Origin of the sequence: Streptococcus fermentans, from assembly GCF_040888305.1 — a bacterium.
GTDB classification, from domain to species: domain Bacteria; phylum Bacillota; class Bacilli; order Lactobacillales; family Streptococcaceae; genus Streptococcus; species Streptococcus fermentans.
The window spans coordinates 1-115,343 of record NZ_JBFNFG010000004.1 but is presented as its reverse complement, the minus strand read 5'-3'; the positions used below and the strand labels follow the sequence as shown (position 1 = coordinate 115,343).

Below are 115,343 nucleotides of genomic sequence, written 5' to 3'. Positions count from 1 at the left end.
AAATTCTGAATATTTTAGAATGTTCTTTTTATTGTAGCATATTTGCCCAATTTTTTCAAGAAATATTCCGTTTTCCCTTAGGGCAAAAAAGGGCTAATCATCGAGATTAGCTCCTCTTAAAATTCCTACTCTTAGTTTCATTTTTCCCTAATTTAAACTTCTACTTAACTCAGCATTGAGAAACGAAGCATCCTTCAGTTATTAGGCACTAATTTCCTCAGTTCTTTCAAGAAAGATTAGCCTTATTCTTTTCCAACTTCAGTTTTTTCATAAATTTTAGACAAATATAAACTATCCAGTCATTGAGTAAGGATAAAAAGACTAAAACTATCCATATCAACCACCTAGCTAAATCCTTGGGTTCTAGTAAAATAAAATTAAATAAGATTAGCGAAAAAAGAGTGAAAGCTAGACTAAACAAGGCCATGAGAGGTAAATAAATCCAGTAAAAATAGTAAAGGAGTGAAAAGTGTTTTCTTCCTGGTCGTGCCTTCCTTTGCCAACTAAAAAAGAAAAAATAGGGCACTAAAATCAACAATTGTAGCAACTTCTCCATCTCATCACCTCCAGAACTGTTTCCTATTTTTATTATAGCAAAAAGACCTGGAAAGTAGTTTCCAGATCTTGCAATTCTTAGAAATAAACAGCCAGTCTACTGTTTTGATGTAGAAGTACTAAAGTCAACCTTTGGAGCTGTCTTGGCTTCTTCGCTTTCTTTGAAGGTTTCTGCTTCTTTAAAGTTCATCATATTAGCAAAGAGAACAGTTGGGAAGCTTCTTAATTTTTGATTGTAGTCAGTTGCTGCCTGGTTGTAATCCTTGCGGGCTACAAAAATACGATTTTCGCTTCCAGCCAACTCCGTCATGAGTTGTTCCACATTTTGATTGCTCTTAAGCTCAGGATAGTTCTCTGTCAACACAAGCAGGCGTGAAATAGCTGAACTCAACTCACCTTGAGCTTCTTGGTTTTCCTTTGAAGTAACAGAGCCATTCCCAATTTTTGCACGTGCTTCTGCAATCTGGGTGAAGACCTCTGTCTCATGGTTCATTTGTCCCTTTACAGACTCTACCAGATTTCCAATCAAGTCTGAACGACGTTGGAGGGCTGTCGCTACATTTGCTTGAGCTTGTTCTACCTTGGTCTGTTCGGAGACAAGACCGTTATAAGTACCTACGACCGAGCAACCTCCCAGCAAGATAATGGCTAGTAAAATGCTCAATACATAAATGATTCCTTTATTTTTCATATCTAAACCTACTCATTTCTTTAAATTTTATACTGACATTACCAATCATCAGATGAACCTCCACCATCAAAGCCTCCGCCGTCCCAGCCACCAGAAGAATCTGAACCTGAGTCTGACCAAGATGAATCCGAATCGGATGAGTCACTAAACCACCAGCCACCGCTAGACGAGTCACCGTTACGAGAACTTCCACCTCCTCTGATAACGGCAATAATGACTCCAATGATATATACCACCATCATGAATCCAAAGAAATCTTTTATGGGGTCATTTTTTTGACTGTAATTTGAGGAACTGCTTCTATTTCGACTCGATTTTTTACCACTGATGCTATCAGAGTAACGTCTGATTTTGGCGGAAGCATCTGCAAACGACGTTTCATCAGATGAAAAGGTTCCACTTCCCTTATAAAACTGATTATCCAAAGCTTTGGCAATCGCTAGAATCCCCTTACTATAGTCCCCATTTTTAAAATCTGTACGACTGGCTGCCAATATCTGCTTGGTTTGGTAGTCCGTTATTCTAATTGCAGTATTATTACTGGTTTCAATCCTTGATTTACGATCTTGAACAGCTACCACAATCAAACTTCCAAAATTATCTCCTGAATAACCTATCTTCCAGGCTCTAGCAGTCTCATTAGCTACTGTTTCAATGTTTTCTCCTTCTAAACTGTCCACGATATAAACTCCCACTTGAAGCTTTTCTACCTTTTTACTATTAGCTTCATTCAAATCACGAATTTGTGTGATAGTGTCCTCTGTCAAATAGTGATTCGGATCGTAGATACCATAGTCTGGTTTTTCAGGTGCAGTGAATGCTGATAGGATTAAAAATGCCATCAACAAACCTAGCAAGCGTACAAACAAACTATTGTTTAATAATCTGCGTCTTTTCATAATAACCTCCTTGTGCAAGGAAAATTGTTTAGAGAATTATAGCATTTTGATTTTTACAAAGAAAGTACATTTTCATTACAAAACTATGACAAGAACCAAGAAAATGATGTTATTTTGATGACAAATCTGACTCTCTATTCTGCATTAAATGGTCTAAATTTCCACCATATTGACTGCAATCTCTAGAAGGAATAAGCAGAAGCACTCGGAAACAATCCTAAATAAATTTCACATAGGGTGGAACTGTTGGCAAGCCTTATTTCTTAGCATGATAGTTCAAAAGATTTGCATTTCTTGATATCGAAGGATAAATCACACAACTCATGACAAAAGAGAGGCTTTGAGAGGGAAGAATTCCTCTGTACTACACCCCCCGAAAAATTTAACTTTCAGGGTCTATACATTCTTAAATCTACTAGTCTTTGTATTCTTGTGGAGAGAAATTTTTATTTTACAATATAATAAAAAATATAGTCATCGATATATTTATCTACTAATCAAACATTTTTAACGTTTTTTCCGTTATTCTCAAAATTTTCGAAATCACTTGATGAATTTATGATGTTTTATCACTTTCTGTTAGGGCTGCTAATTTACTGGATAATTTATTTTCAAAATAAATATAGACTTCATCTATTATAGCGTTCAAATTATCGATTCACATGCTTTTTATAGTGAAATTTTCTACATCCTACGTGATAATCTATCTCAAAATAATAATAATGATCTCTGCCATCTTTGGCATTTTCCTTGTTCAAGACAAAGTAGTTCTTTTGGTTGATGGCCATGGTTCGTAGAATGTCGTCAATCAGGAAAGTCAGAGGTACATTCATGGCAGAGTATTTGTGGAAATCTTCTTCAAATCGGATATAGTCATCTGAAAAATAATCCATCTGCAATTTATTTTCATATAGCTCTTTTCTAGTCATGAACTTCCTCCTGACATAATTGAATTGCGAGAATATCATCTACCCTTATCAATCTATAGCCCTCATCAGTTTTAACAGAGATTTCTTGAGGCGATAATTCTCTTAGTTCACCCAATATCGTGCTTTTATGATTTTTCTCCTTGACCACAAAAGAGCCTTTTAGTCGTCCGACGTAGAGCTGGGAAAGCCGCAACAACTTCTCAACTGGATTCAAATCAGTCGACAAATCGACACGATTTTTTTCTTCACTGAGTGAACTCGTATGCTCCGATAAGAAAAATCCCATCCACTTCTGCATTCCTGGATCCTGGTAGTCCCTCGCGGATTGAAAAGGTAAATAAGAACGATCAATCATTTGAGTCCATCTAATCCTCCAGCAGAGTGTCCTCCGATCAGCTTACTTCTGGCAATACTTCTCGATGCATCCTCTAAGGCAGTCGCCTTCAAGAGAGAAGTAAATCCGAATTGCTCTCGAATAGAATCAATGGCCGTCTGGAGCCTTTCTTCTTTTTCTAGCTTATCAACATCATCAAAAAGGGAAACCAAAGCAAAGGATTCGTCCACAAATCCTGAATAACTAACGGCAACACTCCTAACAGCACCAGAAGTGTATTTACCATGGAATAATTTCAATACATAGCTGACCAAAATACTGGTGTTATTGGTCGGTTCAACCTTCATCTGGGTATGAATGGAGCGTTTTTGTTCCTGCTTAGAAAAACCAAGATGAATAGATACCACTGTCGCCTTTTTACTAGCTCTTCGAAGCCTGATAGCCACCTGCTCAGCCATCTCTCGGAGTATAATTTCGATATCTCGCTGCTTAACATAATCTCTCGGTAAAATTTGCGAATTGCCTAGACCATGAGATTTTGGCTTATAGGGTTTATGAACATTACTCTCGTCAATCCCATTGGCATGAAACCACAAGCGAAGTCCAGCTTGGCCAAGTTCTTTCTTCAGGACATCAGGATTGCTATTGGCTAATTCCTTAATTGAATAGATTCCCAAGCTATTCAAGCGCTTCTCCATCCGATTTCCAATCCCCCAAAAGTCGGTCATCTTTGGAATGGACCAGACCTTATTTTCCACATCCTGGTAAGACCAATTGGCTCGCATAGTCGGTGTGTGCTTGGCTTCATTATCCAAGGCCAACTTAGCAAGCAGAGGATTGGCATTCGACATACCGACTGTCGAGTAAATCCCGCTCTGTCGCCAGATATCTCTCTGGATACGAGCCGAAAGCATATCTAGCTTATCTTTGCGAGAAATCTGCTGATCTGGGACAAAATAATTGAGCGAACTGGTTAGATCAATAAAGCCTTCATCAATTGAATAAGGATAAATATCATCTGGACTGCCATAATTCTGGAAAATGCGCTGAATTTCCATGTTGACTGCGATATACTTATCCATCCGAGGAGGGACAATGACGGTCACCCGAGCCCAATCTTCGATAAATCTCACATAGGTTGGGTCTGTCCGTAAGCCTTGTTTTTGGGCATTATAGTAGGAAAATTTACGCGTCTTGATATCAAAGGGGAGGTCATAGGCACGACCGACATTTGCTTTCCCGAAAACCTTTTTGAACATAGGTGAGGAGGCCAGAATAAGCCCAACAGAATTATCCGCTCGACTCATAACACAAAGGGAGGTTTTGAGGGGATGGAGTCCTCTTTCTACACACTCAACACTGGCATAAAAGGACTTCATATCGACAAAGGCAATATCACTTTTGGGCTCTCTGGAATAATCAAAGTAGCCCATAGGCTATCCCTCCATGGGTACAAAGTTGCCCACGATAATGCCCACAATTCTAGGATCTTCCTCATAGGGGATGAAAATATCCTTGTACTTGGGATTAATGGAAACTAGACGCAAGCCTTCCTCTTCTCGATAGACCCGTTTGATATAGGTCTGGTTATTGCAAACCACTGCATAGACAGCACCATCATAATCAAATCCTGTCTCACGAATCAAAGCTACTGAACCATTTTGATATTTGGGTTCCATAGAATCTCCAGAGACCCAGGAAGCAAAATCGTGAGCTAGTTCTTCATTAAAGTAAACCGTATCAAAGTTTCGATCATCATAAACCGAAGCACCGATACCAGCCGACATGCGTTCATAAACATGATACTCGAAAAGTTTTTCTGGCATACCCGTCACCTTCTTGGCTTGTTCTTCTTGAGCCAGATTACGAGCATAGACTACCACCTTTTCTTTCCCTTGATTAGAGAGGCTATTATAGAGACGGACGATTTCGATTTGGGTGAAATAGCCTTTTGGTACTTTTAAAATCTCTTCTAACTGACTAACCTTTTCTTCAGAAGGCTCCTTAACTCCACGCTCCCAGGCCGAATAAGCCTGAAAACTAATCCCAAGCTGCTCTGCAATCTCTTTTTGTGTTAGCTTTAGCTCTTTTCTCCGAGCCTTAAGTTTTTCTGGTTGGTACATGATTTACCTCCTAGTGTGATGTTTTCATCGTAGGTTGACTCTATTTCAAAATTCAACCATTTCGGTTTAGTTTTATTATATAAAAAAAGCAGACGAATGTCTACTAGAAATGTTGAGTTTTGGCAAACGACTGATAATGATGATGCTATAGATTCCTTATCTCAAATACTGCCGTATGAATCCACTCGTTATTCATTTGAAAGTCATTTTCTATGATTTTACTAAAGGTAAAACCATTTTTTAAAAGCACTCTCTGAGAAGCCAGATTGTCCGTTGCCGTCCCTGCGATAATCTTATGTAAACCATAAGTAGTAAAGGCCTTTTCTAAAACGAGTTTAACTGCTTCGCTTGCATATCCTAAATTAGTAACATTTTCTCCAATCCTATATCCAAGTTCTGCTATTTTTCGATCATCCTCTAAGACACTTAAATTGATTCTTCCGACCATAGTACCTTGTGCATCTCTAATAAGATGCATGTAGACATCATGATTCTCTTGTTCCCTTAACAATTCCCTTGTAATTTCTTTAAAACCTTCTAAGTCAAAATAGTGAGCTGGTCTAGGAGGTAAACTTCGCTCAAAATACTCCCGATTTTCTTTTTCAAAGGAATAGATATCTATACTATTTTCTTCAGACATCAGCTCTAAACTTATCATTATAAATCATTTCCTATCATTCTCTAGATTCAAATTTACTTATATTTACACAAAGTGACATTTACAGAATTTAAAGATATATCTTTATCTTTTCATATCTTATCTACATTATAACACAACATACTATGAACAAAAACAATATCCAGCAAGGTCCTCACAAATTCCAACATCTTGCTAAACAGGCTGGAACGCCTATGGAAGCTATTTTTAAACCATACTTGCTTCATCTTCATAACATGATAATGACTTACAAATAAAGAAGAAAACCATCTCAAATGTGATGAGATGGTTAATCATTTAGTCTACTTTATAAAAAACTTCTTCTGGGTTAGTTGGAGCAGCTTGACCAGCAATCAGCCTATTTTTACTTGGATCAGAATCAACCCATTTCATAGTAGTCCCCGCAGGATAAATACTCATACCAAATCCTGTATTACCAGTTCTCACACTAAAGTTAATACTTCCATCGTTACCTATACTCGATTTTTCAATGTTTCCACTGTTTACTAATCCATTTTTATCGAATGTAAACTCTTGGCCCAAACCATTTCTCCATGTTCCAACTAGAGTAGAGAAATCTCCATTTAGAATGGCTTGCTCATCTATTTTTGGTGATTCAGCATTCGTTTGCTCTTCTTGTATCGAAGGTTTTTCCTCTGTAGTAGTAACACTATCTTGAGTAGTCGTTGAACTAGTGGTTGTCGTACTAGCCGTTGTCGTACTAGCCGTTGTCGTACTACTAGTAGTAGAAACCTGTTCTGTTGTAGTATTCACTGCTTCTGCATCATGCTTCTTATGATTAAAGAAAAACATAAAACTTATCAGTACTATAGCAATTAAGCAACTTAACAGAATCAAAATCCAATTGATACCTTTTCCTATTCTCATTTATAACTCCTTTATATTATTCGTATTTAATTATATCATACTAAATTTATACTAGGAAGAATTTGTATAAGACAATGGCTACTAGTGTGAATTTGGGGGGTGAACTTTCTTATTGAGGATTAAAAAAGAACACCCCGAAAGGTGCTCTCTGTAAGTATAGTAATTCTTTCGAATTAACGTTTTGAGAATTGTGATGCTTTACGAGCTTTCTTAAGACCTGGTTTGGAAAGTATGGGTTTCAGTTGGACTAAAAATAGCGTAATATCAAGGCTTTTCAGAACGATATCTACTTATTCATTTCATAAAATTTGAATCAATATTTTTTAAATAGGGGAATAGTTTAGTTCTGTAAGCGTAATGTGTGATTTGGCAATATTTGTGATGAGCAAAAACGTTGATTTTATGGATTTTTCATTCTTTCAATTGTTGATGAAATAGGGTGATTTTTACCTTGCTTTAGTTTTAATCAGATAAAAATCAGACAAAATCTATTCGTTATAGCTCTTAGCATAGTATGGAATGTACTGCATGAATTTGTTTCCTGCATTTTCATCATATGGTTTAACTTTTCCGCTTTTTAATCACATGGAGATTGAGCGTTTCTATCTCCATGTGATTAAAAAGCAAAAAGACACCATGAGAGGAGCTGTAGAAAGGCTGAAAAAATTGATTAATAATAAGAACTAAGTGTGGAAAGGAGGATACTGCCTCCTTTTCTATTTGACATAGATATTTTTTTAGGATATAATTTAGCCCGGAATCAGACCAAAAGAGAGGTAAGGAATTATTTTGAAAACAGATTTTATAAAGCAATTATAAGTACAAGAGAAAGAATTCTCATCTCTTTATCGTGTCATGGCTAAGAATTTTGGGCTATCTGAGAGTAGCGTGTGGGTCTGTTAATTTTTATTAGTAATAGTGGTGATATCACTCAGCAGGACTTGGTTAAACAGATGATGTTCCCAAAACAAACCATTCACTCTTCGATAAAAAAGTTGAGTGCTGACAAATATGTATGGGTGACACCACTACCAAATTCTCGTAAGAGCAAGAATTTGTCCTTGACTGAAAAAGGCAAAACTTATATAGAGATGACCGTTGCTAAAATGGTGGAAGCAGAAAAAGAAGCAATAAGGGTCATGGGGCAAGAGGATATGCAAAAATATGTTGAACTTCAAGGAAAATATCTAACTCTTGTGAAGAATGAATTTACTAAAGCTGAGCTGTTAACTTTAACTGACGATATGGAGGATAATTGATGGAAACAGATAGTATTGAAATTTTTGGTGCTAAAGAGCACAATCTAAAAGACTTTGATGTGACGATTCCTAAGAATAAGCTAGTGGTTTTTGCAGGTGTTTCAGGTTCGGGGAAGTCTTCCCTTGTCTTTGATACGCTAGCAAGAGAAAGTAGTAGACAGTGGCAGGATAGTTATCCTCTCTTTTTACGGAACAAGCTACCTCACTATGAGCGTCCTCACGTAGACGAAATTAAAAATTTACCCCCATCTATCGTTGTCGATCAGAAAGCTTTAAGGACTAATACTCGTTCAACAGTCGGGACGGCTATGGACATTGCTCCGCTTATTCGTCTGCTGTTTTCACGGGTTGGTCAACCGAGTGCGGGTGGTTCAATGGCTTATTCTTTCAATCATCCTGCAGGGATGTGTCCTATTTGTACTGGGATTGGGAAGGTTTATCAGTTAATTGAGGATAAGATTTTTGATACCACAAAATCATTGAATGAAGGTGCTATTAATTTTAGCCAATTTTCGAGTGGCTGGCAGGCTTATCTTTACAAAAATAATCCTTTACTTGATGCAGATAAAAAGTTAGCTGATTTTTCTGAGGAAGAATGGCAGATTTTGCGAGAAGGAAGCGATGAAATAGTCAAGGTTGAATTTCGTTCTAATAATACGGGGAGTGTGGACCGTGTTGACTATGAAGGTGTCATTCCGCGTTTCTACCGCCTCTATCTGAAAAGGGATATTTCTAAGCTGAAAAAATCATTGCAAGAAGAAGTGCTATCTCTTGTCATTCAGGTACCTTGTGCCAGTTGTGAAGGCTCAGGACTAAACCCCAAGGCCTTAGCTTCTAAGATAAACGGGCATAATATTGTTGACTATATGAACTTATCAGTCAGTGAACTCTTGCCTTTACTTGAAGAAGTTGATAGTCCTTTAGGTCAATCATTAGTTGCACAAATCAAGTCAGCTATTAAGCGGATGGAGACGGTTGGGATTGGTTATTTATCTTTGTCTCGGAAGACAGAAACCTTATCAGGTGGTGAGATGCAACGGGTCAAGTTGGTGCGACACATCGGTTCCAGCCTAAGTAATGTCAACTACGTTTTTGATGAACCGACTGCAGGTCTGCACCCTCATGATGCCGAGAAAATCGGTCAGCTCTTGTTGGATTTAAGAGATAAGCACAACAATATTTTGGTTGTGGAACATAGCCGACAAATGTTAGCTTTAGCGGATGAAGTCATTGAATTGGGACCATTGGCTGGTCGGGAAGGCGGTAGGCTAATTTTTCAAGGAAGTCTTGTAGAGTTGCAAAAAGCTGACACCTACACAACCCGTGCCCTAAATCAACCACTTAGACTGAATCAAGACCCACTAGCTTGGACAGAATATTTTGCCATCAAAGATGCTACTGCAAATAATCTTAAACAGGTTAATACAAAAATCCCTAAGGGAATCTTGACCGCAGTAACGGGTGTCGCGGGTTCAGGGAAGAGCTCTCTGATTGGTGTCGAATTTATCGAAAATTACCCAGATGCTATTATCATCAATCAAAAACCTATTGGTACCTCCATTCGTTCCACACCAGCAACTTACTTAGGAATAATGGATGAAATTCGAAAATTATTTGCCAAAGCCAACAATGTAACCCCTAGTTGGTTTAGCTATAATTCAAAAGGTGCTTGTCCAATTTGCAAGGGAACTGGAAAAATCGTTTATGACATGGCTTTTGCGGATTCAGTTGAGGTCGTTTGTGAGGAGTGCGGGGGTCACCGTTATAATCCTAAAGCGCTCAGCTATCGTTATCAGAATTTCACAATTGAAGAGATTTTGAATCTAACTGTCGAAGAAGCATTAACAGTTTTTTCTTCGAACGATAAGATTTGTCAATCTCTGTCAGTCATGAAGGAAGTTGGCTTAGATTATCTGACTTTAGGTCAGCCTACAAGTACCTTGTCAGGTGGAGAAGTGCAACGGGTTAAGTTAGCTAGTAAGTTACAAGAGTCAGGACAAATCTTTGTTCTCGACGAACCAAGCACAGGTCTGCATAGTAAGGATGTTGAACAACTGCTTAGTTTACTAAGACGCCTCGTCAATCAAGGGAATACGGTTGTGATGATTGAACATCGCTTAGAACTTATTGCTCAAGCTGATTGGATAATTGATTTAGGACCCGAGGGCGGAAAGAATGGGGGGTATATTTTATTCGAAGGCAAACCAAGAGATATTATCAGTTGTGAAGAGTCTCAAACGGGGAAATATTTGAAAGAAATTTTAAATTTCAGTTAAAATACGTCAATTGCTTCTAATCAGACAAAAATCAGACAAAACCACATTATAAAAACAAAAAAAGCCTAGAAACGTTGATTTCATAGGCTTTTGGTATATTGTCTTACTTAACTTCTGTAAAAATCAACTCCTACACCTACAAAGCTTATTATGTCAGACTTTATAACCGTCTGCGGAAAAAAAGTAGAGAAAAAGGTAGAGATTCATACAGTATCTAGATTTTCCAAAAATTCTTCATAAACTTAAAACCTGGTTTGGAAAGTATGAGTTTCAGTTGGACTAAAAATAGCGTAATATCAAGGTTTTTATGAACGATATTTACTGATTGATTTCATAAAATTTGAATCAATATTTCTTAAATAGGGGAATAGTTCGGTTCTGTAAGTATTAATATAATACACCTACAAAGCTTATTATATCAGATTTTCCCCAGTTTTAGAAAAATAGGTAGAGAAAAAAACAACTCTAAAACCTGCTCATTTTTCACAAACTTGCGTTAAATGTTGGTAAATCATAGCCATACGTAGCAGAAATTTGTTTTTTGTTCCTATTTATAATAGACTATCACTAACATTAGATGAAAAGGTGACTCTATGACTATAAATCAACTGCTTCAAAAGCTGGAGCCTACTAGCCCTATCCTTCAAGCTAACTTTGGAATTGAACGCGAAAGTCTTCGTGTCGATAGACAGGGAAAATTAGCACATACGCCTCACCCTTCCTGCCTAGGAGCTCGAAGTTTCCACCCTTATATTCAAACAGATTTTTGTGAGTTTCAGATGGAACTCATCACACCAGTTGCTAAATCTACCACTGAGGCTCGTCGATTTCTTGGAGCCATTACCGATGTAGCTGGACGTTCCATCAGTAAAGATGAACTTCTCTGGCCCTTGTCCATGCCTCCTCGTATCAACGCCCAAGAAATCCAAGTTGCCCAACTGGAAAATGAATTTGAACGCCATTATCGTAACTACCTGGCCGAAAAATACGGAACTAAACTACAAGCTATCTCAGGTATCCACTATAATATGGAACTAGGGAAAGATTTGGTTGAAGCCCTATTCCAAGAAAGTGACCAGATTGATATAATTGCTTTCAAAAACGCCCTCTATCTTAAGCTGGCTCAGAACTATTTGCGCTATCGTTGGGTGATTACCTATCTCTTTGGTGCTGCACCTGTTGCTGAGCAAGGCTTCTTCGACCAAGAAGTGCCAGAACTCGTGCGTTCCTTCCGAAACAGCGACCATGGTTATGTCAATAAGGAAGAAATACAAGTATCTTTTGCAAGCCTAGAAGACTATGTCTCTGCCATCGAAAACTATATCGAACAAGGTGATTTGATTGCGGAAAAGGAATTTTACTCGGCTGTTCGTTTCCGTGGACAAAAGGTTAATCGCTCCTTCCTTGACAAGGGAATCACCTACCTAGAATTCCGTAACTTCGACCTCAACCCCTTTGAGCGTATCGGTATTAGCCAAACTACCATGGATACCGTACACCTACTCCTTCTAGCCTTCCTCTGGCTGGATGCCCCTGAAAATGTTGATCAGGCTCTGGCTCAAGGTCACGCACTGAATGAAAAAATTGCCCTCTCTCATCCTTTAGAACCTCTACCTTCTGAAGCTGAAACTCAGAACATTACGACAGCTCTAGACCAACTGGTGCAACATTTTGGGCTTGGTGACTATCATCAAGGTCTGGTCAAACAAGTTAAAGATGCCTTTGCAGATTCCAGTCAGACACTAGCTGCTCAACTTCTTCCTCATATCAAAGACAAGTCCCTTTCTGACTTTGCCCTTGACAAGGCGCTTGCCTATCATGATTACGACTGGACTGCCCACTATGCCCTTAAGGGTTATGAGGAGATGGAACTTTCTACCCAGATGCTGCTCTTTGATGCCATTCAAAAAGGGCTTCATTTTGAAATCCTAGATGAGCAGGATCAATTCCTTAAACTCTGGCATAAAGATCATGTTGAGTACGTCAAAAATGGTAACATGACCTCAAAAGACAACTATGTAGTTCCTCTTGCCATGGCTAATAAAACCGTGACCAAAAAAATCCTGGCTGATGCTGGCTTCCCTGTCCCTGCCGGCGACGAATTTACCAGTCTAGAACAAGGTCTAGCCTACTATCCTCTTATCAAGGGCAAGCAAATTGTGGTTAAACCAAAATCAACCAACTTCGGTCTGGGCATTTCCATTTTCCAAGAGCCTGCCAGCCTTGATAACTATAAGAAAGCTCTCGAGATTGCCTTTGCAGAAGATACAGCTGTTCTTGTTGAAGAATTTATCCCAGGAACCGAATACCGTTTCTTTATCTTGGATGGGCGTTGTGAGGCTGTCCTCCTTCGTGTCGCTGCCAATGTTGTCGGTGATGGCAAACACACCATTCGTGAATTAGTCGCTCAGAAAAATGCCAACCCATTGCGAGGACGTGATCACCGGTCACCGCTGGAAATCATTGAGCTAGGAGACATCGAACAATTGATGTTGACTCAGCAAGGTTATGCACCTGATGATATTCTCCCAGAAGGAAAAAAGGTCAATCTGCGTCGTAACTCCAACATCTCTACAGGCGGTGACTCTATTGATGTCACCGAGACAATGGATTCCTCTTACCAAGAATTGGCCGCAGCCATGGCAACTAGCATGGGCGCCTGGGCTTGTGGGGTTGACCTCATCATTCCAGATAAAACTCAGCCTGCCAGCAAGGAAAATCCTCATTGCACTTGTATCGAACTCAACTTTAACCCTTCGATGTATATGCACACCTACTGTGCCGAAGGTCCTGGACAAGCTATCACTCCAAAAATCCTAGATAAGCTGTTTCCAGAAGTTGCCACAAGTCAAACCTAAAACCTAATTCTTAGGAACAAACAAATCACCTTTATCTCGATGATATGATACCTCTTAAGTAGACAAGGTAAATACCTAAAATCTACGGCTCTTTGTCAACTGTAGTGGGTTGAAGAAAAGCTAAGCTCGAGAAAGGACAAATTTCGTCCTTTCTTTTTTGATATTCAGAGCGATGAAAATTCGCTTCTTGAAGTTTTCAAAGTTCCGAAAACCAAAGGCATTGCGTTTGATATGTTTGATGAGATTATTAGTCGCTTCCAATTTTGCGTTGGAATAGGATAACTGAAGGGCATTGATGATTTTCCCTTTGTCCTTTAGAAATGTTTTAAAGACAGTCTGAAAAAGAGAATGAACCTTCTTTATATTGTCTTCAATGAGTCGAAAAAATTTCTCTGGTTCCTTATTCTGAAAGTGAAAAAGCAAGAGCTGATAGAGATTATAGTGGTATTTCAAGTCTTCTAAATAGCTCAAAAGCTTGTCTAGGATTTCTTTATTGCCTAAATTGTCAAATTAAGTTAGACTTTTCAAGTAACTCAGAAAAACTTAGTAGGGTGATTGAAATAGTTCTATATGGTAATTCATAGACTACCCTCTGTTCAACTATTCCCCCTTCATCTGTAACAAAAAAATATTTCTCATGATGTCGCCAAATATGTTGTCCATAACCTTTTATTTCCTCAAACTTACTAACTTCTTTCCAGCCTAGTTTACTATATTCCATGTATGTTCTCCGATCTTTTCACTAATATCTTACATTACACCTTCAGGAATATCTCCTGTTGATCATTGTAACTATCTAGTTGACTGTTATACCAAACCCTGGAATTCTGTCAATATCTTCTTTTCCCTATTTTGATTTATTTCTCAGCTATATGGTATATTAGGATACTTTGAATTCACCTTAAACAAAAAAAATGCACAAGTTAATTACAACCTGCACATCTTTTTAATTTTATATTTAAAAGAAACTATAAATCAACTTTCCGAAAAACAACTATTTTTTATACAAAAAAGACATCCAAGAGAAAATTCTTGAATGTCTGTAAACGTTGATAGTATCCTATTGATTAACGTTTTGAGAATTGTGATGCTTTACGAGCTTTCTTCAAGCCTGGTTGGGGCACCACTTATTTCATCTAATTTCAAAGTGCTTTAAAATCAACGTTTTCATAGGTTTTCAAAAAATAAAATTTCAACTAATTTCAATCAGTTTCATTAAAATAAGGTAAACTTTCATAAAAAATAAGTAAAAATCGAACCAGAATATCAAAAGTTTCCCTTATATAAAATTTATACATATTAGAACAACACCATAGAAAAGAGAGCCTCCGCTCTCTTTCTTTTTATCTATTATATTTTCGTTTTCCTGCTAAAGCGAGGAGTCCAAGACTTGCTCCAAGCAATGCTAAAAGTCCTGAATCCTTTGTTCCTGTATTTGGAAGTTGTTTCTTAGGTTCTGCTTTTGCATTTGTAGCTTGTGCAGGAGCTTGATATGTTTTATCGTCTTTAGTTCCTACTGTCGCAACTACAACCTTATTTTGAGCCTTAGCATCCACAACATCAACAACTTTACCTGATGCATCAGTAACTTCCTTAGGTTGACCACCTGCGTTACGGATTGCATCTGTCTTGTCCTTCAAATCCTGTAAGCGTTGTTGTTCAGCAAGGTATGCGTCATGGTCGGCTTTAAGTTGCTTGAAGTTCTCATATCTACGAGCCTTAGCTTCTGCGATACCCTCAAGATGAGCCAACTCTTCCTTAGCAGTCTCCAACTCAGCACGAAGTACACCAAGCTTAGATTTAGCATCCGTAAGCTCTTTGTCCAAAGCCTTAAGGACTTCATCACGGTGTGTAAGAGCAAGTTCAAGAACTGTATGAGTGTCAGTAGCCTCTTTAGATGCTTCACGTTTACGAGCAAGGTCTTTCCCAGCTGACTTACGAGCCAAGACTGCTACATCATGAGCCTTAGTAAGGACTTCCAATTCACCTTTAGCAGTAGCAAGAGATTGGTCAGCGTTTGAGTGTTCAGCCTTAGCAGTTTCAAGAGCTGACTTAGCATCAGTAAGAGCCTTAGCTTTGTCAGTAGCGTTTGATTTAGCTAGAGCAAGTGATTCCTTAGCAGTTTGCAAAGCTTTAGTGTCTTGTGCTAGTTTGTCTTCAGCGTCAGCAAGAGCCTTCTCAAGTGACGGAACATCAATCTTGTTACCTACCAAACCTGACAAGTGAGTACGAGCATTAGCAAGAGCTGTCTCAGCGTCAGTGTAGTCAGTTTGTGCAGTTGCTACAGTTGATTTAGCTTCTTCAGATGCTTTAACTGCGTCGTCATACGCTTTTTGAGCAGTTTCAACTGCTTTTTCGTCTACTTTAGTAGTAACTGTAGTTACCTCTTTAGTAGGAGATAGAGTGAAACTAGTCTCATATTTTACCCCAAGCTGACTATAACCAAAACCTAGACCTACACCAAGATTTGTCTTATCAGTATCATGGAAACCTAGAAGTGACAAAGCACCACTATATAGGTCTTCGCTAGAACTTGTACTTGTTGCAGACATAACTGTCTGAACGATACCCTCGTATACAACTTGCTTGATTTGAGCCATAGTTGAAAGAGTACCTTTGCCTGCGTAATCTGGGATATTCTCTGCTCGAATACCTAGCGCATCTAAGTTAAAGTTAGCTGACTCTTTACCCATAGCTAACTTCTCAGCTAGAGTTTTTGTATAGTTTGGACTTGTCTTACCATCTGTCACTTTTTCAAAAGGATTTGCGTAATGGTTAAACTGAGTAGCCAATTCAACAGAACTTTCACTAACTTTAAGAGGTGCATTACCAAACTTAGCACGCAAATCGTTAATGATAGATGCTGCATACAAACTTAATTTTGTTGCTTGCTCTTTAGATAAGTGTTGGAAATCAACAATCTCTGTAGCGTCTGTGTCTTCACTACCGTAAGCAACATCCTTACCTTTGTAGAAATACTTACCTGTAAAGTTATACCCACCTAGACTATTGGCACTTACACCTGTCTTTTCGTCAGTATAAGGCTTATTGATTGCCTTCATGACATCAAGAACATTGCCTGTACCATTAGCTAGGTCTTTAATTGCCTTAATATACTCATCAGACAAGGCTGGAGCGTAATTTGCCTTTGGAACATCGTACATCTTTTCAGAAGAGGTGGTTGTTTCAGTGACACCTTGTTTAGCTACATCAAGAGCTGATTTAGCTGAGTTAACTGCCTTATCTTTGTTAGATTGGTCAGCTTTAGCATTAGCAAGGGCTGTAGTAGCTTGAGATAGGTTAGACTCAGCGCTAGATACCCCACCTTGAGCATCTTTGATTGCTTGGTCTTTGTTAGATTGAGCTTTTTTACCATTATCAAGGTTAGTCTGAGCAGTTTCTACGGTTTTAGTGTCAGCACTAACTTGGTTAGTAAGCGTAGCTACCTCTTTTTCAAGTTGGGTAGTGTCAGTAGTAGATGAAAGAGCATCTACTTTTTTCTGAGCGTCAGCTACCTTATTAGCTGTATCAGTTGCAGTTTTCTCAGAATTAGATACTACCTTAGTTTGGTCAGCAACCTTTTCAGCAGTCGCAGATACAGACTTATCAGCATCAGCTACAGTCTTTTCAGCAGTCGCAAGCTCGTTGGCTTTCTTGTCAGCATTCTCTTTGGCTTCAGAAACACGTTCTGGAGTAACAGCCTTGGCTTCTTCAGCCTTCTTAGTAGTATCAGCGATAGTCTTTTCAGTATTAGCAATGTTTGCTTCAGTAGTTGAAACAACTTCCTTTTGCTTAGCTACATCCTGATTAGCCTTGTCAGATTCAGCTTTAGCCTTATCAACATCAGCTTGACTAGGAACTTTAGCAACTACCTCGTCCTTAGCAACTACCCTAGTTGCTGGCTCATTAACTGCTACTTCAGTCTCACTAGCTGATACAGTAGTGGATACCCCAAAGGCTGTAAGTGCTAAAGTAGAAACGACAGCGCCTGTGCGCAATTTCTTGCCGTAATCTTTTTGTAATTCCATCGTATAAATCTCCTTTTGATAGTTTTATAGTCCTATTTTATCACATATTGTAGCGTTTTAAAACTATTTTATATAGCATTTCTCTTTTATAGTAGTTTTTTAAGACTATAAAATTGAGTATGATAGGATTTAAGGGGTACTGATATGACAAAAACAAATCTACAATCTTATCTAGGTAAGAGAATCCGATTACTGAGACTTCAAAAAAATTTAACTCAACAGCAACTAGAGGAACTGGCGGATTTGCCATTAAAATACACTTATAAATTAGAAAACCTTGAACCAAATATCAAAATCAAAACATTACAAAAAATTATGGATGCACTTGATACAGATATAGAGACTTTTTTCGATATATCCGTAACCGAAAGCAATCCTTTAATAAATCAGCTAATATATAAAATTAAGGAACTAACACCTAGTAAACAAGAACGAGTTCTCAAGCTAATGATACAGCTTATTGACGAAATAGAAACATAAACCAAGTCACAAAAAAAATGACTTGGTTTTATTTTATTCTCCTGTAAATAAAAACCGAATGTTCTTCGTATGGTTAAAAATTTCTAAGACCCTAGCGTAAATTCTTTCCCCCTACCGAAAATGAATAATCAAAACAGCATAAAAAATAGGTATCCCAGCGAAGAGGTCTAACTACCTGAGCAAAATAAGAAGAGTCTGACGAAAATTTAGAACAACATCATACTATAATATATATAGACTGGCGTAAATTTTTGACTACCTGTACTATAATATTTATACAATGGCGTATTTTTGAGATAATTCAATTTTTAATATTAAAATGACGTAGCTGAAGGAATCCCCTTGCGATATAGTAAGTGAAATTAAAAGATCGGGGTGATGAAAAATGTACTATATGAGTTAAATTGATAACATTTAATAACTTGTTATCATCAAAAATTAAAATTACTTGTCAGCATTCTAAAAAGTCTGACCATGCAAAGACAAAGAGGAATTAACATGTCAAAAGAAAAAAATTTAATCGTCGGCAACTACGACAGAGCGAAAGCATTTTTAGACGCTTTATCAACTTCTGTTGATATCCCAGCAGAGATCAAAGTAATTGATACTAACAATGGAATCATTAACGAAGGTCAAGAAAATCAACGTTCATGGGCATCTCTTACATGCGTAGATGTCGAACTCTACGAACAGTTTGCTAGCATTGCTAAAGAGGGTTACTGTCCAACCTTTCGAGTCAGGCTGAAGAACTATCAAAACGAGAATTTAGATGGTTTGATAAACGCTGACATCGTACTTAACAAGTATGACTTGTCATTTGTTCTTGACAAGTTGAAACAGCCAGTCGGCATCGCTCTTGTAGCTGAGCTTGCTGATATTGCACTCAAATAGAAAAGAGGTGGCTTATGAAAAATTTCTTAAGAGAAATCATGGAATTAGAGTGGTACTATCAGATTTTCATAGCGTCAATTACCTTTGTTTTAATAGCACTACTTCTTAAGTTTCTGCTATGGATAGTTCCATTTATATTAGGTTCTTTGTTGTTCCTGTGGCTTGTGACAGATGGAGAAATTTTCTCTCTAGCTTGGCATCGATACAAACAAAGAAGTCAAACTGCTATTAATCCTTTATTTGATAGCTTCTATAACTGGTTAACAGAAGTCGGTGTAACAGAACTACCAATCTCTTCACTAAGTTACACACAAGGTGTCGAAGTTACGGAACAAGGTATTTACTTTGTTCATATTGACAAAGAAATCTCTGATGAAGCCCTTGGAAACTTTGAAACAAAAGTAAGACAAGTTGTAAAAACTATGTCAAACGATTCTATAGATTGCGTTGTAAGTCGCTCTAAGCGTGAGCCCTTTCTTGCAGTCAAGGTTCGTTTAGTGTCAACTAATGACATGATGCTAATGCAAAAAAATCAAAGAGAAGAGGACTTCTAGCATGATTAAAAACGTTTTCGAGGTCAACAGTAGGGGACACCCTTCCCCTTTCAACATTGACATAAACCGATATTTCGCTTTAATAATCGCAGGCCCATCAGGCTCGGGGAAGAGTACGTTTTTAAGAAGAATTATAGGTCTCATTTCATTTTATGATACAGATGCTGAAGCTTACTTTCTCGATTTTAAAGCAGATGAAGCAATGTTTCCAATGACTGGCAACCATGTCGCAAGAGGCTTTTACTGTCTAGAACTTTTTGAAACAGTCTGCCAACGTTTTGAAGCTAGACTAAATAAACAAGAAAATATTGCTCATAATCTCTACCTAATTTTCGATGAATGGCAGGCTTTCCTTGCATATCTCGAACAAACTGATAAGAAGAAACACAAAGATGTTTTATCGAAAATGTTGATGATGAATAGCATGGGTAGAAGTCTAGGTTTACGAATCATTTTATCTAGTCAACGTTTCTTGATGTCTGACCTTCCAGGGCGCTACAATTTTAATTGTGTTATATCCTTATCAACTAGCTTTCTGCTAGCAACAAACAACAGACAACTCCTTTTTCCTGATATGGAAAAAGATGAAGTCATAGTAAAACCGCGAGGATATGGCTATTTTCAACTTGAGGGAGAACCTGTCAAGATGTTTCGTACTATTCAAGTAAGAGACGAGGAACGTTTAAATCAACGGATGCAGGAGCTATTTTCAAGATATATCTAGCGCTTTTTCTGCTACACTTGTTTGATGCGACACTGACCTACCTAGGGATTTCATCGGTTTAGTTTACCAGCAGAAAAATGCCTATTCGCAAGGGCTTGAGGGGTGGAGATTTTTTAAGCGCAACGATGCCGAAGGCAGGGAGTGAAGCGCCAAAAAATACTACCCCGTCCCTTGTTGAATTGGCAAGCGTTTTCGGTTCTATGGGAATCCATCGGGCAGGAGAGGCTGGGGTTTGGCAAAGCCCCAAGAGTTAAATTTAATTCTTAATTCTTCCTAACGCGTGTTAGACTGGGCTTGTCAACGGTCTAACACTAGAATAGTTAAAAGAATAGTTAAAAAAGAAAGGTTTAATATAAATGACTTCAAAGAAGAAGGAAGCGCTTTTGACTTCTATAGCAATTACACAATATTTTGATACGACTTATTGGAAGAATGGTTGGGATGAAGAACTGATTAAGTCTGCAAATATTGAAAAAATTCTTGAGGAAATAGTAAAAAGAGTTAGTGATGTCGCAACTGTTTCCGAAGCATACGCAATCAAGCATGACAAGGATACATCACTTGTTTTTGACAGTGTAACTAATTCAACAGCCTCCAAACTAAAAGAGCCACATATTCACGCTTTACTCAAATTTGAGAAAGGGGCAACACTAACTGATTTAGCTGTAAAAATCGGATTAGAACCTCAGTATCTTGAGAAAGCTAAATCTGGTAGATATGGCTACGATAACTTGTTAGCTTATTTAATTCATGCAAAAGATAAAGACAAATATCAATACACTCCTGACGAAGTATTCACTCTGAAAGGTAAAGACTACTTAGAAGTTTTTCACGAAAGACAAGGAAGCTGGCTTAAAGGAAAAGCAAAAAAGGAAGTGCTACAAAGTTATGAGGATATCGATTTATTAATTGATAACATTCTGAATGAGAGTATTACGAAAAAGGAAATACTACTTAATAAGCAATATCATACTCTTTATACAGTTCATAAAGTTAAAGTAAACGACGCAATTAAAAGCATTGGAGAAATTAAGTGTGCCAGAACAAAAGATGAACTGGAAAACGGAGAGTTTAAAAAGACAATCTTATTCATATATGGAGCTTCTGGACTTGGCAAGTCAACCTTTGCAAAAGAGATAGCAAAAAGTCTTATTCAGTTAGCAAAGCTGAATAATAAAAAATGGCAATCAGTCCTGACCGCAGGCACAAATATGTTTGATGAAGTAAACGGAGAAGAAATCCTACTACTTGATGATGTCCGAGGAGATAGCTTAACTGCTTCAGATTGGTTAAAAGTTTTAGATCCATATAATATTAGTCCTATCTCAGCACGTTATCAAAATAAAATAGGCGCTGCCAAAGTCATTATCATCACAAGCTCTAAACATCCTTTGACCTTCTTCTATCATACTAAAGGAAATAATCGTGAGGATTTATCACAATATGTTCGAAGAATTGAACATCTAGCAACGTTAAAGGGTGTGGGGGATGAACCTATTTTTTATGAATCTCACCCTACAAGAACATTGAACAATCTGAGACGAATCCCAGAGATTGGATGTGATACTTACTTATCTTACGATTTCACACATGACAACGAAATGAAAAGTAAAGAAGAACTTCTATCCATGTTAGTTTCAAAAGTTGGACTCAACAACCAATGGGATATATGGGAGTACGACAAAACAAAAACCCCGTCCGAAACTTTGGCGAGCGAGGACGAGGTCGCAGATAATCAAGAAAAGTAAATAGGGTATCTCTTGATACCTCTATTATACCATACATTGGAGGAATACATGCAAGTCATTTTACCAGATGAACAAGTTCAACAAATTCAGCATCTACTCGCTGAACTAATCGAAAAAGAAATTGAAAAAAAGCTGCACCATAGCAGCCTTGAAAGCCCTTTTTTAAACAAACAGCAGGCTTGCCACTATCTAGGCATCTCAAACAATACTCTAGATAGTTGGATCAAGAAAGGACTGCCTACAATAAAAATAGGCAAGACTATACGATTTAATAAAGAAGCCATTAATTCATGGCTTTACTCACAAAACTAGAAATATCTATATTTTTGTTTTATAATAGTCATGATATTTTCTGGTTCGATACACAAGGAGAATATCATGACGACTATCAGTAAGACAAAGAACGGAACTTTTCGCTTAAAAGTTTATATCCCAATAGAAGCACGAATGCCACTTGGAATTGTCAATAGCAACTATTACGATAAGCGATTTAAAACTAGAAAGGAGGCAAGACAAGCTGAGATAGACTTGCTTACCAAGTTAAATCAAATAGAAGATAATGAGTTTACAGGACTAGGAAAAGAAGATATTCTTTTCTCAGACTTCTATAATAATATTTGGTGGGAATCCTACAAAGTAGGACAAACCACATCTACTTCGAAGCCACCAAGCAGGTCAACAATTGCTAATACTAAAACATGTTTTGAAAAGCATATACTACCACTTCTTGGCAACTATACGATTCAATTTTTAAACCAAAATAAACAGGTTATTCTAAATTTGATGACAGCAAAAGCTAACGAATATGCCAACTTCAAAACTTTACGAAGTTACGTTATTTCTATTTTTGATTGGGCAGAAGAACTTGAATATATTGAAGCAAATAGAGTTGCAAAAATATTAAGAAGAATAAAGGCCACTAAAAAGATTCAACTTGCAGAGTCAAAGAGAGAGGAAGATTTATATCTAACTCATGAACAACTCCAAGAATGGTTCTCAGCATTTCAAGAAGATTTAGATAATGATAAAATAACCCTTAAAGATTATGTCCTATTTTATCTCACTTTTTTCTTAGGCGATAGAAAATCTGAAACCTATGCTCTTCAATGGAAACATATAGATCTTTCAAAAAAACAGATTCAGCTAATTCAAGCTTTAGATAGATATGGACAAGTAAAATCTACTAAGGGAAATAAGAAAACTATTTTCTCTATTTCTAATGACTTACTTCAACTCCTTACCTCTTGGAAAGAACAACAAAAATATGAACTGGCAAAGTTTGGTATCATCAGTAATCCAGAACAATTTGTTTTTACATATATCGACACAAAAGGAAACATCAATAAGCCTTTACATGCTGACTATCTAAACAACAAAATGAAAAGCATCAGAAAGCGACATAAAGAGCTGGCACATGCTACACCTCATAAACTGCGACATACAGGAGCAACGCTTGCTAAACAAGCAGGAATGAGCTTAGAAGCTATTTCTGAGGCTCTAACACACAGCGATACAGGAACAACACAGATTTATGTAAATACTTCTAATGTAGTTCCTATGACAGTAGGTGAATTTGCTTTAAAGTCTCTAAAACAATAAGGTGAAAATAAGGTAAACTTTGAGGTAAACTTTTCAAAAAAACACGAAAAAAGCACCCATAAGGTAAACTTTTGAGTGCTTTGAAACGTTGATATAATCGTGTTGATTAACGTTTTGAGAATTGTGAAGCTTTACGAGCTTTCTTAAGACCTGGTTTCTTACGTTCAACTTTACGTGAGTCACGTGTAAGAAGTCCTGCGCGTTTCAATGAATCGCGGAAGTCTGGGTCTACTTGAAGAAGGGCACGAGCGATACCGTGACGGATAGCTCCTGATTGACCAGCATAACCACCACCTACAACGTTAACGAAAACGTCGTATGAACCTACAGTTGAAGTAACTGCAAATGGTTGGTTGATTACAAGACGAAGGTCAGCGTGTGGGATGTACTCTTCAACATCTTTTTTGTTAACAGTGATTTTACCAGTTCCTGGAACAAGGCGAACGCGTGCAACAGCGTTTTTACGACGTCCAGTACCTGCATATTGTGCTTGTGACATACTTTATTGTTCCTTTCCTTAGATAAGTCCTGAAATATCAAGAACTTCTGGTTGTTGTGCAGCGTGAGTGTGCTCAGCTCCAACGAATACTTTCAATTTCATACCTTGAGCGCGACCAAGAGTATTGTGTGGAAGCATACCTTTAACTGATTTCTCGATCAAACGTACTGCATTTTTAGAACGAAGTTCACCAGCAGAGATTGATTTCAATCCACCTGGGTGGTTTGAGTGAGTGTAGTAGATCTTATCAGATGCTTTTTTACCAGTCAATTTAACTTTTTCAGCATTGATAACGATTACGAAGTCACCTGTATCAGTGTGTGGTGTGAATGTTGGTTTGTTTTTTCCGCGAAGTACGCTAGCAACAACTGCTGAAAGGCGTCCAAGAGGTACATCAGTTGCGTCAACAACGTACCATTTGCGTTCTACTTGGCCTGGTTTAGCCATGAATGTAGTTTTGTTCATGATTTCTCCTATATGAATATCGTTTTTGTTTACAGGGCGGATGTTCCGGTCCGCAAGTTATTTGAAAGGTTCCGGGGCCTTACAAATGGGGTAAACAATACCGTCTACTATTGTATCAAAATTCTCAGATAAAAGTCAAGAGATTGGGAAAATATTTTTTTATTTCTGCCAGATTCTCAACCTTTTTTCTGCCTGTTCCTGAAGGATTGTCTGAAAAATTTTAGAGACTAAGTAAATAGCGCAAGTCAAGAATAGCGTTACCACTAGATAATTGATCAAACGACCGTGGTCTCCAACCAATGGTGGTCTTGTCAAAAATCCATAATCTCCACCTGTTACTAAATTGACCATGAAAATCAAGGCATTGAGCGAAGACGTGATAACTAGGATTCGTTTGAAATCCAGTAAACTAGCATCGTAGTCCTTCAGGAGATAAATCAAGGAATTTCCAAGAAGAGCTAAGTGTCCGAAAACAAAGGACAAAATGGCAATGTGGGGGAAGGGATAGGGATCTGGCACTGGATAAATAAAAGCTGCCAACGTTCCAAAGGTTCCCAATACAGCAAAATACTGTTTGACTCTAGAGACACCCGGGGTCAAAAGCACTACAAACATAGCCAAACGGCAATGATAAAAGGGAAGACTTTCTGTTAAAGGCATCTGATTAACCAAATACCATCCGTAGAGCAGGATTAGCTGTACCGCCTGTAAAATCTGGAAAAATCGTTGACAGGCTTTTTTCTCACCATAACGATAGGCAAGAAATACAGTCAATGCCAATAAGGTAAATAGACTGCCATACCAAAGAAGATCAAATTGGGGTGGCTCCGTCGGCTGCGTGCTAAATAAAGCATCCCAAACATTCATGTAACTTTCCTCATTTTCATATAAGCCAATCTCTTACTGGTTTTTATAGAGCCTAGCTTACATTTATTTCTTATAATTTTGTGTAAAAGAAACTGTCGATCTTAATATAAAACAAAGCTTCTAATCGACATATTGTTCCCGCTCACCCTGATAGACCTGCCATAGAATTTCCATTTGTTCTTGGGTTATTCGTTTTTCAGATAGGGGTGGGAGATTCTTGATATTAAAAAATTCAAGTTCTGCAATTTCTTGATTTTCTTGAAAATGTCCATCCAATAACTGACAGTCAAAGACGAACTTGGCATACTGCTTGTTCTGAAGTTGAAAGCGATTGGTATCAAAAACCGCTAATAAAGAACCTACTTCTGCCGAAAATCCTGTTTCTTCCTGAACTTCTTTTCGGATATTTTCCTTGGGAGAATATCCTACCTCGCCAAAGCCACCAGGTAATGCCCAAGTATCCTCTCCTTGTCCTCGAACCAGGCAAATCTTCTGATTTTGAACAATCCATGCCCTTACATCCATCAAGGGAGTTGCATAGCTACCTGTTGGTTTTAAAATTGCAGTCAATTCCTCTTGATCGAGTTCCGTTTGATCCTGCAAGACACTCCATAAAATCTGACGTAAATCCTCATAACGTTCACGGTCATAAGGATCCTTTGAATAGGTCAACCCAGTATCAGTGATAGCTAACATTCTCTGAATAGCTTTGGCGAAATCAGTTGTGCTCATTTTCTAGGCTTTCTACTAGCTTGGCTAGATTCATAGAGTTCGAACCTTTAAGCAAAATCTGGTCATGTGCGCCAAGACTTTCCTTGACCTGCTTAACCATGGCTTCAAACTGGTCTTCCTCAGTTGTTTTCTTGAAGTAGTACACATGGCCGATTGGGAACATTTGACTGGCTAATTGAGCCAATTCAGCAATGTCTTCACCGTAGAAAATTACAGTATCAAGGACATCAGGTGTAATGCTCAAAATCATCTGATTATGAAGTTGAACAGACTGATCTCCAAGTTCTTTCATATCCGCCAGAACTGCGAGTTTCTTGCCACCTTCATTGGCTGGAATGGCAGAGAAAGTCTCTAAAATCAACTTCATAGCAGTTGGATTGGCATTGTAAACATCTGATAAGATATCCGCTCCATTAGCTGCCTTTTTCCACTCGGTACGATTACGGGTCAATTCAAGATTTTGGAAGGCTTGACGGATTTGCTCTTCAGTCACTCCTTCTTGAAGAGCAACATAAGATGCAATCATAGCATTAGTCGCATTGTACTTACCTGTTACTGGCAAGTCGAGAGCCTGCTCCAAGAAATTAGCCTTGAAGGTTAAACTATCCTTACGCTCAATCAATTCTGTGATTTCGAGTTCTACACCTGGGCCAAAACGAACTACTTTTTGCTCAGCAGGTAGATAATCCTCTACAATGGGATCAGCCGGTGCCAAAAGCAAGGCACCCTTTTCCATCCCATCAGCGATTTGTAATTTCCCTTTTGCAATTTCAGAACGGTCCTTAAAGAAAGCCAGATGAGCTTCTCCAACCAAGGTCACGATAGCTGTCTTTGGATGAGCCAGTTCAGACAAAAGATGAATATCTCCCAAGTGATCCTGTCCCATTTCCAAGACCAGCTTTTCAGTATCATCTGGCATATGGAGAACCGTATAAGGGAGGCCAATCTCGTTATTATAATTTCCTTGCGTTTTGTAGGTTTTGTAGCTTGTAGAAAGTAAATGGGCCAACATATCCTTGGTAGTTGTTTTCCCATTTGAACCTGTAACAGCAAAGACATCGACACCTGTTTTTTGAAGGTAATAGGCCACAAGTGCTTGGAAGGCTGTCAAGACATCATCTACTAAGATGTAAGGATGACCTACTACTTCTTTCTCTGATAAGGTTAAAGCTGCGCCATTTTCAAAAGCTGTCTCGATAAAGTCATGACCATCACGCGCCCCCTTGAGTGGCACAAACAGATCACCAAGTCCAATCAAACGACTATCAAACTCAGCCTTGACTAGCGGGCTATCCGCATAGCCTGTCACATCATTTTTTGCACCGACAACACGCGCAACTTCGTGAATCGTAAGTTTCATGTTTACTCCTTTAAAAAGGGGCAAGGAGTCCTTCCCCGCCCTTATGTCTGTCTTTACAATAGGTGCGCTTCACGCTTGTCAAAACTTTCCTTAGCAAGATCAACCAAACGTTCAATTAATTCTGGATAAGAAATTCCCATATTGTCCCAAAGTAATGGATACATAGACCATTGGGTAAATCCTGGCATGGTGTTAAGCTCGTTTAGGAAAACTTCTCCCTTATCTGTATAGAAAAAGTCACAACGTGAGAGACCAAGTCCACCAATAGCACGGAAGGCAGTTTCTGCATTTTTACGCATGACAGCTACCACGTCATCACTGATTTTGGCTGGGATGTCCATAGTAATCTTGTTATCGATATACTTGGCATCGTAGTCGTAAAAGGCTACATCCTTGACAACTTCACCAGGAAGCGTGCTCTTGACATCATAGTTTCCTAAAAGACCAACCTCGATTTCACGTGCATTGACTCCTTGTTCTACCAAAACACGGCTATCATACTTGAAGGCAAGCTCGAGAGCTTGATGGAGTTCTTCTTTATTTTCAGACTTAGAAATACCGACACTAGATCCCATATTTGATGGTTTAGTAAAGACTGGATAGGTTAATTTTTCTTGAACTTCAGCAATCTTAGAAGCCAAGTCATCCCCTTCAACAATCGCTACGTAAGGAACTTGGGCAATCCCAGCAGACTCCAAAACGCGCTTAGTTGTGATTTTATCCATGGCAAGGCTTGAAGATAGGATGTTACAACCGACATAAGGCATTTTCAAGACTTCTAAGAAACCTTGAACGGAACCATCTTCTCCCATAGGTCCATGAAGAACTGGAAAGACAACCGCTCCTTCTTCGTAGATAGCACTTGGAGCAATTTTCTTGTCCCAATCAATCGTTTCATTGGTCATGAGACGTTCATCTTGTCCAGGAGTTTGGGTAAATTCTTGGGTTTTGATGAAATCACCGGACTGGCTGATAAAGAAGGTTTTGACTGCGAAACGATCATAGTTGACTGCACGCATGACACTCTCAGCTGACAAGACAGACACTTCACGTTCTGCACTGCGTCCACCATATAATAGAATAATTGTTTGTTTCATATGATTTGTTCCAATTCTAATAGAATACTCGTCCTTTAGTATATCACATTTGTCCTTTTTTTTAAACTTGTACAGCAAAAAACAAGAAAAGAGACCAAATCAAAATGAGATTCAGTCTCTTTATACTTTTAAATGATTATCTGCTAGTTCATTGCATCTATCCTTAACCTTACAGACTAAAGTTCGGTACGATTTTCAATAGCTCTTAAGAGTGTTACTTCGTCCGCATACTCGATGTCTGCTCCGACTGCTAGACCTCGTGCTAGACGAGTAACCTTAATTCCTGCAGGTTTGAGAAGTCGAGAGATATACATTGATGTCGCCTCACCATCAGCAGTTGCATTTGTGGCTACGATGACCTCTGAAACCTCGCTATCCATGAGGCGAGTCATGAGACTCTTAAGATTGATGTCATCTGGGCTAATGCCATTCATAGGGGAAATCAAACCGTGCAAGACATGATATAGTCCGTGGTATTCTTGGATATTTTCCATAGCAGCGACATCGCGACTATCCTCCAGAACCAGAATCGTTGATTGATCTCGACTAGGATCGGTACAGATGGAACAAGGATCATCATCCGTCAAACGTCCGCAGATTGAACAATAGGTCAATTCTCGTTTAGCTGCCAGAAGATTTTTAGCAAATTCATTGACGTCGTCATCAGACATCCCAATGGTGTAAAAGGCCAGTCGGGTTGCTGTCTTAATCCCGATACCTGGAAGTTTAGAATAGCTGTCAATCAACTTAGCAATAGGTGTTGGGTAAAGCATGGCTTCCTTTCTAGTTCATTGGATGGTGTTGGTTGTATAGATTGATAATGTCGCGAGCAATTGCTGGCCCAACATTTTTGGTTAAATTGGTATTATGAGGAAAGACTACTGCAACTGCAATTTGAGGATTTTCTGTTGGAGCATAGGCCACGGCATTGGTATTATTAGCTTCTTTTTGACCACCAGCTACATAGCTTTCAGCTGTACCGGTTTTACCACTGATAGAAACAGTGGCACCATCTGAAAACGCCCGTCCTGTCGTTAGGGGACTAGTTCCATGCGATACTTGGTAAAATCCTTGGTGCAAGATTGCCATATCTGATTCAGAAATATTGATTTTATTCATTTCGGTGCTAGTTGTTTGCTGAATCAAATTTCCTAGACCACCTTGCTCATTATTATCATAGACTCCTTCTACGATATGAGGAGCTAGACGAACGCCATTGTTAGCAATCGTTGCAACGTACTGGGCTAATTGCATCGGTGTGTAGTTATCAAACTGGCCAAAAGCATTAGTTAAATAATTAGCCAAGTCAAATTTTTGGGGGATAAATCCTGTCGATTCATCTGGCAAGTCAATCCCTGTAGCAGCACCCAAACCATACTCACTAAAAGTCGCGCGTAGTTTTCCCATAGCAGACTCTAGTCGGTCTGTCTTGACTGTCATATCTGGTTGATAGGTTTGGCCCATCATTCCTAGGGCAGTTTGAATCATATAGGCATTGGATGAGTATTCCAAAGCCTCTACTGCTGTAATCGGGAAGGAACCGGAACCGTAAGCAAGAGTATACCAAGAATTGATAGCTGGGGATCCTTGGAAAACGATTGGTTGGTCTGTCAAGGTCTGGTTCCCCTTAAGAACACCATTTTCCCATCCCGAGCTGATGGTAGCCGCTTTAACGACAGAACCTGGAACAAAGACATTGGTCACAGTCCCGAGTGAGTCTGAGGTTAAGTCACCCGTTTCCAGATTATGTTTAATCCCTGACATAGCTAACACAGCACCCGTCTTAGGATTGAGGGCCACTGCATAGACACCTTCAGAATATTTTGCTCCACCATTTGAAAGTTCCGAACTGAAGTAACTTTTCAGAAGATTATCCACACTATCTTGGAAGGTCAAATCAATGGTCAATTTAATATTTTTGCCCTTGCTACCTTCTTCGACATTTTCCACACTCTCCATATCGCCATATTTATCGAGATGGATTTCTTTTACTGTGCGCTTCCCTTGTAAAATCTCTTCGTATTGTTTCTCCAGATAAGAAGTTCCAACACGGTCATTAAGTGAATAGCCTTTTTGCAAATAAGCATCCACATCCTCAGCTGGAAGACCTGATTTCTCACTAGAGACACTTCCAACGATAGATGAGAGAGATGTTTCTAAAACCTTTCTATCCCACGAAGTTGAAATGCTAATACCAGGTAATTCCTTGGAAGCCGAAGCAACGATAGCCACCTGTGTATCACTCAAGGGATCTGTTTGAATATTCCCTGTCGCAAAATTACCAACTGCATTGAGCTGGTTAAAGAGGTAGATAGCCTTCTTTTCATCCTCTGAATAATTCAGTTGATCAGAAGTGATACTCTCAGCAGCATTGTTATAAAGTTGAGCTTCAGACAACTGATTACCATCAGAATCAAAACGTTTATCCTTAGGAAGAGCTTCTACCGTTTTTTTATAGACAGCTGGATCTGCTAGATAATAGTCAGCCATTTGACGTTCCGTCAAATCTGGTGAGGATACCGTTACATACGTTAAGAGTTTAGTGGAAATATCCTTTAAATCTTTAGCTGTCATCTTATTGCTTCGTGTGAAAGCCACCACTTGTTTGACGCTGTTTTCTACCAATGGTTTTCCAGCCGCATCATAGATTTCACCACGAACAGAACTCGTTGTTACCCGTGTTTGGCTAGCAGACGCTAACTTGGTTTCATAGAAATCCTTGTTCAAAACTTGCATATAGAGCAAGCGACCAATGATGGTCATGAAAAGCAAAATAACGATTGCAAACAATAAATTAAGCCGAATCGGTATCGAATGGCTATTGAATTTTCTCATACAAATCAGTCTCATTTCTAATCAAAATCTCAATCTCCATTGTACCATAATTTGAAGAGAAAATTATGGAAAAAGAAAAGACTTTTCCTTTTTATCCCAAAAACAAAGCAACTGTGGTATAATAGAAGTAGGCGCTATTTTATTTGTTATCTTTTATTGACAAATAATGTTTAACAAATAACTACAAAGGAGTCCCATGAACAAGCCAGACATCTCTACGATTATTGATCTTCACTTTGAAGAAATGACCGATTTAGAGCAAGAGATTGCTCGCTATTTTTTGCAGGCAGATACCATTCATGATGACTTGTCTTCTCAGCAGGTCACTCAAAAACTTCATATTTCTCAGGCGGCTCTCACTCGTTTTGCCAAAAAATGTGGCTTTACGGGCTATCGGGAATTTATTTTCAAATACCAACAACAAAAGGATACCCTTTCCGTTCCTCAACAAGATATGAATCCTTTGACTCAAAGAGTCTTGAGAAGCTATACAAATATCCGAGAAATGACACAAGAATTGATTGATGATGACCAACTGGAGCGCATTGCCCAAATGATTGATCAATCAGAACGCGTCTATTTTTTTGGCACTGGAAGTTCTGGCCTCGTTGCGCGTGAGATGAAATTGCGTTTCATGAGACTTGGAGTCGTTTGTGAGGCTTTGACAGATCCAGATGGTTTCGCCTGGACAACCAGTATCATCGATGAAAAATGTTTGGTCTTTGGCTTTTCCCTTTCAGGAACAACTCCATCCATCATTGACAGTCTACTAGACGCTCAAGATATGGGGGCTAAAACTGTTCTTTTTACTAGTACGCCAAGCAAGGAAACTCAGGAATTTACAGAAACTGTACTGGTAGCAAGCCAGAGTCAGGCTTCCTATATCCAACGCATTTCTGCCCAACTCCCTATGTTGATCTTAATCGATCTCCTCTATGCTTATTTCCTAGAAATTGATCGTGAAAGTAAAGAAAAAATCTTTAACAGTTATTGGGAAAATAAAAAACTAAATGGCTATCGTAGAAATAGAAGGTCTAGATAAGCCTCCATCCCTTTCAAGTGAACAATCACATCAGCAACCAGCGATTAAAGTCGCTGGTTTTTAGTTTGCTCAAGTCCTATAACTGATAACTTATGCACATAGAACTTTACACCTGATTCTTGATATAAAAAAGCGAACAAGACCAGCTTCTGTTTATCAGAAAACTCGTTTTGCTCGCTTTTTATAATTGAGATTAGTTATTGGTTTCAATCTCTAAAGTTTGGACAGTTATTACAGCAGTTTCTTTAATATTCTGCAATAAGTTCCATAAAATCTATACTTCCTCAACAGTCTTTCTTGAGTTTGACAGATTCTATTCGTCTTCTTTTTTCTTTCCCATTGCAGCTAGACCAAGAAGTGCTCCTACAGCTCCTAAGCTTGCAAGGGTAGCAGTTTCTTTAGCGCCTGTCTCAGGGAGAATATTTTGACGATTTGCAGGTGCTTGATAAGTCTTATCTGGTGATATATCCTGAGCCACATGCGACTGTTCATCCTTGTGTGTAGCGACTTCATGAATAGCTGCTTCTGAACCATTTACACCACCATTAAATCCTGGAACTTGATGGATAGGTGCTTCCCCACCAGAAACTCCTCCTTCAAAGTTTGGAACTCTGTGGACAGCTGCTTCAGAGCCATTCACACTACCAGTAAACTCTGGTACTTCATGGATAGCTGCCTCAGAACCATTCACACCACCAGTAAACTCTGGTACTTCATGGATAGCTGCTTCTGAACCATTCACACCACCAGTAAACTCTGGTACTTCATGGATAGCTGCCTCTGTTTTGCCTGATTCTTCTTTCTTAGTTCCGACTAGCACAATCTCATCTTGCGCCACTTCAACAACTTCACGCAATTTTTCAGTCCGGCTTCCATCTGGTGCTACTTCTGTTAAGATACGTTCCTTGCCTGCGCGACCTACCTGAGTTACGCGAGTTTCACCTTCTGGCAGAGTTGGATCTTCTCGTTTAACAGTCTTGAAGTTGAGAGCTTCTTCTACTACCTCAAGGTTTGGTTGAGTAAAGCTCAATTTTTTAACGCCATCACCTGGCACAGATGTTCCTTCAAAAGTACCAACTTCGATGACACGATCTTGAGCTTCTTCACGTTCAACCTTAACTGTCTTACGTGTATCTCCATCTACTTCTACATATGTCGTTACTTGACCTGCTTTACCTTCTGAAACAACTTGTTCCTTGCCTTTGGCTAAGAAGGTATTCTCACGATGAACAGTATTAAAGGCGATTTGTTCTGTCGTTACTTCAAGACTTGGTTGCGTTTGAACTAATACCTTATCTCCTTCAGTTGGAAGATTTGAATGTTTTACTTCCTCTTTTGGAGTCGCTTGAAGTTGGTTGATAGAAGTTAGAGCTGCTTGCAAGGCCTTATCGACTGCATCCTGAGTTTTAGCTGCTTCGATAGCAGTAAGAGCCTGTTCTGACAACTCAACTAGTTTCTTCTTAGCTTCTTTATCGCTACCTAGCTCCTTAGTCTTGTTTTGAATAGCCTCTGCCAAACTTGCCATGGCCTTATCATAGTCAATCTTAGGCTCTTCTGGTTGGGCTGGTGGCTCTGGTTTTACTTCCTCTTTCGGAGTCGCTTGAAGTTGGTTGATTGAAGTTAGAGCTGCTTGCAAGGCTTTGTCTACCGCATCCTGAGTCTTGGCTGCTTCGATCGCTGCGATTGCCTGCTCTGATAACTCGACTAGTTTCTTCTTAGCTTCTTTATCGTTGCCTAGTTCCTTAGTCTTGTTTTGAATGGCCTCTGCCAAACTTGCCATAGCCTTATCGTAGTCAATCTTAGACTCTTCTGGTTGAGCTGGCTCCTCTGGTTTTGGATCCTCTTTCGGAGTCGCTTGGAGTTGGTTGATTGAAGTTAGAGCTGCTTGCAAGGCTTTGTCTACCGCATCCTGAGTCTTGGCTGCTTCGATCGCTGCGATGGCTTGCTCTGATAACTCGACTAGTTTCTTCTTAGCTTCTTTATCGCTACCTAATTCCTTAGTCTTGTTTTGAATAGCCTCTGCCAAGCTTGCCATTGCCTTATCGTAGTCAATCTTAGGCTCTTCTGGTTGGGCTGGTTGCTCTGGTTTTACTTCCTCTTTTGGAGTCGCTTGAAGTTGGTTGATAGAAGTTAGAGCTGCTTGCAAGGTTTTGTCTACCGCATCCTGAGTCTTAGCTGCTTCGATCGCTGCGAGTGCCTGCTCTGATAACTCGACTAGTTTCTTCTTAGCTTATTTATCGCTACCTAATTCCTTAGTCTTGTTTTGAATAGCCTCTGCCAAACTTGCCATTGCCTTATCATAGTCAATCTTAGGCTCTTCTGGTTGTGCTGGTTGCTCTGGTTTTCCTTCCTCTTTTGGAGTCGCTTGAAGTTGGTTGATAGAAGTTAGAGCTGCTTGCAAGGTTTTGTCTACCGCATCCTGAGTCTTAGCTGCTTCGATCGCTGCGATTGCCTGCTCTGATAACTCGACTAGTTTCTTCTTAGCTTCTTTATCGTTGCCTAGTTCCTTAGTCTTGTTTTGAATGGCCTCTGCCAAGCTTGCCATTGCCTTATCGTAGTCAATCTTAGGCTCTTCTGGTTGGGCTGGCTCCTCTGGTTTTGGTTCCTCTTTTGGAGTCGCTTGAAGCTGGTTGATAGAAGTTAGAGCTGCTTGCAAGGCTTTGTCTACTGCATCTTGAGTCTTAGCTTCTTGGATAGATACAAGAGCTTGTTCTGACAACTCAACTAGTTTCTTCTTAGCTTCCTTATCATCACCTAGTTCCTTGCTCTTGTTTTGGATGGCCTCTGCCAGACTTGCCATAGCCTTATCATAGTTAGGCTCTTCTGGTTGGGCTGGTGTTTCTTCGACACCGTAGTTTTCTTCCTTATCAAGGATCGTTTGCAAGGCTGTTGCTGTTTTGAGAACTTCTTGTGGTTTAGCATCACTTGCTGAAAGTTGCTCTGATAATTTGTCCAAGTTTGACTTAAAGGCTTGACGTGCCTCTGGAGTGTTCTTCAAGCTTGTTTGGTCAAATTTATCCAATTCATTCTTCCAGTTCTTCATAGCTTGAAGTAACTCTTCTTTGGTATAAAGAGCACTATCTTCTCCATGCGTGATAAACTGGTCAACTTGGATACCAATATTTTTCGTAGTATCATTACGTTTTGGATCCAATTGCAAGGTTACAGCATGCCAACCTTCTTCAAGTCCTGTCAAACGAACGAGAGTCTGATCACCTTGACGTGTGGCAGCTGTACCACTGAAGTACTTCTTACCGTTGTATTCAGACGCATTACCTAGGCCATCTTGATACTCGACTCTTCTACCGTCTAACGTCACCTTGTAGATACCATGACCTGGGTCTACAAAACCTTTAATTTCTAAACCTGTACCGTAGAAGTAGGCTGTTACGCTAGCATTTTTCTTCTGCTCTTCCGTTAAACGACCAAATGACGCCCAAGACTCAGTGTTTTGGTATTTACCTGATGAATTGGTTTCATGGTGCCAACCTGGGCTATAGTCAAGTTGACTGGCCTGATCATCATGACTGACTTGATCTTTTTGAAGCAATTCAGCTTTCATCACTCGAATCGTTGCTTCTGAAGCAAAGCCAAGCAAAGCTTCATCTGAAGCACTCGTCATTTTCACTTTGAAGTCAAAGATAGAGTCAGCTTGCTCCGTAAAGTCAATTGTTGGAATTGTCAAAGTCTTTTCTGTTTCACCTTCTTGGAAGGTCAAATCAGCTGTTGTATCCTTATAAACCTTACCGTGAACCCCTGTTCCTGGTTCAGTCACGACATGGACTGTTGCAGCTCCTTTGCTACCACCAACACGTTTAATGGTTACAGTAACTGGTTGGCCTTTTTGAACTTCATAGGTAGTTTCTTTCAACTCAAACATACCTTTACCAGCATTATTGAGCGTGTAAATACCTTCAGTTGCAATAGCTTTGCCAGTTTTGTTGACGAGTTTGATGGTGTGTTCACCTGGAGCCAAGTCATCTGTTTCATAAACCATCTGGCTACGTTTACGAGACGCATTATTAGTTTGTACGTCTGCAACCTTTTGACCATCCACATAAACTGACATTTCACCGTGATTTGGATCCACTGTAGATACGACATAAGCCTTAGTTCCATTGAAACGGTAGGTTACGCTAGCATCTTTTTGATTGGTCCACATGGATGTTCCACGAACGCCTTCGGATTCGTCATACCAGGTTGTATTTGCTTTATCAGCTGTTGTATTTGAATGGTAATCCAAGCCTAGAGGATAACCATCTGTTTTTTCGATACTACTTGGTGTCTTATAAACAGAGAAGTTTGTCAAAATAGGAGTTGCTTGTGAATTCGTGATAGTCACACGAATCTTTTGTGCTTCCACAGGTTGACCTTGGACAAGACGACGATAACCAACAGTCGAACCTTCTCCATATGGAACCCAGCGACCATTAAGTTCAACTTCAACCTTAAATCCAGAGATACGTTGACCTTTAGCAATATCTTCTTTGAGTTCGACTACGTCAAAGCGTCTCTTTTGACCGAGATCGACAGTAAATTCACCTGTCTTGGCATCATTTGACAATGCCCAACTAGTATCATCCTTACCATCTGTTAGGTTGCTTGCTTGATACAAGTGATTCTTACGGGTAGAGCTTGCAGTGACAGTTGCTCCCTTGGCGAAGTCAGTCGCATACATTTGATCCAAGGTTGCTCGGAATTCTTGCAAGCGAGCGACGTCTGCGTCTGCGAATTTACCTTCTTTATTTGGTGGAATGTTGAGTAGAAGTGGCGTTCCACGACCAACAGACTTGAAGTAGATATCCATCAAATCTTTGATTGATTTTGGTTGTTGATTGTCATGGTAGAACCAACCTGAACGAATAGAAACGTCTGCTTCACCGACAGAGTACATATCTCCTTCTGGGTCTCCATGATTGAGATATTCATTCTTCACATCGTCAGTGATCTTAGCTTTCTTAACCTTATGCCAAACGGGATCTCCAGCGATACCACGTTCATTACCGATCCAACGGACACTTGTCGGTTGTGCAGAGAAGATAGCGATATCTCCTTCAGCTTCCTTGATGTACTTGAACCACTCGTCAAAGGTGTAGGTTACTTTTTGAGCTCCGCTACCACGCGCACCATCCATCCAGACTTCGATAAATTTACCATTATTTCCATATTTAGGATTGCCAAGGATTTCCTTGAGCTGGTTGAGGTAGTATTCGTTGTACTCTTTTTCAGTTGAAACATGATATTTAGGGTTATTGGCATCCCATGGTGATAGGTAAACACCCATATTCATGTCATACTTAGTCGCTGATTTAGAGATTTCTTCGAGAAGGTCTCCCTTACCGTCTTTCCATGGACTTGCAGCTACCGTATGGTCTGTGTATTTAGATGGATAAATCACAAAACCGTCATGGTGTTTGACAACCATGATTGTTCGTTTGAACCCAGCATCCTTCAAAGTCTTAATCCACTGGTCTGTATCAAGGTTTGTTGGATTAAAGTTTTGAGGATTTTCTCTACCGTTACCCCACTCAGAGTTAGTGTAGGTATTCATTCCATAGTGGATGAAGGCAGCCAATTCTTCCTTGTGGTAGTCCAATTGGGCCTTGCTTGGTAGTGGTCCATAGTTTCCAATTTCTGTTTCTTCGTCTTTTGGATCCACTACTGGAGTTGCAGGAGTTACTGGTTTTGGATCTTCAATTTTTTCGTATTCAAAAATAACTTGGTTCACTCCTTTATGTTGGATTGTTGCTTCTTGACTTGCATTGACTGCACGGTAGCCTGCAATTTCTTTGGCTTGGAATCTGTGAACAAAGGAAACTTCATATTCTTTACCTTCATTATTGTCCACAGTTGCAGTTGCCAATTCTTGGTCGGTACCTTTCAAACGATAATGAACGTCAAAGGAACCTTTATTGACCTTATAAACAACCTTGATAACGCGAGTTCCTGCAGGAGCCTTGCTCACAACACTATAATCATCTTCCCAAGCGTCTTTTAGTTGCTTATTGACAGTTTTGCCGTCAATCGATACAATCTCATATTTTTCTTTATTCTTCTTGAAGAAGTCAGTCTTTTCAATTTCTGTTTTATAGTTATAGTCGAACTGAGTTCCAACTTCTGTCTTTTCAACAAAAGTATCGTTTTCTTTGACTGGATTATCATTTTGGTCTAGGTGTTCGACAACAACTCGTCCATAATCAACACCTTCAAGAAGAGTCGCTACACCACTTTCATCGAAGGAATATTTGTTTTCACCGATAACAGCTGTCTTATTTCGAAGCATTTCTCCCTCTGGAGTGAAGTAATAACGATTGCCGTTATCGCCTTGATACCAGCCTTTAACACCGTATTTGTCAATGATTTCTTTGACCCATGCCAATTGTTCTGGTGAGAGGACAAGCCCTCCTCCAAAGCGATCTTTTTCAGCAATGTTTGCATTATCGACAGTACCACGTTGATGAATTCCGATAACTTTTCCTTCACCGTTGATAATTCCACCACCTGAAAGACCTGATACAGAAGTCAAACGATAAGTGACACCAACTGTTCCCTTATCATCATACTTTTCAGTACCTTTAACAACACCGTCCGCCTTATACAATTGACCTGGAACAATTGGTTCCTTCAATTCTGGAGATGTTGAATCAGTAGGGTAACCGATGGTGCTAACAGGTTCTCCAGCTTTGTATTCTCGATGTTCTGCTAAAGGAGTAAAGGTAGCTGCCTTATTTGGACTTGCAATTGAAAGTGGAACTGGAGCTACAACCAAGGCTAGGTCATTCTTATAGCCTTCACCGAATTTTTCTTTATTCCAGAAATGAATATCTTTTTCCTTGAACAAAACAGTATTTCCTGAGCTTGGCAAAGAATTATTCTTAGCAGTATTTGAACCTACATTGTAATAGAACTTAGCCGTATCACCACCACGGATAGAACCCGCATTAGTATCCGCATCCTTGACCAAGAAGTTGTGGGCCACTGTCAAGATGACATTTGGAGCAACAAAGATACCTGAACCTGAGTTAAGGTATCGCTGACTACCGCCATTGGCCAAAGGTGAGCTAAAGATTGAATAAACCATAGTAGCAGATGTAGCTGGTTGACCTTCATAATTGATATGCTTAAGGTCTTGTCCGCCATTGATAATAGCTCTATTTTCTTTTTCGCCTTCAGATGGAGCTGCTTCTGTAGGTTTCAAAATGCTCTTAGTCTCTACTTGTGGGCTATCTTTTTCTGATACAATAGCTGCAGTATCCACTTTTTTCACTGGTGTATCAGGATAAGCACGATCAGGGATTTCTTCAGGGAGTAAATCGCCAGCCACTTCAGCAGTTTTTCCTTCCTCTGCTACTTTCTCGATAGCAGGTTCTGTTTTTTCAGTTACTTCTTCTTTAACTACTTCTTCTTTTTCATGATCTACATCTGCTACTTCTTTTGCTTGACTATCTACTTCAAGTTTTGGTTCTGTCACAAGTTCACTAGCCGCAACATTACCAGATGCAAAAAAAGCAAGACCGACTGCTACAGAAGCGACACCAACAGTCAGTTTACGAATACTAAATATTCGACCTTTTTCTAAAAAATATTGTTTCATCAAATACTCCTAATCTTCTAGAGCAGTCAGCTACTGCCCGAGCCCAGTGTTATCTGGCGACAATTTTGGTTTGATCTCCTAGCTTAAAATTCTTTCTCTGAGCTATTTATTTTGAGTAAATATAAGGTTGTAGAAATCGCTTACATTTTCTAAAAATAAAATAATGCTTCCATTAGCAAGAATTTTTCTAGAGTTTTCGCATTATTATAAATATACTATGTTATATTAAAAAATGCAAGGGTTTTCAAAGTTTTAACTAGATTTTTACTAAATGATCATTTTACTGTTTATGACTAAAAAATCCTAAATTGGCAAGGCCAACTTAGGATTGTTTTGTTTTGAAGTGATAGTAAGCTCCAAGCATACCTGCAGTATTTTGATGACGCGCAAACTCTAATCTTGTTTTTTCCGCTAAACTTGGAACAAGCGCATCTTTCAGAGCTGTACGAATTTTCGGTTTCAAAATCGCTTCCTGCCCCATAATACCACCACCTAGTATAACAACCTCTGGATTGGCAACATAACAAATGTTAGCAAGACCTTTCCCAAGATAGTCTACCATACGGTCAATTCCCTCCATACAGAGTTTATTGCCTTCTGTAGCTTCTTTGAAAATTCTACGACCATTCCAATGGGCTACTTCTTCACCATGAGCCTTGGCTACATACTCGACCAAGGCAGTTGTAGAAGCTAAATCTTGGAAAGCCCCATCTTGCATATGCATATAGCCAACTTCACAGGCAGAATTACTAAATCCATGGAAAATCTGGTCGTCAATGATTAAGCAACCGCCGATACCTGTTCCGATGGTTAAACAAAGCGTTATTCCTGCACCTTTTCCAGATCCAGAAACAGCTTCTGCTAGCCCTGCACAGTTGACATCATTTTCAATTTCACAAGGAACTTGGAAACTTTCTTCAATTTCTTTCTTAAATTGAGTCCCTGCATAGTTCGGGATCTGTGGACCAGCATAGAAAATCTCACCCTTATCAGGATCAACCATTCCCGCTGAGGAAATCGCCACACCTGCCACTGGACCTTTTTCGAGATAGCTAGCTACGATATCTTTTGTTTTTTGTAAGATGTGTGGACCGCCCTTATGAGCCTCAGTTGCTACTTCGTGAGACTCTACAAGTTGTCCATCTTGGTCAATCAAACCGTATTTGATATTAGTTCCACCAATATCAATTGCAACGTAATTAGTCATAAAGCCTCCTGTTGATTAGAGGAAACGCTCCTTAGTTTCACGAATCAATTGAGCAGCTGCTTCTACAACTGGACGATCTTCTTCGGTCACTGGTGTAAGTGGAGAACGAACTGATCCGATATTAAGTCCTTCATTGATTTTCAAGACTTCTTTGATAACACCGTACATGTTTCCATGTGCAGCAGTCAATTTACCAATGATAGCGTTGATTGCATATTGCAATTCACGCGCTGTTTCTAGGTCTTTATCCGCAATCAATTGGTTGAGTTTCAAGAAGAGTTCTGGCATAGCACCATAAGTACCACCGATACCAGCTTTAGCACCCATGAGACGACCACCGAGGAATTGTTCATCTGGACCATTAAAGACGATATGATCATCACCACCAAGACTAACAAAAGTTTGGATATCTTGAACTGGCATTGAAGAATTTTTAACACCGATAACACGTGGGTTCTTCAACATTTCTGTGTAAAGACTTGGAGTCAAAGCAACACCTGCCAATTGAGGAATGTTATAGATAACATAGTCTGTGTTTGGTGCTGCTGCACTAATGTCGTTCCAGTATTTTGCTACTGAGTACTCAGGCAAACGGAAGTAAATTGGTGGGATTGTTGCGATAGCATCAACACCCAAGCTTTCTGCATGACGAGCAAGTTCGATACTGTCTTTAGTATTGTTGCAAGCCACGTGAGCAATAATTGTCAATTTACCTTTAGCAACTGCCATGACTTCTTCCAAGATCAATTTGCGATCTTCTACACTTTGGTAGATACATTCACCTGAAGAACCGTTGACATAAAGTCCTTGAACACCTTTATCAATAAAGTATTGCACCAAGGCACGAGTACGTTCTGGGCTTACTTCGCCCGCATCATCATAACATGCGTAGAAGGCAGGAATGACGCCTTCATATTTTTTTAAATCTGACATAGATTTCTCCTAAGATTTCTTATTATCTGCTCTGGACAGATGATTTTTTACTATTTTAGTATACACCTTGTGAAAAGCGCTTTCAATACATCCAAGCCACTTAGATTTTAATTTCTATTCATCTCCCGTAGCTTTTCATGTTTGAAAGTAGTTTCATATCATTTTCAATCTGCTTGATATTTAGCAAACAATTTTTCCATTAATCCAGCTTGGCAAAAGGCAAGAAGGCCAAAGCCAAAAAGTAGAAATGCTGAACCACCAAGTACGAGCGTAAAGCCTGATAGATAGAGAAGCATCATGATTAATAAAATAATCGCAAGCATCAAGAAGAACCACACGAAGTTAAAGCTTACCAAGAGCAAGCCCTTTTGGAGCACTTCTTTCCAAGTTAAGTCATAGCGTGCTGCAATTGGATAGCTAGCCAACATAACTAGAGTTAAAAATATCAAAATTCCCAAGCAAATGGCTTTAATGAACTGGAAGCCTAGGCTGGTTTGCCCCCAGAATAGAGATAAATCAACAACGCTAATCAGAAAAATTCCTAGTTCCAACAAACCTAACTGGAGGCCTAATTTCAAATTTTGCTTAAAGGCTCTCATATACGTTTTAAAAACAGGAACACGACGACTACTCTTAACTTCAAAGATTGTCTGATAGAGACTGATCTTCGCTACTCCAATCGTCACAATAGGCAAACAAGACACAACAAAGAGTAGGTTGACCGTCACGATGTCTAAAACCTTCTCACAAAATCGCATAAGAAAGTTATCCGTATCGAATGCTGCTTTTATCAATCCAGATCCTTTATGTGCCATTGTTTGCTCCTCCTAACTGACTAATCGATTAAAATTTTAAATAAATATTTGCGAACTTTATCTTCCATACCTGCATAGCCATTAGGCTGATGAGGTTCACCTGGGAAAAAGACTGCAAAATTGTGATAACCCAATAAAAGTGGGTATTGTTCATGACAATGGACAAAGCCGATATCGCTAGCTTCGTCAAAGGCTACAGCCTCATCTTTGACACGAGAACCGTAGCTAGAATACTCATGCCCTTCAACCAACAAATGCAAATCAGCATATTTTTTATGATGCTCAAAGCGATCATTTTCCTCTTGGTTGAGAACATTTTCCTGTACAACTAGGAAGACCTTATCTCCATCAATCTCGTATTTGCCTAATTCAAAGCTATCCTTACGATGCTCATAGAGATAATCGATGGCCTTATCGAGATTTGGATGAATTCCTTTGTAAAAGCTAATGTTTTTTAAATCATCAAAAATCATAGTAATTTCCTTTACCTGATTGTTACCTTCAGACATACGATGTCTAGCCAGTAAGTTTATAAGTGTCTAACAAAACTTCATGAAGTAAGCAACTCCTCTCCATTTTGTAGACACTTATATATCCTGTATTCTCTTAGTCTATCAACTATACTGCTGCATACTGATAAACAATTTGTACTATATTCAATTTCCGCAGAGTACTATCCTTTGACAGCTCCCATAGTAATCCCTTGAGTGAAGGATTTTTGGAAGACAAGGAAGACTGTTACGATTGGCACAGCTGCAAGGGCAGCCCCTGCCATGATCAAACCGTAGTTAGTTGCCATCTCGGCCTGCATAGTCGCAACCCCGAGTGAGATGGTCAAGTTTTGACGTGAAGTCAACATTACCAATTGCATGAAGTAGTCATTCCAAGTATTGATGAAGGTAAAGATTGCGAGAGCTGCAAATCCTGGTTTCACAATAGGGAAAGCTACGCTCCAGAAGGTACGAATCTCGCCACATCCATCGATTTTAGCAGATTCCAGCAATTCTGTCGGAATGTTTTCACTGAACTGTTTCATAAGGAAGACCCCGAATGGCCATCCAATCAAAGGCAAGATAACCGCCCAAAGAGTGTCATGGATTCCCATGAAGTTGACGATACGTACCAATGGTACAAGGACAACTTGTTTTGGAAGAGCCATGGCAGCGATAAAGATTGCAAAGAGAATGCGTTGACCATAGAAACGTTTCTTAGCCAATACATAACCTGCTAGTGAAGAGGTTGCACAAACCAAGAACATCGTTACTAAAGAAATGAAGACTGAATTCCACATCCATTGCAAGGCTGGGTTTTGCACCATCAATTGTTGGAAGTTCTCCATTGTTGGAGCTTTAGGGAACCATTGTGGTGGAATCATAATGGTATCTGGTTGTGATTTGAATGCACCTGTCAAGATCCAGTAGAATGGGAAGATAAACAGTACAGTCAACAAGAGCAAAATGATTGTTGAAATAACAGTAAAGGCTGTTAATGGTTTCTTTTGTTGTGTAGGTTGCATAGCTGTCTCCTTTCCTTAGTATTCTACATCGTTTCCGAGGATCTTGAATTGAGCGAAGCTGACAAGGGCAATCATAACTGCCAAGAATACACCAATAGTATTGGCATAGCCATATTCAGTCAATTGGAAGGCTTTTTCGTAGAGGTAGTACATAAGTGTACTTGTTGAGTAGTTTGGACCACCAGATGTCAACAACTGAATCAAGGCGAAACATTGGAATGAGTTGATGGTTGTGATGATTGCGATGTAAAGTGTTGTTGGAAGAAGGCTTGGCCATTTAATCTTCCAGAATACTTGGAACTCAGTCGCACCGTCAACACGAGCTGCTTCTACAAGTGAGTTATCAATATTACCCATTGCAGCGATGTAAAGAATGATTGGTTGACCAACTGATGTTGTCAAAAGGATAATCATAATCGCCATCAAAGCCCAGTTTTTATCTCCCAACCAAGAAATGTTTTGGCTGATGATGTGGCTTGACTTAAGCACGAAGTTCAAAATACCTGATAGTGGATCGTAGATCCATTTCCATACTACTGTTACAGCAACACTACCTGTTACAACAGGAAGGAAGAAGACGAAACGGTAGAAAGATCTAGCGATGGCATTTTGTTGGTAAGTTTGTGATGCTACAAAGAGCGAGAAGAGTACAACGACTGGTACAGACCCGATAACCAAGATTACGGTATTAATCAAAGATTTTGTAAAGACAGGGTCTTTAAACATACGGATGTAGTTGTCCAAGCCCACAAACTCAAAGCTAGTCATCGAATAGTTGAAGAAACTTGTGATGAAGCCCATGATCATTGGAGCTAAAACGAAGACGGTAAAGAAGATTAATACTGGTGCTAGGAATGCGTAGGAAATAATAGTTTCCCGCATGCGAATTTTATTGATTTTCACAGTCGGCACCTCACTTTCACATAGTTTTGTTTTTTTGACTGTTATCTGACCCTGATCTAAAATCAAAATGAAATTTTTCTAAGATTCGTCAATGTAAAAACTTCATTTTAATTTTGACCTGTCAGTTGCTTCTATTTCAAACAAAAGTCCCCCTTTTCATACACAGATATGCTCAGGGAAAAGGGGGGAACTCAGTTTTTATTTAGGGCTTATTATTTAGCTGCTTTTTTGATTGTTTCATTCGCTTTTTCAGTGAATGCTTTCAATGCTGCAGCAGGTTGTTCGTCACCATTTGATACAGCTTGCAACATTGGGAACCAAAGTGTTCTCATTTCAGCAAAGCCGTCGATTGTGTTGTAGTATGGTGAGTAGTATTGAGTCCAGCTACCGATTGTTTCCATACGTTTGTCATCATAAAGTTTTCCAAATGAAGTACGAACTGGGAATGCGCCTGTACGAACTACGTCTTTAGGACCCCATTCTTTGTCATCTGCGATGAATTGGATGAATTTCTTAGCTGCTGCGACTTTCTTTTCGTCTTTGTTATTAAATACTGCAAATCCATTTACAAGGTATTCAAGAGCTGGTTTACCTGAATCAGATGGGAATGGTACTTCTACCACTTCTACTTTACTTGATTCCAAAAGTTTAGCTTGGATACCATTTTGAGCTGGAGCCCAAAGGATTGTGTAAGAAGTTTGACCGTTTGCAAAGTTTTGGATGTCTGCTCCACCGTCAAATTGTGAACCATTGTTCAACAAACCATCTTTGATCCAGCTTGATGCTTTTTCAAGACCTTTAACGAATTTAGGATCGTCAGTTGTATATTTAGTTACTTCTTTATCAGTTACAGAACCGCCATAAAGGTTAGCGATGAAGGCACGTGTTCCTTGGTCTCCCCCTTGACCTGAACTGAACAATGAACCTGGTGTATACCCTTTATCTTTAAGCGCTTTCAAAACTTTTTCAAAGTCATCAGTTGTCCAACCTTCTTTTACAAGGTTTGCAACTCCTGCATCTTCCAACATTTTCTTGTTCATAGCCATGTAGAATGGTGCAGAACTGATTGGATACATGTAAGCTTTATCACCAGCTTTACTTGCTTGGATGATATTTTCATTGTTGACATCTTTAACAAATTCATCTGTAAAGAGGTCGTTCAACTCAGCCAATTTACCATTTTTACCGTATTGGATGATACGTCCTGGTGCGTCAAAGAGAACGTCTGGTGCAGTTCCTGCTTCGATTGCTGTTGTGATTTTTTCTGGACCAGATTTGAAGTCGATTGTTTCTAGTTTAACTTTAACATCTGGATTTGCTTTTTCAAAAGCTTCGATGATAGATTTTTCATAAGTTCCTACACCATCGCCAGTTTTTTCTTGAGTAAAGACTGGGAATGCCCACCAAGTGATTTCAGTTTTTCCACTGTCACTACCAGAGCTAGCAGCATCTTTGTTTGCATCTGATTTGCCACAAGCAGCAAGAGATAGAACCGCAGCACCCGCAAGTACTGTACAAGCTAGTTTTTTAAATTTCATTTGTATTCTCCTAAATGATGATAAGCGTATCCGAATCGGATAATGAGCAATGTCGACTTTGTATACGTTTTCATTTTTTCCTACTAATCAACCACTCTCCTCGTTTTTTATATTGTGTTATTTAAGACCCGCAACAAATCGTTCCGTAATCTCTTTTGGTCTAGTAATAGCGCCACCAACTACGATACCTCGCACTCCGTAACCTAGGATTTGCTTAGCTTGTTCTGGTGTGTGAATTTTTCCTTCAGCGATGACGTCCACCCCTGCATCACAGAGTTTCTTGATGAGTTCAAAGTCTGGGCCATCCACTTTTGGACTGTAAGAAGTGTAACCTGATAAGGTTGTTCCGACAAAGTCAATTCCCGCTTCAACTGCTGTTAGACCTTCCTCAAAGGTACTTGTATCAGCCATCAAGAGTTGATTTGGATATTTTTCTTTGATCTGACGGATAAATTCTTGGATCTCCAAGCCATCATGACGTTCACGTTTGGTACAGTCAAGAGCAATGACTTCGATGTCAAGAGCTGCTAGTTCATCAACCTCTCTCATAGTCGCTGTGATGAATGGTTCCTGTGGTAGATAATCACGTTTAATAATTCCGATAATCGGAAGTTTAGTGACCTCTTTAATTTCCTTGATATCTCGAACACTGTTTGCTCGGATACCGACTGCACCACCTTGTTCAGCTGCTTTCACCAACAAGGGGATAACTCCTCCCGCTTCTGTGTAGAGCGGTTCATGAGGAAGTGCCTGACAAGAAACGATGATTCCATCTTTGATTTGTTCAATCAAGGCTTCTTTACTAATTTGTGGCATCTACTTTCCTCCTTTTCTTTTCCTTTGTGTTTATGTGACTATTATAGCTTATTATTAAAGCGCTTTCAATAACTTGTGCTAGAATAGATTGGAGTTTCAAAACAATTTTATGCAACAGTTTCTTCTGAAAGTAGTTTCAGGGACCTAAAATCTATCCCAACACCTCTTAAATTTTGAAACCAGCCCTTTTTTCTCGCAAACATGAAAGAAAAAAGGCCGTAACTAATTTTCGTTACGACTCTTTCTAACTAATACTCTTCAAAAATCAAATTCAAACCACGTCAGCGTCCCCTTGCCGTACTCAAGTACAGCCTGCGGCTAGCTTCCTAGTTTGCTCTTTGATTTTCATTGAGTATAAGATTTAGTTTCACTAAGGAAACCTTCAATTTTAACGATTTGACTAATCTTCTTTTCTCTTCCCCAAAGCAAACATACCAAGGAGCATCCCCACAAGTCCTACTGAGGCAATGACAGAGTCATCTTCGTTTCCTGTCTTAGGAAGAACATCTTGACGAACTGCAGGTGCTTGATAGGTCTTATCTTGTGACATAGCCTGTGATACAATAGACTGCTGACCTTTGTGATCTGGATCTTTATGGCCTGCTCCTTCTGAACCTTTGACATCGCCTACAAATCCTGGTTTTTCTGTCGGTGCGACGTCATTCTTCACACTGCCCGTAAATGCTGGGACTTCATGAACAGCTGGTTCTAGACCATTGACACCACCCGCAAATTCTGGAAGTTCTAACTTAGCTGATTCTACTGCATTCACACTACCACTAAATTCTGGGACTTCGTTAACAGCTGCTTCTACACCATTGACACCACCTGCAAATTCTGGAAGTTCTACTATCGGTGCTGCTTCTTCACCTACTGTACCAATAGGTTCAGTATACTCTGGGAGCTCCGTTACAGCTGCTTCACTACCATTGACTCCACCTGTAAATTCTGGAATTTCAGCAGTCGCAGCTTCTACACCATTAACACCACCTGTGAATTCTGGTACTTCGTTAACAGCAGCTTCACTACCGTTGGCCGCTCCAGGAATACCTGCTCCTTCAAGACTCACTGGAAGGTTGTGCATACTCTCGATAGCTCCAGAAGCAAGTCCAGTTATCTCCTGACCAAGATCTGACTTATCTATTGTAAATAGAAGAGTCTTCGTATCGTACTGGGTCATGAAGTTTACTTTTTTACCATTTGCCAACTGAAGTGTTGGGATTTTGTTAACCAAAACTTCTGAATCAAATTCTACTGCAAGAATTCCTGGCCATTTTTCAATAACATTTTTAACTTTGGCTTCTTTAGGAGAAATTCTTTCCTTCGTTAGGAAATCCCAGTTGAATTTCTTGAAAGATAGAGTATAAGGATTGCCTCCAGCTTCATGATGTTCGTACAAGAGACCAAATTCTTTTGGTCCGATCTGTTGAAGTGAGTTATAGGCATACTCCCCTTCTTGAATCAAATGATGATGCAGCCAAGTCAACTCGCCATCTTCTTCTACACGAGCCACTCGAATGTAACCATTCTTACGACCTGGGCCATTGGCATTTGCTAGAAGGATATACTCCTTACCATCTTGAACCGTATGAGTCGCTGCCATTTGAACATAAACATCTGGCACATCATAGCGTGCTACATAGTTGTCCCATGTAATACCACCATCATAACTTGTCGCAACCTGCAAATCACCTGTCAAACCACGCATAAAGAGTTTCAACTGACCATTGTTCAGCTGAACAACTGAAGCCTCCGTGTTTTGAGCATAGTAATTGTTCATGTTACTTGAATCAACTACTGTACCATCATAAAGTGTACGGTTATCATTGACACCGCCACCCATATGCCAAGTCTTACCATGGTCATCTGAGTAGATGATCCGAGATGATTGAGAACCATTGAGGTGGTTTGTTCTGTTTGTCGTATAAACAGGGACGACAATCCGACCTTTATGAGGTCCATTCTGAAGGGTAATTCCCACTCCAGGTCCCACACCTAAGAATTTCATCCAATCAGCTTTGACCATTGGAGTAATATCTTGTGGTGCAGACCAAGTTTTACCATCATCATCACTGTAAGACATCCATAGGTAGCTGTCTTTAGCAACTCTAAATGGAGAAGTTTTATTACTTGTAAAGTAGATATTTCCTAGTAACTGCTCACCCTGATAAAGATCACCTTTATCGCTATAAGCCGGCTTGACTGGATTTACAACAACACGGTAATCCGTTGCCTGACCATCTGGTGTGTAGACAACACCATTTTCACGAATGGTATAGGCTCCATTTTCTCCTTCACGATAGAGAATTTGGTAGGTTTTCCCATCAATTTCTTTATAAGCTTCCTCTTTTTCAGCTGACATCCCAAAGATACCTTTTCCTTCTGGGAACATATCATAGACTGAAAAGATGCGTTTAGTTTCAGTATCTTGGGCTAAAACCATATCGATATTTACTGGTGAACCAACAGATGGATCAGTAGCTTTTGGATTGTCGCGTAGATTCGTAAGTGTGATACGATCGCCCCATGTTTGACCCTGATCTTCACTTCGTTTGACGACCATACCGATATCGCCCCAGTCATAGTGGTGCAGACGGCGTTCATCAGCTCCAGCAATCAAAGTTCCCTTGTCAGTCTTAAGAAGGGCTGGAATACGATAGCTATTAATACCATCTGGATTTGACTGCCCATTTTTACCAGCTTCAAAGACATCCTTTTTATCTGTAATTTCAGCTCCTTCTGGAAGCTTTTTCTCTAATTCAGATCTTTCAAAGAGGTAGCTACGATTTTGAACTTCTTCTGGACTCAAGGCACGATCGTAAACAGTTAGATTACGAACTTGTAATCCTGCCCCCCAAACCATACTTCCTGCACGATTTGTGGTACCAATTTGCATATGATTCACATCAGGCATATCTTTGATAAAGCGTCCTGATTTCTTACTTGTTCGTGACAAAACTCCGTTTACATAGAGACGAACTTGCCCATCTGGAGAATCTGCACTTGGTCTTTCAACTGTAAAGGTTACTGAGTTCCACTGACCTGGTTTGACTGTTAATGGTGCATCTGTGTATCTATCATAAAATTGATTTCCATCTTGATCGCGGCCCTCAATCAAGGCAACGTTGTTATACACAGCCATTGTAAAGTATTCATTTCTTACCTTATCACTTGATACTGAGAAAAGGTTGTAAAATGCTGGTGCAGAAGCATCTGGTTTGAACTCCATATGAATGGTCGCATTTTGAAGCTGTTTCAGTTTGTCCAATTGCTCTGTCAAATCAATTCTATTGCTATTTGCAGCATTAGTCTCTACATCTTCCTTTTCAAGAACAGTATTGACATTTTCCAACTCTCTAGCATAGTAATCACGTGGAAGCGAAGCTGGATCTTTTTCGGTTTCTCTAGTTGCTTCTGCTGTTTCTGCTGTTGCAGTTGTCTCTGTTCCAGTATGTGCTTCTGTAGATGTATGTGTGACTGTATCTGCCCCATTAGACTCTGTCGCACTCTTTTCAGTATCTACTGCTTTTTCTGCCTGATCCTTCTCTACTCCTAGTTCTGTCGCTTCCTTATTAGTAGTTGTTGCTTCTTGTGCCAATACTGGCGATGCACCAAAAACAACTGCTCCAATCACTACTGAAGCGGCTCCTACTGTAAATTTGCGAATTCCGTATCGTTGTTTTCTCTCCAACTGATTATGCTTCATCTTTCTTCCTTTCATTTTTAAAAATAAAGCGCTTTCTTTTTTGCTTGAAATTTTTAGCCATCTGGCTAAATGACAAAAATTACTTTTTCACGAATGGTTACGCTCGCTCTTTCAAATTTTCTCTCACTTAACGACCCATCGTTAACTAGAGTCCCCTACTCCTTTCAAATTTTATCTTATTCTCATTATATAATAAATTTCCCTATTTTAAGATAGATGAATATAGAACAGATTTCACTTTCAGTTTTTGAAACATAAGCTCAGACATTTGAAACTACTTTCGGGTGCTTTGGATTTTTCTAACATAAAATTACTTCATTCAGTTGAATCGTATTTTTAATGAACTTTATCTCAATCTTATACTCAATGAAAATCAAAGAGCAAACTAGGAAGCTAGCTGCAGGTTGCTCAAAGCACGGCTTTGAGGTTGCAGATAAAGCTGACGTGGTTTGAAGAGATTTTCGAAGAGTATTAACTATTTGACTCCTGATTTATCTAGATCAAAAAGGCCGTAACTAGTTCTAGTCACGACCCTTTCTAACATAAGATCAAATTTCTCTATGAATTACGTTGATTTTAACTATTTCATTGATCTTCTTTTTTCTTGCCCATGGCAAATATACCTAGGAGCATGCCTACAAATCCTAGAGAGGCAAGTGGAGCAACAGCTTCACTTCCTGTTTCAGGAAGAAGTTGCTGATGAGCAGCAGGGGCTTGATAAGTTTTATCTTGTGCCATAGCTTGAACCACAATTGACTGTTCTCCCTTATACTCTGAGACCTCATGGATAGCAGCTTCAGCACTGTTTACACCACCTACATATGCTGGAACTTCTGTACTCGCAGCTTCTAGCCCATTAACACCACCTGTGTACTCTGGAACTTCTAACTTAGCAGATTCCACTGCATTAACACCACCTTCAAAGGCTGATGCGTCTGACTCAGCTGCTTCTACTGCATTGACTCCGCCCTCGAACTCTGGATCTGGTTTTCCTTCCTCTTTTGCGCCTCAAGTACAGCCTGCGGCTAGCTTTGCGTCTGACTTAGCTGCTTCCTCACCATTGACACCACCTTCGAACTCTGGACTCTCTGCCTTAGCTCCTTCATCGCCATTGACACCACCTTCAAAGTCTGATGTGTCTGACTTAGCTGCTTCTACTGCATTGACGCCACCTTCGAACTCTGGGCTCTCTGCCTTAGCTCCTTCATCGCCATTGACACCACCTTCGAAGGCTGATGCGTCTGACTTAGCTGCTTCCTCACCATTGACACCACCTTCGAACTCTGGACTCTCTGCCTTAGCTCCTTCATCGCCATTGACACCACCTTCGAAGGCTGATGCGTCTGACTTAGCTGCTTCCTCACCATTGACACCACCTTCGTACTCTGGACTCTCTGCCTTAGCTCCTTCATCGCCATTGACACCACCTTCGAACTCTGGACTCTCTGCTTTAGCTGCTTCTACTGCATTCACACCGCCTTCGTACTCTGTACTTTCTGCCTTAGCTCCTTCCTCACCATTGACGCCACCTTCAAAGGCTGGAACTTCATGAACGGCAGACTCTCCTTTTGAGCTTTCTACTAGACTACCTTCTGGAACTTCATGGACCGCGGCTTCCTCACCGTTCACACCACCTTCAAAGGCTGGCACATCATGAACGGCTGCTTCGGCACCATTAACCCCACCTTCAAATTCCGGAACTTCGTTAATAGTTCCTGGTGGATTTTCTTCAACCTCTATTTCTGGAATTTCATGAACGGCTGCTTCCTCGCTGTTCACACCACCTGAGAAGTCTGGCACATTATGAACGGCTGCTTCCTCACCGTTGACACCACCATCAAAGGCTGGAGCCTCATGAACTGCACCTTCTTCACCATTGACTGCACCTGTAAATTCTGGGACTTCATGGATTTCTGCTTTTGCTCCATTTTTACCACCAGGGACTCCTGCACCTTCAAGACTTACAGGCAAATTATGCATGCTCTCAATTGCACCATCAATGATTTCTGTAATTTCTTGACCAATATCTTCCTTGTTAACTGCGAAAAGCAATGTTTTTGTATCGTATTGCGTCAAGAAAGTCGCAAAGTTCCCATTTGCCAATTTAAGAACTGGTGGTTGATTCACCAATACTTCAGAATCAAATTCTAGAGCAATGACATTTTTGCTCATCTCCACAGCATTTTTCACAGTTGCTTTTGTTGGAGCAATTCTATCTTTGCTTAAGAAATCCCAGTTGAATTTCTTATAAGATAAGGTGTATTCATTTTGAGTGGCAGTCGCATGCTCATAAAGTAAGCCAAATTCACCATTTCCAAGATCTTGCAATGAGTTATAGGCAAATTTGCCACTTTGAATTGGATTGTGCTTGATCCAAGTTAGATCCCCATTAACTTCCACACGCGCTAAGTGCACCAGACCATTGTAACGTCCTGGCCCACCTGCATTACTGAGGATGATATATTCCTTACCATCTTGCACCGTATGAATGGCAGACATTTGAACATAGACATCTTTGACATCTGAATAGCGTTTTACATCTTTTTCCCAAGTCGCTCCGCCATCTTTACTTGTTGCAACTTGCAAATCCCCTGTCAATCCACGCATGAAGAGTTTGAGATCTCCATTATTCAACTGAACAACAGTTGACTCAGTATTTTGAGCACCTGGATTATTCATAGTTGAAGAATGAATTGTTTGGTTACCTACTGGACGGTTATCATTGACCGCTTCACCAGCGTGCCAAGTTTCACCGTGGTCATCTGAGTAAATGACACGTGAAGACTGGGAGCCACTTAGGTAAGATACGTTATTTGTTGTGTAGGCAGGGATAACAAGACGCCCTTTATGAGGTCCTGAATGTAAGGCAATACCTGTACCAGGTCCAGTACCTAAGAAATGCATCCAGTCCTTACGAATACCGTATGTAATATCTTTTGGTGCAGACCAAGTTTTACCATCGTCATCGCTATAAGACATCCAGAGATAGTTGGTGTTTGAAACTCTAAAGATATTCTTGTCGCTATAATCGAAGTAGACATTACCAATCAGTTCTTCACCTTTATACAAATCACCCTTATCACTATAGGCTGGTTTCTTAGGATCAACTACAACACGGTATTCTGTCTTTCTATTTTCAGGGTCAAAGACTTCACCATTTTCACGGATTGTATAACGTCCTGCTTCACCTTTTTTGTACAGGACTTGATAAACCTTATCTCCAATTTGCTCATAGGCTTGTGGTGCTTTCCCTGGTAAATCTCTAACCGCTTCACCTTCTACGAACATATCAAAAATAGAGAAGATTCGCTTAGTTTTCGGATCTTGGACTAGGGCCATGTCAATGTTGACTGGTGATCCTGCATGAGCTCTTCTGGCATTCTCATTATCACGAGGATTTGAGATGACAATTCTATCTCCCCATGTTTTGCCCTTATCATCACTACGACGAACAACCATACCGATGTCGCCCCAGTCAGAGTGATGCAAGCGTCTCTCATCTGCTCCAGCAATCAAGGTTCCCTTATCAGTTTTCAGCAGGGCTGGAATGCGGTAGCTCGCGATACCGTCTTTATTTGGCTTGCGGTTCTCACCACCTTCAAAAACATCCAGTTTATCAGTAACTTCTGCTCCTTCAGGAAGTTTCTTCTCCAACTCTCCTCTTTCAAAAAGTTGGCTACGTTTTTTAACTTCTTCTTGAGAAAGAGCACGGTCATAAACAGTTAGATTACGGACTTTAAGATTGGCGCCCCAGAAGTTTTTGCCTGTGCGTTTTGTTGTACCGATTTGTACATGGTTGACATCTGGCATGTCTTGGATGAAGCGACCAGACTGAGGACTTGTGCGCGACAAGACACCATTTACATAGACGCGAACTTGACCTTTTGGTTGGTCTGCATTTGGTCTTTCAACTGTAAAGGTTACAGAGTTCCACTCACCTGGTTTAATCTTCAAAGGAGCAGTTTTATAATCACCATAGAATTGATTTCCATTTGCATCACGACCTTCAACGATAGCTGTGTTATCAAGGATGGCCATAGTGAAATACTCATTTACTTTGGTATCACTAGAGACTGAGAAGAGGTTGTAAAAACGTGGAGCAGATGCATCTGGCTTAAACTCCATATGAATTGTCGCATTTTGAAGTTTTTTAAGTTTGTCTAGCTCCTCCTTCATGTCAACTCTTTGACCGTTTGAAGGATTGGTTTCAACATCTTCCTTCTCTATAACAGTATTGGCATTTTCCAACTCTCTTGCATAAAAGTCACGAGGAATTTTTCCAACCTCTTCTTCGTCTTCACTCTCTGTAGCTGGAGTTTCGTTTGATGCTTCTGTTTCTGTTGGTTTTTCAGACCCTGGGTTTGCTTTCAGCTCTTCACGGTTTACTTCTGTGCCCTTATCTGTTGCCGTTGCCAATTTGTCTGCGAGTTCCTTATCGAGATTCGTCAGATTTCCTGTCTCTACTTCCTTAGGCAATTCTGGCAAAGATTGCCCCGCTGTTTCACCATTCGTTGATGGTGCCTCTTGAGCAAAAGCAGGTGAAGCACCAAAAACAACCGCTCCAATGACTACTGATGCCGCTCCAACTGCAAATTTCCGAATTCCATATCTCTGTTTTCTATCAAAATGTCTCTGATTCATATTTTCCCTTCCGTTTTTTAAAAAAATAAAGCGCTTTCTTTTTTGCTTAAAATTTTTTGCCACCGAGGCTAAAGTAGCAAAAGAAACTGAACTATTGAATGGAGAATCCCATCCTTTTTACTGTGAACTACTGTTGCATGACATAAATTTCCATTTTTTATGAAGAAATACAACAGATTTCGCTCCTTCCATAATTGATATTACACTTATTATATAATAAATATTCTAAATTATAGTCAAATGAGCCTATAATAGATTCTACTTTCAAAGATATTTGGAAGAATCAAACTATTTGAAACTACTTTCGTGTTATCTGAATACATTGAAGAGAACCCTGTAATTCATTCAAAATCACAGGGTACTTCTTCCTAATCCTTTATTGACCTACATAGGTAAATGGAATTTCACTGCCACACAACCAATTGTAAACTTGATCATTGACATGAACGTTCATAGCTTCGTGTGCATATTCTGGCATCAGGCGATAGCTCTTCTCACAAGTCAAACGATTGTAGATAGCAAACTGAGTGATCGGATAGCAGACATCGTCATCAAGCCCTGTAATCATTCTCACCTCACCTTTGATTCGATGGGCAAGATTTTTTACATCGATATAGGCGAGCGTCTCCATGATCTGCTCTTCTGTCTCATGGAATGGATCATGGAACTTAAAATAACGAAAGAGTTCATCATAGGCTTCGCTGGTATTTCCAATCTCTAGCACTCTTCTAAAGTCTGATAAGAATGGATAGATAGCAACTGTTCGCTTGATACGTGGATTTAGCCCCGCAGCCACTAGAGCTAGTGCCCCTCCTTGAGAAGCTCCATAGCTTGCTAATTGCCCCTCATCCACTTGTGGGAAGGTAGCTACAATCTCAACTAATTGATAAATATCAAGATAAACATCCTTATAGAAGAGTTGCTCTTTTCCTTCTACTGCACCACGAATGATTTGGCCCTTAACTGTATTTCCGAGAGGCGAACGTAACCCATCTTGTGAGTAACCAGACTGACCACGGACATCCATAGATACAACACCATAACCAGCGACTGTAAAGGCTAACATATCTGTCCAGTCCCAACAACGTCCCATATAGCCATGGAAGTGGAAAATGACAGGTACTTTCTTTTCTGATTTTGGTAAGACTACACGCGCATAAACAAGGCCTTCCCGAGTGCCCTTAAAGGTGAGTTCATAGCACTTCACGTTTGGAATACGAAATTCACGTTCCTCTAATTGGTAATCTGGCAAGACCGAAACTTTGTCAATCTCACCATCCCAAAAAGCATCAAAATCTTGCGGAACTTCATCTCGCCCTCTGTAAGTTTTCATTTCTTCTACTAATGCTGGATTTCTCATAAAACCCTCCTTGATTTTGTAACCGTTACCATAACTGTAGCACACAACGTAAGGCAATGCAAGACTGATATTTTAAATAGAAAGTGATTTTAATTTTGAAGATTCATCAAAGCTAGTCTGAAAGTAGTTTTATCCATTCCATTCTGTATACATTCAATACGCTTTCAAAGAATAACAGCTTCTCTTCTCTCTCATCCAATTGTCATTGAAGACTAGTCTTATACTCTTCGAAAATCTCTTCAAACTACGTCAGCTTTATCTGCAACCTCAAAGCCGTGTTTTGAGCAACCTGCGGCTAGCTACCTAGTTTGCTCTTTGATTTTCATTGAGTCTTAGCATGTTTTCGGGTATATAGTTGTCTATCTTTAAACTAGTTTTTTTTTGCAAAAACAAAAAAGTTTCATAACCTTAATAGAATTGTTCTACCAAGATTACAAAACTCTTTCTTATTTCAAATCTTTTTTATAGCGTTCCAACTCTGCTTGGTTTGCCCAAACATAGTGACCTGGACGAATTTCTACCATAGAAGGTTTATCAGTTTCATAGTCATGTTGATCTGGATCATAGACTTTCAAAACTTTTTTACGTTCCAAGATTGGGTCTGGAATAGGAACAGCTGATAGAAGTGCTTGCGTGTATGGATGAACTGGATTGTTAAACAATTCTTCAGTCTCAGCCACTTCAACAATGACACCCTTATAAATTACCGCGATACGATCAGAGATGAAACGAACTACTGACAAATCGTGGGCGATAAAGAGATAAGTCAAGCCTAATTCCTTTTGGAATTTCTTGAGCAAGTTCAAAACTTGGGCACGTACTGAAACGTCCAAGGCTGAAATCGGCTCATCCGCAATAACGAAGTCAGGTTGCATAACCAAGGCACGGGCAATCCCGATACGTTGACGTTGTCCACCTGAAAACTCATGTGGGTAACGTGTCAAGTGTTCAGCCAAAAGTCCCACTTCACGAATGATATTTTGAACTTTTTCTTTTCTTTCTTCTTCATCTTTAAATAAATGGTGGTTATAAAGACCTTCAGAAATGATATAGTCAACCGTTGCACGTTCATTCAAACTTGCAGCAGGGTCCTGGAAAATCATTTGGATACGACGGATTAATTCCGAAGCTTGTTCACGTGATTTTTTACCATTAATTTTTTGACCTTCAAAGATGATATCACCTTTGCTGGTATCATTAAGACCGATGATAGCACGACCAATTGTTGTCTTACCACTACCAGACTCTCCAACAAGTGAGAAAGTTTCTCCTTTGTTGATAAAGAAGTTCGCATTTTTAACAGCGACAAACTTTTTGCTTCCTTCACCGAAGGAAATTTCTAAGTCTTTAATTTCTACTAATTTTTCAGACATTTCCTTCCTCCTAGTCCTCAAGATGTGTAAAGCCCATCTTTTCACGAATCTTGTCGTGTAAATCTGCAATCACCGATGGTTTTTCAACTTTTGGAGCCTGTTCATGAAGCAACCATGTTTTCGCCCAATGAGTATCTGATACTGCAAACTGTGGAGCTTTTTCTTCGAAATCAATCTTCATCGCATAGTCTGAACGTAGAGCAAAAGCATCTCCCTTCAATTCAGTATAGAGCGATGGAGGTGTTCCAGGGATTGAGTACAATTCACCTTTGTCATCCGCAAGTTGAGGCAAGCTTGACAAGAGGCTCCATGTATATGGGTGACGTGGGTCGTAGAAGATTTCTTCAACAGTACCATACTCGACGATTTCACCAGCATACATAACTGCAACTTTATCAGCGATACTTGCTACGACACCTAGGTCGTGGGTGATAAAGATTGTTGTAAAGTGGTATTCGTGTTGAAGTGACTTCAACAAATCAATAATCTGTGCTTGAATGGTCACGTCAAGAGCTGTTGTCGGCTCATCACAGATAAGAATGTCTGGACGACAGGCAAGAGCAATCGCGATAACGATACGTTGACGCATTCCCCCAGAATATTGGAAAGGATACTCGTCAAAACGTTTCTCAGAATCTGGAATACCAACTTTATTCATATAGTCAATAGCCATCTCTTTAGCTTCTTGCGCAGTCTTGCCTTGGTGTTTAACAATAACTTCTGTGATTTGACTTCCGATTGTCTTGATTGGGTCTAGACTGGTCATCGGATCTTGGAAGATAGTTGCAATCTTCGCACCACGAATACTTTCCCATTCTTTATGAGAAGATAAGGCTGTCAAATCTTGTCCACGGTAATTAATACTACCTTGTGCAATACGACCATTTTCTTCCAACATTCCTGTGAATGTTTTTGTCAAAACTGATTTACCTGAACCTGACTCCCCAACTAAGGCGAGGACCTCTCCCTCAATCAAATCGATGGAGACACCTCGAATAGCTGTCAAAATCTTGTCACGAACATCAAATTCCACGACAATATCTTGAGCAGTCAAAATTACATTTTTTCCTTTTATCATGTCTACTCCTATCTATGTGTACGTGGATCACTAGCATCTGCTAGGTTTTGACCAACAACGAACAGTGACAAGGATACCAAGACCAATGTAGTCAATGGAATCCAGAAGAGGTATGCATTGGTTGTTACGTTTTGAGAATAATCTGAAATCAAACGTCCCAAGCTAGGAACTGTAATCGGCAATCCAAGACCAAAGAATGAAAGGAAAGCTTCATATGAGATAAAGGCTGGGAGCATTTGCGACGTACTCGTAACAATAACAGATACCAATTGGGGCATAATGTTTTTTACAATAATTTTGTAACTTGGTGTTCCCAAAGTTCGTGAAGCAAGGTTATACTCTAAATCACGGTAACGTAACATTTGGATACGAATTGAATGGGCAACACTAATCCAAGTAGTTACACTCATGGCAAAGATCAAGTTCCAGAACCCTGCCCCGATAGAGTAAGTCAAAACAATAACGATCAAAAGTGATGGAATATTGTTGATAACGTTGTAGACTTCCATCATGATACGGTCAACTGATTTTGAGATTCCCCAAATTCCACCGATGACAACACCGATAAAAAGGTTAACAAAGGTAGCAATAACCGAAATCAAGATAGAGTTACGAGCTCCAAACCAGACACCATCAAAGAGAGATTTACCATTACTGTCTGTTCCAAACCAATGCTCAGCATTTGGCTTAATGTAACGAGCGCTAAAATCGTTTACCTTACTTACATCATTAAAGTCAAAATCAGAAAACATTGGGTAAATGAAACTCATCAAAACAATTGCAATCAAGATACCTAGCATGATTACTGTTGATTTCTTCTTCAAAAACTGTCTAAAGACAGAACCCCAGTATGAGTAGGCAGGAGCATCAATTGCTTCAGAGGCATAATCATCACGTTTTACAAACTGAAATTTTTCATTACTAATTGTAGACATTATTTGCCTCCTTTCTCTGTCAATTTAATACGTGGGTCAATAATGGTCATCCAAATATCTCCAATAAGGTTTGAGAAGATTGAGACACAAGTGAAGATAAAGACGAGACCAACTACCATATTATTGTTTGAAGCCTTTACAGAGTCGATCAACATTTTACCCATACCTGGGAAGGCGAAGACTGTTTCAGTAAGAGTTGCTCCACCAATAACACCAATGATAGCACCTGGAATACCAGAAACAAGTGGTACCATAGCATTTTTAAAGATATGCTTATCAGAAATCTCTTTCTCAGACAAACCTTTTGCACGAGCAAAACGAACGAAATCTTGTGATTGCAAGTCAATCATATAACGGCGAATCCAAATTGCCATAGTAGGTGCTCCTAACAAGCCCAAAATCACAGCAGGAAGGACATAAGAACGCCAATCACCAGCACCCAAGATTGGGAATGAATCTGGGAAGCCAATTGAAGAACCAATCAAACGAATAATATAGACTAGGGCAATCGTTGGAAGAGCCAACAAGAACGTTAGAGTCCCTGTAGCGAAACTATCAATCCAAGTGTTTTTGAAACGAGCCATTGCTGAACCAAGAGGAATCGCAATCGCGTATGAAATCGAAAGACCAATCAAACCAGTGATAGCAGAACTTGCAATCATAGATGGGTACTGATAGTTGCTCTCAGTAGCAGTATATGGATCATCTTTACCGTAGTTGGCTACTTCACGAGCATCAGCTTGACTCGGAGATTTATAAGTTCTTGAGTAGATATTGACTGATGATGTTTTCTTACCAGTTGGGAATTGGACTTCAGAAGTCTTTGTTTGTCCTTGTCCTTGTGTAATAACCTGAAGTACAGGAGTGTTAGCGTATGTTGGGTAAGAATCTCCTAGGTTCAAGTTGACAAAGTTTTGGTGAACAAATGGGAACTGACTATTGAAGTACAAGAGGTATTTATGTTTAGTACCTGAACCCACAAGAGACCAACCGATAGCAGGGTCATTCTCAAAACGCAAATAACGCTCTAAGTTTGGATTTTCTGGGTCTTGAATCTTGTTTGTATGGTCAATATCAAGCAAGTTTGCATAGAATTTGAACACACGTTCAAAAATAGGAATTTCACGTGTAGCGTAGAATTGTCCACTCTCTGTAAACTCACCTAGAGTCCAACCATTCCCAAGTTGTTGGATATATTTTTCATAGATTGCTTTATTTGTATCATTTGCATCTACTGTAACAGAAGAGTCAATGCTACTAGCTTTTTCCTGCAACTCTTTCGTATCGTAATATTCGATATAACCCATACGCTCAAAGACAGTATTTTCATAGTTATCTCGTTTATCAGCCGTTGTCGCAATTTTATTGTAGTTAGTATCTTGTTTGAAGATCAACTTCCGTGGAACCATCGTATAGATGATTGTGTAAATCAAGGTCGTTACTAAGAAAATAGAAACCAACGACCGCAAGATACGCATAAAAACATATTTTTTCATATTATTTCCTTTAAAATCCCAAAAGAACCTTCTCCTTTAGGAGAGAAAGTTCTGATGAGCATTATTTATTTCACATGACTCGCTAACTCTTTTTGAGCTTTTTCGTTTGATTCAGCTTTTTCTTTGAGCCATTTTTCACGAGCTTCTTTGTACTCTTTGGTTGTTACAGTGTTAGCTTGCAATTTAAGGTACTTGAAGTATACATCTGAACTTTTATCACCAGATTGAGTGTAAGAGGCTGAGAATGGTACTACACGAGAAATAACTGGTGCTGCTCCTGAAGATGACATAGCTGGAAGGAAGAGTGAGCTATCTGTCAACCAAGCTTGAGCTGCTGCATATTTCTCATAACGTTTGTTAAGGTCACTTGTTTCATTACCAGCTTCTTCAAGCAACTTGTCGTAGTCTTTCAAACCAACTTGGGTAACTGCTGGATTTGATGGATTGTCATAACCCATGTAAGTCTTTGTTTGCTCGCTGTTACTTGTTTGCAAGATATCAAGGTAAGTTGATGGGTCTTGATAGTCTGGGTTCCATCCAACGGCACCTGAAAGATCCCAATCCTCAGCTGCTGCATTTGGAGCATAGTAAGTGATGTTAAATAATTCATCTTTTGTTACTTGTTGGATATCGATGACTACATTTTCTTCACCAAGAACTTTTTCAACAGATTGTTTGAAGGACTGAATACGAGCAATGTAGCTCTTAGCAGTTTGGTCAACTGGAATATCCAAGTGAATTGGGAATTTCACGCCATCTGCTTCCAAAGTCTTCTTAGCTTTAGCTAATTCTGCTTTTGCTTTATCAGCATTATAAAGACCATCTTGACCATCTGCAAAGTTTACATCTTTCCACTCATCACCATAAGAAACAACTTTCTCAGTAACCAAGTCACCAAATGTTTTCTCACCTGCAGAAACAAAGTCTGGTTTTACAAATAGGTTACGAACAGCAAGGGCTGCTCCATCTTCACCATTCAGCTGAGCAGAGTATGATGTACGGTCAAATGCAAAGTTCAAAGCTTGACGGAAGTCTTTGTTAAGAAGTGCTTTCTTAGTAGAAGTCTTTTCTTCATCAGTTGTTTTTGATGTATATTTATAGCTTTGACGGTCAATATTAACACCCAAACCAGCAATACCGGCTCCTTGTGGAGTATAGTAAATATTGTCTTTGTATGTTTCTGCGATTTTAGAATAATTTGAACTTGTTGGGAAGAGACGGGCGTAGCTGTATGCACCACTTGTAAAGTTACGTTCGATTGATTCTTGATCTGAACCATCATAGAATGCAAGCGTCACAGTGTCTAAGTGAACATTATCTTTATCCCAATATTGCTCATTCTTCACAAACTCAACAGAAGACTTAGCAGTTAATCCTTTAAGCAAGAAAGGACCATTGTAAAGCAATGATGTTGGATCTGTTGACTTACCAAAGTCTGAACCTTTTGATTTTTCAAACTCTGCATTCAAAGGCCAGAAGATTGCGTAAGACATTTTAGAATTCCAATATGGCTCTGGTTTGTTCAAAGTGTATTGAAGAGTGTAGTCATCAACAGCTTTTACACCAACAGTTGAAAAGTCAGTTGAGTTCCCAGCCACATAATCTGCCAAACCTTTTACAGAATCTTGAGCAAGATACAATGCTTCTGATTTCTTATCAGCTGCGTGTTTCAAACCTGTAACAAAGTCATTAGCAGTTACTTCTGCATATTCTTCACCATCAGCTGTGAGCCATTTTACACCTTTACGAATTTTATAAGTGTATGTCAATCCATCTTGAGACACTGACCAGTCTTCAGCGACTGCTGGAGTCAAGTTGCCATATTGGTCATTTGTAAAGAGTCCATCAATACCATTTGAAGTGACAACTTTTGTACTTTGTTTCCCAGAGGTAAGGTAGTCCAATGTTTCTGGATCAGCAGTGTATACATAACCATATGCTTTTGGCGCTTCAGCATTTGATGATTTTGAAGAGCCACAAGCTGCGAGAACACCTGTTGCAAGTAGGGCAACCCCTGCTACCGCAAAAATCCGACTTTTTTTCATGTTTAGTTAACTCCTCTATTAAAATTAATGAGATACTGTTGATTATACCATAATCCCTTTCAAAAGTAAACGAATTTTCAGAATATTTTGTCGCATACCATCTGATAAGCAGGAAAACTTACATTTTCAGAAAAGAAACTATTGACGAGATTTAATTTAAAAGGTATAATAATAAAAGTTAAGGCGGTATAGCCAAGTGGTAAGGCACGGCTCTGCAAAAGCTTGATCGTCGGTTCAAATCCGTCTACCGCCTCTATATTATCGAAGGCTCCCACAGGAGTCTTTTTCTTTTAACTACTAGAAAAGCTTTATCAGTTCTGCTCTGATAAAGCTTTTGTTTTATTCTGTTTCTTCTTCTGATTCAAGTTCTTGAATTTGAACCTTAAGCTTGGTTACACGTCCATTTTTGACCTTATCATTAGTTAGGGTGATATGCTTATTGCTACTTTCTAACTCATAGCTAAGTTTTTCTGATGTTGGAATAGTTCCCACACCGGTCAAATAGTAACCAGCGATTGTATCTACATCATCACTTTCAAGTTCAACATCAAAGTAAGCATTAAAGTCATTTAAATTCATTGTCCCTTGGACGATATAGGTATCTTCGCCAATTGTATAAACATAAACTTCAGCTCGGTCAGTTTCATCATCAATTTCACCGACAATCTCCTCAAGGAGATCCTCCAGCGTAACTAGACCAGCCATACCTCCATACTCATCCAGAAGGATAGCCATCTGTCTTTGAGTATTTCTAAACTCTTTTAATAAATCATCCACAAAAATAGTTTCAGGTACAAAGAGTGGATCTTGTAAGATTCGCCTCCAGACAATATTGTCAAACCCGCTGGCAAAGGCTTCTTTAAGGAGACTCTTAGTATGAATCAATCCAATAACATTGTCCTTATCTCCATCATAAACAGGAATCCGAGAAAAATTCTGTTTTAAGATACTTTGGATAATGGTTTGAGTGTCATCCTGAATATTTACCATGAAAGCATCGGTTCGAGGAACCATGACTTCACGTGCCATGAGCTCGTCTAGCGAGAAAATCCCTTGTAACATTTCAATTTCATCAGCATCCAAGGTTTCTTCACTCTTAGACAACATGTACTCAATCTCATCACGAGTCATTTTTTCATCTGCATCGTCAAATGTCATCGGTGTCAATTGACTCAAGAGATTAGTTGATGCTGAGAGCATCCAAACGAAGGGACTCACAATCTTACCAAGAGCAATAATAAACGGTACTGTTCTGATAGCTAAGGCATCCTTAAGATTTAGAGCAATTCGCTTAGGATAAAGCTCACCAAAAACAATAGAAATATAGGTCAAGAAAGCTAGTGATAAGAAGCTAGCTACCGCATAGGCAGTTTCGCTATTTCCCATCCAAGAGGCGATCAACTCTCCAAGTGAATCTGCTAGTTTAGCCCCTGACAAGATCGTAATTAAGGTGATACCAACTTGAATGGTTGATAAAAAGTGATTGGGGTTTTCAAGTACCTTTAGTAAACGGATATAGCGTTTATCTCCCTCCTCAGCTTTTTGCTCAACACGTGAACGACTAAGTGAAACCATGGCCATTTCTGTTGCAGAGAAAAAGGCATTTAAAAAGGTCAAAACAACTAATAAAACAAATTGCAGTAACAAATCCTGACTGCTCGGGTCTTCCATTTTCCTTCTCCTAAAAAGTATAATTGAAACCATTATACCATATTTTCCAATTTTTACACATTAATTTTCAATTTCTATGATAAAAGGGGCACTGAATAGAGAGCTGCAATCCAAGTCTCGACGCCCTAGTTCAAGCCTTGTGAATCTTCAAAAAAGCTCTTTAAAATAAGAAAAGCAAAAAACAAGCAATCGTTTCTACAGTTCATGACTAATAAAAAACGAGGTTGGGATTTTTCCTCAACCTCTTGATCAATTAGCTATTTTTTGTGACTGTGACCTCACCTGTTCGGTAATCTAGCTGAATTCCCTTTTGGACATTTGGAATAACGACATTAAACTCCAACTCCCCATCAGAGGACTTGGCTTCAATCTGCGATGCGGACGGCACCAAGTCTTCCTCAGACGCATAGAGCAACGTCACACGGTAACGCACTCGTTTGTTTTGATCTAGAGCTTTTCGAACCAGACTTTCATAATAGTTTTGGCCTGTAGAATCTTCTGCACGCGCTTGGTTGGCCCAAGCTGTCTGTACGGCAATGTTTTTAGGATTGCTAGTAGAAGCATCAAAGCCATCTAAACCACCGATTAAGGCATAGCCCAACAAATGCCCTCTATCGACCGCATGGTTGTAACTTCCCTTTAGATTCTTAACCTGATGCCATCCCGCTGGTGTCCAAGATGTTGAACCATTGCCAGTTTCTTCACGGTCCTTGTACTGCCTTGTTGCTTTTGACATAATTGCATTCGCTACTGTGGGAACTGTCTCTCCTCCTACCGTTTTTGTCTTGTTATCTGCATAGGGTTTGCTTGAAACCTTAGCATCCAGATTGGTTTTATTGTTATTGACGATAAAGGCTCCTGCGCTATTCCACTCTAGAGTACCCTTAATTTGTTTTTTAACTGAATCGGTCAGTACACTTTCAGCCAGTTCTTGACTTGGAGTATCAGACGACTGTGATTTTTGTTTTACTTGTGTTTGTGGTGCAGTGTTGGAAGACTGCATTTGTTTAATATAGTAGCTTCCTGCTGACAAGAGCAAAAAGAGCAAGAGGCCAATTAGGGCCTGCCTTGTTTTTTTATTCATATTTTCTCCCTGTACTCTTCGAAAATCTCTTCAAACCACGTCAGCTTCACCTTGACGTATATGTAGGATACTGACTACGTCAGTTCCATCTACAACCTCAAAACTGTGTTTTGAGCTAACTTCGTCAGTTCTATCCACAACCTCAAAACTGTGTTTTGAGCAGCCTGCGGCTCTCTTCCTAGTTTGCTCTTTGATTTTCATTGAGTATTACATTCAATTTCTAGAAAAAAGCTGGGACAAAAGTCCTAGTCTCTCAATTGTCTTTGGATTGTCGAGCAAGACGCAGTGGTTGAGTGGGCTCTACTACGCTGATGTCATCAGCTTTTACAGCCCTACTCAACTGTGCGGAGGAGGGACGACGAAATCGAATTCTAACGAATTACCGATTTCTGTCCCACTCTCTATTTTCCTGTAAATTTTGCGATGAGTTCTTGCCATTTTGCTGGTGCTAAAATAGCCCAAGGATCTTGACCTTTTCCTAGAATACCATAGCCAATCATCAAACCAATAGCAAGAGCTAACACTCCTAGTAGTAATACTACAATTACTAGGATAAAGCGACGTAAGACATATTTGGATTGTTTATTCATCTTCATCAGCTTCCACACTTACCCGTTCAATCTTAGCTCCTAACTGGGCTAATTTTTCATGAAAACGGTAGTAACCTCTATCTAAATGGACAAGCTTTCCTACAACTGTTTCGCCTTCAGCTACCAAGCCTGTCAAAATCAAGGCTGCACTGGCACGTAAGTCTGTCGATAGAACTTCTGCACCTTGGAGAGGCTGTCCTCCGACGATACGGGCTGTATCACGGATGATTTCAGAGTGCAAGCCCATACGACGCATTTCCTCTAAATGTTGGAAACGATTCTCAAAGACTGTCTCTACCATGGTTGACTCACCTTGAGCAACGGTCATTAGAGCAGTGAACTGCGCTTGCATGTCTGTCGGAAATCCTGGATGTGGAAGTGTCTTAACGTGGACAGCCTTTAATTTTTCACGTTGAGAACGAATACGAATTCCTTCGTCCTCATCAATGACTTCAACACCCATTTCCTGTAATTTAGCAATCAAGGGACGATTGTGTTCCCAGATGGCATCTTGAATCAAGACATCTCCACCTGTAATGGCAGCTGCTACCATGAAGGTCCCTGCTTCGATACGGTCTTGTACAACATTGTGAGTTGCACCGTGTAGTTGCTCAACACCAGTAATCGTTACAGTTTCTGTTCCTGCCCCCTTGACCTTGGCACCCATTTTATTTAGGAGAACAGCCAAGTCGACAATCTCAGGTTCACGCGCAGCATTTTCAATGACAGTCACACCGTTAGCAAGAGTTGCCGCCATCATCAAATTTTGAGTAGCGCCTACACTTGGGAAGTCCATGTAGATATGTGCACCGTGCAAGCGTTCTGCCTTAGCTTCGATATATCCTGCCGTCTGAGTAATCTCAGCCCCCATTGCTTCGAGTCCCTTTAGGTGAAGGTCGATAGGGCGACTACCGATAGTACAGCCACCTGGCATCGAAACTTTAGCATGTCCTACACGAGCCAAGATTGGCCCCAATACTACAATAGAAGCACGCATCTTGCTGACATACTTATAGGGAGCTTCTTCGGTGATGTCTCCAGTAGCATCAACTTCAACAACATGTGCTTCTTGATCAAAGTCTACTTTCGCATTTAATCCACGAACCACCTGATTCATGGTAAAAACATCCGATAAAATAGGAACATTTTTTAAGACTGTTTTTCCTTCACTTGCTAAAATAGTTGCTGCAAGTAGTGGCAAAACTGCATTTTTTGCGCCCTCGATGGTAACACTTCCAACCAAACGATTATCGCCACCTTGAACTACAATTTTTTCCATAGAGTATTTTCCTTCACTTACAATTTTAGAATAACGTTCTAACTGCTTCTTGCCAAAGTTGGTAGAGATTTAGGAAAAAGGAACTAATCAGATATCCTAAACCGATACTACACAATACTACCAAGAGTCGAACCTTCTTCGCATTATCCTTTGTCACCTTCAAAATTTGATCCCATCTGACCAAATCTTTCAAGAGCTGAAAGACTAGGTAGACAAAAAACATATGACTACTAAGGGTAAAAAACAATTGAATCATTTGCCTATTATACCATCTTCTTTTTTTCTACGCTAGTTTAGGGATTCGCCTACTGTTTAGGGATTGTTTTTTAAATAGTCAATCGCATCTTGAAGCGTTTTGACTGGAACGATTTTCATGTCTGTTTTAATCATTTGAGCTGCCTCTAGAGCTGTGTCATAGTTACTCTTGGCATTTGGATTTGCCTTTTTAGCTTCTTCAGTTACTGGATTATTAGGAGCAAAGAATACAGTAGCTCCTTTCTTAGCTGCGGCCACAACCTTTTTATCAATTCCACCAATGTCACCTACGTTACCATCTCTATCGATACTTCCTGTACCGGCAATAATGCGTCCATTTCGAAGAGTGGGATCTGCAATTTGCGTGTAGATGGATAAACTAAACATCATCCCAGCACTAGGACCACCAATGCCTGCAGTTGAAAACTTGATTGGCACATCACTAGATACTTCTGTGCGGTCAATCAAGCCGATTCCGATACCATTTTTCCCATTTTCCAGAGTAATGATTTTTCCTTCGGCAGTCTTGACTTTTCCATCCTCCTCATAGGTAACCTTAACCTGATCACCTAGAGTTTGAGAATTAACGTAGTCAACCATCTCCTTGGAGCTCTCAAAAGTCTTGTCATTCACAGCGGTTACAGTGTCAGCAATATTAAGAACTCCCTTGAAAGTCGAGTTATCTGTTACAGTCAAAACATAGACACCCAGATATTTGAGCTCAATTTCCTTACCCGCCGTCTTCAGACCTTGATATTTGGCCATATTTTGCGAAGTTTCCATGTAAAACTGGTTGATTCGCATAAATTCCGCATCTGATGAACCACCCGTCATCTCTTTGGCACTATGTATGTCCGTGAAAGGAGTTAGCCAGGCATAAAACAAGTCAACCATTCTGGCGTGCTTAACTCCAACCGTCACAAATTGGTAGGAACCTTCCTCTTGGTCAGGTTGGTTATTAACTTGTAAAACCTTTCGAATATCTTCAGAAGTTCCTGGCACCTCGATATAATATGGCAGGGGCACCGTAAAAGCTATAAAAGTGATAATGAGCCCAATAATGAGATATAAGGGCCATCTAGTTTTTTTCTTCATTGTTTAACTCCTCTAGGACAGCATTTGGTACATACCCGCTGATATCTTGATCAAATTTCAATAGTTCTCTCACAGCTGAAGAGCTGATGTATACATGCTCTGGGCGACTGTGGAGGTAGATTGTTTCCATTTCTCCTGCTAGTTGATGGTTGTAAAAATCAAAACTGGCTTCATACTGAAGATCTGTTGCATTACGCAAGCCACGCACCAAGACCTCTGCACCTAATTTTCTAGCAACATCAACGACTAATTCATCGTGAGAAGCTATGACTTTGACATTATTCAGATGGGCCACTGCTTTTTCAACAGTTTTCTTTCGGCTCTCTATCGGTAAAAATCCTGTTTTATGAGGATTATAAAAAATTCCCACATACAATTGATCAAAGAGCTTACTTGCACGCTCAATGAGATCCAAATGTCCATTGGTCATCGGATCAAAAGAACCTGTAAATAGCCCAATCTTATCTGACATAAACCGTCACCTTACTAATCCCATATATTTTTTCCTTCCAGATGCCCAAACAGGCGATTTCTTCTGGAAGTTCTACTGATTTATCGGTCTCACATATCACCATGACATCTTCTGAAAAAAGATTTCTCTCTGCCATTTTTTCAATATCTGACACGATTTGCTCCTTGGCATAGGGAGGGTCCAAAAAAATAAGATCAAAGACACCATCAACCTGTTCTAATGCACGACTGGATTCCATTTTCAACAATTGAAATTTAGAGGTTTCCTTAGTCATTCGGATATTTTCTGCGACTATATTCTGGGCTCGACGATCCTTCTCAACCAGTACTGCACTGGACATCCCTCTTGAGACTGCTTCGATGGATAGACCACCACTGCCAGCATAAAGATCTAGCACACGCCCACCTTCAAAGTAGGGACCAATCATATTAAAAATAGCGCCCCTAACCTTATCTGATGTTGGCCTTGTCGTTTTACCGTCCAGCGTCTTTAACGGACGCCCTCCGTAGATTCCTGATACGATTTTCATACCGTATATTATACCAAATTCTTATCAAAAAAAGAAAATCGAACCTTACGGCTCGATTGATTAAAGAATATTTTCGTAGGTGTCTCTCACTTCTTGAGGCCAAACACTGGTTTGGACTTCACCGATGTGCTTCTTACGAAGCAGGAACATAGCCATACGAGATTGGCCAATTCCTCCACCAATTGTCAATGGGAAGAGTCCATTTAGGAGAGCCTTATGCCATTCTAAAGTTAGACGGTCTTCGTCTCCTGTAATGGCTACTTGGCGACGGAGGGTATCTTCATCGACACGAATGCCCATTGAAGACAATTCAAAGGCTGCACCCAAGTTATCATTCCAAACAAGGATGTCTCCATTCAAGCCATGATAACCATTTTCAGATTCGGTTGTCCAGTCATCGTAGTCTGGTGCACGTCCATCATGAGGTTTTCCATCTGACAATACTCCACCGATACCAATCAAGAAAACAGCACCATATTCCTTACAGATTGCATTTTCACGTTCTTTTGGCGTCAAGTCTGGATAGCGTTCAACCAACTCTTCAGTATGGATAAAGGTAATTTGCTTAGGCAAGATTGACTCAATATCATAGCGTGCTTCCACTGCTAACTCTGTCAAACGAATAGCCTTATAAATCTTTTCTACCGTTTCTTTAAGATAGGCAAGATTGCGCTGTCCGTTTGGAATAACTTTTTCCCAATCCCACTGGTCTACATAGACTGAGTGAGTTGCATCTAGGGAATCTTCGTCTGGACGAAGAGCCTTCATGTGAACAAAGAGTCCTTCTCCCTCACCAAAACCAAAACGGGCCAAGGTATGGCGTTTCCACTTAGCAAGGGAATGCACCACTTCATAGGTTTCATCTGGGATTTGCAAAACCTTAACAGAAACTGGATGTTCAATCCCTGAAAGGTTGTCCTGCATCCCATCCCCAACCTTACTCAAGATTGGTCCCTGCACTTCCACAACTTCTAATTTATCTTTCAAATACTGGGTAAAGGTATTTTTTACAAAGGAAATTTCTTCCTGTTGATGGATAAAACTTTTCTTCATACATCTCTCCTTTTGAATAATAAGATGATTATACCCTTTTGCCAGTAAAAATAAAAGTAAAAATTAAAAAAAGAGCTCATTTGAGCTCTAAAAGTATTAATCGTCACTTCCAAAGATACGCAAGAAGCTGAGGAAGAGGTTGATAAAGTCGAGGTAGAGACTAAGTGCCAATGAAATTGCCCAACCTGTAGCGACTTGACCATTTGATTCTTCATAAACATAGCGAATCTTTTGGTTATCCCAAGCAATCAAACCTGCAAAAACAAGAACCATGACAATACTGATAATGTAATCGAATAGACCACTGTTTAAGAATACATTAACAATCATAGCCAAGATGAGACCTACCAAGGCTCCAATCAAAGCACGTCCGATACCACTCAAGTCCTTTTTAATCACAACTCCAATAATAGCCATGACAAAGAAGAGAGCTGCGCTGGAAATAAAGGCCGTTAGAACCGTTCCTGGTAGATAGAGCGACACGATGAAACTCAGTGAAAAACCGTTCACTACTGAATAGATGAGAAACATTGGAAGAGCTGCTGGGCTATTTTTATAAGCCATATTACTGGCTGCAATGACAAGAGCAACTTCAACTACTCCTGTCACGATTAGCCATATGCGGGCGTTAAGCATCAACTGAACAAGAAGGTCTTGGAAGGTTGTTAACATTAAGGCTGAAACAAGTGCAGATAAGGCGATCCCAATCCCTACAAAAGCATAGACTTTTGCATAAAATTGATTCAAGCCAGAACGTTCTTGAATAATTGTTTGATTCATATCTTTTTCTCCTTATGAAATCTTTTTTTACTGATTATAACAAAAATTAAATCATTTAACTCAAATAAAACATGAGTATACCTGCAGCAATGGCGACATTGAGGCTTTCTGCCTGCCCTTTCATGCTGATGTGGACCAATTGGTCTGCCTGGTCTGTCATGAATGGACTAATCCCTTGACCTTCATTTCCCATGACTAAGGCAAAATCTTCTAGGCAATCCAGTTCACGATAATCTTTAGAGTTTTGTGATAAGGTGGTTGCCAGAATTGGTAAACCGCTCTTTTTAGCTTGTTCCACAAACCCTTCAACAGACATGCGATAAATCGGCAAATGGAAATGACTGCCTTGCATGGAGCGAAGCGTTTTGAGACTATAGATATCTGCTGACTTGCTGGAAACGATGACTCCAGAAAAACCTGCTGCATCTGCCGTCCGAATCATGGTCCCAACATTTCCAGGATCCTGTACATCTTCTAAAAAGAGATACTTGCCTTGGCTCAAATCTGGTAAATGCTCCTCCTCCTTTTGAACAATGGCAACAATGCCCTGAGGCGTTTGAGAATCTGCTAAATCGAGCAAGATTTCTTCGGTTACAAAAACAGTCTGAGGATAGTCTACCAGCTTATCTCCATACTCTGCGAGAGCAAAAATTTTCTCAATCTTTGCACCTGCCTGAACAGCTTCTTCAAACAGATGCCATCCCTCAATCAGATATGAGGTTTTCCGATATTTTTTTTGATGCAATTTTTTGGCATTTTTCACCACAGAATTGGCTTTAGAGGTTATAATAGTCATAGAAATATTATAACACAATCAAGGAGGTTTGGTATGCAAAAGGTTAAAATGATCGCCCAAGGTCGCGTCCAAGGAGTGGGCTTCCGCTGGGGTGTCTATACCCTAGCTCTAGAACTAGGTGGCATTACGGGTCGTGTCTGGAATAACGATGACGGAACCGTTGAAATCCTTGCCCAAGCAGAGTCTTCAGCCATCATGGCCAAGTTTATCCAAGAGATTCGAAAAGGCCCTACCCCATTCTCTAAAGTAACCTATCTTGATGTTCAATTGAGTAACTTTCCATCTTATTCAGACTTCAAAGTCGCAAATTAGGTCTCTAGAACTATTGTATATTTTCCAAAAAAACAGTAGAATAGAAAGGTATAATTTTTAAAGAAGGAATAAAAACAGTGAAATCTATTAAACGTTTTGCACTCTCGGCTATGGGAGTGGCTATGCTATTAGTCTTGGCAGGTTGCGTTCAGATCGATAAAGCAACAGGTAAGCCAATTGGTCCCGTTTGGGATTTCTTGGGTGCTCCAATGGGAGAAGCTATCAAATACTTCGCTAATGATCAAGGTCTCGGTTTCGGTGTTGGGATTATCATCGTAACCATTATCGTTCGCTTGATTATCCTCCCACTTGGTATCTACCAATCATGGAAAGCAACGCTTCACTCTGAAAAGATGAATGCTCTCAAGCACGTCCTTGAACCACATCAGACTCGCCTGAAAGAAGCAACAACTCAAGAAGAAAAACTAGAAGCTCAACAAGCTCTCTTTGCTGCTCAAAAAGAGCACGGCATCAGCATGTTTGGCGGCGTGGGATGTTTCCCTATCCTCATTCAAATGCCTTTCTTCTCTGCTATCTACTTTGCTGCCCAACATACTGAAGGAGTTGCCCAAGCAAGCTACCTAGGAATTCCTCTAGGCTCACCTAGTATGATTTTGGTTGCCTTTGCTGGTATCCTTTACTATCTTCAATCACTCCTTTCTTTACATGGAGTTGAGGATGAAACTCAAAGAGAACAGATCAAGAAGATGCTCTATATGAGCCCTCTCATGATTGTCGTGTTCTCTGTCTTCTCACCAGCCAGCGTTACACTTTACTGGGTTGTCGGTGGTTTCATGATGATCCTTCAACAATTTATCATCAACTACATCGTTCGTCCAAAACTTCGTAAAAAAGTACGTGAAGAATTTGCTAAGAACCCACCAAAAGCAAGCAAAACTTCAAGCACTCGTAAAGATGTAACCCCTGAACCAGCAACAGCTATCACAACTTCTAACAAGAAGAAAAACAAAAAACGCAATGCTGGAAAGCAACATTCTAGATAAAAAATAAAAGGCTTAGCTTAAATGCTGAGCCTTTTCTATAGTTGAAAAGAGGCCGAGAAAAAATCCCGACCTCTTCTTTCATTTTATCCATGTACACGTTTCATGTAATCTTGATAGCTTTCTGTATCCATCAATTCCTTAGCATTCTTAACACGTTCTGCTGTTGGAGGTTTAACTCCTTCAAGTGAGTACGGAATCCCAAGCTCACGCCATTTGAACTCACCCATTGTGTGATAAGGCAAGATTTCAAACTTATCAACATTTTTGAGAGTTTTCACAAACTTACCAAGTTCAATCAAATCTTCATCTCTGTCTGTCAATCCTGGCACTAGCACGTGACGAATCCAAACAGGTTTACCGATTTCTGACAAGTACTGAGCACAAGCCAAGATGTTTTTATTAGTTTGACTGGTTACAATCTTGTGTTGTGCTTCGTTGATTTCCTTGATATCAAGGAGAACCAAGTCTGTCACGGCCATTAACTTGTTGAACTTTTCTAGATAGCGTGGTTTGTTACGGAATGGAAGGGCACAAGTATCCAAGGTACAGTGGATACCCTTTTCTTTTGCCTTGGTAAAGAGGGCAATCAAGAAATCAATCTGCAAGAGGGCTTCTCCTCCGCTGACTGTGATACCTCCCTTGTCTCCCCAGAAACCACGATAACGAAGCGCTTCTTCTAGAACATCATCTACTGTTCGTACACGAGATTTATTGGTTTCCATAGCCCAAGTATCAGGGTTATGGCAGTATTGGCAACGCATCTGACAGCCTTGCAAAAAGACAATAAAACGAATTCCAGGGCCATCTACCGCCCCAAAACTCTCTGTCGAATGCACCATTCCTGTCACTTGTCCATAGTCAATTATTTCCTCAGACATATCGTTACCTTCCTTGAAAACGTTTTATAGTCTTTATTATACCATGACTGAAAAGAAAAACCACAGATTTTGCCTATTTTTTAGAAAACAATCTGTTTTTCACTTTCAACTTTCATGATTTTCAAAATATTTATTAATCCTTGTCAAAATCAAAGCCATAGAGAGTCGCAAAATAATCCTCTGGTCGCTCTGCTCGGCGGATCAAGCGTGCTCCACCGTCCTCTGTATAGAGAATTTCTGCCGAACGAAGCTTGGCATTGTACTGGTAGCCCATAGAGAAGCCATGCGCACCTGTATCATGAATGACTAACAAATCACCAATTTCTGTTTGAGGTAGTTCACGATTAACTGCAAACTTATCGTTGTTTTCACAAAGAGAGCCAACAACATCAACTACTTCAGTCTGACCATCAGGATGCATCATATTGGTGATGTGGTGATAAGCGCCATACATAGCCGGTCTCATAAGATTGACAGCTGACGCATCTACTCCTAGATAAGTACGATAGGTTTTCTTTTTATGAGTAACTTTTGTAACTAGAATGCCATGGGGTGCCAACATAAAGCGACCTAGTTCTGTAAAGATTTTAACCTGACCAAGGCCTGCTGGTGTCAAAACCTCTTCATAAACCTGACGAACTCCCTCACCAATCAAAGCAATGTCATTAGGTTCTTGATCTGGGCGATAGTTAACCCCGATACCACCTGAAAGATTGATAAAATCCAGTGAAATACCTAACTTTTCCTTGATTTCTACTGCCAATTCAAAAAGCTGACGTGCTAATTCTGGATAGTAGAGATGGGTCACTGTATTGGAAGCTAGGAAGGAATGAATCCCAAAGGTTTTAGCTCCCTTTTCTTTCAAGATTGCAAAGGCTTCAAAAAGCTGTTCCTTAGTCATCCCGAACTTAGCTTCACCAGGATTATCCATAATGTCCGTGCCCAGTTCAAATACGCCACCAGGATTGTAACGGCAAGAGATGATTTCTGGGATGCCTGCTGCACGTTCCAAATGCTCGATATCTTCAAAGGCATCTAAATTAATCGTCGCACCCAATTCTCGCGCATAAGCATACTCTCTATCTGGGGTGTTATTAGACGAGAACATCATATCCGCCCCTGTAAACCCAAGCTTGTGACTCATCAAGAGTTCGACATAACTAGAACAATCCACTCCACACCCTTCTTCTTGTAAGATTTTCAAAATAGCTGGGGTTGGGGTTGCCTTAACTGCGAAGTATTCTTTAAAGCCCTTATTCCAAGAAAAGGCCTTGTTTACTGCGCGTGCTTTCTCGCGGATACCTTTTTCATCGTAAAGATGGAATGGGGTTGGAAACTCCTCAACAATCTTTTCTAAGGCATCACGTTTAATAAATGGTGTTTTCATAGAACTCCTTCATATTCATTATCAAAGAAAGGCTGGGACGAAAGTTCCAACCTTTGTATTTCAAGTCAATTCTTATTTTTCTGTATCGAAGATATTTCCAACTTCAACAGCAATTTGTTGGTTCTTCACATCAATATTTGTGACTCTCAAGAGTGACTTGTAGTCGAACTGTTGTTCACGGTCTTCCTGTGCATTATCAGCAAAGACAGCTACACCTGCCAACTCTGAATCAAACTCAGACAAGAGGCTAATCATCCCGTTAATGGTTCCTCCACCCTTCAAGAAGTCATCGACGATCAAGACACGACTTCCTGCTTTGAGGCTACGTTTTGAAAGGAACATCTTTTCGATACGGTCACTAGAACCTGAAACATAGTTGACACTAACAGTTGAACCTTCAGTGATTTTCAAGTCGCGACGGACAATGACAAATGGAACATTGAGAACATTTGCCACTGCATTTGCAAGCGGAACCCCTTTGGTAGCCACAGTCATAACGGCATCAATCTTCTGATCCATAAAGCTCTTAGCAATAATGCGACCGATATTTTTCAAAATAGCTGGAGTGCTCAATAGGTCAGATAAATAAATGTAGCCACCTGGAAGAATACGGTCACTCTCTGAAAGTTTATCACGAAGCTCTTCGATAATCGCTTTAGACTCAAGGGTAGAGATCGATGGTGTAAAAATAACACCACCACCAGCACCTGTCACCGTTTGAATATGACCGATTTCAATTTCTTCGAAAGCACGCTTAATGATGACGATATCTTCAGAAATAGACGATTTGGCAGATTCATACTTTTCCGCAAAGGTGTTGAGACTGGTTAATTTGTATGGATTGTTAATCAAGTAATTGGAAATGACAACCATCCGATCACTTCTTCTTAATTTCATTATATTTTTACCATTCTTTTTTATTTAGTCTTTTTCTCATTATATCACACTAAAGCAAAAAAACGAACTTTATTGCCTAAATAAAGTTCATTTTTTTAGTTTCTAGTCTAATTTTGGCTTGTAGAAGGAACGATTGTCCATAGCAAAGACTTTATTGGTCATTTCTCCCTCATCAACAAGGGCCAGAGCTGTTGTCATCATCATCATGCTGGCATCCAAATTATCAATCATATGAATAATTTCTGCTTCCATCACTCGAGGACGAACTGGACTACCATACTCAAGGAGACCATGATGACTGAGAATGACATGGCGAAGAAGTACAACTTCTTCTCTGGTATCATCAATGCCAAGTTCCATTACCGCTTTGGTAATTTCGCTATCAATCAGAGCGATATGACCGATAAGGTTTCCTCTTACTGTGTACTCTGTCTGGTCAGGACCTGTCAACTCAATAACCTTGGCCAGATCGTGCAGCATAATCCCCGCGTAGAGCAAGCTCTTATTGAGTTGAGGATAAACATCTGCAATTGCTTCTGCTAAACGAACCATAGTAGCTGTATGATAAGCAAGACCTGTTTCAAAGGCATGATGGTTGGTCTTAGCAGCTGGATAGGAGTAGAATTCCTTGTCATACTTAGTGTAGAGATTCCGAACAATTCGCTGCCAAATTGGATTTTCAATTTTAAAAATCATCTGCGCCATATACTCACGAATCTCTTTGGCATCTACTGGAGATTTAACCTTGAAGTCCGCTGGGTCATTTGGTTCGCCAGGTTGTGGTAAGCGAAGGGTGATTTGATTAACCTGAGGCGTATTGTTGTACACTTCACGACGACCTTGCATATGGACTACTTTCCCTGCTGTAAAGGTTTCAACATTGTGGGGTTGAGCATCCCAGAGCTTCCCTTCGATTTCTCCACTATCATCTTGGAAGGTGAAGGCTAGGTAGTTTTTCCCAGCACGTGTCTGTCTCAGGTCAGCTGACTTGATCAGGTAAAAGCCTTCAAAAAGCTCATCTTTCTTCATGTGACTAATCTTCATATTCTTCCTCATCTTCTTGGATTTGTAGCAAATCAAGCGCAGGCTCACCTTCTGATAACTCAATGTGACGAAGCGTTCGCTCGATAGCTGTAGTACGACGGTTTAATAAATCATCAATATTGCCAGAGGCATGTTGGAGATGTTTTTGTGCCTTGACCAGAATCCCTCCAAACTTGCCAAATTCTGTTTTGACACTAGCTAGGGTTTTACTGATATGGTCAGCACTCTTTTGGATATTAAGAGTCTTGAAGCCAACTGATAAGGAGTTAAGAAGAGCCGACAAGGTACTTGGCCCTGCAACGATAATTTGCTCCTCTCGTCTCAAATCATCAAAGAAAATCGGATTGCGAACGATTTCCGAATAGAGACCTTCTGTCGGAACAAACAAGACTCCAAAATTAGTTGTCCGAGGTGGTGCCAGGTACTTACTCTTGATATCCTTGGCAAAACGCTTGACGCTTGCTAAGAGAGACTTACGGCAGCGTTCGATTTCATCCCTATCACCTGCTTCATAGGCTTCTTCCAGACGGTAATAATCCGCCAGGGGAAACTTAGAATCAATCGGTAGATAAACATATTCCTGGTCACCTTGCCCAGGTAACTTGATGGCGTATTCCACACGTTCACTAGAGTTTTCAACTGTTGCAAATTCTCGTTCATACTGGGCAGGTGTCATGATATCTTCAATGATCTGTCCCAGTTGTAGTTCTCCTAGAATTCCTCGCGTTTTAGTTCCAGAAAGAACTTTATTTAGCGCACCAACATCACGCGCCACCGTCTGCATTTCGCCAAGGCCACGATTGACAGATTCCAGTTGCTTGGAAACTGTCTCAAAAGAGGCCTGAAGGCGTGTCTGCAAGGTCTTTTCTAGCTTTTCCTCAACCGTTTGGCGCATCTGTTCCAAGCGTTGCTCATTGGATTCCTGCAAGGCCTGAAGGCGTTGGTCAGTCTTATCTCTTGTTTGGAGAAGATTCTCATTCATCTCCTGCCTAAGTTGAGTCAAGCCTTGGTGCAACTCAATTCGCACCTCCTGCAAACGGTCGCTAACAGCCACTTCTAGATTTTTTTGGTCCAGCTGACTAGACTGTCTGGCTTGTTCAAATCGATAATCTAACTGGTCTGACAAATGATCTGCCTGGTCCTCCAAGCTCTTGGTCAGATATTTCTCCTGCTTATCCTGCCTTTGCCAAATAAGAAAGAGGCCGGCTAGATTAGCAACTAATAAAACAACAAGTAAACTTTCCATCCTACCTCCTATCTTTGCTATGCAAGACAACCACATAGCCATCTGGGCAAGTCACTGAAACTTCCCTATCTATATATTCGTTAGAAGCATAAACTTTCTTAAAGAAAAAATTTTTCTCTGTCAACTCATACTTGGCACCGATAATGGTCAACTGACTATCCCGAACCGGCATAAAGGCCAGATAATCATAGTCCGAACGTGGTTCAAGTTGACTGGTCCCTTCTGGGCAATAGCTAATCAAGTTTTGCCCATCCTCAATCTCTATTTGACGCATATAGGGCGCCAATTTAGGATTGCTAGGCAGAAAGACATTGGCCAGCATATGGTCGATGCGACCACCTAGGGCGCCAAAAATGGTCACTCGAGCTTGAGGATCCTTTTCAAAAACCGTTAAAAGCGCTAGTTCCAGATCGGTATCATCTTTTTCTGGCTGGGCTTGGACAAAGTGATGAGCACGCTTTTGAATCAACTGACGCTCTTCCATAGTCACAGAATCAAAATCCCCAACGGCTATAGTAAGAGGAAGTTTTTCCTCCAGTACCCAGAGTGAGCCACGGTCCACACCGACAAAGCAATCAAAATCTATCCTATAATGTCCACGGTCTCCACCAGCAAAAACTGCAACTTTAGTCCAGTTGTTTTCGGAGAGCTTGCACTCGTTCATTGACATCTCCCTTAAAGACATAAGACCCTGCTACAAAAACTGTTGCACCTGCTTCCTTGGCTTGAGCAATGGTTTGATCATCAATTCCGCCATCGACTTCAATTTCAAAGTTCAAACCTTTTTCCTCGCGAAGGGCCACCAACTCACGAATCTTATCCATGGTTTCTGGCAGAAATGCTTGTCCACCAAATCCAGGGTTAACTGTCATGACCAAAACTTGATCAACTAGATGAAGGACATACTTAATCGCTTCAACAGGTGTTCCAGGATTGATAACAACCGATGGTTTGACACCTAGAGAACGAATCTTTTGAAGAGCGCCATGGATATGAGGTGTTGCCTCTACGTGAATGCTGATGATATCTGCACCTGCACGCGCAAAATCTTCTAGATGGTGTTCAGGATTAGAGACCATCAAGTGGCAATCAAAAACCATCTTGCTATGGGGGCGAAGGCTTTCGACCACACCTGCACCAAAGCTGATTTGTGGCACAAAGTGACCATCCATGATATCGATATGGGCATATTCTGCCCCAGTTGCTTCTAGGCGTTTAATTTCACGTTCAAAGTTGGCATAATCTGCTGCCAGAATTGACGGAGCAATCTTGTATTGAGACATAGGTTTCTCCTTATTTTGGTATTTTTTTGCTGATTTTTTTATAGGTTTCTCTGCGATTTTCAATCTCACTGAGGAATTGCAGATAGTTGTCGAAACGGAAGTTTGCAATGATGCCCTCTTCTACTGCTGGTTTCACTGCACAAGATGGCTCATGAGTATGCGTACAAGTACGAAACTTGCAGTCTCGGCTTACAGAGGCAATCTCTGGAAAGGCCTGGTTCAGCTCTTCAGCACTTGATACTTCATAATCTAGTGACGAAAAACCTGGTGTATCTGCGATTTTACCACCATTGAGATTGTAAAAACTAACAGCTCGAGTAGTATGGCGACCACGACCCAGACTGTCTGAGATTTCTCCTGTTTCGAGATTGAGGTCAGGTGCAATTTTATTAAGCAGGGTTGACTTCCCGACACCTGTCTGCCCCATAAAGACTGTCACTTTGTCTGTCAACAAGGGCAAGAGTTCCTCTTTACTAGTCACAAAGTCGTATCCAATAGCACGATAGGTCTGCTCGTAAAAATCCAGTTCTCCCCCATCCTCTAGTAAGTCCATTTTGGAAATATAGACGATAGGATGAATGCCCTTGTGCTCCAAAAGAACCAAGAACCGATCCAATAAGTTGCTATTAAAGTCAGGCTCTTTGACCGACATGATAACCACAGCTTGGTCAATATTGACGATTGGTGGGCGAACCAGACTATTTTTTCGTTCATGAATCTTGAGAATATAGCCTTCGGAATTTTCCTCCGCAGAAAAATCTACCCAGTCTCCAACATAGGGCGTATGACCTTTTTTACGGAAATTCCCACGCGCGCGTGTTTGATAAACCTGACCCTCACTTTCCACATAGTAGAAACCGGCCAAAGCTTTAATAATTTGTCCCTGCATCCTAGAGTCCTTGTCCTTTAAGCGCATCTGCTAGACTGGCAAATTCTTCTAAGCCAAGAGCTTCACCACGTACACTTGGTGACAAACCTGCTTGGTCCAAAGCCTTGGTCAGCTTATCCTTGACTTCCTCAGTCTTGCCAAAGTAACCTGTCAGATTATTCCACAAGGTCTTACGACGATGGGTGAAACTAGCCTTGGAAACCTTAAAGAAGAAGTTCTCATCTTTTACTGCTACAGCCGGTTCTGGGCGACGTACCATTTTCAGGATAGCTGAATCCACATTTGGTGCTGGCACAAAGACCGTACGAGGCACAATAAAGGCAACCTTAGCTGTCATGTAATACTGAACGGCAATCGACAAGCTACCGTAAGCCTTGGTATTTGGTTGAGCAGAGATACGATCCGCCACTTCTCTTTGCATCATGACCACAAACTCACTAAAAGGAATGCCACTTTCAATCAAGTGCATGAGAATAGGTGTCGTGATATAGTAAGGCAAGTTGGCTACTACCTTGATTGGCAAATCAGGATTTTTGAAATTCTGGATATGTTGCGCCAAGTCAACTTTGAGAATGTCCTCGTTGACTACGGTCACATTGTCAAAATCACGTAAGGTATCAGCTAGGATTGGTACCAAGCGATGGTCAATCTCAAAGGCCATAACTTCAGCTGCACGCTCAGCCAAAAATTCCGTCAAAGCACCAATACCCGGCCCGATCTCAATGACATTGACCTGGTCATCAATCTCAGCCGTATCCACAATTTTTTGAAGGATATTAGTATCGGTCAAGAAATTTTGCCCGAAGGATTTTTTAAAGGTAAAACCGTGACGTTCCAGCACTGCCTTGGTCACGCTATAATCTGCAATTCTCATTTATTCTCTTTTCTATTTATTAGCTAAAAATAATATATAAAACCCACATAATTCCTAGTGCCAACAAAATCCAAAACACTAAAAGAACACGAGACTTGTTCCCTTTTGAATCAGATCCAGTCATATCATGCACTTTCTTATCTTCTTGGGGGTTCGTTTTCTTCAGTTCATCCTGATAGGCAACCGAATCTAGAATATTGTCTTCTGGCAATAATTCTGAAGCATAATAATCAGGAAAGCCCATAGCAAGACCAATTAAGTTCTTTTCAGTCAAAGAAAAATCTAAATCTTTGGGTTGATTTTCCCGAATAGCCCGTATATTTTTTAACAGTTTATCAGAAACAACAGACACTTGGTCCATAAAAACAACATCCAAAACATCAAATCCAAGCACATCACCGTCTTTGACATTTGCAAGAATATAACGAACAAAGTCATCATAGAGTTGCAAGGCTTGCGGGGCATTCTCTTCTAAAAAAGATCGGTTTTTGAGGGCATTCTGCTGGAATTTTTCAATAGAAAGCAAGATATCTACATTCTGCTCTTGGTAAAACTTTTCTGCTTGCTCTTCATCTTCTTCGAGTTTTTCTGCTGTTTCCCAGAGAGCAATAAGAGTTTTTAAATCTTCTTCTTCCCAAAACAATTGCCAAAAATAGGGTATTGTGTAAATTCCCTCTGTTAGAATACGGACTTCATCTTCGTTTTTTAAGTAAATATAAGTTCTATTTGCCATATCATTTCCTTTCACAATCTTTGAAAAAGGTTAGTGGTTCAAGTAGGATGTAGATAAAACTATATAGTTTCCTAATGTAAAGAAACTCTCTAATCTTTAACTCTGCCTTCTAGTTCCTCACTGAGCTTTTGCATCTCTTTAAAAGCTGTTAGACTAACATAGGCACCCGCTTCATAGTATTCCGTTGGATTAATGGCATAGTCAAAAACTTCAATCATGCCTCCCGCTTCTTCAATCATGCCATTCCATTTTTCGTCAAAGACCATTCGCAGACGTTTCCAATCAGTAAATACCGGCACAGAGTTTCGCCCATCTTTTCCTTCTTTAACTGGAATGTTGAAACTAGAATCTTTTTCCAAGACAAAGGAATTTCCTTCCTGACTATCGCCCTTAAATTCCGAAGCCGCATCTAGAGGAATTAGGAATTTAGCTTTCGGCATAGCTTCTGAAAAGAACTTATAATAGAGCTTATAAATTACTTCTTCATCTTCTGTAGTCGGGCTATCCAATTGTCCCATCAACAACATCCATCTTACTAGGTCAGGATTCATTACAGGAACTTGTATTTCTGGCAAATTAGAATAATCTGGTTTTTGGACCAAGGCTGAGGCACTGATGCTAACTTCCTTGGAATTAAAGATTGCTCCCAAGGCACCATTTAAGTAAAAGGCTGTTCCAAGGAAATTCTCAATCCCTTTTTTATCTTCCGTATTTTCAATCAGTTTTACGACAGAGTTTGGTCGACTATCAATGGTTTCTTTAAATTGGCGATACCAAGATGGCGTCAAAAGCATGATCATGGGATCCGTACAGAGATACCCCTCTTCCCCCCTGTCATAGGTCGTTGAGAAAAGATAGGGTTCACCTGTTTTTTCCGAATAAACTGCATAAACCGAATCTGCTGCCAACAACTTGTCCTTGACAATTTCTGCTAGACGCTCTAACTTGCGGGTGTTAGCTTGATAGCTTTCTTCACTTTCAGTTTCCTGATTTTGACGGCATTTCCATAAAAAGAGACGTAAAATCTCTACGCTATCATCAAGGCTAGCTGCCAAATAGTCTTCATTTGTTAACTGACCCTCTTGGATGGCTACAAAAGTACGATAAAGAGCATCTGAATAGCTAGATAATTTTTGCTCTTCCTCAATACCTGAACTAAAGAGCACACTTCCTTTTTTCAGTTTATCCAAAGAAGGAATCCTATCAACCACTAGATGGGCAAGAACTTCATCAGTTAGACTATCTGCATCTTTGTTTTGACTGCTAAGTTTTTTAACTTCTACAGAGCCAAGAATTTCCATTCCTTGGTCGGGATTACAAAACTGCAACTGATCTCCAACCTTGAGACTACCTTCTAGACTCCCAACAATCAATAATTGATTCGTTTCCTTCAGCGGGAACAAATCTAGAACACCAATACATGCATTGTTTTTAGATTCTTCTGTTTCTTTCTGTGCTTCAGTGATTTCAGTTTCTTCTGCAGTTTCCGTCTTTTTTAAAAAATCAAAGATTCCCATAACTTTTCCTCATTAACTCCACACAAGGCTAATCCCGTGGAGCACTTTTCTAATGCTTGCTATCAAGCCTGATTAAACCGTATATGATTACTTCCATTGTATCATATTCCCCCTACATTTTGGGACGGTTTCTCAATTCTCATACGATTTCATGGCATCTTCAACTTCAGCTAAACTGATGCCAAATAATTCTAAACGCTTGAGAAGTTGTTTCCCATTGGAATAACCAATACGAAGGCTTTCTCCTAGATATTCTCTGCGTTTTCGGCTATCTGCGCCTGCTAGAAACCCAAGACGAATCAAGTCACTACGGCTAATGTCAAAGTCGCTTTCTGCTTCAAATTGCTCTGTGACTTGTTCCAGCGCTGTTTTCAAGTCTTCATAACTGGCATGTTCGATTCCTAGGGAACGTCCTTTGGTCTTGGATTTTGGCACTGCTTCATATCGCTTGAGAAAGGCGTGTTGAACTGTTGGAACAGCCGTCATAATCAAACGACGAATGCGTTCCCCATTAAAGTCAGGATCTGTAAAGACAATCACCCCATGACGTTGGTGTAGACGTTGGATACGTTCAAGATCTTGCTCATTGATAGCAGAGCCACGAGTCTCATAGGTCTCCACATCAAAATAACGTTTGAGATTGGCCGTATCATCACGCCCTTCGACTACAATGACTTGGGAAATTTTCTTTTTCATAATTTACGTTCCAATCCAAAGATTCGTTCCGCATTTGCACTTGTCACAGCAGCTATTTCTTCTGTCGTCAGACCACGTAAGTCTGCAATAAAGTCCACTACATAGCGCGTGTAAGCTGTCTTGTTTTCGCGACCACGCTTGGGTACAGGGGCTAAATAAGGGGCATCTGTTTCTACTAAAATTTTATCCAAAGGTAACTCTTTAGCAGCGTCCTGAATGTCTGTCGCTTTTTTAAAGGTCACCACTCCAGAAAATGAAATAGTCATGCCAAGCTCCACAAACTTTTCAGCCCATTCCAGGGAACCAGAGAAGGAATGCATGATGCCACCACGGGGACCGACTCCCTCACTTTTGATAATCTCATAGGTATCTTCAAGCGCATCACGGGTGTGAACCACAAAAGGTAAATCTAATTCCTTAGATAGCTGAATCTGACGACGGAAAACTTGCTCCTGCACTTCTTTAGGGGCTGTCATCCAGTGATAGTCCAAACCAATCTCACCCAAGGCAACAACTTTAGGATGTTTGAGCTTGTCCAACAGGTATTTCTCAACGTCTTCTGTATAAGTCCCTGCTTCTGTCGGATGCCAACCAATCGTCGCATAAAGTTGGTCATATTCTTCCACCAATTCCAAGGCTCGTTCAATGGTCGGTTTATCAAATCCAACAATATTCATCCGAGTCACACCCATTTCAGCTGCTAAGGCTATTTCTTCTGCTTCTCTTCCTGAAAATTCTTCCACATTCAAGTGGGTATGTGTATCAAAAATCATGTATATTCCCTCGTTTTTTCTACCTTCTATTATACCAAAAAACTGCTCTTATCCTTATAGGAAAAAATATTTTAAAATCACTCACTTTTTCTTGACGACTTATTTTCATAGCAGTATAATAACTCTTGTTGAAATTTTCAGAAAAGGAAAGAAAATGTTTACGAAATTAAAATATACCTTTATTGGTCGTCCCCTTAAGTCCTTAACTGAAGGCGAGGGAGGGCTACTTGGAAAAACACAGGCACTTGCAATGCTCTCAAGCGATGCCCTTTCATCTATCGCCTATGGACCTGAGCAGGTCGTCCTTGTCTTGGCTAGTCTTTCTCCCCTCGCTATTTGGTGGAGTCTCCCTATCGGCATTTTTGTCCTCTTGCTACTTGCTAGTCTAACCATTTCTTACCGACAAATCATCCATGCCTACCCTCAAGGTGGAGGTGCCTATATGGTTACTCGAGAAAACCTCTCCCCTGAGTTAGGTTTGATTGCTGGGGGAAGTCTACTTGTTGACTACATGCTGACAGTAGCCGTATCGGTGGCTGCAGGAGCTGATGCGATCACAGCTGCACTTCCTGTCCTCCATCCTTATAACCTCCACATCTCCATTTTTCTAGTATGTTTGCTCATGCTTTTGAATCTGCGAGGCTTGAGGGAATCTGCTAGTTCTCTGATGATCCCTGTCTATCTCTTTATCTTTAGCACGGTCTTCCTCTTATTGTTTGGTATCTTCCAACTATTGACTGGTTCTCTCAGCTATCATGCAACTTCTGCAATTGGTCAAACTGTCCCGAGTCTCTCAATCGTCCTGATTTTAAGAGCCTTTACCAGCGGTTCAGCTTCACTAACTGGAGTTGAAGCTATCTCAAATGCTGTTCCATTTTTCAAGACCCCCAAAAAAAAGAATGCAGCTCAAACACTGACCATCATGTCTCTTATTCTTGGATTTCTCTTTGCAGGAATTACCTTCCTAAACTACTGGATGGGGATTACTCCTCAACACGGAGAAACAATCCTTTCACAGATGGCTAAAGGAATTTTAGGGGATTCAGCTCTCGGTCAAGTTGTTTATTATCTCTTCCAATTTTCAACAGCCCTCATCCTTGCCGTAGCTGCAAATACTGGTTTTTCTGCCTTTCCGATGTTGGCTTACAATATGGCTAAGAACAAATACATGCCCCATCTCTTTATGGAAAAAGGAGACCGCCTTGGTTATTCAAACGGTATTTTGACCTTAGCCTTTGGCGCCATGATCCTTCTGCTCATTTTTAACGGAAATACAGAACGCTTGATCCCTCTCTATACAATCGGAGTTTTCGTCCCCTTTGCTCTTTCTCAAACAGGGATGATTCGCCACTGGAAAAAAGAAAAAGGTTCTCAATTCTTGAAGTCAGCTTTTGCAAATATCCTCGGAGCCACCATTTGTTACGCTATCGTTCTTATCTTACTCTTCTTCAGACTTGGAGATATCTGGCCATTCTTCCCTATTATCCTGGTCCTAACCTTCCTCTTCTTGTCCATCCACAGTCATTACCAAAAAGTGGCCAAACAGCTTCGACTTTATGAAGGAATTCAAAAGAAAACCTACGATGGCAATGTCGTCCTTGTCTTAGTAGGAAATGTTACTCGAGTCAGCGTTGGAGCGATTAACTATGCTCAAAGTATTGGAGATGAGGTTTTGGCCATGCACATTTCCACCAAAGAAACAGAGGAAAAAGACCAAGAAATCCTCCAAGAATTTGCCGACTACTTCCCAAATATCACTCTAAAAAACATTACTACTAGCTATCGCGATATCATCACACCTACCGTTCGCTATGTTCGAAAAATCTCTCAAGAAGCCAAGAAAAAGAACTACACAGTTACAGTTCTAGTACCCCAATTTATCCCTAACAAACCTTGGCAAAATATCCTCCACAATCAAATGAGCCTCAAATTGAAATATGCTCTCAGATGGCACGAAGATGTCGTCGTTGCTAGCTACTCTTATCATTTGAAAGAATAAAGAAAAGCTCAAAATCAGAAATTCACCTTCTGATTTTGAGCTTTTTTCTATATACTGTCTTTCCAATACATCTGCTGAAGTTTTTATTCTAAAAAAGGTATTTTAGAAAATTCACTTTTTTAGGCAACAGAAAAGCCAGTAGACTCGAGTTCCTACTGACTTCTTTGTTGAATTCGTTTGGATTATGCAGCCAAAACTTTGCGTCCTTTACGACGACGAGCTGCCAATACGCGACGACCGTTTTTAGTTGACATACGGTTACGGAATCCGTGTTTGCGCGCACGACGTAGTTTACTTGGTTGATAAGTACGTTTCACGATGAATACCTCCTCATAGATTTTGTATTCGTTTAGCCGGCTATAAAGTGATCAGTTACTAAACATACTTTACTATTCTATCTGATTCTTTCGCATTTGTCAATAGCTCTGGCAAATGTTTCCAGCTTTTTTGCTATGAAAGCCTTATCTACGATACTGCTTCAAGAAACGAGTCATCTTTTCTTGAATTTGGGCTAACTCATCTACACGTGGCAGATAAACGATACGGAAGTGATCTGGTTCTTTCCAGTTAAATCCTCGTCCATGAACCAAAAGTACTTTTTCTTGCTTCAAGAAATCAAGGACAAATTGTTCATCATCATCGATACGATACATATTGCGGTCAATTTTAGGGAAGATATAGAGACCCGCTTTAGGTTTAACCGCGGACAAACCTGGAATATCTTGAATGGCATTATAAATAAAGTTTCTTTGTTCATAGATACGACCACCCGGCAAGAGTAATTCGTCGACCGACTGGTGACCACCTAGTGAAGTTTGAACAACCTGTTGAGCCAAGACGTTGGAACAAAGGCGCATGTTTGAAAGCATGTTGAGACCTTCAATATAGCCCTTTACATGATGTTTAGGCCCAGACAAGACCATCCAACCTACACGGAAACCAGCGATACGGTGAGATTTAGACAGACCATTCATGCTGACACAGAAAAGGTCTGGAGCCAAACTTGCTACTGGCGTGTGGACATTGCCGTCCATAACCATACGGTCGTAAATTTCATCCGCAAAGATAATTAAGTCATTTTGACGAGCAATCTCAATAATATCTAACAAGAGTTCCTTAGGATAGAGGGCTCCAGTTGGGTTATTTGGATTGATCAAAACGATAGCCTTAGTATTTGAACTAATCTTAGACTTGATATCATCTAAGTCAGGATACCATTCAGCTTCTTCATCACAGACGTAGTGAACGGCATTTCCTCCAGCCAGGCTGACTGCAGCAGTCCAAAGAGGATAGTCAGGCATAGGGACCAAGACCTCATCACCATTGTCCAAGAGACCTTGCATAGACATAACGATTAGCTCACTGACCCCATTCCCAAGGTAAATATCGTCAATACCAACGTTGGGGAATTTCTTGAGCTGGCAGTACTGCATGATTGCTTTGCGAGCTGAAAAGATCCCTTTTGAGTCCGAATAACCTTCACTATCACGCGCATTCATAATCAAATCATGGATGACCTCATCTGGTGCTGTAAAGCCAAACTCAGCTGGGTTTCCTGTATTCAAACGGAGGATTTTTTCCCCATTTGCTCGCATACGCATGGCTTCCTCAAGGACTGGACCACGAATGTCGTAAGCCACATGCTCTAATTTGATTGATTTGTTAAATTCTTTCATTTGAGTTCCTCAATTCATCAGGATACTTAATATTATACCACTTGATAGAAAAATCGTAAATTTCGCGATAGCATTCCACAAAAAAACCTTGCTTAACGCAAGGTAAACAGAGCAAGGTCGATTCCTTTCTATTCTCTGGAAAAGAAAGAGTAGATACACAGTTGCATATCAACTACGAATCGAAAACGAAGGCATCGTTATGGATGATAGTTGCATGAACTCATGAATTTCTTCCTGTGTCCAGCAAAACGCAAAGAAAAAATAAGTCGACTCAACAAACAACATAGACGATGTCTGGGCTAATTCGAGTCTGTTTGTAAAGAATTTTACCATATCACTGACTTCTTTCCCTTGCCCTGTCACTTAGTATTATACACTAAAACTTTTGCATTTTCAAATAAGTATATATAAAAATTGCTTTTTTTAAAAGGGATTCCTAAAAGTATCCTTTATCATACATTTAATAGATTTTTCTATGTTCATAAAAAAGAGAGAACCAGGTGATTCTCTCAGATTTTACTTCTACAAATATCTAGAACGAAATTTAATTTCGCCAGATTATTTCGCAATTTCAGCCAACATTTTTTCAATGTGTTGGATTGATTTTTCACGACCAAGCAAGTAAATAGTATCTGGTAATTCAGGACCATGCATTTCACCTGAAACGGCGATACGGATTGGCATGAAGAGGTTTTTCCCTTTGATACCTGTTTCTTTTTGGACTGCTTTGATTTGTGGGAAGATATTTTCTACCACAAACTCGTCATCTGACATAGCTTCAAGCTTAGCCTTGAAGGCTTCAAGTACCGTTGGCACAGTTTCACCAGCCATGACTTCTTTCTCAGCTTCGGTTAATTCTGGGAAGTCTGAGAAGAAGAGATCTGTCAATGGAACGATTTCATCCACTGATTTCATTTGTGGTTTGTAGAGTTCCACCAATTTCTCAGCCTTGTCTGTCAAACGTCCTGCTTCTTCAAGGAATGGTTTCGCCATTTCAAAAATAGTCTCAAGGTCTGCATTCTTGATATAGTCATTGCTCATCCAATCAAGTTTCTTCTGGTCGAAGGCTGCTGGAGACTTGCTGAGGCGGTTTTCATCAAAGAGCTTGATGAGTTCTTCACGAGAGAAGATTTCATCTTCCCCACCAGGATTCCAGCCAAGAAGAGCGATAAAGTTAAAGACTGCTTCTGGCAGGTAGCCCTTCTTACGGTAGTCTTCGATGAACTGAAGTGTATTAGTATCACGTTTAGACAACTTCTTACCAGTTTCAGAGTTGATGATCAAGGTCATGTGACCGAACTCTGGAGCTTCCCAACCAAGTGCTTCATAAACCATAAGCTGTTTTGGTGTGTTAGCAATGTGGTCGTCTCCACGAATGACGTGAGAGATTTGCATGTCGTGGTCATCGATCACAACGGCAAAGTTGTAAGTTGGGTAGCCATCTTTCTTTTGGATAACCCAGTCCCCACCGATATTGCCACCTTCAAATTCGATATCACCTTTGACCATATCATGCCACTTATAGATACCAGACTCATTAACTGCCAAACGAACCGTTGGGATAATACCTGCGGCTTCACGTTCTGCAACATAAGCTGCTTTTTCTTCCTCGCTCATACCAAGGTATTCGTTAATGTAACGAGGTGTTTCACCAGCTGCTTCTTGGCGTTCACGTTCAGCTGCCAACTCTTCTTCAGTGACGTAAGATTTGTAGGCTTTCCCTTCAGCAAGCAATTGGTCGATATATTTTTGATAGAGTTCCAAACGCTCTGATTGGCGGTAGTTTTCATGAGTTTCTGGACTTTCATCCCAATCCATGCCCAACCAACGAAGGTTTTCAAGCTGTGAACGTTCTCCGTCTTCGACATGACGTTTGCGGTCTGTGTCTTCGATACGGATGATAAAAGTTCCACCATGGTGGCGTGCATACAAGTAGTTAAACAATGCTGTACGGGCATTTCCGATGTGTAGTAGTCCTGTTGGACTTGGTGCATAACGCACACGAATATCTTTTGACATATCTTCTCCTATAAAGTCTCTAGGCGTCTGCCTTTTCCCTCTCTATATTATATCACAAGTCTTGCCAGAGTCCAATTTCTCTTTTCAAGAAAAAGCAAAAAGAGTGGTAAAACCACTCTTTTCAGCTCTATTATAGACGAGCGTTGAGTTCTTTGCTCAATTCTTCAAATCCTGGTTTACCAAGAAGGGCAAACATGTTGCGTTTGTAAGCTTCAACACCCGGTTGGTCAAATGGGTTGATAGCATTCAAGTAACCTGAAAGGGCGATTGCCAATTCGAAGAAGTAGATAGTGTAACCAAGAGTGAAGGCGTCTTGCTCAGGAAGAGTCACGTACATATTTGGTACATCACCGTCAGTGTGGGCAAGAAGAACACCATCAGTCGCTTTTTTGTTAACGAAGTCAACGTCTTTTCCTTGGAGGTAGCCAAGTCCGTCAAGGTCTTCTTCCAAAGTAGGGATGATCACATTCTTACGAGGTTTGTCAACGCGGACAACTGTTTCAAACATGATACGAGTTCCTTCTTGGATAAATTGACCCAATGAGTGCAAGTCTGTTGAGAAGTTAGCTGAAGTTGGGTAAATACCTTTTTGGTCTTTCCCTTCTGACTCACCAGCCAATTGTTTCCACCATTCTGAGAAGTATTGAAGAGATGGCTCGTAGTTTACCAAGATTTCAGTTGCATAACCTTTACGGTAAAGGATGTTACGAACAGCTGCATATTGGTAAGCTTCGTTTTCTGAAAGTTTGTCTGAAGTGTAGTCTTTACGGGCAGCATTCGCACCTTCCATAAGGGCTTTGATATCTGCACCTGATGCAGCGATTGGAAGCAATCCAACTGCTGTCAATACTGAGAAGCGTCCACCGATATCATCTGGAACTACAAAAGTTTCCCAACCGTTAGCATCTGCTTCAACCTTAACTGCACCTTTTTGGCGGTCAGTTGTTGCATAGATACGTTTGTTAGCTTCTTCTTGACCATATTTCTTGACCAAGAGTTCTTTGAAGACACGGAAAGCGATGGCTGGTTCAGTTGTTGTACCTGATTTAGAAATCACGTTCACTGAGAAGTCTTTATCTGCAACATACTCTACCAAGTCAGCAAGGTAAGTAGATGAGATTGAGTTTCCAGCGTAAAGGATTTGTGGCGCTTTGCGTTCTTCTTTGGTTTGCAAGTTTGCAAAGTGGTGGTTCAAGAAGTCAATAGCTGCTTTCGCACCAAGGTATGATCCACCGATACCAATCACGACCAAAACATCGCTGTCTTCTTTGATTTGTTCAGCAGCTTTCAAGATGCGGTCAAATTCTTCGCGGTCGTAGTTTTCAGGAAGGTCCAACCAACCCAAGAAGTCGCTACCAGCACCAGTTCCTTTACGGATCAATTCGTCTGCTGCTGTAACTTGTGCTTGCATGTATTCCACTTCATGTGGTGCAACAAATTTGTCTAATACTTTTGAATAATCAAATTTAATATGTGACATAGTATTCCTCCAAAATTTCTTCTTTTCTATCATAACGCTTACTAACAATTTTTTCAAGTTTTTATACTAAAAATTTCCAATTTTTATCACAATTCAAACGTTTGCGTAAAAACGCGACTCTATAAAAATTCGTAAGCGATGAATAAAAAAACGACTAGGTTTCTAGTCGTTACAATTCATTCAATAAATACTCAAATAACTCTAAATTTCCATCTTCTTCATTGACCAAGAATTCTGGATGCCACTGCAAGCCGATAATACGGTGTTCGTCAATGGATTCAATTGCTTCAACAGTTTGGTCACGTGGATCCACAGCCGTCACACGAAAATTTGGAGCTAAGTCTTTAATGCTCTGACGGTGGACTGAATTAACTTGACTTTCTTTACCAAATAATTTAGACACTACACTGCCATCCACTGTCTCAATAGAATGTGAAGTCCCAAAAGGTAGGCCTTGCCAATGACCTTCAATCTCCTGATTGAGCGTACCGCCAAAAGCAACGTTAACTAGCTGGACACCACGGCAAATGGCTAAAATTGGCTTATTCTGACGTAGGGCCTCTTGTAAAAGTGCCAACTCAAACTCATCTCGAGCTAGATTATAGTCATCGCTATCAATCGTTTTTTCCTCACCATAAAACTGAGGATGGACATTTTGTCCCCCAGTCAAGATAAGCTTGTCAATCATTTCTACATAATCACGAACAACCGACTTATCACCAACTGGAATCACCAAAGGAAGTCCGCCAACCTGACGAATACTCTCAGCGAATTTACAAGAGACTGATGAATGAATATTTTTTCCTTCTGCGTCCACAGGACATAGATTTGCTGCAACTCCAACAACCGTTCTTGCCATTACTGATTTCCTTTCGTTTTACATTGATAATCTTATCTTACCATCCTTCCCCACACCTGTCTAATATGTTTTTTTAAAGTCCGTGATAAATTTTTTTTATCAGAAAAAGTTGCCCAAAATTAGGACAACTTTTTTGCTTATACTCAATGAAAATCAAAGAGCAAACTAGGAAGCTAGCCGCAGGTTGCTCAAAACACAGTTTTGAGGTTGTGGATAGAACTGACGAAGTCAGTAACACATATACGGCAAGGGGACGCTGACGTGGTTTGAATTTGATTTTCGAAGAGTATTATTCAAAGACAAATTGATTATGGTACAGTTCGGAGTAAAAACCTCCAAGCTTGAGTAATTCGTGATGATTTCCTTGTTCGATAACCTCACCGTCCTTAAGGACAATAATCTGATCGGCATTGAGAATGGTTTTCAGGCGGTGAGCAATCACAAAACTAGTTCTTCCTGCCACAATAGCTTCCATGGCATTTTGAATCTTACTTTCTGTTACAGTATCAACGTTTGATGTTGCCTCATCCAAGATTAAGACCTGTGGATCTGTCATCAAGGTACGAGCGATGGAAATCAACTGTTTTTGACCGGTTGAGAAGACGCTCTGGTCATCATTAATCAAAGTATCATACTTATCTGGCAAGCTTTCGATGTAGTCATGGATGTGTGTAGCCTTAGCAGCTGCTTCGATCATCTCCTGACTAGCATCCGGTACACCGAATCGAATATTGTCTCGAATGGTTCCACTAAATAAAACAGAATCCTGTAGAACAATTCCTACCTTACTTCGCAAACTGTCTAAATCAAACTCACGAATATCTGTTCCATCAAAGCTGATACTACCTGCATCCACATCATAAAAACGATTGATTAAGTTCATGATAGTTGTTTTCCCTGAACCTGTCGGACCAACTACCGCAATCATTTTCCCTTTTGGAGCTGAGATGCTGACATCTTTCAAAATGGGTTTTCCTGGCAGGTAGGAGAAGTCTACGTTACGAATCTCCACACCCTCTTTTAATTCGTTAAAGATTGGAGCATCTTGAGGACGAATTTCTTCCTCTGCATCAAACATTTCTTGGATACGGTCCGCTCCTGTAAAGGCCAGTTGCAAACTTCCCCAGCTCGCTGCCAATTGGATAATGGGCTGATAATACTGTTGCGAAAACTGAGTAAACATGACAATCAAACCAAGTGCAGTTGCTGTCTCGATACTCTGATCATTCAATAATACAGCTGAACCGACAAAAATAACTACTGCTGTATTGACCAAGCTCATTCCGTTCATGACAGGAAAGAGAATTCCTGAAAACATTCTGCCCTTGAAAGTGGCCTTTCGAACCCGTTCATTTTGCTCAACAAAACCAGCAATCACATCTTCTTGGATACCTTGAACGATAACTGCTTTTTGTCCAGAGATACTCTCATCCATATAAGCATTGAGCTTCCCAACTTCCTTTTGTTGGAGGTTTGTATATTTCCGCGCTAGCTTCAGGATAAAGAACAACATGATAACAGCTATTGGAGTGCTGGCAATTGTGATTAAAGCCAAGGTGACATTTTTTGCGAACATGACAATCAGCAAGCCAATATAAAGGGCAATATTGGTCATGACAGACACAAGGCTTTCATTAAAAGCTTGGAGAATATTATCCAAATCACTAGTAAAACGTGACAGGATATCACCATCTTGATGGCGGTCAAAGAAAGAAACTGTCAAGCGAGAAAGCTTGCCAAAAAGTCCCTTACGCATCTCATTTGTAGATTCGGCAATAATGCGGCTCATCAAGACCATATAGATAAGACTAGAAACTACTAAAACGATTAAAATATAGGCAAGATTGAGCAGGAGTCCTAGGAGACTTTGCCAAACCATATCTGGATTTCCATTTTGATAGGCTATAACCAAATTAGCCAGCTCTGTGACTGTTTGACCTGCAAATACTGGAAAGAGGGCTTGGGCTACCGTTGCAATGATAATCATAGCAATGACAACGATAAAGGATATCTTGTAAACTTTAAAATAGTTCCAAAAAAATTCAAATGTCTTCATCCTACTCCTCCTTTCCTTTTTGCGTTTCATAAATTTCACGATAAACTGGGTTTGTTGCAACCAAGTCAGCATGCTTACCTTGACCAATCAAACGCCCTTGGTCAAGCACTAAAATTTTATCCGCATGCACAACAGAGCTAATCTTTTGCGCGATGATAATCGTAGTCGTCCCCTTCAAATCCTTGTTGAGGGCTTCTTGGACCAAACGTTCTGATTTGGCATCAAGGGCGGAGGTTGAATCATCGAAAATCAATATCTTAGGATTGCTGACAATCCCACGCGCAATGGACATTCTTTGTTTTTGTCCACCAGAAAAGTTAGTTCCACGTTCCTCAACCGGACTTTCAAAAGCCAATTCCATGCGACTAATAAATTCACTCGCTTGGGCAATACGAGCTGCGCGTTCCATTTCTGAAACTGTCGCATCTCCCTTTCCTTGTCTGAGATTATCTGCGATGGTTCCACTAAAGAGAATGGCTCTTTGTAGAACGATAGAGACTGTCTTGCGAAGTGTCCCTTCACTAACTGTACGAATGTCCTTTCCACCAATTTTGATCGAACCTTGCTGAGGATCAAACAGTCGTGGAATCAACTGAGCCAAGGTTGATTTACCTGCACCAGTTGCTCCGACAACCCCAACCATCTCACCAGCTGCAATATCGAAAGATACATCTTTTAGGATAGGTTCTTCATCATTTGGATAGGTGAAGGTTACATTTTCAAAACTGAGACTTCCTTCCAATTCTTCATCTTCCACATCCTTGAAAGTCATAGCCGGTTCTGTATCCAGGATTTCACGAATACGACGAAGGGAAATCATGGCACGAGTAACTGAATTCCCCAAAAATCCGACCATAACGATAGTAAAGATAATCTGACTCAGATAATTCACGAAGGAAGCAATGGAACCAACGACTGATGGATCTGACTCTGCCATACCTGCTACAAGCCAGATTGAGAGAAAAACAGCCCCGTAAGAAATCAACATCATTGCAGGTTGCATAACAGAAAAGGCATAACCGATATAAAGGTTTTCTCCCAATAATTCATCTGACACCTGCGTAAATTTATCAAACTGATCTTTTTCTCGGACAAAAGACTTAACCACGCGCACACCACGCAAATTTTCTTTAGCAATGGCATTGATACGCTCCAATAAGGTCTGGAATTTTGCAAAGCGTGGTCCCACCACTCCCATCATAAAACCCATTATGACAACAATCAGAACGACCATGAGAACTAGCACCCACCATAGAGAAGGTAGGGTGACAACTGCTAGAATAAAGGAACCGATAAACAAAAGTGGTAGTCGAAAGAGAATTTGGAAGGTCATCATGACTACGTTTTGAATCTGGTTGATGTCATTGGTCATACGAACAACAAGGTTCCCTGCGTTAAATTCCTCAATATTGGCGTATGAAAAAGTTTGAATCTTACGAAAGGCATCTTCCCGTAAGTCTGACGAGACTCCTTGAGCAATGTAGGCGGCTAACACAACATTGATGCCACCTGCAATCAAACCAATCAAGGCAACAAGGATTAACCAAAAACCAATATGATAAATAGCTTCATTATCACCTGTTAGCAGTGCCTCTAAAACTTTCTGCAAATAACGTGGTTGCAAGAGTGAACTCGTTACCATTAGACCTGTCATAATTAAGGAAGCTAGAGCCTGCCATTTATAGGCTTTTATTTTCTGAAACAGCATATTTCCCCCTTCTAAGATAGACAAAAGGGAACGACAACTCTGTCAGTCCCTTCTTATGCTTTCATGTTGATGCTATTCTAACAAAAAAGAATGCTATTGTCAAAGCACTCAGCTCTCAGAAGCTTGTGCAAGCACGACATTAGCATTCTATCAATCCTTTAAAAATTCTTCTAAATTTAGTGCTGAATTTTATTGTTCTGAACTAGCTTGCTCGTCTAGCTTAACTCGTCCAATTTCACGGTAGCTACGGTCGCCAACAATTTTGACCGAGAACTGACCATCTTGGTACTCGAGAATCGTCACACTTCCATTATCAAGGCCATGCGGATGCATGCCGTTGATTAAATAAACAATGGTTCCAATAGTCATTCCATGGCTGACTACGAGAGCATTCCCTCCCCCATTAGCTTCCATTTCCTTGGCAATGGCTTCAAAACCTTCCCAGATACGACCACTTAGTTTTTCCCAACCTTCAGCCCAACCTGCTGTGTCCACTTCTACCAAACCTTCAGCTAACTCTGCATAGGACAAACGATGCACATGATCTACATTAAAGATTCGAGGGATGATACCCATAAAAAGGTCTCCATCATAAGCACCATCAAAACTACCAAAGCACCATTCACGAATTCGCTTATCCATGCGATAAGGAATTTGCCCAGTCAAACCAAGTTCTTCAAGGATAATTCCCATTGTCTGAATGGTCCGCCCAGAATCGCTTGAATAAGCACGTTCAAAGGTTAAACCTGATTCCCGCAAACCAATCCCCAATTCATGAATACCTCGTTCTCCCTCAGCTGTTAGGGGAGTATCACTCCAACCTTGAGCACGACCGATTGTATTAAACATTGTTTTCCCATGACGTACTAGATACAATTTTACACTTGACATATTCCGTCCTCCATATGTATCTATTATAGCATGATTTCAGACAAAAACCTCGTCCTAACCCACTGAGTCCAACATCACCACTTAAACTAGATTCTACAAATCTGATAATCTATGTCTTGTCATTCTTAGATGATGCAACTTCAGATGTCTCGGTGGTCTCATTTTTTACCTGTTCTTCTTTTTTCTTCTCGCTTTCTTCTTTTGACTTTTTTTCTGTTTTCTTCGTCTTGTCGTCAGTCTTTTTCAAAGGAGAAAAGTGAAAATCAAACTGTTTTTTTCCGGTGTCAACAATCGCTGTAAATCCTTTTTGGTCATTACGATAAGTTGCCTTTCCTGCATCAAATGACTGCTGACCACTCTCAGAACTAGCTTTTTCATAGGTCCTCTTAGCCATTGCAAATGCAAGAAGTTTTTCTTTATTCAGTGCATAATCCTGATGATGAGCCACTTGTCGATTCAGATAAAACTGTAACAAGAGACTAAAAATTCCAGCAATAGTAATCGCGTAAAGGAGAACTCCAGCTCTAACTTTTTTCTTTTTCCACACGATAGATGAACTCCCTCTCTAGTCCCTTTTCAAACTGAAAATTAAAATGGACATTTTGCCCGTTTTGGTAAATATGAGCTGATTTCAGACCGTAAACCATCGGCTGGTAGCCACGTCCACTGGCATCTGTTTTTCGAAAATCATTTGACTTTGATTTCCCCATGGAAATGGGGTTCCCATCCTGTTTGAGGTAAAGTCTATCATTCTCTACTTTTTCAAATTGGGCTCGATTCAGCTCTGCTTCCAGCTGATCCACAAATAAGAGCCATTCTTTTTGCTCACTTTTCTGCTGGTAGCGAACTTCTGAAACCAATAGTTGGCTCATAGCTTGAAAGAGGAGCAAACTCCCACTAATCACAATAAGAGCAACCAGGGATTCTAAAAGTGTAAAAGCTCTGACTCTACTTATCTTGAATCGCCAGTAATTTTTCAGTTCCATGATACACCTCCAAACCTCGCTCATTCGATACAACATGAACTGTAAGCCCATTGACCGTCAACTGCTTTTGTCCAGTCTGCAAAGCCATACGAGCCACTCGCAAAACTTCTTCCTGTTCTAAGAGTCTTGCTTCCTGTCGTCTACTTTCTTGAATCTGCCCCAGCAAGAGGGTTGCAATACTGGCAAAAATAGCTAGTGAAATCACTGCCTCCAGTAAAATAACCGCCTTAATTTTTTGCTTCTTGAATACGTTTAATCTTTCCATTTCCTAGATATAGTTGGTAGCGAACTACTTCTTTCCTTGTTTGAAATCTCACACTTGCAAGAGACGAATTTCCTCCAGCCTTGTCAAAGGAAATTGATTGATTAGACTGCAATTGAATTCCTTTTGGAATGGCTAATTTCTGATAGCCATTTCCAATACTTCTCTCTTCCAAAATCAAGTTGATCTTCTGCTGACTAGCCAGACTTCGCTTCTGGGTTTCTCGATAAAGTTCCTCAAACTCCATAAAGAAAATCTGTTCTTCCACACACGCAAAAGTGGATTGAACTGAACTTGACAAACCCAGAGCTAACAAGCTGACTATCCCTAAGACCAATAGACTTTCTAGCATGGTAAAAGCCCTAATCCGCAACTGTTTGACTTGTCTTTTGTTTTGCATGGTATTCCTTATAGGCTTTTGCTTGCTCAGCAGTGATGCGTCCATCTGCCTCTAGTTTACTTAGACTAGCATCCTCATTTTTATCTAGAGTATAGAGTTCAGCTTGGCTTTCTACCACCTTGACGACTGCTGCTTTCCCCTTATCATTCACTGCATCCTTTTGCTTAGTTAGGTTTGGCACAAACAGTAAGAGTAGGACGCTAATGATGAGCAATACAACTAGCATTTCTACCAGTGTAAAAGCTTTTGCCTTGGCTTTCTTTAATTTCATCAACATTTTTTTCATCTAAAAATTTACCTCCATATTTTGATACATAGGCAGCAACATAGCTGCGTACAATAAAACGATTAGCAGAGCTACAAAAATAAAGACCAGGGGTTGAACTAAGTTCATAGTACGATTAACTCGAGTAAAGAAGGATTCCCACGTTTTTTCTGCATAGATTTCCAATTCGCTTCCCAACTTGGACTTGACCTCTCCATATTCAATGATTAGTCCCAACTCTCTTCTAAAAAAAGGATAATTCCGCACAACCATAGAAAATTCATGCCCATTTTGCAAGGACAGGGATAAATCATGTCCGATTTCCTTAAAAAGAGGATTTCCTTGCTCCTGCATCATCTGAAAAATCTGTGATAGCTCCAGACCTTGACCAATCATATTACCCCATTCTCGAGCATAATAGGCCGTCAGATAATACTGAACAAATACACCTAGAAAGGGAATTTTAGCTAGAAAAGAAAAGACTTGTATCTTCTTAGATTTTCTGTAAAATATCAGTCCTGTTAAAGATGCAAGACTTAGTGTTAGAGTAATCCCAAGAAAAATCTGTGGTAGATTGCTAATCACTAAGGTAGCTATGTTGCTACTATCCAGTTGAGGCAAGAGATAATTTCGCAAACCCATCATAATGAGCAGTAAGAAAGCTAGCAAAATAAGTGGGTAGGTCGCAACTTCAATTAACTTCTTCTTGACCTTAGCAAGATTATCCAAATATTCTTCAATTTTCCCCAAACTCAAATGGAGATTTCCATGAACTTCAGCCAATGAAAGTTGCGTGACAATCGCACTCGAGAAACCTAAATGACCCATCATTTCCGAAAAAGACTTTCCCTGCGCAAGTCCTAGTCGCATCTGCGATACATATTCCTTTTCCAACAAGAGACTTCTATCTAGAAAGGAAATGATTTCTACCAGATGAAAACCACTCGAAAATAAATTGTTAAAGAGAGTGATGATTTTCTTCTGCTTACTGGTAGCTAATTTTCTCCGTTTCAGCTTGAAGGGCAGTGATATGTCCTTCTTTAAGAAGCTGGTCAATTTGTCCATTCCACTTTTCTGCCTGGTGTTCTTGATAATTTCCATTTGCAACATCAATGATTCCTCCTCCTCCGATTAGTCTCTGGTAACAAACACCTTGTAAAACAACTGCAAGTTCATCTTCACTGACACCAAGTTCTAAGAGGCGCTCATAAACCCCACGAACACTCTTGGCATGGATTGTCGAGAATACCGTGACACCTGTCAGACTAGCTCGTACAACAGCACGGGCTGTTTCACTATCTCGAATTTCTCCAATGATTAAAAGATCTGGACGATGTCGTAGGGAAAGTTTTATCAAGTTTTCATAGCTCAGTCCGATAGCTTCATTGAGCTGTAATTGCAGCATCTCTTCCTGCTTAATTTCTACTGGGTCTTCAATAGACATGACTTGCTGTCCCTTGAACAATGACTTGGCTAATTCATGCATCAAAGTAGTTTTACCACTTCCTACGGGGCCTGCAAAAAGATAAAGCCCGCGTTGCCTAAAGCCCTTTTCCAGTTCCTTAAGGTCCTGAAACCAGAAGAGCAACTCTTGTTCTTGATCATGCAAAAGCCGGATAACTAGACTCTCATGACCACGATAATCTCCCACCGTCGATAAGCGTAATGAAGAAACCTTATCTCCATGCTGATAATCACAGGAACCAAGCTGACTACGGCGTTTTTCTCCAACGTTCATCCCCGCAATAAACTTAAAATGACTAATGACAGCCCCCAACTTTTCAAAGTCATAGGTGTTAATCAAATGTCTCTCATCTCCAACTCGCATATGTAGCTCGTAAATCTTTTCTTTAGGAATAAAATAGATGTCCTGAGCTCCCTGTTTTTTGGCCAGTGTAATCAATTCTTGTGCAAGTATTTGTACCATATCTTCCTCCTCATTCTTATTATTCGAAGAAAATATAAAAAAGAAGAAACAACTTCATTAAAAAGTTGTTTCTTCTTTTTTTATGCGACAAGTACGGTGGATTTCTAAACCAGTCTGCTTTTCGTAACCAGGTCTAAATTTTTCATCTGGAATGACTTGACCATCTTCCAACAAAGCCAAGGAATGATATTGCTGAAGAAATTCATCGCATTCTTCACACCAGCGTTTATCTTCTGGATCCCAAAAAATAGTCATCAAGTCTCCTCTACTTTTGTAAAGGGGAATCTCCTTTTCTAACTCAAACCAACAAGACTTATAATATTTCAAGGCGTCATAATAGTTATCAAATTTTTTGCTCGCAATGACGTCGTCTTCCCAGCCTTCTATAAACCACCACGGTTCAAAATCTCCGTACATTTTTATAACTCGATACATAGTTTAACTTCCTTTGTACCGTATATTATAGCGAAATTTTGAGAACAATGAAAGAATTTTGCTCATTTTCACGAATTATATAACATTTTCAAAAAATCCAGCTATTCAAAAACGAATAACTGGATTTAAAAACAAGATTAGCCTTCTGAAATATCGTTTTCAATAATCACTTTAATCGCATGATGATCGGCGGCCTTACTAAATACTTCATAGGCCTTTTCTATTTCACTAAGTTTGAAATAATGAGTTACCAATTTTTCAGGTTCAATTTTATGACTTTCTAAGGCTTTCAAAAGCTGAGGAGTTGTATTGGTAGAAACCAATCCAGTAGTAACATTAATGTTACGAATCCAAAGAGTGTCCAAATCAAACTGAACTGGTTTACCATGCACACCACAGTTGGCTACTGTTCCGTCTACACCGATAATCTTTTGACAGAGATCAAACGTTGCAGGAATTCCTACCGCCTCAATAGCGACATCTACACCTCGACCATCTGTCAAATCATAAATTTCTTGAATTGCTTTTTCAGGGTCTGAAGAATTAATCTTATGAGTAGCACCGAAAGAAACTGCAGTATCCAAGCGATTATCGTCTAGGTCCACCATAATCAATTTAGCTGGAGAATAGAATTGTGCCGTCAAGAGAGCTGCCAATCCAACTGGCCCTGAACCAACGATAGCTACACTACAACCAGGCTCAACTTTCCCTTTTAAGACACCAATTTCATAGCCAGTTGGCAAGATATCAGATAACATAACCAAAGCTTCATCAGACAAGTCAGCTGGAGTATGATAAAGAGTATTATCAGCATGAGGCACACGAAGATATTCTGCTTGCATACCGTCAATCAAATGTCCAAAAATCCATCCACCCTCGTCTTCACAGTGAGCATAGATTCCTTTTTTACAATAGTAACACTTGCCACATGCACAAACGCAAGAAATCAAAACCTTATCACCCTTTTTGAAGTTTGAAACTCCTGCTCCGACTTCCTCTACAATACCAATTCCTTCATGTCCTAGGATAGTTCCACTCTTACAAGCAGGAACATCCCCTTTAATAATATGAAGGTCTGTACCACAAATAGTAGTCTTAACGATACGCACAATAGCATCTGTTGGCTTACGAATAACTGGTTTGTCAACATCAACAAATGACGCAAGGCCTGGTTTAACGTAAGTATAAGCTTTCATAAGCAATCCTCCGCTTTTTTATTTGTATTATTTATATCATGATTGTAAGCCTTTTCAATATAAAAATCAAGTAATTTGTGAAATAAATAACAAATTTATTTAAAAAAAGAAGAAACGAAAATCGTTTCTACTTTTTAGATTATGCTTGATAACGTTTTTCACCATCTAGATAAGTTGCTACTAATTCCAAATCTTTATCTAACACGATAAAGTCTGCATCGTAGCCTTCACGAATTTGTCCACAGACGTCATCGATATGAACTGATTTAGCTGGGTTCAGACTAGCCATCATGACTGCCTCATGAGGATTTGCAATTCCCCACTCAACGACATTTTTCAAACCATCTTTAAGTTTGAGAATGGATCCTGCCAAGTTACCTGTAGATTTAAGGCGAGCAGTTCCATTTGCAACTACAACCGGAAATTCACCTAACATATAATCTCCATCTTGCAAACCACCTGCTGTCATACAGTCAGTGATAAGGGCAATATTTTCAGTTCCCTTTTGTTTAAGAAGAATTTCGCAAGCCTTAGGATCCACGTGATGACCATCACAAATCAATTCTGCATAAGTATGTGGTAACTCATACATAGCACCAACCATTCCAAGTTCGCGGTGTGTTAAGCCACGCATTCCATTATAGGCGTGAACCCATACACTAGCTCCGGCATCAACAGCTTTTTTAGCTTCATCAAATGTAGCATTAGAGTGACCCAGAGCAACAGTTACACCTTCACCAGTAATAGTACGTACAAAGTCCTCAACCCCATCACGTTCAGGTGCAAGAGCAATTTTATTAAGAAGACCATTAGCAGCCTTCTGCCATGCACGAAACTCATCCATACGAGGATCTTTCATGTAAGCAGGGTTTTGAGCTCCTTTAAATTCCTCAGTAAAATATGGCCCTTCAAAATAGATACCACGAATCTTAGCACCAGATGCTTCTTGATAGCGTGCACCAATGTTTTCAGTAACAGCCAGCAATTGTTCGTATGATGAAGTTAGTGTAGTTGGTAGGAAACTAGTAACACCTGTGCTAAGAAGACCTTCACTCATCGTATGAAGAGTCCCTTCAATATTATTATCCATAACATCGACACCACCAAAACCATGAATGTGTGTATCAACAAGACCAGGTGCGATGCTATAACCAGAATAATCTAAAATTTCAGCATCCTCAGAAATCTCTTCAACATGCTTACCAAATTTACCATCAATAAGTTCCAAATAACCTCCACGACGAATACCATGTGGATAGAAAAATTGATCAGCTTTAATATACTTAGGCATAATGATAACCCCCTTAAGAAATAATCTAGTATTTATTATGTCAATTACATTATAAACCTTTCAAAACAATTTGTAAATGGTATAGACCTTTTTTAGTGAAATTTTAATAAATTGTTCAACAAAAAAGACAAGGTCCGAAAACCATGTCTTTATTACTATACCGGCGGCCGGGGTCGAACCGGCACGTCCTTGCGGACACTGGATTTTGAGTTCAATAACTACATTATTTAAATCTTACAACCTTGATTTAATAGGGTTTTAAGCCTTTTGAATCTTGCAAAATAGACTCATTTTTCAAATTTTTGTAACTTTTTGGTAACTCATCTTTCTCCCTTAAATAACTACTTCCATAAACAGTGAGACAATTATTTTATTTTTTAAGGATTCTTCATAGTTGATAGGTCGCAAAATGTTCTGAAAAACTCTCAGAATTGCTGTGTCAGCAACGAGAATGCGCTATTTTTGCATGAAAAAACGAAAATTCGAGGTCTGCATACAAAAAAATCGGAGGTGTTAGCCTCCAATTTGTCCTATTTATTTTTTATGGTTTTTTATTGTAAAGTAGACCCAACCGAATGAACATAGGTTGTAGAAAGCAAATGAAAAAACTGCAAGGATGATAGCTCCTGTATCTAAATAACCTCTTTCAAGACCGTTTTTCAACAACAACAAGCCTGTAGTTTCGACAAAGATCAAAAAGAAAAATATATAAAAAATTTTCACATTAAGCATATTGTTACCGCCTTAAACATATGGAAAAACGGCAATCAGCATTCACTAAATTCCCGTTTTTTATTTAAATTCTATTACTATTAACTACCTAATACTACTAGTATTACTAATATTACTAATATTACTACTAATTATCCTGAGGCCATCGTGTATAAATTGACCCAAAACGTTAAATCCGTCATAAATTCCTTTATAAATAAAGAGTCCCAAAATTATAGATGAAATAATAATACTTGCACAAATAAAATATGTACGTTTTTTTCATTCATAAGATCAATCCTCCTTTTTATTTGTATCCGCTTACATTTTATTGTATAATAAAAATGTAGTAAAGAAAGAAGGTGTTCTTATGCTAAAAAAATTGCAAAAAAAATATTTTTCAAAATATAAATGGACTGATTTATTTTGGATTCTATTTGTTATTTTGATATGCATCCATATAGGAAACCAGGAGTTTCTTCCTCTTAATCATCAAGAATTTTCTCTTCAGGGTAGTTCCTGGGGATTTGTACTTGCATTATATAACTTACTATTCATTGATAAATTTGTTATCTCTAATCGGAAGTAAAACAATACCAGGTAAAAACTCAATTTCAGGAGAAAATAAAGTAAATAGTAGCAGTCTATAAAAAAATTGCATTTATCGGTTTAATAAGGATATTTGTGCTATAATAAAGATAGATAGAGATACCGATTAATAATCAAAGAACAAAGGCTTTACCAGGGCAGATGGATATGTTTGAAAATTAGATAATTACTATTCAACTTATTTACTGGATCAACAAAATAACGAAAGGAGTATGTACCATGACTACTCAAACTTTAAGCACTGTGTTGATCTGTGTTGCGCTTGTATTGATTCTTTTCTCTGAAAAATTGTTCAAGCAACATGAAAAAATCGGAAAAATAATTTGCACTATAATCATATTAGTCGATGTTTTGTTAAAGCTGCTCTAAGTTATTTTAAGAATACAGGAATTTGTTTGTCCTGTATTCTTTTTTGTGTTTCGCTGTAATACCAATATTTTTTACTTCATCAGTAAAATAGCGACTTTTTAATCTTGCAAAATAGACTCTTTTTTCAAATTTTGGTAACTTTTTTGTAACTCATCTTTCTCACTTAAATAACTACTTCCATAAATAGTGAGTCGATAATCTTATTTCTTAGTTATCTCATTTGTCAAATTAAGCTAGACAATTTCACCTGACTCAGAAAAACTTGATACGGAGTTTGGTAGTTCAAGGACTTCCTTGGGATTCGATTTCGCTTATCAAGTACAGAAAAAACAAATTAAACTATAGTCCGTTAAAAATTAGAGGTATCGTAGTTAGTTTACATATCTATCAAGTGTCTATAGTAATAAACTTCATTATTAAAATAAAATGTATTAGTATCAAAGCAACTATCTCAACTTGATTGGTTACTATAATACATCCCTACTAATATCAAAAAGCCACTGTTTCCAGTGACTTCATAATACCTTTCGCTCAAAAATATTTACGTTTTTACCAACAAAGCTACACACTCAGCGGTTCGCTGTTACCTTAAATTTCGTTATGAAACAAGTTTATTTCTTTCTAACGTCCTCAAGAACCTCATCGCCTTTCAACTCAAAGACTCTGTGATTCTATTATTTGTAAAACTTCTTTCATATTTTCAACTTTCCATTGCGCTTTGTCATTAAAAAATGGTAATCGGCTATCATAATAACCAATAGTTGCAATTCCGGCGCTAGTTGAAGATTCAATTCCAGAGTATGAATCTTCAATTGCAATACATTGTTCTGCTTGCAATTCTAACTTATGTAGCGTTGTTAAATAGATAGACGGATTTGGCTTACTTTCTACAAAATTCTCTCCGCTAACGATGACATCAAAATATTTTTTTATGTCACACCTTTCTAAAACTTCATTAATATGCTCATATTTTGATGATGATGCTACAGCTAATTTGATTCCGTTTTTCAATGCATAGTCAATAATTTTTAGAATTTCTTTTCTAAAAAGTAAAGAATAATCAATTTTTTCATATCTCTCATCACTAAAAGAAGCATATTCTTTTTCTATAGTTTTTATATCATATTGTTTCCCAATAAATTGCTGTAAAAGCCTATAAAGATTAAAATATGATTTACCAACTAATACCAATAGCTCAGAATCTTCGTAACTAGATTTTGGATTAAGGTGTTTGATAAAATCTTTCTGTATTAGAAAATCTTGGTACTCCGTATCAACTATAACTCCATCCATATCGAAGATTATACCTTTCAAATTCATAAATCCTCCTTTAAAATCAAAATCTATCATATATAATACCCGTGTTGCTAGTTGATAAAAAATCCTAAATTATAGACCAAAATAGCCCGTTCGATCTCTAATTGCAAACCTGCTAAAGAGCGAGCAAGCGGATGTTCAATGTTAAACAATGCATTTAGGACAGAGATCCGAGTTTCGATGGTCCTTCGGATTGCCAGGATAGCAGGATTGTTGTGCTCAGCTGCTCCTTTCATATTTTTACGAATCGGCGTCAAAAAGTCTATTCCCTTGGCTTCCAATCGTTTTTTCAGTTCCTTACCCAAGTAGCCCAAATAACTACTATTTGGGCAAAATGTTACTTAGTTTCTTTTTAAATGAGCAATGAGTAACTTAATAAGATAAGCTAGAACTACAAGTGATAATAGAAAGAAAATAGAATAAATAAAATAGATTTGCATATTGGACACCTCCTAAATAAAAGAGATAAGCCATCCTGCCCTCAATATTATTGTACTCCCACTTAAAAGCGGTGTCAAGCATTATGATAAATAATACTAGCACCTATGGTGAATTTAAAATCTAAAAAACAAACCATCAATCTGCATTAAAATAATCATAAACCTCTTTATATGGAATTCCGTTAATATTTTAGACACATTTTGAGAGGAAATTTTGAAGACTAGCGTCCTTCTATTTTTCCCAATAAGTTTTAACTTCTTCAAAAATCTTATTCAAAAGTTCTGCATCTTTTTCTGACAACTGATTTTTTTCTATAACTCTATCTTTTAGTTCTGTTGCCTTTATTTTATTTCTTGCCACCGAAACTGCTATTGAATGTTTCAAAATATCAAACTCATCCTTTGAAAAGTTTGCAATATTGGTAAGATCTAATTGTTCTAGAGGTAAACTACTGATAATTGAATAAGGTTTTTGTCCCAGCAAATAATCTGTAGTAGTACCAAAGATATTTGCTAATTTCACAACGAATTCTAATCCTGGTTCTAACGTTCCATTCTCCCACCGAGAATATGTCCCTTGTTGAACTCCAATTAATTCCGATATTTGTACTTGAGTTAACTTTTTTGATTTTCTGAGAGTTTTTAACCTCTCTGAAAATTTATAATCCTCTGTATACATAATTCTCCTATAGATATTCTTATTCGTATATTTTTTCTTGACAAAATATTCTAAACGGTATAAAATAGAATTATTCCATAAGGAATATTTATTTTGAGATTAAATATTCCATTGAGAATATTATAGCATAAAAGGGGGTAAAAGCGTATGTAATTAGTAGTCGATTTTAAAAATTTTAATTAAGGAGGTAAGATTCGACAAAATAAAAAAATCTTGAAACAAATGTGCCGTTCGTTCCAAGATCAAAACATATTATGTAACAATTATACCACAGAAAACTCCTCAGTTGCACAAAAAAATTTCGGAGGTTTCACAAAAAGATGACCAATAAAGAGTTAGTCAATCAAATTTCTGGCCTAAACTCTACCTCTACTCTTAAAAATTGGATCCAACTGATTAAAGAGATAAGTGGCAAGGAATTTAAGAAAATTAAAATTCCTATCAGTAGAAATCCAAGAACTCATCAATTAAGTTATACAGTTGCCTATGACTTTACAGACGAAGACCTTAGACAATTTCAAAAGTTAGCTAACCTAAAACTTGAAATAGGTCTAAAAGAGGCTATACAAGCCGTATTTGGGAGTCTAGCAGACAATGAACAAGAACTCCTAAACCAAGTAATAGATGAGCTCTATGATGAACTGAGCGCCTTAAAACAGGAATTTAAGCGAGAAATACGACTGATAAAAAATGAGAATGCCAATCTAAAAAAGAAAATCCAAGATATTGAAGAGTCGATGCAAACCGGCTTACTAGGGTTTGTTCAGAAGAGGTCAAAAAATAGGTTCGGCTAATAGCGAATTTTCGGCTGAGCCATGAGGCAGAAAGCCGAAAACGAGCGTAGATGCGGACGGACCATTTTTGACCGAAAGGGTGTGTAGTAACACCACCCTCTGCAAGTTAGGTGTACCATCGAAATAATTCAGTATTCCCAAGGGTTTTGGAGATTTTAAGGGTGGCAAAATTAGGCAAAAAGTTGAATCAAAATCTATGGCAAAAAATGAGCATTTACGTTCTGTATTTGACTGGATTCAAATTCAGTTTGATAAGACTGAATTTTCGCCAAGAGAAATAATCGAAGACATTCTATTTCTTGACTTTGACCTATTTATTGAGAATAAGGGGAGCCTTAAATACTATAACTATGATAGCCAGCTTCATTATGGGAACATCCGTATCTACTATGGATCGAAAGAGTCGTCCTACATGCTTGTCATGTCAGGACAGGCACTCGAATTCTATAGAGATATGGTATTAGATCCAAATGGCCTGACCGAAAGACAGTTTCTAAACAATCTCTACTACAATTACAATCGTTTTTCAATCAGACGAATTGATATTGCTATAGATGATTTTAATGAAACTCCCTATTTCACTCCTAATCAGCTTCTAAAGAACTGTCAGAAGAAACGCTTTATATATGGAAAAAGCACCTACTACAATACCTACGGAGATGAAACAATCGGCCAGACCTTATATTTAAGAAAACCCAATGATGATGAAAGACTTAGAATTTACGATAAGCGCTTAGAACGAGCTGAGAAGCTAGGTATCAGCAAGCGTTTTATAGAAAATTGGATAAGAACTGAGTTAGAACTTAGGAAAGAAAAAGCTCACTACTTCATTCAAGAATGGTTGCATTCAGAAATAGACCTCCTCAACTTTACCAAGGGATATCTCAAAGAAAAAGTAAGATTCTATAGTGATAGCCATTTCTCAAAACCTTTGAGATCTTGGGAAAAGTTTTTAGGTCACTCAAAACCTATCTCTATCATTATTTCAAAACCAAAAACAGAACTAGAACAAAAATTAGAATGGTTTACCTATAAAGGTTCAGGGGCTATTCTAAAAGCGTATAAATTTCTATACGAAAATAACTTACTGCATGAGTATGAGAAATCTAACTATCTCGCACTCAACAATATGGAATATCCACCAGATTTAGCAAGTGGATTAATAGAAAGGGCAATTCTCTTTAAAAGAGAGGATTTAATCCCTACAATCAAAGAAAATATCAAAAGGAGAAATTAACTATGGCAAAAATGCTTTCACAAAATGACTGGAATTTTAATAACATTGGAACAAAATTTGAATTGGATGAAGTTATTCCAAAATTTGAAACAGAAGTCCGAGAAGATGCAAACGGAGAAATTATCAAAAACCGAGATGGTAGCGAAAGACGTTTTAATACCGATAAAATCATTGGTTGGAAATACAATATAACTATCAAGGATGGACAATTCAAAAAGAAATCAACCCAAGTCTCAGTAGACAATCCAGAAGCTTTAGTCGATAATGACTATATCCAAGCGATGGATCAAGTACCAGTTACATTTGACAATTTACAAGCCACTATGATTAGTTCAACGATGTATTACAAGGCGGATGCTATCCATTTAGTAGATGTAAAACAAAAATAAGTATTAGACAAGGGGAGTTAATCCTCCCCTTACTTAATCTTATTAGAAAAGGAGATCACATGATTAAAACTGTAACAAAAGATGACCTTATCGAACTTGGATTTGCTCCAGGAACTGCAAGAAAGATTATCCATACTGGCAAATTACTATTAGTGAATCGTGGTTTTAACATCTACGATAACAAACGGATTGGTACAATTCCAGCCAGTGTCGCTGAAGAACTACTAGGAATTGAACTCCAGAAAGAAGCATAATGAATGACTATTCGTAAAACTAAAAGTGGTAAATGGACCGTTGATGTTTCTAATGGTTTCCACCCCGTCACACAAAAAAGAATACGTATCATTCGAAAAGGATTGAAATCTAAAAAGGAAGCCCTAGAACTAGAACAACATATTCGAGTTGTAGAATTAAAAGAAAAACAATTTGACTTTGTAGTGACAACGGATATGTTATTCGACTTACTTGAAGAAGATGATTTGAAAAATGGCAGAAAAGTAAGCTACACAACTACACAAAGAAACAATTATGAACGTCATATTAAGCCTTATTTTAAAAATACAAATTTAAATAAATTAACGTATGACCATATATTCGAATTTCGTGAATACCTAAAAACAAAAACTAAAAAACAAAATGAAAATGAAGTTTTAAGCTATAATACAATTAATAAAGTTCTAATTCTACTTAAAAAAATTTTTGATACTGGTATAAGAAAATCTCTCATTGATAAAAATCCAGTTAAGAATCTGAGAAAATTACCAATTAGGAAGCCTGATATTCAATTTTGGAGTATAGAAGAATTCACGAGATTTAGAGGATTTATTCGAGATGATGAAATAAGCTATGACCTGTTTTTCGTAATTGCTTTCTTTACTGGAATGAGAATGGGAGAAATCCTCGCATTGAACTGGAATGATATAAATCTTTTAACAAATACGATATACGTTACCAAAACGGTATACTTTGTCAATAATACAAGCTACATTAATACAACAAAAACACGATCAGGAACTAGAAATATAACAATAAATCAGAAATTAGCAGAAATGCTAATAGATTGGAAAGTAAAACAAAAAGAAAAACTTGAGGAATTTACGAAAAATACAGACGAACTACAAATAATACAGAGTACACCAATAACAATTACAAAAAATATGATTGATAAGAAGTTTAAGCAAATACTAGAAAGGGATAAAGATTTAAAGAAAATAAGAATTCATGATTTGAGACACTCTCATGCATCATTACTTATAAATCAAGGAGAAGATTATCTTGTTGTCAAAGAAAGATTAGGACACGCATCTATTACTACAACAATTGATACTTATTCTCATTTGTACCCTAGCAAACAGAAAACATTGGCTAATAAACTTGACGATTTATTTTAAAATGGAAAAAATTGGTAACTCAACAAAAACAGAGAAAAAAAAGACAAGGTCCTAAAACCTTGTCTTTATTACTATACCGGCGGCCGGGGTCGAACCGGCACGTCCTTGCGGACACTGGATTTTGAGTCCAGCGCGTCTGCCAATTCCGCCACGCCGGCAAATAGTAACTGGGGTAGCTGGATTCGAACCAACGCATGAGGGAGTCAAAGTCCCTTGCCTTACCGCTTGGCTATACCCCAATAATATAAAATAGGCGAGTGATGGGGATCGAACCCACGCATGCCAGAGCCACAATCTGGTGTGTTAACCACTTCACCACACCCGCCATAATTTTAAAACACGGGCAGTAGGAATTGAACCCACACTGAAGGTTTTGGAGACCTTAGTTCTACCTTTAAACTATGCCCGTAGTTAAGGTTATGGAAGGGGAGGGATTCGAACCCCCGAACCCGAAGGAGCGGATTTACAGTCCG

Annotated in this window: 100 protein-coding genes, 5 tRNA genes and 5 pseudogenes; 21 read left to right on the top strand and 89 right to left on the bottom strand. The window is 39.5% G+C overall.

Annotation, left to right across the window (positions count from 1 at the left end):
* Positions 1-652: 652 nt before the first annotated feature.
* The 9 genes and pseudogenes from AB2B50_RS05520 to AB2B50_RS09730 form a co-directional block, all read right to left on the bottom strand.
* The gene (locus tag AB2B50_RS05520; protein WP_000790850.1) at positions 653-1,246 is read right to left on the bottom strand and encodes a LemA family protein; all 594 of its coding nucleotides are present in this window, start codon (positions 1,244-1,246) and stop codon (positions 653-655) included.
* Between the two features lie 38 nt (positions 1,247-1,284).
* The gene (locus AB2B50_RS05515; protein ID WP_320693000.1) at positions 1,285-2,145 is read right to left on the bottom strand and encodes a TPM domain-containing protein; all 861 of its coding nucleotides are present in this window, start codon (positions 2,143-2,145) and stop codon (positions 1,285-1,287) included.
* Between the two features lie 650 nt (positions 2,146-2,795).
* Complete coding sequence (locus AB2B50_RS05510) at positions 2,796-3,074, bottom strand: DUF5960 family protein (protein WP_320693001.1); 279 nt, start codon at positions 3,072-3,074, stop codon at positions 2,796-2,798.
* Positions 3,067-3,429 (bottom strand): hypothetical protein, encoded by a 363-nt coding sequence (locus tag AB2B50_RS05505; protein WP_320693002.1) that lies wholly within the window; start codon positions 3,427-3,429, stop codon positions 3,067-3,069. The genes AB2B50_RS05510 and AB2B50_RS05505 overlap by 8 nt, the downstream gene beginning before the upstream one ends.
* The gene (locus tag AB2B50_RS05500) at positions 3,426-4,841 is read right to left on the bottom strand and encodes a Y-family DNA polymerase (RefSeq protein ID WP_320693003.1); all 1,416 of its coding nucleotides are present in this window, start codon (positions 4,839-4,841) and stop codon (positions 3,426-3,428) included. The genes AB2B50_RS05505 and AB2B50_RS05500 overlap by 4 nt, the downstream gene beginning before the upstream one ends.
* A gap of 3 nt (positions 4,842-4,844) precedes the next feature.
* Positions 4,845-5,531 (bottom strand): XRE family transcriptional regulator, encoded by a 687-nt coding sequence (locus tag AB2B50_RS05495; protein ID WP_320693004.1) that lies wholly within the window; start codon positions 5,529-5,531, stop codon positions 4,845-4,847.
* Positions 5,532-5,676: 145 nt separating this feature from the next.
* Complete coding sequence (locus AB2B50_RS05490; protein ID WP_320693005.1) at positions 5,677-6,189, bottom strand: GNAT family N-acetyltransferase; 513 nt, start codon at positions 6,187-6,189, stop codon at positions 5,677-5,679.
* Between the two features lie 297 nt (positions 6,190-6,486).
* Positions 6,487-7,077, bottom strand: coding sequence for a DUF6287 domain-containing protein (locus AB2B50_RS05485; RefSeq protein WP_320693301.1), 591 nt, complete (start codon positions 7,075-7,077; stop codon positions 6,487-6,489).
* 173 nt (positions 7,078-7,250) lie between these two features.
* A pseudogene (locus tag AB2B50_RS09730) lies at positions 7,251-7,358 on the bottom strand (30S ribosomal protein S9); the annotation flags it as partial.
* Positions 7,359-7,967: 609 nt separating this feature from the next.
* Here AB2B50_RS09730 and AB2B50_RS05480 point away from each other — a divergent pair.
* The 3 genes from AB2B50_RS05480 to gshAB all read left to right on the top strand — a co-directional run bounded on the left by AB2B50_RS05480 (position 7,968) and on the right by gshAB (position 13,470).
* The gene (locus AB2B50_RS05480) at positions 7,968-8,336 is read left to right on the top strand and encodes a MarR family winged helix-turn-helix transcriptional regulator (protein WP_320693007.1); all 369 of its coding nucleotides are present in this window, start codon (positions 7,968-7,970) and stop codon (positions 8,334-8,336) included.
* Positions 8,336-10,612 carry an ATP-binding cassette domain-containing protein gene (locus AB2B50_RS05475; RefSeq protein ID WP_062004529.1) on the top strand — a complete coding sequence of 759 codons (2,277 nt, stop codon included), beginning with the start codon at positions 8,336-8,338 and terminating at the stop codon, positions 10,610-10,612. Before AB2B50_RS05480 ends, AB2B50_RS05475 begins: the two co-directional genes overlap by 1 nt.
* Before the next feature lie 593 nt (positions 10,613-11,205).
* Complete coding sequence (gene gshAB, locus AB2B50_RS05470; protein ID WP_320693008.1) at positions 11,206-13,470, top strand: bifunctional glutamate--cysteine ligase GshA/glutathione synthetase GshB; 2,265 nt, start codon at positions 11,206-11,208, stop codon at positions 13,468-13,470.
* Between the two features lie 120 nt (positions 13,471-13,590).
* Here gshAB and AB2B50_RS05465 read toward each other — a convergent pair.
* The 3 genes and pseudogenes from AB2B50_RS05465 to AB2B50_RS05455 form a co-directional block, all read right to left on the bottom strand.
* Positions 13,591-13,974, bottom strand: a pseudogene (locus AB2B50_RS05465) (transposase); the annotation flags it as partial.
* A 1-nt stretch (position 13,975) separates the two neighbouring features.
* Positions 13,976-14,191: a hypothetical protein gene (locus AB2B50_RS05460; protein ID WP_320693021.1), complete on the bottom strand. Its 216-nt coding sequence runs from the start codon at positions 14,189-14,191 to the stop codon at positions 13,976-13,978.
* Positions 14,192-14,813: 622 nt separating this feature from the next.
* A complete protein-coding gene (locus AB2B50_RS05455) occupies positions 14,814-17,498 on the bottom strand; it encodes an SEC10/PgrA surface exclusion domain-containing protein (protein WP_320693009.1) in 2,685 nt (894 codons plus the stop codon).
* A 144-nt stretch (positions 17,499-17,642) separates the two neighbouring features.
* Between AB2B50_RS05455 and AB2B50_RS05450 the strand changes: the two genes are divergently transcribed.
* The 7 genes from AB2B50_RS05450 (at position 17,643) to AB2B50_RS05420 (ending at position 23,494) form a co-directional block, all read left to right on the top strand.
* Positions 17,643-17,978, top strand: coding sequence for a helix-turn-helix domain-containing protein (locus AB2B50_RS05450; protein WP_000169361.1), 336 nt, complete (start codon positions 17,643-17,645; stop codon positions 17,976-17,978).
* Positions 17,979-18,476: 498 nt separating this feature from the next.
* Positions 18,477-18,869 carry a hypothetical protein gene (locus AB2B50_RS05445; protein WP_320693010.1) on the top strand — a complete coding sequence of 131 codons (393 nt, stop codon included), beginning with the start codon at positions 18,477-18,479 and terminating at the stop codon, positions 18,867-18,869.
* A 14-nt stretch (positions 18,870-18,883) separates the two neighbouring features.
* On the top strand, positions 18,884-19,423 hold the full coding sequence (locus AB2B50_RS05440; RefSeq protein ID WP_042750105.1) for a hypothetical protein: 540 nt from the start codon (positions 18,884-18,886) through the stop codon (positions 19,421-19,423).
* A gap of 1 nt (position 19,424) precedes the next feature.
* Positions 19,425-20,147 carry a hypothetical protein gene (locus AB2B50_RS05435; RefSeq protein WP_320693011.1) on the top strand — a complete coding sequence of 241 codons (723 nt, stop codon included), beginning with the start codon at positions 19,425-19,427 and terminating at the stop codon, positions 20,145-20,147.
* A 356-nt stretch (positions 20,148-20,503) separates the two neighbouring features.
* Positions 20,504-21,895, top strand: a complete 1,392-nt coding sequence (locus tag AB2B50_RS05430; RefSeq protein WP_320693012.1) for a Rep family protein — start codon at positions 20,504-20,506, stop codon at positions 21,893-21,895.
* Positions 21,896-21,943: 48 nt separating this feature from the next.
* Positions 21,944-22,207 carry a helix-turn-helix domain-containing protein gene (locus tag AB2B50_RS05425; protein ID WP_084880077.1) on the top strand — a complete coding sequence of 88 codons (264 nt, stop codon included), beginning with the start codon at positions 21,944-21,946 and terminating at the stop codon, positions 22,205-22,207.
* Positions 22,208-22,273: 66 nt separating this feature from the next.
* Complete coding sequence (locus tag AB2B50_RS05420) at positions 22,274-23,494, top strand: site-specific integrase (RefSeq protein WP_320693013.1); 1,221 nt, start codon at positions 22,274-22,276, stop codon at positions 23,492-23,494.
* A gap of 106 nt (positions 23,495-23,600) precedes the next feature.
* Here the strand turns inward: AB2B50_RS05420 and rpsI are convergent, their stop codons facing one another.
* The 8 genes from rpsI to pbp2b all read right to left on the bottom strand — a co-directional run bounded on the left by rpsI (position 23,601) and on the right by pbp2b (position 31,349).
* Positions 23,601-23,993: a 30S ribosomal protein S9 gene (gene rpsI / locus AB2B50_RS05415; protein ID WP_000075973.1), complete on the bottom strand. Its 393-nt coding sequence runs from the start codon at positions 23,991-23,993 to the stop codon at positions 23,601-23,603.
* Positions 23,994-24,011: 18 nt separating this feature from the next.
* Positions 24,012-24,458: a 50S ribosomal protein L13 gene (gene rplM / locus AB2B50_RS05410; protein WP_001044622.1), complete on the bottom strand. Its 447-nt coding sequence runs from the start codon at positions 24,456-24,458 to the stop codon at positions 24,012-24,014.
* A gap of 159 nt (positions 24,459-24,617) precedes the next feature.
* A complete protein-coding gene (locus AB2B50_RS05405) occupies positions 24,618-25,325 on the bottom strand; it encodes a YwaF family protein (protein WP_320693015.1) in 708 nt (235 codons plus the stop codon).
* A 120-nt stretch (positions 25,326-25,445) separates the two neighbouring features.
* The gene (locus AB2B50_RS05400) at positions 25,446-26,057 is read right to left on the bottom strand and encodes an NUDIX hydrolase (RefSeq protein ID WP_320693016.1); all 612 of its coding nucleotides are present in this window, start codon (positions 26,055-26,057) and stop codon (positions 25,446-25,448) included.
* On the bottom strand, positions 26,044-27,417 hold the full coding sequence (locus AB2B50_RS05395; RefSeq protein WP_320693017.1) for a UDP-N-acetylmuramoyl-tripeptide--D-alanyl-D-alanine ligase: 1,374 nt from the start codon (positions 27,415-27,417) through the stop codon (positions 26,044-26,046). Before AB2B50_RS05395 ends, AB2B50_RS05400 begins: the two co-directional genes overlap by 14 nt.
* A 53-nt stretch (positions 27,418-27,470) precedes the next feature.
* Entirely contained in the window at positions 27,471-28,514 is a 1,044-nt protein-coding gene (locus tag AB2B50_RS05390) for a D-alanine--D-alanine ligase (RefSeq protein ID WP_320693018.1), read from the bottom strand.
* A 176-nt stretch (positions 28,515-28,690) separates the two neighbouring features.
* Entirely contained in the window at positions 28,691-29,287 is a 597-nt protein-coding gene (gene recR, locus AB2B50_RS05385; protein ID WP_000966747.1) for a recombination mediator RecR, read from the bottom strand.
* A 10-nt stretch (positions 29,288-29,297) separates the two neighbouring features.
* Positions 29,298-31,349 (bottom strand): penicillin-binding protein PBP2B, encoded by a 2,052-nt coding sequence (gene pbp2b, locus AB2B50_RS05380; protein ID WP_320693019.1) that lies wholly within the window; start codon positions 31,347-31,349, stop codon positions 29,298-29,300.
* A gap of 196 nt (positions 31,350-31,545) precedes the next feature.
* Here pbp2b and AB2B50_RS05375 point away from each other — a divergent pair, with 196 nt between their 5' ends.
* Positions 31,546-32,391 carry a MurR/RpiR family transcriptional regulator gene (locus tag AB2B50_RS05375; protein ID WP_049525741.1) on the top strand — a complete coding sequence of 282 codons (846 nt, stop codon included), beginning with the start codon at positions 31,546-31,548 and terminating at the stop codon, positions 32,389-32,391.
* Between the two features lie 313 nt (positions 32,392-32,704).
* On the opposite strand, the pseudogene AB2B50_RS09725 reads toward AB2B50_RS05375, so the two are convergent.
* From AB2B50_RS09725 to AB2B50_RS05285, 19 genes and pseudogenes are all read right to left on the bottom strand, one after another.
* Positions 32,705-34,222 (bottom strand): annotated as a pseudogene (locus tag AB2B50_RS09725) (SIALI-17 repeat-containing surface protein); the annotation flags it as partial.
* Positions 34,223-34,621: 399 nt separating this feature from the next.
* Positions 34,622-39,985, bottom strand: coding sequence for an alpha-L-fucosidase (locus tag AB2B50_RS05370; protein WP_414169892.1), 5,364 nt, complete (start codon positions 39,983-39,985; stop codon positions 34,622-34,624).
* Between the two features lie 322 nt (positions 39,986-40,307).
* Positions 40,308-41,192, bottom strand: coding sequence for an ROK family protein (locus AB2B50_RS05365; protein WP_320692950.1), 885 nt, complete (start codon positions 41,190-41,192; stop codon positions 40,308-40,310).
* Positions 41,193-41,207: 15 nt separating this feature from the next.
* Positions 41,208-42,125, bottom strand: a complete 918-nt coding sequence (locus tag AB2B50_RS05360; RefSeq protein ID WP_016466210.1) for a dihydrodipicolinate synthase family protein — start codon at positions 42,123-42,125, stop codon at positions 41,208-41,210.
* 164 nt (positions 42,126-42,289) lie between these two features.
* On the bottom strand, positions 42,290-42,940 hold the full coding sequence (locus tag AB2B50_RS05355) for a YesL family protein (RefSeq protein ID WP_320692951.1): 651 nt from the start codon (positions 42,938-42,940) through the stop codon (positions 42,290-42,292).
* Between the two features lie 20 nt (positions 42,941-42,960).
* Positions 42,961-43,413 (bottom strand): NanQ anomerase/TabA/YiaL family protein, encoded by a 453-nt coding sequence (locus tag AB2B50_RS05350; protein WP_311523630.1) that lies wholly within the window; start codon positions 43,411-43,413, stop codon positions 42,961-42,963.
* Positions 43,414-43,613: 200 nt separating this feature from the next.
* Positions 43,614-44,456 carry a carbohydrate ABC transporter permease gene (locus tag AB2B50_RS05345; protein WP_001183246.1) on the bottom strand — a complete coding sequence of 281 codons (843 nt, stop codon included), beginning with the start codon at positions 44,454-44,456 and terminating at the stop codon, positions 43,614-43,616.
* Positions 44,457-44,471: 15 nt separating this feature from the next.
* Positions 44,472-45,338, bottom strand: coding sequence for a carbohydrate ABC transporter permease (locus AB2B50_RS05340; protein ID WP_075227343.1), 867 nt, complete (start codon positions 45,336-45,338; stop codon positions 44,472-44,474).
* A gap of 233 nt (positions 45,339-45,571) precedes the next feature.
* On the bottom strand, positions 45,572-46,897 hold the full coding sequence (locus AB2B50_RS05335; RefSeq protein ID WP_049502843.1) for an ABC transporter substrate-binding protein: 1,326 nt from the start codon (positions 46,895-46,897) through the stop codon (positions 45,572-45,574).
* Between the two features lie 117 nt (positions 46,898-47,014).
* A complete protein-coding gene (locus tag AB2B50_RS05330; protein ID WP_049502844.1) occupies positions 47,015-47,713 on the bottom strand; it encodes an N-acetylmannosamine-6-phosphate 2-epimerase in 699 nt (232 codons plus the stop codon).
* Positions 47,714-48,113: 400 nt separating this feature from the next.
* Positions 48,114-51,419: an SIALI-17 repeat-containing surface protein gene (locus AB2B50_RS05325; RefSeq protein ID WP_320693300.1), complete on the bottom strand. Its 3,306-nt coding sequence runs from the start codon at positions 51,417-51,419 to the stop codon at positions 48,114-48,116.
* Between the two features lie 585 nt (positions 51,420-52,004).
* Positions 52,005-52,400, bottom strand: a pseudogene (locus tag AB2B50_RS05320) (SIALI-17 repeat-containing surface protein); the annotation flags it as partial.
* A gap of 27 nt (positions 52,401-52,427) precedes the next feature.
* Positions 52,428-56,060, bottom strand: coding sequence for an SIALI-17 repeat-containing surface protein (locus AB2B50_RS05315; RefSeq protein WP_320693299.1), 3,633 nt, complete (start codon positions 56,058-56,060; stop codon positions 52,428-52,430).
* Positions 56,061-56,436: 376 nt separating this feature from the next.
* A complete protein-coding gene (locus tag AB2B50_RS05310; protein ID WP_320692954.1) occupies positions 56,437-57,420 on the bottom strand; it encodes an acetylxylan esterase in 984 nt (327 codons plus the stop codon).
* A gap of 446 nt (positions 57,421-57,866) precedes the next feature.
* Entirely contained in the window at positions 57,867-58,793 is a 927-nt protein-coding gene (locus AB2B50_RS05305) for an ATP-binding cassette domain-containing protein (protein WP_001291283.1), read from the bottom strand.
* Positions 58,794-58,803: 10 nt separating this feature from the next.
* Positions 58,804-59,871 carry an ABC transporter ATP-binding protein gene (locus AB2B50_RS05300; protein WP_049528226.1) on the bottom strand — a complete coding sequence of 356 codons (1,068 nt, stop codon included), beginning with the start codon at positions 59,869-59,871 and terminating at the stop codon, positions 58,804-58,806.
* 8 nt (positions 59,872-59,879) lie between these two features.
* Positions 59,880-60,806, bottom strand: coding sequence for an oligopeptide ABC transporter permease OppC (gene oppC / locus AB2B50_RS05295; protein ID WP_006147849.1), 927 nt, complete (start codon positions 60,804-60,806; stop codon positions 59,880-59,882).
* Entirely contained in the window at positions 60,806-62,302 is a 1,497-nt protein-coding gene (locus AB2B50_RS05290; protein ID WP_049528232.1) for an ABC transporter permease, read from the bottom strand. Before AB2B50_RS05290 ends, oppC begins: the two co-directional genes overlap by 1 nt.
* 65 nt (positions 62,303-62,367) lie before the next feature.
* Positions 62,368-64,347: a peptide ABC transporter substrate-binding protein gene (locus AB2B50_RS05285; protein WP_248035155.1), complete on the bottom strand. Its 1,980-nt coding sequence runs from the start codon at positions 64,345-64,347 to the stop codon at positions 62,368-62,370.
* A gap of 182 nt (positions 64,348-64,529) precedes the next feature.
* On the opposite strand from AB2B50_RS05285, the gene AB2B50_RS05280 reads away from it, so the two are divergent.
* A tRNA-Cys gene (locus AB2B50_RS05280) sits at positions 64,530-64,600 on the top strand.
* A gap of 86 nt (positions 64,601-64,686) precedes the next feature.
* Here the strand turns inward: AB2B50_RS05280 and AB2B50_RS05275 are convergent.
* The 11 genes from AB2B50_RS05275 to AB2B50_RS05225 all read right to left on the bottom strand — a co-directional run bounded on the left by AB2B50_RS05275 (position 64,687) and on the right by AB2B50_RS05225 (position 73,951).
* A complete protein-coding gene (locus AB2B50_RS05275; RefSeq protein WP_049502736.1) occupies positions 64,687-66,018 on the bottom strand; it encodes a hemolysin family protein in 1,332 nt (443 codons plus the stop codon).
* Positions 66,019-66,271: 253 nt separating this feature from the next.
* On the bottom strand, positions 66,272-67,102 hold the full coding sequence (locus AB2B50_RS05270) for a DNA/RNA non-specific endonuclease (RefSeq protein ID WP_060956212.1): 831 nt from the start codon (positions 67,100-67,102) through the stop codon (positions 66,272-66,274).
* A gap of 401 nt (positions 67,103-67,503) precedes the next feature.
* Positions 67,504-67,692, bottom strand: a complete 189-nt coding sequence (locus AB2B50_RS05265) for a DNA-directed RNA polymerase subunit beta (RefSeq protein ID WP_060956404.1) — start codon at positions 67,690-67,692, stop codon at positions 67,504-67,506.
* On the bottom strand, positions 67,685-68,971 hold the full coding sequence (murA, locus tag AB2B50_RS05260) for a UDP-N-acetylglucosamine 1-carboxyvinyltransferase (protein WP_320692956.1): 1,287 nt from the start codon (positions 68,969-68,971) through the stop codon (positions 67,685-67,687). Before murA ends, AB2B50_RS05265 begins: the two co-directional genes overlap by 8 nt.
* A gap of 25 nt (positions 68,972-68,996) precedes the next feature.
* On the bottom strand, positions 68,997-69,227 hold the full coding sequence (locus tag AB2B50_RS05255; protein ID WP_000615324.1) for a DUF1146 family protein: 231 nt from the start codon (positions 69,225-69,227) through the stop codon (positions 68,997-68,999).
* A 56-nt stretch (positions 69,228-69,283) separates the two neighbouring features.
* The gene (locus AB2B50_RS05250; protein ID WP_000730764.1) at positions 69,284-70,321 is read right to left on the bottom strand and encodes a SepM family pheromone-processing serine protease; all 1,038 of its coding nucleotides are present in this window, start codon (positions 70,319-70,321) and stop codon (positions 69,284-69,286) included.
* On the bottom strand, positions 70,305-70,793 hold the full coding sequence (coaD, locus tag AB2B50_RS05245; RefSeq protein ID WP_320692957.1) for a pantetheine-phosphate adenylyltransferase: 489 nt from the start codon (positions 70,791-70,793) through the stop codon (positions 70,305-70,307). Before coaD ends, AB2B50_RS05250 begins: the two co-directional genes overlap by 17 nt.
* A complete protein-coding gene (gene rsmD, locus AB2B50_RS05240) occupies positions 70,783-71,322 on the bottom strand; it encodes a 16S rRNA (guanine(966)-N(2))-methyltransferase RsmD (RefSeq protein ID WP_075228307.1) in 540 nt (179 codons plus the stop codon). The genes coaD and rsmD overlap by 11 nt, the downstream gene beginning before the upstream one ends.
* A 60-nt stretch (positions 71,323-71,382) precedes the next feature.
* The gene (asnA, locus tag AB2B50_RS05235) at positions 71,383-72,375 is read right to left on the bottom strand and encodes an aspartate--ammonia ligase (RefSeq protein WP_320692958.1); all 993 of its coding nucleotides are present in this window, start codon (positions 72,373-72,375) and stop codon (positions 71,383-71,385) included.
* Positions 72,376-72,471: 96 nt separating this feature from the next.
* Positions 72,472-73,155, bottom strand: coding sequence for a Bax inhibitor-1/YccA family protein (locus tag AB2B50_RS05230; RefSeq protein WP_075228308.1), 684 nt, complete (start codon positions 73,153-73,155; stop codon positions 72,472-72,474).
* Between the two features lie 55 nt (positions 73,156-73,210).
* Positions 73,211-73,951, bottom strand: a complete 741-nt coding sequence (locus tag AB2B50_RS05225; protein ID WP_320692959.1) for a TrmH family RNA methyltransferase — start codon at positions 73,949-73,951, stop codon at positions 73,211-73,213.
* Positions 73,952-73,984: 33 nt separating this feature from the next.
* Here AB2B50_RS05225 and AB2B50_RS05220 point away from each other — a divergent pair, with 33 nt between their 5' ends.
* Together AB2B50_RS05220 and yidC are read left to right on the top strand one after the other, a co-directional pair.
* Positions 73,985-74,263, top strand: coding sequence for an acylphosphatase (locus tag AB2B50_RS05220; RefSeq protein WP_001174501.1), 279 nt, complete (start codon positions 73,985-73,987; stop codon positions 74,261-74,263).
* Positions 74,264-74,340: 77 nt separating this feature from the next.
* Positions 74,341-75,267 carry a membrane protein insertase YidC gene (gene yidC, locus AB2B50_RS05215; RefSeq protein WP_061863800.1) on the top strand — a complete coding sequence of 309 codons (927 nt, stop codon included), beginning with the start codon at positions 74,341-74,343 and terminating at the stop codon, positions 75,265-75,267.
* An 83-nt stretch (positions 75,268-75,350) separates the two neighbouring features.
* Here the strand turns inward: yidC and pflA are convergent, their stop codons facing one another.
* From pflA to AB2B50_RS05150, 13 genes are all read right to left on the bottom strand, one after another.
* Positions 75,351-76,145, bottom strand: a complete 795-nt coding sequence (pflA, locus tag AB2B50_RS05210) for a pyruvate formate-lyase-activating protein (protein ID WP_075228310.1) — start codon at positions 76,143-76,145, stop codon at positions 75,351-75,353.
* A 133-nt stretch (positions 76,146-76,278) separates the two neighbouring features.
* Positions 76,279-77,532, bottom strand: coding sequence for a diaminopimelate decarboxylase (locus tag AB2B50_RS05205; RefSeq protein ID WP_049528287.1), 1,254 nt, complete (start codon positions 77,530-77,532; stop codon positions 76,279-76,281).
* Positions 77,533-77,604: 72 nt separating this feature from the next.
* Positions 77,605-78,429: a pur operon repressor gene (purR, locus tag AB2B50_RS05200; protein ID WP_045762704.1), complete on the bottom strand. Its 825-nt coding sequence runs from the start codon at positions 78,427-78,429 to the stop codon at positions 77,605-77,607.
* A 102-nt stretch (positions 78,430-78,531) separates the two neighbouring features.
* Positions 78,532-79,473 carry a 3'-5' exoribonuclease YhaM family protein gene (locus tag AB2B50_RS05195; RefSeq protein ID WP_049502932.1) on the bottom strand — a complete coding sequence of 314 codons (942 nt, stop codon included), beginning with the start codon at positions 79,471-79,473 and terminating at the stop codon, positions 78,532-78,534.
* Positions 79,463-80,719 (bottom strand): DNA recombination protein RmuC, encoded by a 1,257-nt coding sequence (locus AB2B50_RS05190; protein ID WP_320692960.1) that lies wholly within the window; start codon positions 80,717-80,719, stop codon positions 79,463-79,465. The genes AB2B50_RS05195 and AB2B50_RS05190 overlap by 11 nt, the downstream gene beginning before the upstream one ends.
* Before the next feature lies 1 nt (position 80,720).
* Positions 80,721-81,383: a thiamine diphosphokinase gene (locus tag AB2B50_RS05185; RefSeq protein ID WP_320692961.1), complete on the bottom strand. Its 663-nt coding sequence runs from the start codon at positions 81,381-81,383 to the stop codon at positions 80,721-80,723.
* Complete coding sequence (gene rpe / locus AB2B50_RS05180; RefSeq protein ID WP_320692962.1) at positions 81,346-82,002, bottom strand: ribulose-phosphate 3-epimerase; 657 nt, start codon at positions 82,000-82,002, stop codon at positions 81,346-81,348. The genes AB2B50_RS05185 and rpe overlap by 38 nt, the downstream gene beginning before the upstream one ends.
* Before the next feature lie 10 nt (positions 82,003-82,012).
* Positions 82,013-82,891, bottom strand: a complete 879-nt coding sequence (gene rsgA, locus AB2B50_RS05175; protein WP_320692963.1) for a ribosome small subunit-dependent GTPase A — start codon at positions 82,889-82,891, stop codon at positions 82,013-82,015.
* A gap of 1 nt (position 82,892) precedes the next feature.
* The gene (rsmA, locus tag AB2B50_RS05170) at positions 82,893-83,765 is read right to left on the bottom strand and encodes a 16S rRNA (adenine(1518)-N(6)/adenine(1519)-N(6))-dimethyltransferase RsmA (RefSeq protein ID WP_049509632.1); all 873 of its coding nucleotides are present in this window, start codon (positions 83,763-83,765) and stop codon (positions 82,893-82,895) included.
* A 19-nt stretch (positions 83,766-83,784) separates the two neighbouring features.
* Complete coding sequence (locus tag AB2B50_RS05165; protein ID WP_320692974.1) at positions 83,785-84,498, bottom strand: dimethyladenosine transferase; 714 nt, start codon at positions 84,496-84,498, stop codon at positions 83,785-83,787.
* Positions 84,499-84,587: 89 nt separating this feature from the next.
* Positions 84,588-86,015 carry an SseB family protein gene (locus AB2B50_RS05160; RefSeq protein WP_320692964.1) on the bottom strand — a complete coding sequence of 476 codons (1,428 nt, stop codon included), beginning with the start codon at positions 86,013-86,015 and terminating at the stop codon, positions 84,588-84,590.
* A 132-nt stretch (positions 86,016-86,147) separates the two neighbouring features.
* Positions 86,148-86,711, bottom strand: a complete 564-nt coding sequence (gene rnmV / locus AB2B50_RS05155; protein WP_075227339.1) for a ribonuclease M5 — start codon at positions 86,709-86,711, stop codon at positions 86,148-86,150.
* On the bottom strand, positions 86,708-87,484 hold the full coding sequence (locus AB2B50_RS05150; protein WP_075227340.1) for a TatD family hydrolase: 777 nt from the start codon (positions 87,482-87,484) through the stop codon (positions 86,708-86,710). The genes rnmV and AB2B50_RS05150 overlap by 4 nt, the downstream gene beginning before the upstream one ends.
* Positions 87,485-87,638: 154 nt before the next feature.
* Here AB2B50_RS05150 and AB2B50_RS05145 point away from each other — a divergent pair, with 154 nt between their 5' ends.
* Complete coding sequence (locus AB2B50_RS05145; RefSeq protein ID WP_320692965.1) at positions 87,639-89,483, top strand: APC family permease; 1,845 nt, start codon at positions 87,639-87,641, stop codon at positions 89,481-89,483.
* Positions 89,484-89,665: 182 nt separating this feature from the next.
* Here AB2B50_RS05145 and rpmH read toward each other — a convergent pair whose 3' ends face one another.
* From rpmH to nagA, 18 genes are all read right to left on the bottom strand, one after another.
* Positions 89,666-89,800 (bottom strand): 50S ribosomal protein L34, encoded by a 135-nt coding sequence (gene rpmH, locus AB2B50_RS05140; protein ID WP_000831905.1) that lies wholly within the window; start codon positions 89,798-89,800, stop codon positions 89,666-89,668.
* Positions 89,801-89,944: 144 nt separating this feature from the next.
* On the bottom strand, positions 89,945-91,159 hold the full coding sequence (locus AB2B50_RS05135; protein ID WP_045762715.1) for a pyridoxal phosphate-dependent aminotransferase: 1,215 nt from the start codon (positions 91,157-91,159) through the stop codon (positions 89,945-89,947).
* Positions 91,160-91,717: 558 nt separating this feature from the next.
* Complete coding sequence (gene gltX / locus AB2B50_RS05130; RefSeq protein ID WP_320692966.1) at positions 91,718-93,178, bottom strand: glutamate--tRNA ligase; 1,461 nt, start codon at positions 93,176-93,178, stop codon at positions 91,718-91,720.
* A 130-nt stretch (positions 93,179-93,308) separates the two neighbouring features.
* A complete protein-coding gene (locus AB2B50_RS05125) occupies positions 93,309-94,658 on the bottom strand; it encodes a glucose-6-phosphate isomerase (protein ID WP_303943613.1) in 1,350 nt (449 codons plus the stop codon).
* Between the two features lie 169 nt (positions 94,659-94,827).
* Positions 94,828-95,517 carry a gamma-glutamyl-gamma-aminobutyrate hydrolase family protein gene (locus AB2B50_RS05120; RefSeq protein WP_320692967.1) on the bottom strand — a complete coding sequence of 230 codons (690 nt, stop codon included), beginning with the start codon at positions 95,515-95,517 and terminating at the stop codon, positions 94,828-94,830.
* A gap of 289 nt (positions 95,518-95,806) precedes the next feature.
* Positions 95,807-97,573: an ABC transporter ATP-binding protein gene (locus AB2B50_RS09720; protein ID WP_320692968.1), complete on the bottom strand. Its 1,767-nt coding sequence runs from the start codon at positions 97,571-97,573 to the stop codon at positions 95,807-95,809.
* Between the two features lies 1 nt (position 97,574).
* Positions 97,575-99,281 (bottom strand): ABC transporter ATP-binding protein, encoded by a 1,707-nt coding sequence (locus tag AB2B50_RS05100; protein WP_320692969.1) that lies wholly within the window; start codon positions 99,279-99,281, stop codon positions 97,575-97,577.
* A 189-nt stretch (positions 99,282-99,470) separates the two neighbouring features.
* The gene (locus AB2B50_RS05095; RefSeq protein WP_049529721.1) at positions 99,471-100,172 is read right to left on the bottom strand and encodes a histidine phosphatase family protein; all 702 of its coding nucleotides are present in this window, start codon (positions 100,170-100,172) and stop codon (positions 99,471-99,473) included.
* Positions 100,173-100,281: 109 nt separating this feature from the next.
* Positions 100,282-100,719 carry a competence type IV pilus minor pilin ComGG gene (gene comGG / locus AB2B50_RS05090; protein ID WP_049529720.1) on the bottom strand — a complete coding sequence of 146 codons (438 nt, stop codon included), beginning with the start codon at positions 100,717-100,719 and terminating at the stop codon, positions 100,282-100,284.
* The gene (comGF, locus tag AB2B50_RS05085; protein WP_049529719.1) at positions 100,697-101,158 is read right to left on the bottom strand and encodes a competence type IV pilus minor pilin ComGF; all 462 of its coding nucleotides are present in this window, start codon (positions 101,156-101,158) and stop codon (positions 100,697-100,699) included. Before comGF ends, comGG begins: the two co-directional genes overlap by 23 nt.
* Positions 101,121-101,423, bottom strand: coding sequence for a competence type IV pilus minor pilin ComGE (gene comGE / locus AB2B50_RS05080; RefSeq protein WP_049529718.1), 303 nt, complete (start codon positions 101,421-101,423; stop codon positions 101,121-101,123). Before comGE ends, comGF begins: the two co-directional genes overlap by 38 nt.
* Positions 101,386-101,820 (bottom strand): competence type IV pilus minor pilin ComGD, encoded by a 435-nt coding sequence (gene comGD / locus AB2B50_RS05075; RefSeq protein ID WP_148130249.1) that lies wholly within the window; start codon positions 101,818-101,820, stop codon positions 101,386-101,388. The genes comGE and comGD overlap by 38 nt, the downstream gene beginning before the upstream one ends.
* Positions 101,783-102,106, bottom strand: coding sequence for a competence type IV pilus major pilin ComGC (gene comGC, locus AB2B50_RS05070; protein WP_320692970.1), 324 nt, complete (start codon positions 102,104-102,106; stop codon positions 101,783-101,785). Before comGC ends, comGD begins: the two co-directional genes overlap by 38 nt.
* Complete coding sequence (comGB, locus tag AB2B50_RS05065) at positions 102,107-103,150, bottom strand: competence type IV pilus assembly protein ComGB (protein WP_080982622.1); 1,044 nt, start codon at positions 103,148-103,150, stop codon at positions 102,107-102,109. It lies immediately after the preceding gene.
* A complete protein-coding gene (gene comGA / locus AB2B50_RS05060) occupies positions 103,071-104,012 on the bottom strand; it encodes a competence type IV pilus ATPase ComGA (RefSeq protein WP_075227847.1) in 942 nt (313 codons plus the stop codon). Before comGA ends, comGB begins: the two co-directional genes overlap by 80 nt.
* 57 nt (positions 104,013-104,069) lie before the next feature.
* Entirely contained in the window at positions 104,070-104,447 is a 378-nt protein-coding gene (locus AB2B50_RS05055) for a DUF1033 family protein (RefSeq protein ID WP_007555701.1), read from the bottom strand.
* Positions 104,448-104,584: 137 nt separating this feature from the next.
* Positions 104,585-105,643: a zinc-dependent alcohol dehydrogenase family protein gene (locus tag AB2B50_RS05050; protein ID WP_000649456.1), complete on the bottom strand. Its 1,059-nt coding sequence runs from the start codon at positions 105,641-105,643 to the stop codon at positions 104,585-104,587.
* Between the two features lie 139 nt (positions 105,644-105,782).
* Positions 105,783-106,934 (bottom strand): N-acetylglucosamine-6-phosphate deacetylase, encoded by a 1,152-nt coding sequence (gene nagA, locus AB2B50_RS05045; RefSeq protein WP_045762732.1) that lies wholly within the window; start codon positions 106,932-106,934, stop codon positions 105,783-105,785.
* 1,093 nt (positions 106,935-108,027) lie between these two features.
* On the opposite strand from nagA, the gene AB2B50_RS05040 reads away from it, so the two are divergent.
* A complete protein-coding gene (locus AB2B50_RS05040; protein WP_025170143.1) occupies positions 108,028-108,234 on the top strand; it encodes a hypothetical protein in 207 nt (68 codons plus the stop codon).
* 612 nt (positions 108,235-108,846) lie between these two features.
* On the opposite strand, the pseudogene AB2B50_RS05035 reads toward AB2B50_RS05040, so the two are convergent.
* The 4 genes and pseudogenes from AB2B50_RS05035 to AB2B50_RS05020 all read right to left on the bottom strand — a co-directional run.
* A pseudogene (locus tag AB2B50_RS05035) lies at positions 108,847-108,957 on the bottom strand (IS30 family transposase); the annotation flags it as partial.
* 320 nt (positions 108,958-109,277) lie between these two features.
* The gene (locus tag AB2B50_RS05030; protein ID WP_003005418.1) at positions 109,278-109,943 is read right to left on the bottom strand and encodes an HAD family hydrolase; all 666 of its coding nucleotides are present in this window, start codon (positions 109,941-109,943) and stop codon (positions 109,278-109,280) included.
* A 47-nt stretch (positions 109,944-109,990) separates the two neighbouring features.
* Positions 109,991-110,254: a transposase gene (locus AB2B50_RS05025; protein WP_006155666.1), complete on the bottom strand. Its 264-nt coding sequence runs from the start codon at positions 110,252-110,254 to the stop codon at positions 109,991-109,993.
* Positions 110,255-110,612: 358 nt separating this feature from the next.
* Positions 110,613-111,059, bottom strand: a complete 447-nt coding sequence (locus AB2B50_RS05020; protein WP_006147801.1) for a helix-turn-helix transcriptional regulator — start codon at positions 111,057-111,059, stop codon at positions 110,613-110,615.
* A gap of 320 nt (positions 111,060-111,379) precedes the next feature.
* Here AB2B50_RS05020 and AB2B50_RS05015 point away from each other — a divergent pair, with 320 nt between their 5' ends.
* The 5 genes from AB2B50_RS05015 to AB2B50_RS04995 all read left to right on the top strand — a co-directional run bounded on the left by AB2B50_RS05015 (position 111,380) and on the right by AB2B50_RS04995 (position 114,870).
* Entirely contained in the window at positions 111,380-111,853 is a 474-nt protein-coding gene (locus AB2B50_RS05015; protein ID WP_023027534.1) for a hypothetical protein, read from the top strand.
* 133 nt (positions 111,854-111,986) lie between these two features.
* On the top strand, positions 111,987-113,090 hold the full coding sequence (locus AB2B50_RS05010; protein ID WP_320692976.1) for a replication initiation factor domain-containing protein: 1,104 nt from the start codon (positions 111,987-111,989) through the stop codon (positions 113,088-113,090).
* Between the two features lie 2 nt (positions 113,091-113,092).
* Entirely contained in the window at positions 113,093-113,479 is a 387-nt protein-coding gene (locus AB2B50_RS05005) for a hypothetical protein (RefSeq protein WP_320692971.1), read from the top strand.
* 59 nt (positions 113,480-113,538) lie between these two features.
* The gene (locus AB2B50_RS05000; protein ID WP_000598356.1) at positions 113,539-113,733 is read left to right on the top strand and encodes a DUF3173 domain-containing protein; all 195 of its coding nucleotides are present in this window, start codon (positions 113,539-113,541) and stop codon (positions 113,731-113,733) included.
* 3 nt (positions 113,734-113,736) lie between these two features.
* Positions 113,737-114,870 (top strand): tyrosine-type recombinase/integrase, encoded by a 1,134-nt coding sequence (locus AB2B50_RS04995; RefSeq protein ID WP_320692972.1) that lies wholly within the window; start codon positions 113,737-113,739, stop codon positions 114,868-114,870.
* A 74-nt stretch (positions 114,871-114,944) separates the two neighbouring features.
* On the opposite strand, the gene AB2B50_RS04990 is transcribed toward AB2B50_RS04995, so the two are convergent.
* From AB2B50_RS04990 to AB2B50_RS04975, 4 genes are all read right to left on the bottom strand, one after another.
* Positions 114,945-115,028: transfer RNA gene (locus AB2B50_RS04990), tRNA-Leu, on the bottom strand.
* A gap of 9 nt (positions 115,029-115,037) precedes the next feature.
* Positions 115,038-115,109 (bottom strand) — tRNA-Gln (locus tag AB2B50_RS04985).
* Between the two features lie 13 nt (positions 115,110-115,122).
* Positions 115,123-115,195 (bottom strand) — tRNA-His (locus tag AB2B50_RS04980).
* Positions 115,196-115,208: 13 nt separating this feature from the next.
* Positions 115,209-115,279, bottom strand: a tRNA-Trp gene (locus AB2B50_RS04975).
* Between the last annotated feature and the right edge of the window lie 64 nt (positions 115,280-115,343).

What these genes read in the sequence shown, in the direction of transcription:
- rplM (WP_001044622.1), bottom strand. Translation starts at nt 24,458, where the DNA reads ATGAACAAAACTACATTCATGGCTAAACCAGGCCAAGTAGAACGCAAA.
- AB2B50_RS05485 (WP_320693301.1), bottom strand. Translation starts at nt 7,077, where the DNA reads ATGAGAATAGGAAAAGGTATCAATTGGATTTTGATTCTGTTAAGTTGC.
- AB2B50_RS05165 (WP_320692974.1), bottom strand. Translation starts at nt 84,498, where the DNA reads ATGGCAAATAGAACTTATATTTACTTAAAAAACGAAGATGAAGTCCGT.
- AB2B50_RS05000 (WP_000598356.1), top strand. Translation starts at nt 113,539, where the DNA reads ATGATTAAAACTGTAACAAAAGATGACCTTATCGAACTTGGATTTGCT.
- AB2B50_RS05345 (WP_001183246.1), bottom strand. Translation starts at nt 44,456, where the DNA reads ATGCAACCTACACAACAAAAGAAACCATTAACAGCCTTTACTGTTATT.
- AB2B50_RS05100 (WP_320692969.1), bottom strand. Translation starts at nt 99,281, where the DNA reads ATGCTGTTTCAGAAAATAAAAGCCTATAAATGGCAGGCTCTAGCTTCC.
- AB2B50_RS05330 (WP_049502844.1), bottom strand. Translation starts at nt 47,713, where the DNA reads ATGCCACAAATTAGTAAAGAAGCCTTGATTGAACAAATCAAAGATGGA.
- comGA (WP_075227847.1), bottom strand. Translation starts at nt 104,012, where the DNA reads ATGGTACAAATACTTGCACAAGAATTGATTACACTGGCCAAAAAACAG.
- AB2B50_RS05430 (WP_320693012.1), top strand. Translation starts at nt 20,504, where the DNA reads ATGACTTCAAAGAAGAAGGAAGCGCTTTTGACTTCTATAGCAATTACA.
- pbp2b (WP_320693019.1), bottom strand. Translation starts at nt 31,349, where the DNA reads ATGAGAAAATTCAATAGCCATTCGATACCGATTCGGCTTAATTTATTG.
- purR (WP_045762704.1), bottom strand. Translation starts at nt 78,429, where the DNA reads ATGAAATTAAGAAGAAGTGATCGGATGGTTGTCATTTCCAATTACTTG.
- AB2B50_RS05305 (WP_001291283.1), bottom strand. Translation starts at nt 58,793, where the DNA reads ATGTCTGAAAAATTAGTAGAAATTAAAGACTTAGAAATTTCCTTCGGT.
- AB2B50_RS05275 (WP_049502736.1), bottom strand. Translation starts at nt 66,018, where the DNA reads ATGGAAGACCCGAGCAGTCAGGATTTGTTACTGCAATTTGTTTTATTA.
- AB2B50_RS05150 (WP_075227340.1), bottom strand. Translation starts at nt 87,484, where the DNA reads ATGATTTTTGATACACATACCCACTTGAATGTGGAAGAATTTTCAGGA.
- AB2B50_RS05455 (WP_320693009.1), bottom strand. Translation starts at nt 17,498, where the DNA reads ATGGAATTACAAAAAGATTACGGCAAGAAATTGCGCACAGGCGCTGTC.
- rsmD (WP_075228307.1), bottom strand. Translation starts at nt 71,322, where the DNA reads ATGAAAATCGTATCAGGAATCTACGGAGGGCGTCCGTTAAAGACGCTG.
- gltX (WP_320692966.1), bottom strand. Translation starts at nt 93,178, where the DNA reads ATGTCAAAAGATATTCGTGTGCGTTATGCACCAAGTCCAACAGGACTA.
- AB2B50_RS05395 (WP_320693017.1), bottom strand. Translation starts at nt 27,417, where the DNA reads ATGAAACTTACGATTCACGAAGTTGCGCGTGTTGTCGGTGCAAAAAAT.
- rpsI (WP_000075973.1), bottom strand. Translation starts at nt 23,993, where the DNA reads ATGTCACAAGCACAATATGCAGGTACTGGACGTCGTAAAAACGCTGTT.
- AB2B50_RS05095 (WP_049529721.1), bottom strand. Translation starts at nt 100,172, where the DNA reads ATGTCAAGTGTAAAATTGTATCTAGTACGTCATGGGAAAACAATGTTT.
- rsgA (WP_320692963.1), bottom strand. Translation starts at nt 82,891, where the DNA reads ATGCAGGGACAAATTATTAAAGCTTTGGCCGGTTTCTACTATGTGGAA.
- AB2B50_RS05055 (WP_007555701.1), bottom strand. Translation starts at nt 104,447, where the DNA reads ATGTATCGAGTTATAAAAATGTACGGAGATTTTGAACCGTGGTGGTTT.
- rpe (WP_320692962.1), bottom strand. Translation starts at nt 82,002, where the DNA reads ATGTCTCAATACAAGATTGCTCCGTCAATTCTGGCAGCAGATTATGCC.
- AB2B50_RS05255 (WP_000615324.1), bottom strand. Translation starts at nt 69,227, where the DNA reads ATGATTCAATTGTTTTTTACCCTTAGTAGTCATATGTTTTTTGTCTAC.
- pflA (WP_075228310.1), bottom strand. Translation starts at nt 76,145, where the DNA reads ATGTCTGAGGAAATAATTGACTATGGACAAGTGACAGGAATGGTGCAT.
- gshAB (WP_320693008.1), top strand. Translation starts at nt 11,206, where the DNA reads ATGACTATAAATCAACTGCTTCAAAAGCTGGAGCCTACTAGCCCTATC.
- AB2B50_RS05420 (WP_320693013.1), top strand. Translation starts at nt 22,274, where the DNA reads ATGACGACTATCAGTAAGACAAAGAACGGAACTTTTCGCTTAAAAGTT.
- AB2B50_RS05195 (WP_049502932.1), bottom strand. Translation starts at nt 79,473, where the DNA reads ATGAAGATTAGTCACATGAAGAAAGATGAGCTTTTTGAAGGCTTTTAC.
- AB2B50_RS05500 (WP_320693003.1), bottom strand. Translation starts at nt 4,841, where the DNA reads ATGGGCTACTTTGATTATTCCAGAGAGCCCAAAAGTGATATTGCCTTT.
- AB2B50_RS05270 (WP_060956212.1), bottom strand. Translation starts at nt 67,102, where the DNA reads ATGAATAAAAAAACAAGGCAGGCCCTAATTGGCCTCTTGCTCTTTTTG.
- asnA (WP_320692958.1), bottom strand. Translation starts at nt 72,375, where the DNA reads ATGAAGAAAAGTTTTATCCATCAACAGGAAGAAATTTCCTTTGTAAAA.
- AB2B50_RS05190 (WP_320692960.1), bottom strand. Translation starts at nt 80,719, where the DNA reads ATGGAAAGTTTACTTGTTGTTTTATTAGTTGCTAATCTAGCCGGCCTC.
- AB2B50_RS05050 (WP_000649456.1), bottom strand. Translation starts at nt 105,643, where the DNA reads ATGAAAGCTTATACTTACGTTAAACCAGGCCTTGCGTCATTTGTTGAT.
- AB2B50_RS05335 (WP_049502843.1), bottom strand. Translation starts at nt 46,897, where the DNA reads ATGAAATTTAAAAAACTAGCTTGTACAGTACTTGCGGGTGCTGCGGTT.
- AB2B50_RS05120 (WP_320692967.1), bottom strand. Translation starts at nt 95,517, where the DNA reads ATGGCAAGAACGGTTGTTGGAGTTGCAGCAAATCTATGTCCTGTGGAC.
- AB2B50_RS05520 (WP_000790850.1), bottom strand. Translation starts at nt 1,246, where the DNA reads ATGAAAAATAAAGGAATCATTTATGTATTGAGCATTTTACTAGCCATT.
- comGB (WP_080982622.1), bottom strand. Translation starts at nt 103,150, where the DNA reads ATGGACAAATTGACCAGCTTCTTAAAGAAGGACATATCACTGCCCTTC.
- AB2B50_RS05355 (WP_320692951.1), bottom strand. Translation starts at nt 42,940, where the DNA reads ATGGCACATAAAGGATCTGGATTGATAAAAGCAGCATTCGATACGGAT.
- AB2B50_RS05250 (WP_000730764.1), bottom strand. Translation starts at nt 70,321, where the DNA reads ATGAAGAAAAAAACTAGATGGCCCTTATATCTCATTATTGGGCTCATT.
- AB2B50_RS05445 (WP_320693010.1), top strand. Translation starts at nt 18,477, where the DNA reads ATGTCAAAAGAAAAAAATTTAATCGTCGGCAACTACGACAGAGCGAAA.
- AB2B50_RS04995 (WP_320692972.1), top strand. Translation starts at nt 113,737, where the DNA reads ATGACTATTCGTAAAACTAAAAGTGGTAAATGGACCGTTGATGTTTCT.
- AB2B50_RS05375 (WP_049525741.1), top strand. Translation starts at nt 31,546, where the DNA reads ATGAACAAGCCAGACATCTCTACGATTATTGATCTTCACTTTGAAGAA.
- AB2B50_RS05290 (WP_049528232.1), bottom strand. Translation starts at nt 62,302, where the DNA reads ATGAAAAAATATGTTTTTATGCGTATCTTGCGGTCGTTGGTTTCTATT.
- AB2B50_RS05145 (WP_320692965.1), top strand. Translation starts at nt 87,639, where the DNA reads ATGTTTACGAAATTAAAATATACCTTTATTGGTCGTCCCCTTAAGTCC.
- comGE (WP_049529718.1), bottom strand. Translation starts at nt 101,423, where the DNA reads ATGGAAAGATTAAACGTATTCAAGAAGCAAAAAATTAAGGCGGTTATT.
- AB2B50_RS05425 (WP_084880077.1), top strand. Translation starts at nt 21,944, where the DNA reads ATGCAAGTCATTTTACCAGATGAACAAGTTCAACAAATTCAGCATCTA.
- nagA (WP_045762732.1), bottom strand. Translation starts at nt 106,934, where the DNA reads ATGCCTAAGTATATTAAAGCTGATCAATTTTTCTATCCACATGGTATT.
- AB2B50_RS05020 (WP_006147801.1), bottom strand. Translation starts at nt 111,059, where the DNA reads ATGTATACAGAGGATTATAAATTTTCAGAGAGGTTAAAAACTCTCAGA.
- AB2B50_RS05475 (WP_062004529.1), top strand. Translation starts at nt 8,336, where the DNA reads ATGGAAACAGATAGTATTGAAATTTTTGGTGCTAAAGAGCACAATCTA.
- AB2B50_RS05300 (WP_049528226.1), bottom strand. Translation starts at nt 59,871, where the DNA reads ATGATAAAAGGAAAAAATGTAATTTTGACTGCTCAAGATATTGTCGTG.
- AB2B50_RS09720 (WP_320692968.1), bottom strand. Translation starts at nt 97,573, where the DNA reads ATGAAGACATTTGAATTTTTTTGGAACTATTTTAAAGTTTACAAGATA.
- AB2B50_RS05285 (WP_248035155.1), bottom strand. Translation starts at nt 64,347, where the DNA reads ATGAAAAAAAGTCGGATTTTTGCGGTAGCAGGGGTTGCCCTACTTGCA.
- AB2B50_RS05405 (WP_320693015.1), bottom strand. Translation starts at nt 25,325, where the DNA reads ATGAATGTTTGGGATGCTTTATTTAGCACGCAGCCGACGGAGCCACCC.
- AB2B50_RS05340 (WP_075227343.1), bottom strand. Translation starts at nt 45,338, where the DNA reads ATGCGGGAAACTATTATTTCCTACGCATTCCTAGCACCAGTATTAATC.
- AB2B50_RS05160 (WP_320692964.1), bottom strand. Translation starts at nt 86,015, where the DNA reads ATGGGAATCTTTGATTTTTTAAAAAAGACGGAAACTGCAGAAGAAACT.
- AB2B50_RS05125 (WP_303943613.1), bottom strand. Translation starts at nt 94,658, where the DNA reads ATGTCACATATTAAATTTGATTATTCAAAAGTATTAGACAAATTTGTT.
- oppC (WP_006147849.1), bottom strand. Translation starts at nt 60,806, where the DNA reads ATGTCTACAATTAGTAATGAAAAATTTCAGTTTGTAAAACGTGATGAT.
- comGD (WP_148130249.1), bottom strand. Translation starts at nt 101,820, where the DNA reads ATGCAAAACAAAAGACAAGTCAAACAGTTGCGGATTAGGGCTTTTACC.
- AB2B50_RS05400 (WP_320693016.1), bottom strand. Translation starts at nt 26,057, where the DNA reads ATGAGCACAACTGATTTCGCCAAAGCTATTCAGAGAATGTTAGCTATC.
- AB2B50_RS05390 (WP_320693018.1), bottom strand. Translation starts at nt 28,514, where the DNA reads ATGAAACAAACAATTATTCTATTATATGGTGGACGCAGTGCAGAACGT.
- AB2B50_RS05505 (WP_320693002.1), bottom strand. Translation starts at nt 3,429, where the DNA reads ATGATTGATCGTTCTTATTTACCTTTTCAATCCGCGAGGGACTACCAG.
- recR (WP_000966747.1), bottom strand. Translation starts at nt 29,287, where the DNA reads ATGCTTTACCCAACACCTATTGCTAAGTTGATTGACAGCTATTCTAAA.
- AB2B50_RS05220 (WP_001174501.1), top strand. Translation starts at nt 73,985, where the DNA reads ATGCAAAAGGTTAAAATGATCGCCCAAGGTCGCGTCCAAGGAGTGGGC.
- AB2B50_RS05450 (WP_000169361.1), top strand. Translation starts at nt 17,643, where the DNA reads ATGACAAAAACAAATCTACAATCTTATCTAGGTAAGAGAATCCGATTA.
- AB2B50_RS05005 (WP_320692971.1), top strand. Translation starts at nt 113,093, where the DNA reads ATGGCAAAAATGCTTTCACAAAATGACTGGAATTTTAATAACATTGGA.
- AB2B50_RS05310 (WP_320692954.1), bottom strand. Translation starts at nt 57,420, where the DNA reads ATGAGAAATCCAGCATTAGTAGAAGAAATGAAAACTTACAGAGGGCGA.
- AB2B50_RS05225 (WP_320692959.1), bottom strand. Translation starts at nt 73,951, where the DNA reads ATGACTATTATAACCTCTAAAGCCAATTCTGTGGTGAAAAATGCCAAA.
- AB2B50_RS05325 (WP_320693300.1), bottom strand. Translation starts at nt 51,419, where the DNA reads ATGAAGCATAATCAGTTGGAGAGAAAACAACGATACGGAATTCGCAAA.
- AB2B50_RS05510 (WP_320693001.1), bottom strand. Translation starts at nt 3,074, where the DNA reads ATGACTAGAAAAGAGCTATATGAAAATAAATTGCAGATGGATTATTTT.
- coaD (WP_320692957.1), bottom strand. Translation starts at nt 70,793, where the DNA reads ATGTCAGATAAGATTGGGCTATTTACAGGTTCTTTTGATCCGATGACC.
- AB2B50_RS05315 (WP_320693299.1), bottom strand. Translation starts at nt 56,060, where the DNA reads ATGAATCAGAGACATTTTGATAGAAAACAGAGATATGGAATTCGGAAA.
- AB2B50_RS05435 (WP_320693011.1), top strand. Translation starts at nt 19,425, where the DNA reads ATGATTAAAAACGTTTTCGAGGTCAACAGTAGGGGACACCCTTCCCCT.
- comGC (WP_320692970.1), bottom strand. Translation starts at nt 102,106, where the DNA reads ATGAAAAAAATGTTGATGAAATTAAAGAAAGCCAAGGCAAAAGCTTTT.
- AB2B50_RS05350 (WP_311523630.1), bottom strand. Translation starts at nt 43,413, where the DNA reads ATGATTTTTGATGATTTAAAAAACATTAGCTTTTACAAAGGAATTCAT.
- AB2B50_RS05515 (WP_320693000.1), bottom strand. Translation starts at nt 2,145, where the DNA reads ATGAAAAGACGCAGATTATTAAACAATAGTTTGTTTGTACGCTTGCTA.
- AB2B50_RS05370 (WP_414169892.1), bottom strand. Translation starts at nt 39,985, where the DNA reads ATGAAACAATATTTTTTAGAAAAAGGTCGAATATTTAGTATTCGTAAA.
- AB2B50_RS05365 (WP_320692950.1), bottom strand. Translation starts at nt 41,192, where the DNA reads ATGACTAATTACGTTGCAATTGATATTGGTGGAACTAATATCAAATAC.
- AB2B50_RS05490 (WP_320693005.1), bottom strand. Translation starts at nt 6,189, where the DNA reads ATGATAAGTTTAGAGCTGATGTCTGAAGAAAATAGTATAGATATCTAT.
- AB2B50_RS05495 (WP_320693004.1), bottom strand. Translation starts at nt 5,531, where the DNA reads ATGTACCAACCAGAAAAACTTAAGGCTCGGAGAAAAGAGCTAAAGCTA.
- AB2B50_RS05015 (WP_023027534.1), top strand. Translation starts at nt 111,380, where the DNA reads ATGACCAATAAAGAGTTAGTCAATCAAATTTCTGGCCTAAACTCTACC.
- murA (WP_320692956.1), bottom strand. Translation starts at nt 68,971, where the DNA reads ATGGAAAAAATTGTAGTTCAAGGTGGCGATAATCGTTTGGTTGGAAGT.
- AB2B50_RS05360 (WP_016466210.1), bottom strand. Translation starts at nt 42,125, where the DNA reads ATGTCAGATTTAAAAAAATATGAAGGCGTCATTCCTGCCTTCTACGCA.
- AB2B50_RS05230 (WP_075228308.1), bottom strand. Translation starts at nt 73,155, where the DNA reads ATGAATCAAACAATTATTCAAGAACGTTCTGGCTTGAATCAATTTTAT.
- AB2B50_RS05440 (WP_042750105.1), top strand. Translation starts at nt 18,884, where the DNA reads ATGAAAAATTTCTTAAGAGAAATCATGGAATTAGAGTGGTACTATCAG.
- AB2B50_RS05135 (WP_045762715.1), bottom strand. Translation starts at nt 91,159, where the DNA reads ATGAAAGAATTTAACAAATCAATCAAATTAGAGCATGTGGCTTACGAC.
- AB2B50_RS05265 (WP_060956404.1), bottom strand. Translation starts at nt 67,692, where the DNA reads ATGAATAAACAATCCAAATATGTCTTACGTCGCTTTATCCTAGTAATT.
- rsmA (WP_049509632.1), bottom strand. Translation starts at nt 83,765, where the DNA reads ATGAGAATTGCAGATTATAGCGTGACCAAGGCAGTGCTGGAACGTCAC.
- AB2B50_RS05185 (WP_320692961.1), bottom strand. Translation starts at nt 81,383, where the DNA reads ATGAACGAGTGCAAGCTCTCCGAAAACAACTGGACTAAAGTTGCAGTT.
- AB2B50_RS05205 (WP_049528287.1), bottom strand. Translation starts at nt 77,532, where the DNA reads ATGAAAACACCATTTATTAAACGTGATGCCTTAGAAAAGATTGTTGAG.
- AB2B50_RS05030 (WP_003005418.1), bottom strand. Translation starts at nt 109,943, where the DNA reads ATGAATTTGAAAGGTATAATCTTCGATATGGATGGAGTTATAGTTGAT.
- AB2B50_RS05460 (WP_320693021.1), bottom strand. Translation starts at nt 14,191, where the DNA reads ATGGAATATAGTAAACTAGGCTGGAAAGAAGTTAGTAAGTTTGAGGAA.
- comGF (WP_049529719.1), bottom strand. Translation starts at nt 101,158, where the DNA reads ATGGAACTGAAAAATTACTGGCGATTCAAGATAAGTAGAGTCAGAGCT.
- rnmV (WP_075227339.1), bottom strand. Translation starts at nt 86,711, where the DNA reads ATGAAAAAGAAAATTTCCCAAGTCATTGTAGTCGAAGGGCGTGATGAT.